The organism is Kouleothrix sp. 19917 (assembly GCF_057073505.1).
Window position 1 is genome coordinate 7,552,522 of the sequence record NZ_CP097099.1, and the last position, 115,343, is coordinate 7,667,864.

Sequence of the window (115,343 nt, forward strand, 5' to 3'; positions counted from 1 at the left end):
GTGTGCGGCCACGGCATCGTTATGAACCTGCCGGGGCCATGTCAATGCTATAGCAGTTTGCAGTGGGCAGGATGCAGTCGGCAGTTACATTTTCCGCATCAAAACGCGCTTTTCATCGCCACACACATGGTCAATTGTTCTGCAAGCCGCTATAGAATGAGAACGCGAGTAGACGCAGATGACGCAGATATGAGGTCTCTCATCTGCGCCATCTGCGTCATCTGTGGATAGATTTTGACCGGCTCTGGCCTACGGTATCGTGTTGTCGCGCGTGTCGCCCTGGCTCGCGTTGAAGTCGGCTGCGCTGTCGTTGCCCGCGCCACCACTGAAGAAATCAGCGCCCAGCCCGCCGGTTAGCGCATCGTTGCCATCGCCGCCGCTCAGGCTGTCGTTGCCCGCCCCGCCGCTCAGGCTGTCGTTGCCAGTGCCGCCCGCGAGCGCATCGTTGCCTGCCCCGCCGCTCAGGCTGTCGTTCCCCGCCCCGCCATCCAGCACGTCGTCGGCTGCCCCACCGTTCAGACTGTCGTTGCCGTCGCCGCCGCACAGCAGGGCGCGGCCACTCCCGCCATTCAGCGCGTCGTTGCCGGCCAGCCCGAAGACCATCTGCGCGCCGCTGCCACTCGCGCTGATCGTCTCGTTGCCAGTGGTGCCGACCACGACCGCGAACGTCAGCGTGGCGCTGCCGCCCTTGCCGTCGCTGAGTGTGAGCGTGACGACCGCACTGCCGCTCTTGTTCGGCACCACCGGCGCGACGGTGATTGTACGGCTGGTTCCGCTGCCGCCAAACGTGATTGCGCTGGCGGGCACGAGTGTGGCGCTCGACGAGCTGCCGTTCAGGCTAAGCGCGTCACCATCCACGTCGGCAACCGCGAGGTTGAAGGTGCCGTTTGCCCCACTCGCAGCGCACTGGCCGCCCGCCGCCAGCACAATCGTCGGCGCGTCGTTGACGGGCGTGACCGTGATCGTGAAGCTTTGCGGCGGGCTGGTGATGCCGTCGCTGCTCTTGATCACCGCCGTGATGCTTGCCGTGCCGCTGGCCTTCGCGGCGGGCGTGAAGCTGAGCTTGCCATCGGGCGCAATGCCTGGGGCTGCGCTGAACAGGCCCGGGTTGCTGTTGCCGGTAATGGCGAAGCTGAGTGGCGGGCGGCCAGTGCCAGCCGAGATTCCGCTAGCCCAGGCAGCATTATACGCGCCCGAATCCTCAAGAACCGTGACATTCGGCCCCTTGGTAAACACTGGCCCGCGATACAGCGGCGTGACGTTCACCGTCACCGTCGCCGCAGCCGAGTCCAGCTGGCCATCGCTGGCGACAAACGTGAAGCTATCGCTGCCGCCAAAGCCACTGTCGGACAGGTAGGTCAGGTTTGGCGCGGTGCCTTGCAGCACGCCATGCGCCGGGCCACTCACGACCCGGTAGGTCAGCGGGTCGCTGTCGCTGGCCGCCAGCATGATCGGCGTGATGCTGCCTTCGAGCGCGCTAAGGGTCTGGCTGGCCGCAACTGGCGCGGCGTTCACCACCGTCCAGCTGAATGCTGCGGCAGCGCCAGCCTGCCCGGTTCCGCTGCGGGCGCGCACCTGGAAGGTGTGTGCGCCATAGGCCAGCCCAGTGTAGCGCTGCGGGCTGGTGCACGCGCTGAAGCTGGCCGCGTCGAGCGCGCACTCAAGCGAGCTTCCGGTTCCGCTGAAGCTAAAGCTGGCGTCGCGGCTGCTGCTCGGGTTGGTCGGGCTTGTGGTGATGGTCGCGTCAAGCGCGCTCGGGCTGACGGTCCAGCTTGCGCTGGCTGGCGACAGGTCGACAAACCCTTGCGCGTCCACCGCGCGCACGCGGAAGGTATGCGCGCCCTTGCTGAGATCGGCGTAGCTTTGCGGGCTGGCGCACGGCGCGAAGGCACTGGCGTCGAGCTGGCACTCGAATGCTGTCACTTCAGGGCCACTCGCGCCCGGCGTGCCGGTGAAGGTGAAGCTGGCGCTGTTCGTCGTGCTTGGGTTGGCCGGCCCGGCGCTGATGCTGGTGTCCGGCGGGTTACTCGACGACAGGTTCGTGCCAATGGTCTGGGTCGCCTGGCTGATCCGCCCGGCGCGGTCGATTGCGCGCACGGTGATGCTGAGCGCGCGGCCTTCGGGATCCTGTACTGGCAGCGCCGTTTTCCAGGTGCCGTTGCCGAATTCCACGTCGGCAAATGCGTGATTCCCTTCGCGGATCTGCACCGCCGCCAGGCCAACGCTGTCGCTGGCGGTGCCGTTGAAGCGCAGCACGCCGCTGCCCTGCTGCCAGGTGTCGGCGCTGGTCAGCGTCGCCGGGTCAATCGTGACCGACGGCGGCTGCGCGTCGGCGGTGAACGCGACCACAGGCGACGTGCCCTGGCTTGCGCCGGCCCAGTCGGTTGCGCGGGCGCTGAGCGTGTGCGGCCCCTGGCCCACGCCGCTGATGTTAACCGTGCGCAGCGTGCGAGTCACCGCGTCGGTTTGGGCAAAGCTCAGTGTCTGGACGACGGTGTTGTCCAGGCTGATCGCTACCTGCCTGAGTGACGCGCCAGCCTCGGCCGCAACCGTGACGCTGAGCGCGCTGGTGGCGGCAACAAAGCTGCCTTTGGTTGGTGAAACAACCACTGCTACCGGGGCCCCAGGCACCGCCTGTGCGCCTGGCGCGGCGTTCACGGCGACGGCTTTGGCCGCGAACGCTGGAGCGCTGGCCGGCTGAAGCGTGCTGCCAATCGAGGCGCAGTGGCCATATACGTCGCACGCGCCGGCCTGGATGCTCACGTTCGGGTCGGGCCACCAGTAGGCCGCCGACACCGCGAGGCCGTTGAGAATGGTGCGGTCGGGGAACAGCGCCTGCAAGGCCGGGTTGGTATCGAAGGTGCGTGTCGGCGTTGCGCCACCGGCCGGGCAGCTGAAGCTGCCTTCATCGATATAGCGGTCGGTCACAGCGCAGGTGAACGACAGATCGTACATCTGCAAGCCGCTGTTGTAGTCGTACCACGAGGTTGCGCCACGCGTGCCCGTCACAGTCACACGCGGGGCCAGGGTGTCGATCACGCCGCGCCAGATGTTGGACGTGAGCAGGGCGTTGCCAAGCCGGTCGGTCGCGCGCAGGTCGATCTGGTATTCACCTTCCAGCCCCGACGGCACACGGTAGCTCCAGGCGCTGGTCGCCACACCATCGCCGCGCTGCGCGACGCTTGCGGCCAGCCACGAGCGATTGAGCTGCGCGTCGGCCTGGTCGCTGGTGATGTCGGAAGGCAGCGCCGCGATCTGCTCGACCGGCGTAAAGGCGATTTCGAGCTTGTCGACGCCGGCGACGCTGGCCGGGATGTTGGCTGTGTCGGAGATAACGCCGCCCAGCGTGAGGGTGTCGGAGATCACTGGCCGCGTGGCGTCGATTGGGTTGAGCGCGACGGTCGGGCCGGCGACGTCGAGCAGCAGCGTGCCGCTGGCCGCGTCGTCGGCGCTGTGGTTGCCAACTTTGTCGGCTGCGCGCACCAGCACGGCGTAACCGCCGGTCGGGTCGGGCAAGCCGTCGGGGAAGGCGTAGGTGAGCGACCAGTTGCTGCCGTTGAGCGTAGCCTGCTGCCAGCCGTTGCCCTGGGCCGCGCCGCCCAGCCCGCGCAGCAGCACCTCGACCGAGCCGGTCTGCACGCCGCTGCCCGATCGGCTGCCAATCGCCGGGTCGCTGGCGGTGCCGCTGAGCGTGATCGTCCATTGCCCGCTGGCATTGCGGGTCGGCTTGATTGGTTTGGCCGAAAGCGCGCCCAGCGTCAGCTGCGGCGCGGTGGCGTCCGCAATCACGGTGATGCCCGCAGCGGGCGTTTCGACATTGCCAGCTACGTCGGTGGCGCGGCTCCTGATTGCGTAGGCACCCTCGGTGAGCGCGAGATTGTAGGCCCAGGTGGCCGCGCCGCTGGCCGCCTGCCAGGCACCATTGTTGATGCTGGCCTCGACTCCAGTGACGTAGGATGTCGTGTCTTTGGCGCTGCCGCCGATGGTCAGGATCTGGTTGCCCTGAAGGTACTGGTTGTTGCTCAGGCCCTCGATTGTCGACTCTGGCTTGTCGGCGTCGATCGTGACGGTCAGGCCGCCAGTCGCGGTGATTTTGCCGCCGCGCGTGTCTGTCGCGCTGACGTTGAGCTTGCTCCAGCGGTAGTTGTTCACGCCAACACAGTACGATTGCAGCGTGCGGTCGTACATCGCCTTCACCGTGCCCGTGTCGAGCGCGACTTTGTAGAACTGGAGCTGGTCGAGATCGGCCGGGTTGCCGCCAGCGAACAGCGCCGTGCCGGGCGTAAACGGCGCGCGACCGTTCTCGGTGGTGGGCGCGAGATCGCCATCGACAAACAGCTGGCGCTGGCCGCTGGTTGGGTTGCTGGTCGCCACAATGAAGTGCCAGTCGCCGTCGTTCAGCCCCGACGGGCCAGAGACCATGGTGTTATTGAGCATGAATATCAGCGCGCCATTCGCGTTCGGGTTGATATTGATGCGCAGGCCGCCGGGTGTGTCGCCCAGGATGAACGCGCCGCCGCCGCTGTCCGCGTGGGCACGATACCAGAAGGCAATGCTGAAGCGACTCTGCGCGTCGATTGGCGACGCAAAGCTGATGTACTGGCCCGCGTCCGTGAGCGACAGCGCGTAGTCCGAGGATGGCGTGCCCGCCGCAATGCCCGAGCTGTCGACCGCGCCGGCGATGCCCGCCGCCGGGCTGCCGCTTGCCGTGGCCGTAAAGCCGTGGCCCGAGCTGTCGGCAAAGGTGGTGGCGCCGGGCTGCTCCTCGAAGCGCAGATCGGCCACCGGCAGGGTGGTGACAGCCGGGCAGGCGATTGGGACGTCGGAGTTGTTCAGCACCACCTGCTCAGGCACCAGGTAGCTATACGACAGATCGGTCTTGAGCAGGTTTGAGCGTCCGCTGGCGCTGATGAACCATGCTTCGTGGATGGGGTCGTAGGCCACGTGCGGCTGGCGCTGCGTGCGGATCGAAGCAATCGACGGACCGGATGGTGTGACGCCGCGCAGCACGCCGCTCTTGGTGACGGGGAACAGGTTCGGCCCCTGCCAGAATGCGTACTGAACGTCGGTGTTCGGGTATTTCCACAGCATCAGGGTGCGGTCGCGCACCGGGTCGTAGGCCAGGGATGGCACCGCATTCTCGTCGCCGCCGATCTCGGCTGGCGTCATCGAGCTGAACGAGCCGATCAGGCTGCCGTTCTGGTCGACGTCGCCAACGAAGATTTGCTGGTAGTCCTGCGGGTCGGTGCGAAGCAGCTTCCAGGCGATTCGGTAGCGGCTGCCGATCCAGGCCAGCGCAATGCCCACGCCCGTGGTCGCAGAGCTGCGCGGGTTTTCGATCTCGACGGTGCTTGAGCCGAGTGTGCTGCCCGAGCTGCTGAACTTCATCAGGCCAATCTGCGTCACGCTTGTCTGCGTTGAGATCAGGAAAGTCAGCTCATAGGCAACCAGGAAGTTCTCGCCGTCGCTAGCCACCACGGGCCGGAAGCCGCGCGGGCCAAGGTTGTTTACCGTCACGTTGCCGATTACTGTGCCGTCCGGGCGCACCAGCCGGCCAAAAATCCAGTCGCGGGTGCCGGTGGTTGGCGTTAGGTTGTGCTGCTGCCACAGCACCAGGCAGATGCCGTTGTTGTTGCACGCGATCGACGAGGGCGAAACACCTGCGGACGAGGTGCCGCCGCTGGTGAAGAGGTTGCTCGCCGTGCCGCCAGGGACGCTGTTGAGCACCACAGCGCCATTCCCGCCAGCGCTGGTGCTGTCCGAGGTCATGGTCGTGACGAGGTAGGTATCCTGCCGGTCGGGGGCCGAGGCGGCCAGCTGCGAATAGCGCGCCGTCTGGGCCGTGCTGCCAAGCGAATTGAAGCTAAACGGGTCCCAGCTCAGTGTCGCTGGCCCGGTCGGCGCAAGCCGCGCGCGCACACTGCTGTTGATCGCCAGGGTCTGCGAGGGCAGGCCGGCCTGGGCCGCCAATTGCGTCTGCTGCGTGATCGTCTGCGCGTCGGTGAAGGTCAGCGGGTTGAACGGCAGCGCATACGGGGCCGGCGCGCCGCCAAGCGCATTCGGCGCATCAACATCCAGCACGCTCGGCGCCAGCGCGTCGTGCGCGACCACGGTGGTGGTGTAGGTCAGCGTCGCGCCGGGCCGCACGAATTGCTTGTCGGTCTCGGTGTAGACGCTGATCGGCGGGGTGTTGAACACAACCGGGTTGAACGGCACGCCCTGCTCGTCGACGCGCTTGGCAGGGTCGACCGACTGCGCCAGCTGGCGCTCGGCCAGGTCGCTGATGCCGTCGCCGTCGCTGTCGTCCAGGGTGGGGTTGGACGACACATGCACGGTCAGCGCGGTGGTGCCGCCAATCGCGACATCCCAGCCGCCCTGCCACGCGCCGGTAAGCTCGGCCTGCCGGGTGTTGGCGTTCAGCCGATAGACTGGGTGCCAGACCTCCTGACCGTCGCTCAGCCCGTCGTTGTCGCTGTCGGCGATTGCCGGGTTGGTGCCAAGCTGCGCCTCCTGCGCGTCAGTCAGGCCATCGCCGTCGCTGTCGAACTGAATGGCCGAGAAGGGCACGCTGCCCTGGCGCCGGTCGAGCTCGTACTTGTCCGACAGGCCATCGCCGTCGGTATCCCAGCGCGTGTCGTCGGGGTCGAGACCGCCATGGTTTGCGGCCAGCAGGCCATCGCCGTCGGCGTCGGCCAGCGAAGGAAATTTCGCGTCCCAGCTCATGCCGCGCCCGGCATCCGGCTTTGCGCCCAGGGCCATAAACTCGTCGAGCGTGGCCGGGAAAATGTCGTAGCGAATCGTGTCGATCCTGGTCGAGCTGTTGCCCTTGAATGTGCGCGTGTAGCAGACCGGAATCGGGTAGATGCCGAACAGCACCGGGATGCCCCAGCATTCGTAGGCCGGCAGCGCGTAGCCCATGTTGAGGTAGAACTGCGCCGGCTGGTTGAGCCCGGCCTGCATCCTGATGCCGGTTACGGGCGCTGGCGTGCTGGTGGCGTAGCCGCCGTACATTGGCGTCGCGGCGTATTTGTGATCCTGCGCCACGTTCTGCCACGCGCCCTTCATCTGGTCGCGCCCAACGTCCGTGATGTCCTGCTTGTTTGGCTGGGTCAGGCTGTATTTGAAGGTCGACGAGCGCAGATTGTCTTTCGAGAACATCCACAGGTAGAAGTTGATATACAGGCCGGCCGATGGATCGGGGTTCTTGTGGACGGCATGCGACGTGATTGGCATGGTGATCGACAGATCGTTGCCGGCCACAAACCCTTTGCTCGGGTCGGCCAGCGTGGTTTCCGGCCCGCCCGGCGCTACCATGTCGGTGCGGCTGGTATCGACCATCAGGTCGTAGTTGTACAGGTAGTAGGCAATTGCTTTGATCGCCGACGTGCCGAGCGTGAAGCATGCCCCGCCCAGCCCCGGCACGTTGCGCAGGTCGTCCACGCCCAGCTCGCAAATCGCGGTCAGCACCGCGTCGATTGCGGTAACAAGCCCCACCAGCAGCGTCCCAATCACGGTCGCGGAGAGAACCGCCAGCACAATGATGTAGATTGTCGCGGCGATTGTTTCGGCCAGCGCCCGGTTGAACTCGGGGCTAAAGGCCGAGACATGGTTGCTGACCATGCTGTAGATAAAGAAGCCCCAGGTCACGCTTATTGCGATCACGGCACCGATAGCGCCAGCATATTTCGAGATGCCCAGGCGCTCAGGAGCCGCCGAAAGGAGCTGTTTCAGCCCATCAGTTTTCGAAAGCGTGCGCAGGATAATTATTGGATCGATCACGGCAAAATACGTCTGCACGGTGAGAATAAAGGTCTTGAGCGCGATTTTCGCGCCGAGGTTGCCCTGGTTTTGGAACACGGCGGCAGTCACCAAACCGCCAATCACAATCGCCACGGCCACCACAATCAGCGTCCCAGTGCCTTTGTTGGCCTTGAAGTTTTGCAGCGCCTCCAGCGCCTTGCCCGCCGCGCCCTCGCGCACAAGCTGGCCGAGGTGCTGAAGCAGCGAGACCTTCTTTTCAAAGCGCGCCAGAATCGCTTCGTTCGCGATCGCAAGCCCAATCGCCGCGCCGCCGTTCAGCGTGATGCGGACGGTGGCGGCGGTTTCCGAGTCGGTTTTGAGCGAGTAGCGCCCCGAGACCACCGTGCTGTCCTGCTGCACCAGGCTGTTGATGCCCTGAGAAAGCGCAAGGTCGTAGAAGTGCGTGACGATCATGCGGCCCGCCGCTACGTCGGGGTCGGCCGGGTCGCCCGGCAGCACTGCCCGATTGACGTAGCGACTCTCCAGCTCATTCCAGTAGCTTTCCGCGTCACAGGCAGCCCAGGTGGTGGCGCTCGCGGCGCGGCAGAAATGCGCCCACTTCAGGCCAACCAGTGTGTTCAGCGCGACTTTCGGCTGGCTGGCTGGCTGCATGTCGAGCGTTGCGCCGCTGTTGCTGAGCGTGACATAGCCGCCCGTCAGGCCAGCCGCGTCCAGGCTCAGCGCGCGCGATTGCTGCTCGTAGGCGAACATGAGCGTGGGCTTGAGCGTTTTGTCGGCGTTCCAGCTCGTGTTGAAGCGCGTGTTCAGCACGCCAAGCGTGTCGGTCATGACCGTGTTGCCGGCAGCTTCGTCGAAGGTGGCGTAGTCGTGCCGCTCGACGCGCATGGTGTTCAGGTCGCCATCCAGCCCCCAGCGCAGATCCGAGCTGACGCCGCTGTTGCGCGTGTGGTCGAAGCGGCTGGCAATCGTGTCGATGTCGACATCGCGCACGCCATTGTTGTCCTGATCGCGTCCCGCCAGGAAGGAGTTGTCGAGGCCGTGCGACAGCGCGATGAGCGAGCTGTCATCTTTTTTGTCGGTATCGGTGGCCGGGTCTTCGTAGATCACGGCGGTCTTTGCGCCGTGGTGCTCGCTGACGTTCAGCCCGGCCAGCTTCCAGTCGTCGTAGTAGGTTTGTATGACCTGCGGCACATTATGGATGTAGCCATCGGTCGCGCAGCCCTGCGCCACCGCCTGCGCGTCTTCGCTGTCGCAGGGCAGATCGACAAGGTTCTGGATGACCCAGGCCAGCCGCACATCTTGCGCCGCCCAGCTTGTGCCGGGCAGGTAGCGCATGCGCCCGCTAAACGCCACACGCGCGCCGGTCTTTTCGTCGGTGATGATGCTGAGCGGCACATACACGATTTTGGTGCTGGCGTCGGCGGTGTAGTCGTGCACCGAAACGCCATAGGGCGTCAGCACATTCTGGGGCGGCAGGTTTGCGCCCGAGTTCGGCACGCGCAATTCCAGCATCGGCACGAGCTTCATGTCGCCATTGGCGTCGTTTGTCGCGGGCGTGCCGTTCTGCGCCGTCACAACGTCCTTGAACGTCTTGCCATCGACATCCTGAACCTGGCCCTGGCTGTCGAACGGCCAGTCGAGCACATTCAGCGCAAACCACAGGTGCTTGTCACTCGCCGGCCGAATCTGGAAATCCACAAACGCCGGAACCTGCGCCGCGAGGTGGTTCAGCGTGAGCTTGAATGGGTTGGCGTCGTTAAACACCGCCGCGCTGGCCGTGAACGGGGCCAGGTCGAGCCGGTCGGGTACGCCGTCGTTGTCGTTGTCGGCGTCGAACACGTCGGGTGTGCCGTCGCCGTCGGTGTCGCGGTTGCAGGGCGGGATCTGGCTGGCGGGCGTGCCATCGGCCGGCGGTGTCTGCCAGCACTCCTGCCCGTCGGCAATGCCATCGCCATTGCTGTCGGCCTGCTGGGCGTTGAGATACCACGTCTTTCCGCCAAGCGCGAAGCCGCGCACCTCGATCGCGTCTGGCACACTGTCTTCGTCGCTGTCGGCATAGGCCGGGTCGGTGCCAACGCGCTGCTCCTGGTAGTCGGTCAGGCCATCCTGGTCGGTGTCGAGCCCGGTATCGGCGGCCAGCACGCTGGAAGGCGCTTGCGGCGCAGCGCTCACGCCGGATGGCTGATTTGCCAGCTCGGCCGTTGCCAGCGGGTTGGCGTGCGGGTTGAATTCGGGCCGGTCGCCCTGCGACAGCAGCGAGCGCTGCAAATCGCCTTGCTGGCGCTCTTGCTCCTGCGTGGCGGCCTGGGCGGTCTGCGCTGCCATGAACGAGCTGATCTGCACATCTTGCAGCAGCGGGCCAAGCACAATGCTGGTGATCAGGAACGCCGCCAGCCCCTTCTGAAGCCGGCGCGAGCGGCGAAAACGCAGCATGACGCTCATCAGCACCGAGGCGATTGCAAGGAGCAGGACATCGCCGGTATGGGGCAGGCGCTGGCTGAGCATGCCCAGGAAGCCAGCCGTTGCGCTGGCGGGTGGCGTGCCATACTGCGAGAAATCGACCGTGATCTGCGCGTTCAGTGTTTCGTCGCGCTGCTCGGGGAACGCCAGATTCAGGATCTGCCGCACCGGCAGGCCATTCTCGGCCACCCACAGCTCGCCGTCGCCGGTCATGTCGCGATAATACGGCGATACCTCCAGCTGCGAGCCGGAGGGCAGTGCGCCGCGGGCGCGCATGGCTTGTTCGAGCTGGTCGCGCACAAACGTGGCAAAGGCCGGCCCATCGACCGTAAAGCTGTAGCGCGTCACCACAATGCCGGCGTGCGTCTCGGGCGCGTGGGCCTGAACGCCGCGCACAGCACTGAGGTAGGCCATAAAATCGCCCTGCGGGGCGATTCCGTCGGCCACGCTGCCAGTTTCCTGCCAGTCGCCCGCGCCGTGGCGCATGAAGGTCTTGCCATGATCAATCTTGATCGCCGCCCCGCTCTGGTCGAGCAGCACGCTGCCGCCGTCCGACCACAGACGCATCTCCATTGTCTCTGCGCGCAGGTCGGTCTGGCCCTGCAGGTGCAGCTGCGTGATGCGGCTGCCGCGCCCGACGTTGCTGGCTTTCGGAGCGGGGATGCTCACCTGGGTCACATCGCTGTCGAAGTGATACGAGCCAGCGGCACGGGCACGCGCCAGCGCGGCGCTCACCGGGTCGGGCTGCGCGGCGGCAGCCTGCGGCCGGATGGCGAGGCCAAGCGCCAGCGCGCCAGCAACGACCACGAGAACGAGCAGTATCCATCGGCGGTGCCAGGGCTGATTGATCATGGTATGCTCCTGATGCTTAGTTTGCCGACTCGTCGGGCGGGGGTGGTTCGGCGGTGGTTTGTGCTTCAAGAAACTCAAACAGGTCGTCCAGGCAGGCAAACAGCACAATTTCGCCCGACTGCGCGGATTGCGCCGAGGCACGCCAGGGCGCCTGAGCGCTGTCCTGCCACATGCGAATCAGGTAGGCGGCATATTTGCCCAACGGCTTGCGCTGGCTGTGTTCGAGCGACATGCTTGGTTTTTGTCGGCGATTTTGGGCGGGTCGGGAAAGATGAGGCCACGATAGCGCGCGAGCGTTGCAGGTGCGTTTCAACTGTGGCCGGGCAGCGTTGCAAGAACCGGCAATCTTGGAAAGCGCAGCGTTGCAAATCGCCAGGGCCATCTCAAAATACCAAAATTCATCCACAGATTACGCAGATTACACAGATATAAAGTCTCTCATCTGCGTAATCTGCGTAATCTGTGGATAGATCCCGTTCCCATTCCAACTTTGAAACGGCGCTGGCAAACCTCCACAAATGCTTCACAGCCCTACCTGCTTCGGCTATAATGAAACCCATCAGCCTGCCAAATTTCAGCATATGGGCGACAGAATGCACACGGCACGGATTGCGCTCCACTGCCTTGGCACCTTCGAGCTTACGATCGACGCCACGGCGGTCACCGCCTTCCCAACCGACAAAATTCGCGCGCTGCTGGCCTACCTTGCCCTTGAGCAAGACAACCGGGCGGGGGCGCGCCTGCATCGGCGCGAGATCCTGGCCGGCCTGCTCTGGCCCGAAATGGCCGACGATATGGCGCTGGCCAATTTGCGCCTGGCCATCCACCGGCTGCGCCAGACGCTGGATCGCGCCGCTGCGGGCACGGGCGCCGCGCTGCTGACGAGCACGCGGCAAACCGTGCAGCTCAACCCCGCCACGCTTGCCGTCGACGTCACGCGCTTCCAGGCGCTGCTGGCCGAAAGCGCCGCGCACGAACACCACGATCTTCCGGGCTGCGACGCATGCCTGACAAAGCTGGCCCAGGCTGTCGAGCTGTACCAGGGCGAGCTTCTGGCCGGCTTTGGGCTTGCCGACGCCCCGGCCTTTGAGGAATGGCTCCTGCTGCGGCGCGAGATGCTGCACCAGCAGGCGCTGATTGCGCTGCACAGCCTGGCCGCCGCCTGGGAGCAGCGCGGAGATTACGATCAGGCGCACCTCTACGCCAGCCGGCAGCTTGCGCTCGATCCCTACCGCGAAGAGGCGCACCGCCAGCTGATGTGGATTCTGGCGCTGCGGGGCTTGCGCGGCACGGCCCTGGTTCAGTACGAACGCTGCCGCCAGCTTCTGGCCGACGAGCTGGGCGTGGAGCCGGACACAGCGACGACCGCGCTCTACCTGCAGATCCGCGACAGCAAGCTCGGGCCGGCGCCAGGTGGTCGCGCCGCGCTGGCGCGCGAGCGTGTCGCTTCCCCCGCGCCAGCCAGCACGCAGGAAGCATCACCGTCGAACCTGCCATCCCCGCTCACATCGCTGATCGGGCGCGAGGGCGAGCTGGCGCGCATCGACGGGCTGCTCCGCGGCAGCGGCACCCGGCTGGCCACAATCGTTGGCGCGGGCGGCGCGGGCAAAACCCGGCTGGCGCTCGCCGCGGCCTGGGCGCTGCGCGACGCCTTTGCGGATGGCGTGTGGTGGGTGCCGCTGGCCGGGATTGCGACCGCCGGCCTGCCGACTCAGTATGATGCGCTGGCGACGGCGGTGGGTGTGGCAATTGGCCGGCCCTTCGAAGGGCGGAACATGCCGCTGGATGAGCTGCGCAGCTACCTGCAGGAGCGCGCAATGCTGCTGGTGCTGGATAACTGCGAGCACCTGCTGATCGTCGCGCCGTTTGTGCGCCAGCTTCTGGAAGCCGCGCCGCGCCTGCGCGTGCTTGCCACTTCGCGCGTCGTGCTCGACACCGCCAACGAAGTGGTGATTCGCCTGGAAGGCTTGCCTCTGCCCGAGCCGAGCGCCAACGACCCCGCCAGCTATGCGGCAGTGCAGCTGTTTCTGGAGCGGGCGCGCCGGCAAACGCGCGACTTCGACGACTCACCCGCAGCCCTGGCGGCGATTGTGCGCCTCTGCCGGCTGCTGGATGGCCTGCCACTGGCGATCGAGCTGGCTGCGCGCTGGGTCAGCCACTACACCTACGACGAGATCGCCCAGGAAATTCAGGCCGACCTCAACTTCCTGAGCGTCGATAGTGCCGATATTCCCGAGCGGCAGCGCGGCCTGCGCGCCGTGTTCGACTACTCGTGGCGGCTGCTGGTGCCAGCCGAGCGGCAGACCCTGGCGCGCCTGTCAGTGTTTCGCGGCTCGTTCGACCGGGCTGCGGCGCAGGAAGTGGCAACGACGCGGGCCACAACGCTGGCGGCGCTGGTCGATGCCTCGCTGCTGCGCAGCCTGGGCGTCGGGCGCTACAGCCTGCACGAGCTGGTACGCCAGTTCGCCGCCGAACGGCTGGCGCAGTCGGCAGAAACCGAGCTTCTGGCCGAACGCCATGCGGCCTATTATCTCGACCTGATGAGCCGGCAGGAGAGCGCGCTGTTTGGGGATACGCCGCAGGCCGCGGCCACGATCATTCGCGCCGTGGCCGACAACCTGCACCCGGCATGGATCTGGGCGGTCGCGCATAATGCATGGGATCGAATCGCGCGCAGCCTGCTGGCGCTGCGGCAGTATGCCCGTATCGACGGCCGCTTCTATGAATTTGCATCACTTGTTGCGGCAGCCAGCGAGCGGCTTGGCGCGCAGATCGCAGCAGGGGAAAATGTGCCAGGGCGAATGATGCTGCTGGGCCGGCTGCGCGGCACCGAGGCGTATTTCCTTGAACGGCAGGAGGCTCGCGCTGCCGCTGCAGCCACAGCACACGCCGCAATCGCATGCGCGGCGGCAGCGGGCGACGCCATTGGCGAAGCCTATGCCTACCTGCAGCTCAGCACTGCCACAGTTCCCTACATTGCCGCGCTGGCGCCCCGCGAGGCGCTGCCGGCAATTGGCTGGCTCGAGCGGGCGATCAGCCTGTGCCGGCAGCCAGCGGGCGGCGCGCCACTGGAACAGCGCTTTGCCGCTGAAGTGGAGGCGGAGTGCCTGCTGAAACTCAGCACAATCCGCATCGAGCTGCGCGAATATGCGGCGGCGTGCGCGCTTGCCGAGCAGGCGCTGGCCCTGACGCGCAGGAGCGGCGACCGCATGCAGCAGGCCCGCGCGCTCAGCATTTCGGCGATGGCGCTGGAGAACGCAGGGCGGTTCGAGGCTTCCTACGAGCGGCGATTGGTGATGCTCGACCTGGCGCGCGCCAATGGCAGCCGCCCGCAGGAACATATCGCGCTCAACAATCTGAGCTGCACCGCGATCTACCTGGGCGACTACCCGGGCGCGCTGGAGTATGCGCAGGCAGCGCTGCGCATCTGGGGCGAGTGGATGCAGAACCCCTACCAGGACGCCGATTCCTACCACACGCTGAGCTGGGCGGCCTGCCGGGCGGGTGCCACCGAGCTGGCGCTCGACGCCGCCGAGCGGGCGCTGGCCTCGGCCCAGGCGTCGCGCATCCCGCAAAATCTGACATTGCCGCTGCTGGCGCTTGGCGATGCGCTCTACGATGTCGAGCGCCACGCCGAGGCCAGCGCAGCCTATAGCGCGGCGCTGGCGCTTGGCCGCGAGCGCGAAATGCCCTCACTCATCGCCGTTGCGCTCGCGGGCGTGGCGCGCTGCCAGCTGGCCGAAGGCAGGCACACCGAGGCGCGCGCGGCCGTCGATGAATTGCTCGGCAGCGTGGATGTGCTGACTCTCGGATGCCTTTGGGAACCGCTGCGCGTGGCCGAAATTTGCTACCGCGTGCTGCAGGCAGGCGGCGACGCACGCGCGCCCGGCTTGCTGCGCGATGCCGCCGCGCTGCTCGGCCAGCAAGCCGACCAGATAGCGGATGCTACACGGCGGCGCGTCTTCCGCGAGCAGGTAGCCGCGCATCGCACGATCCTCGAGGCCGCCGGAGCCTACGAAATCACAGGCCGGGAACGCCCTGCCAGACAGCCGCCCGTATGATAGCAACAAGAGAGGACCCATGAAGCGCGCAACGCTGCACATGATCGGCAATGCCCACCTCGACCCGGTATGGCTATGGCGCTGGCAGGAAGGCTTTCAGGCCGCGAAGGCGACATTTCGCTCGGTGCTGAACCTGATGAACGAGTACGACGATTTTGTGTATACGTCCAGCTCGGCTGCAATTTACGAATGGATCGAGCTGAACGACCCGGCGATGTTTCGCGAGATCCAGGCGCGTGTGGCCGAAGGGCGCTGGCAGATCGTGGGCGGCTGGTGGATCCAGCCCGACTGCAACCTCCCTTCTGGCGAGTCGTTTGTGCGGCAGGGGCTGTATGGCCAGCGCTATTTCGCCACCAGGCTCGGGGTGCGCGCCACCGTCGGCTACAACGTCGACAGCTTTGGGCACCACGCCATGCTGCCGCAGATCCTGCGCCAGAGCGGCATGGATTCCTATGTGTTTATGCGGCCGGGGCCACACGAGAAAGGCTTGCCCGGGCGCGTGTTCTGGTGGGAAAGCGACGACGGTTCGCGCGTGCTGACCTACCGCATTCCGTTTGAGTACCTTTCGTGGGGCAAGGAGCTGGAAAAGTATATCGCGCGCACCGCTGGCGAGCTGAAACCGCCATTCGACGAGCTGATGTGCTTCTATGGCGTGGGCAACCACGGCGGCGGGCCAACCCGCGAGAACCTTGCGAGCATCCGCCATCTGCAAGGCAATCCCGATCTGCCAAAAATTCTTTTTAGCTCGCCACCGCAGTTCTTTGCAGCAATCAGCAGGAGCGATCTGCCGATCCCGACCGTTCACGACGAGCTTCAGCACCACGCCAGCGGCTGCTACGCGGCGCATTCGGGCGTGAAGCGCTGGAACCGCCAGGCCGAAAACCTGCTGATCGCCGCCGAGACCTTTTCAGCAATTGCCGAGCGCGCCACCGGCCAGCCCTACCCCGCCGATTTCGCGCACGCCTGGAAGCAGGTGTTGTTCAACCAGTTTCACGACATTCTGGCGGGCACAAGCCTCGAACAGGCCTACGACGATGCGCGCAGCAGCTTTGGCGAAGCGATGGCGATTGGCGGCCGCAACCTCAACTATGCCACACAGTCGCTGGCCTGGAATATCGACCTTCCGCACACGCCCGGCCGCACGCCCCTGGTGGTGTTTAACCCGCACGCCTGGCCAAGCCGCGTACCGGTGGAAGTGAGCTTCGGCGGCTTGCGCGAAACCCACGCCCTGACCGACGACGAGGGCCGGCCAGTGCCACTGCAAATGGTGCACTCGGGCATTATTGCGGGCGGCTGGCGCAAGCGGCTGGCCTTTGTTGCCGATCTGCCGGCGCTGGGCTACCGGGTCTATCACGTCGTCGACGATCAGCCGCCGCAGCCAGCCGCGCCGATTGCAGCCGAAGAAAACGTGCTGGAGAATGAGCACTTTCGCCTTGAGATCGACCCGGCGACTGGCTGGGTGCAGCGCCTGTACGACAAGCAGCGCGACTTCGAGGTGCTGCGCGGCCCGGCCCGCCCGCTGGTGATGCGCGACGAAAGCGACACCTGGAGCCATGGCGTCTACCAGTTCAATGATGTGATTGGCGAGTTTACAGGAACCACTGTGCGGCGCGTCGAGCACGGCCCGGTGCGCAGCACACTGCGCGTGGAAACGAGCTATGGCGCGTCGCGCCTGACGCAAGACTACAGCATGTCGGCTGGCAGCGACGTCATCGAGGTGCGCGTGACCATCGACTGGCGTGAGCAGTGGAAGATGCTGAAACTCGCGTTTCCCGTCAACCTCAACTTCATCCGCGCCACCTACGAAATTCCCTATGGGCATATCGAGCGGCCCGGCAATGGCGAGGAAGAACCCGGCCAGCGTTGGGTCGATCTGAGCGGAGTGGCGCGTGGAATCGACATTCCCTACGGCCTGAGCGTGCTGAACGACGGCAAATACAGCTTCGATGTGAGCGGCAACGAGCTGCGAATGACGGTGCTGCGCAGCCCAATCTACGCGCATCACGACCCGCACCTGCCCGCGCCCGGCGAGCACTACCCCGTGATCGACCAGGGCGTGCAGCAGTTCACCTATGCGCTGCTGCCGCACGAGCAGAGCTGGGAGCAGGCTGGCACCGTTCGGCGCGCGTGCGAGCTGAACCAGCGGCCGATTGCCATTGTGGAGACATACCACCCCGGCGCACTGCCGCAGCGCAATTCGTTTTTGTCGGTCGAGCAGGATAATATTGTGGTGAGCGCAGTGAAGCGCGCCGAGGAAGGCGACGACCTGATCGTGCGCTGCTACGAGACACATCGCATCGCGACCGACGCCACGATCCGGCTGCCCGCCTGGGGCCGCGAGTTTGCGGCCAGCTTCCGGCCCTGCGAGATCAAAACATTTCGCATTCCTCGCGACGCGAGCGCGCCAGTGTCAGAAACGAATATGCTGGAAGATTGACGCGAGCGCCGGTGGCAGTTGCGCTTGCGGGCGTGGCGCGCTGCCAGCTGGCCGACATGTATGTACCTATCGCTTTCCTGATAATGCCCTAGAGCATTGTCAGGAAAGCGATACGGAAATCTTGAAAGAATTTCCGCATTGTAATCACCAAACCCTGTTCCCTATCCTCCAAACCCTGTGCTGAACGCACACTAGGAAAGCTCACGCCCGGCGGGTGCCATGGCTACCTGCCGATGCCGTGGGTCGCGCACAAACCAGGTGAGCAGCACAAAAGCGATCACACCAAAGAGCCCCGCAACGACGAAGGCAAGCCGGTAATCCCCGATCTCCACCAGCCAGCCACCAAGGACCGGTGCCAGCAGCGTTGGCAGGGCGATCAGCGTGCCATGCAGGCCGAGATAAGTCACGCGTTCTGCCGGCGCTGCAAACTCAACCACCATATTGAGCGCTGTCGCAAAGACCAATCCTGTTGCCGCGCCGATCAAGGCAAAGACGACCGAAAAGCCCAGCGGCGTCGCGACCACCAGGCTCATACCCATGGCTGCAGCCTGGGCAAGCAGGGCGAACTGCAGCGAAGGCTTGTAGCCGTACCGGTCGGCAAGCATGCCAAACAGTGGCGTTGCAATCACCTGGGCGCCCAGCATCCAGGCCGTAAAGCGGCCGGCCATGCTTGCTGGCAAATCGCGCTGCTCTGTGGCATACACCGCGACGAAGGCAGTAGCCAGGCCCGCAAATGCGCTGAGCACGCGCACAATGATGAACATCCTGAAGTCGTGATCGCGGCGCAGGAGCGCTGGCAGTTGCCCAATGTACGCGCCAACGCCGATCGCCTCGGCCCGCTCTTCGGCCACCGGTTCGTAGATGGCGGTGAGCCCCAGGAACGACACAAACAGGCACACGCTGGCGGCAGCGAAGCAGGCAGCGAAGTTATATGGGAAGGCAAAGGCAGCCAGCACACGTTCGGCAGCAAGGCCGCCGGCAACGCCCAGCAATCCACTCAGCGCACCGCTCCAGCCGAACAGCTTACCGCGCATTCGCAACGGCGTGACGCGCGCAACAATGTCCATCCATGCCGGCAAACAGATCCCGCCACCAAGGCCAAAAATTGCCAGCAGGCCGGCGGTGATGGCCAGCATGGCGGAAGGGTTGCTTGTAGCGAACATAACCGAGAGGATGGCAAGAAGCAGAAAGGGCAGGCGTTCGATCACCGTCATCTTCAGCAGAAATGGAAGCTTGCGCGGAAGCGGAGCAACATAGGGCGCGGCGAACAGCGGCGGGAGCAGCTGGCCGGTTTGTACCAGGGCGGGAATGAGGCCAATCAGCAGTGCCGAGCCGCCAAGTTCGCTGATGAACAGCGGAACGATTGTGTTCGCTGAGACAAATGCCAATGCAAGCGAGAAGAACAGCGAATCGACGAAATTTGCGGCGAAGTTACGCTTCCAGCGCGGCGGAAATGGTATCTCGCCTAGCGCCGGCCTGATTTCCGGCTCGGCAGCTTCGGTTGTCATCATGGCAGGTCGCGCGCTCCTTGTTTCTGGCGGTCGTGAGATGGCGTACAGTATACCGTGTATTTGGCGCATCCCGGTCGTTATCAGCACGCGTTCCTTTCCAGCACAGCACGAGCGGGCCATGCTGCCCGCCCGGTTCGTGGAACGCTTGCCGCCGCTGAAGAATGAGCGTTTGCGACGCTTATAATTTCCGCGATGAGGATCACATCGGAGCTGCTATTTTGTTTCGTTTTGTTCAATTTTCCAGTGCGGCGAATGCTGCCGCGCCGGGTATTCTGTACAGAATCTGTTCCAGCGGCACAGACTGCGCCTCTGCCCATATACGGGTGAAGGCCGTGTCGCGAAGCGCCGAGCGGGCAGCAGCCAGCGTTTGCGCTACAGCAGCCTGGTCGGCGGGCCACACGGGCGTGCCCATGCGTGCGCGCTCTGCTGCCGCCACAGCCAGCAGGCGAGTGGCCAGCTCCGCATGGCTGTGGGCAAGCAATACGCTCGCAAGTTCCTCCAGCGCCGGCGCCACCATCACACGCGGCCCCATTGCCCAGGCATGCTGCAGGGCTTCAACCAGCGCCGCGTAGGCTGCCGCCTGTTCCCCGCGCGCCAGCGCAACCTTCCCGAATGTGATGAGCACCTCGGCCAGGCTGCCTTCGGCCCTGAGGCGGCGAAACAGCGCGATGCTTTCGCGTATCAGCGCATATGCCTGCGGCAGGTCGCCCGCGTAGTGCATTCCAAGCGCGCAGGTATGCAGCGCAAAGCCAATTGCCCACTCGATGCTGAGCTCGCGCAACATTGCCAGGCTTGGCTCGGCATACATGCGAACCCCAGCCGCATCGCCCTGATCACGCGCTACATCAGCAAGCCCAAGCAGCGCAAAAGCCTCGCCTGCGCGATCACCGATTGCACGATGCAGCGCCAGCCCTTCGGCAAATAACGCGGCGGCGCGGCTGAAATCGCCTTGCTCGCGCAGCAGCAAACCAAGCTCGCGCAGCACCAGGCCAAACTCTTCTACAGAAAGCTCTGGCGCAGCAGGGCCTGGCCCCGCGCGACCACCGAGCGCCCGATGCCGGGCCAGCGCATCTTCCAGCAGCGCAGTCGCGTGCTGATAGTGCCCGGCGACGCGCGCCTGCCGCGCCGCGTTGATCAGCAACTCCGTCTCGCCCGCAGCTTCCCCTAATGCGCTGCGCAAGGCCCTGCCCTGCTCGAACAGCCGCGCAGCCGTTTCAAAATCGTGCTGGTCGGAGGCAAGCCATGCTGCGGCCTGTAGCGCACGGTGCCGGGCAGCCAGGGCGCTTGCCTCGCCCGGGTGTTCATCCAGTGCCAGCAGCTGTGCCAGCCATGCGCGCCCCTCGCTGGTATAGCTATAGCTGCGCCAGAACTTCCCCAGCGCCTCCGCAAGCCGAAGACCGAGTGCGCTGTTGTTCGTGTCTGCTGCCCACTGAAGCGCGGCGCGCATGTTGTCATACTCGCGCCGCAGGGTCGCGATTGCCGCCTCGCTTCCGGGTGTGTTCCATTCGGCTGCCGCTGCTTCGGCCAGGGTGGAAAAGTAGCGCGCGTGCTCTTGGCCGAGCACCACAGCATCGGAGCGCATCGCGAGCCGCTCCAGCGCATACTCGCGGATCGGTTCGAGCATAAGGTAGCGCGGCGCTTCCTGGTCGTTCGGCCTGCCGCCAATGGCGTGTGGGCGCGTTTCCGCATTGGCCTGATACACCAGCGATTTGTCGCTCAAGGCTGCCAGCGCCGCGCGCGAAGCCCCAACCACCTGCCGCGCCGCCTCGGCCGTCCAGCCGCCGCGGAACACGGCCAGCCCGCTCAGCAGCGCGCGCTCACCTTCGCTCAGCAGCTGCCACGAGTGATCGAATACCGCGCGCAGGCTGCGATGCCGCGCTGGCAGATCGCGCAGCGTGGTGGCAAGAACGTCGAGGTTCTCACGAATCTGCCTCTCGATCTCCGCCAGCGACAGTGTGCGCAAACTCGCGGCAGCCAGCTCGATCGCCAGCGGCATCCCCGCGATATGCTGGCAGATCCGCACAATACTTGCCAGGGCCGCTTCAGACACGGCAAAATTGGCCTGCGACTGCACGGCGCGCTGCACAAACAGCTGCACAGCACTATAGTCGGTTGGGGGTGCCAGGCGCTGCGGCGCGGCCGGCGCTTGTGCGTCGGCTGGCGGGTAGGCCAGCCCTGTGACATCGACCAGCCATTCGGCCTGAAGATTCAAGCGCTCGCGTGATGTGATCACGAGAGTGATCTGCGGGGCCTGCGCAAGAATATCGAATACGAGATCAGCGCCATCCAGCAGGTGCTCGAAGTTGTCGAGCACAAGCAGCATATGCCGCTCGCGCAGATAGTTGAGCAGGTGCGCCGCAGGATCGGGCTGCCCGGCGAACGAAAGCGCCACAGTTTCGCCAATCGCAAAGACGATCTGGTCGGGCGAATTGATCGGGGCCAGCGCGACAAACGCAATGCCATCGGCAAACGCGCCAGCCTGCCTCGCCGCAACTGCCAGCGCCAGGCGCGTTTTGCCAATCCCGCCTGGGCCGATCAGGGTCAGCAGGCGGCAAGCTGGATCGGCCAGCAATCGGTCGATTGCTTCCAGTTCATCTTTCCGCCCAACAAAGCTGGTTGGCTGGAATGGCAGGCTGCTGACGCGCTCGTGCCTGCCAGAAGCTCGCCGCTGATCATTCGGTGTGTCGGCGGTGATGGTGAATGTTGGTGCGCTGTTGGTGGCGGCAAAAACCTGCTCGGCCAGCTCCTCCTGCGCGCCGAGGGCAATCAGCGATGCGCGCTGTGCCTCGCTGATGCCAGTCGCGCCAGTGATATCCATGCGCTCGTAGGGCCGATCGCGCCGAATGGTCTGGCGAAGCTCGCCGCTGTGCAGGTCCCAGATCCTGATTGCGCCGCCATCGCCACAGCTCGCCAGCTTCTTTCCATCCGGGCTGCGCCTGAGCGATTGCACCCGTCCCTGGTGCGCTTCATGCACCCGCACGCACTCGCCCGTGGCCACATCCCACCAGCGCAGCACGCCGTCGGCCCCGCCGCTGATCAGCATCTCCGCATTCGCGCCCCAGGCCACGGCATACACAATCCCAGGGTGCGCCGTGATCGTGCCCACACACTCCCCGCGCCGCACATCCCACACCAGCAGCTCGCCACCCGCGCTGGTTCCGCCGCCCGACGCCAGCCGCGCCCCGTCGGGGCTCCACGCCAGCCGGGTGACCATGCTGCGATGCCCCGCCAGCCGCTGAACGGACGCGCCGTCGATAGCGTCCCAAACATACACCGTGCCGTCATCGCCCCCGCCCGCGAGCTGCGCGCCATCGGGGCTCCACGCCACGTGCCGGATCCATGTTGCGAACTCGCGCGTGGCCCAGGGCTGGGTGCGCGAGCGCACATCCCACACGAATGCGCCGTGCTGGTTGCTTCCGGCAGCCAGCCGCTGCCCGTCGGGGCTCCACGCCAAACCGTAGAAATAGTTGCCGGGATCGTCGGGATGCTGCACCACGTCCAGGCTGGCTCCTGAATTTGGGTTCCACAACCGAATAGCATTGTCCCACTCGCTGCTGGCCAGCCGCTGCCCGTCGGGGCTCCATCCCACGCCGATCACCAGCCCGCCATGCCCAGGCAGCGTGCGCGGCGGCGTGGAGCTGGCAAGTGAGAAGACGGTTACCAGCGCGTCGGTGCCGCCGCTAAACAGCTGGCTGCCATCAGGGCTCCAGTCGATATCGTCGAGCGCGGCGGCGTAGCCATGCAGCACGCGGGTACACTCACCGCTTTCGCTGTTCCACACCCGCAGCACGCCGTCCCCGCCACCGCTCAGCAGGCTGCCGCTGTCGGGCGTGAAGGCCAGCCCTTTTGCGCCAGCAGTATGCCCGCGCAGCACCGCGCGATAGCTGCGGCTTGCCGCATCCCACAGCCGAATCGTCTGGTCGCGGCTGCTGCTTGCGAGCGTGCGCCCATCGGGGCTCCACACGACGCGACTCACCTGATCGGCGTGGCCATTCAGCGTTTCGATCGCCTGAATGCTGGCCGCGTCAGCGCCGGGCGCAGCAGCGATGTGCCAGAGCTTGACGGTGCCATCCCAGCTTGCACTCGCCAGGGTGGTAGTATCGGGCGCAAAGGCCAGCTCATCAATCCAGCCGGAATGGCCCGCGAGCACATGCACACAGGCCGCAGGCGCACCCTTCTGCACCTTCCACAGCCGGATCTGGCCATACACATCACCGCTGGCGAGCAGGCTTCCATCGTGGCTCCACGCGATTGCTGGCACCGGGCCAGGATGCGCGAGTGTCTCGAGCTGCGCCCCAGTCTGCGCGTCCCACAGCCGCACAGTGCCATCGTTCATGCTGCTGGCAAGCACGCTGCCGTCGGGCGAAAATGCCACGCGGTTGACATGGCCGGCGTGCCGGTTCCACCAGCGCAGCGCGCCGCTTGCCACATCCCAGAGCTTAACCGCCCCATCCCAGCTGCCCGTCGCCAGCGCGTGCCCATCCGGGCTGAACGCGAGCGCCCAGACCATGTCGGTGTGTGCCCGCCACGAGTGGTGCAGGGTTAATCCAGCCGCCCACACCAGCACCTCGCCGCGCGTGCTGGCCGCGGCCCAGTATTCGCCACTGCTGCTAATTGCAACTGCGGTTACTGCATCAAAGGTCTCGGTAAAGATCGTTTCCTGAAGCGCCGCGCCAGCCAGACTGGTATCCTGCATATCGACGCCTTGCAGCACGGCCTGCCGAATCGCCAGGCGCGCAAGGTCGAGGTTGCGCAGGTGCCCGCGCAGCAGCCGCAGCAGGTTGATCACATTCCCCGGCCCATAACCCTGCGCGCTCTCTGGCTGGGTGCGCCAGAATGCCAGCAGGCTCAGCAGCTGGCGCTCGGCCACGCTGCGGCTGCCCAGCCGCTCCAGCAGCGGGGTGGCGAGCAGCTGTTCCTGGCTGCGGCGCACATACTCCTTGGCCATCGCCAGCACGAGTGCATGGCTGGAAAGGAGCCGGGGGCGGCCATCGGCCACTTCGTGGGCAAGCGCCTCGATCAGGGAATCGGTCACATATTCAAGAATGACCGGCTGCAAGGTGAATGTGGTGTTGCTCGGGCCGCGCTCGATCAGCATGCGGTGGCGCAGCGACTCAAGCGCGGCCAGCAGTTCGCGCTGTGGCACATCGCCAAGATCGCGCAGCAGGGCGCTTGGTGGCACAGCTTCGCGCTCAATGGCGAGCCAGTACAGAATCGCCTGCTCCAGCGGCGTCGAGCGCGCCAGCTGCGTGTAGAGCAGCGCGCCAACGCCATTGAAGAAGGCATTGCCAGCCGCCAGAAACGCCCCAACATCGCCGCCAAACAGCTCGCGGATCGGCTCGCTCACCAGCGCGAGCGCCAGCGGGTTGCCGCTGTACAGGCGTGCCAGCGCCCCGAGCTCACTTCTCGCGCCGGCAATATCCTGCGCCTCAAGAATGCTCTGGCAGGCTCCATCGTCCAAACCAGCCAGCGAAACGGTTCGCACCGGCCCGGCGCGACCTTCCAGCGCCAGCTCGGCCGGCTTCTCGCGGCTGGTCACAATCACGCAGCTTTGGTGCTTTCGTTCGCTCAGGGCGCGCAGCAGGCTGCCATACTCAGCATAGCCGCTTCGGTAGGTGCCGGTGATCGTGCCCGGCTGCATGATTGTCTCGAAATTGTCGAGTATCAGCAGGCAGCGCCGTTCGCGAAACAGCTGCACCAGCAGCGCAATTTTGTCGGGGAGCTTTTCCGGTGGGGTTGCCTGCTGGCCGGAAACCGCGTGGATCGTCTGGTCGAGGAGGTCGGCCAGCGCAGGCCCATTTTGCAGCGAGCGAAACAGCACACACGCAAAGTGTGGTGCCGCTTCACGGGCAAATGTCAGCGCCAGGCTGGTTTTGCCGATCCCACCTAAACCCAGCAGCGCCACCACCCGGCAGCGATCCGCAAGCGCGAGCTGCCCGAGCTGCGCCAGCTCTGCGGCGCGCCCCTGCAACGCCGGGATGTCGGCCGCTTCGCCCCAGTCGATGATCGGGGATAGGGGAGGGGGAACAGGGGATGGGGTTGGGCTGCGCTCTCCGCGCGGCTGCGCCAGCAGTTGTATGAGCTGTTGCGCGTTGAACTGCCCCAGGCGTTTGGAGGCCGCCTGGCTCACCGCCGCCCAGAGCGCCTCGGCCTCGGCAAGCTCGTGGCCCTCGGTAAATGCGCTGCGATTCGCAAAGACTTCGAGTAAGTGGTGAAGATGGGTTCCGTTCGGAAGACCTTCGCCACCTTCCCACTTCAGAATGCTGCGCCGGCTGACGCCAATCAGCTGGCCGAGCTCGGTCTGCGTGAGCCCGGTGCGGTTGCGGAACGCGAGCAGTTGCTGGCCAATGGCATGCGTTCTTGCTTTGTAGTGATGCCTCGCCCTTCCCAACGTTCCCTCGTCGTTCGCACATGGAAGCGTGCACGCTCGTGCCTGGGCAAATGTGAACCCATGGGAACGCATTTGCGAACGTTAGTCGACTGATAAAAAGCGCCGGTTCATATATCTTACTGGCGGGGATATATGAAAAGCGCAACGCCAATACATGCGATGTGTGGGCGGAAACCATTATAGCACGCGTGAAGGAGGGAAAACGATGGCAAACAAAACGGAGAGGGCGCAGGCAGCACTCACGGCAAGTCTCTCGCGCCGCCGCATGCTCACAGGTTCGGGCGCGGCGCTGGCGGCGCTGGGCCTTGGCATCGGATCTGGCCGCGCGGCACAGGCAGAAGCAGCCGAGCAGCATGGGAACGAGCGCCGGCCACTCAGCACGCCGAATGTTGTGCTGGTGCACGGCGCATGGGCCGATGGCTCGTGCTGGAGCGCGGTGATCGAGCGATTGCAGGATGCTGGCTTTAACGTCACCGCGCCACAGTTCCCGCTCACCACCCTCGACGCAAATCTGGCCCGCCTGCGCCAGGTGCTGGCGTCCCAATCCGGCCCGACCATCCTGGTTGGCCATTCCTACGGCGGCCAGATCATCACCGCGCTCGGCACCGACGCGCCCAACGTCGCCGGGCTGGTGTACATCGCGGCGTTTGGGCTCGACACAGGCGAATCGATTGGGGCGCTGCTGGGGCAAGGCCCGCCAACGCCGGCGCTGGCGCACCTGCGCGTCGACGCGCAAGGCTTCGCCTGGCTGCCGCAAACCGATTTCGTGAAGTACTTCGCGGCAGATGTCGAGCGCGATCGGGCGAACGTGATGTACGCAGTGCAGCAACCATTATCGCTGGCGGCACTGGGCGAAACAATTGGCACACCAGCCTGGAAAACCCTGCCGTCGTGGTACCTCGTCGCCACAAACGACCAGGCGATTCCGCCCGACGCGGAGCGCTTCTTTGCCCAGCGCATGGGCGCAACAACGGTGGAAGTGGCATCCAGCCATGTCGCCATGGTTTCCCACGCCAATGCCGTTGCCAGGCTGATCACGAGCGCCGCGCGAACGCTCAGCGCTGGCCACTAATAGAGAAATCGTCCACAGATTACACAGATATGAAGTATCTCATCTGCGTAATCTGTGGATAGCTCTTAGGCCTTTGGAATGGCCCTGGTAAAAAGGAGTGTTCTATGGACAACGCCACCAGACCGGTCAAATCTTCCCTGCCGCAACCGCTCACGCAAGAGCACCGAGGCGCGGGCACACGCACCCATCCCGGCGTGCTGTCGCTGGCGGTCAGCGCCTTTGCGATTGGTGTCGCAGAATTTCTGGTGGTCGGCGTGCTCCCGGCCATCGCCCGCGACTTATCGGTCTCGCTGGAAACGGCTGGCGCGCTGGTGAGCCTGTACGCCCTGGCGCTCGCGCTTGGCACGCCCTTTCTGGTCGCTGGCCTGTCGCGCCTGCCGCACAAAGCCGTGCTGCTGGGCCTGATGATCCTGTTTCTCGCTGGCAACCTGCTGGCCGCGTTTTCATCCAATTATGCTATGCTCCTGTTTGGGCGCATCGTCACAGCCGTTGCGCACGGCGCATTCTTCGCGATTGGCGCCACCGTGGCGAGCAGCCTTGCGCCCAAAGGGCAGGCCGGGCGCGCAATCGCCGTGATGCTCGCCGGGCTAACCCTGGCAATGGTGATTGGCGTGCCGCTGGGCAGCCTGCTGGGCAATCAGCAGGGTTGGCGCTTGCCATTCTTCGCCGTGGCCGCGCTGGCGCTGTGTGGCCTGCTTGCCATGCTGCGCTGGCTCCCCGCCGACCTGCCAGCAAGCGCTGGCGGCAAGATCGGCACGCAGCTCGCCGCGCTCGCCAACCCGGCCATTCTCACTATGATGGCGCTGACCACGCTTGGCTTCGGCGGCAGCTTTGCCGCGTTCACCTTTATCACGCCAATTCTCACCGATGTGGCTGGTTTTTCCGCAGCCACAGCCAGTATTCTCCTGATCGTCTTTGGCGTCGCCACCTTTGCGGGTAATCTGGCAGGTGGCCGCTTGATCGGCCGCTTCGGCTGGCAGCGCACGCTGCGGCTGCTGCTGGTGCTGCTGGCGCTGACGCAGGTGGTGCTGGCGCTGACGCTTTCGCTCCAGTGGGCGATGGTGGCGGTTCTGTTCATCTGGGGCGTGTGCTCGTTTGGCATGTCGCCCGCGTTTCAGGCCGGCATGCTGGCAACCGCCGAGCGCTACACCCCTGGAGCTGTGGATTTTGCGTCGGGTCTCAACATCTCGGCATTCAACATTGGGATCTCGCTTGGCGCATTCGCGGGCGGCGTGCTCGTGTCGCGCGGGCTGATGGCGTCAACGCCGTGGGTCGGCGTGATTGCGAGTGTGCTGGCGTTCGTGCCGCTCGCGTGGTTAAGTCGTAAGGTTGTATAAGGAGAGAAAACCATGAACGAAGCATCTTTCGAAGGCGTCGGTGGCCTGAATATCTTCACGCGCTCGTGGCACCCTGGCGCGGAGCAGGCGCGAGCCGTGGTTGTAATCGTGCCGGGCTTCAATTCGCACAGCGGCTACTACGGGTGGGTTGCCGAGCAGTTGGTGCAGCACGGGCTTGCGGTCTATGCGCTGGATCTGCGCGGGCGCGGCAAGTCGGATGGCGAGCGTTTTTATGTCGACGCGTTCGCCGACTACGTGAGCGACGTCGCGACGTTCGTTGCAAGCGCGAAATCGCAGGAGCCGGAGCTGCCGGTGTTTCTGCTGGGCCATAGTGCCGGCGGTGTGGTTTCCTGCCTGTACACGCTCGACCACCAGGCCGAAATCACTGGCCTGATCTGCGAGAGTTTTGCGCACGAGCTGCCAGCGCCCGATTTCGCGCTGGCCGTGCTCAAAGGGCTGAGCCACGTCGCGCCGCACGCCCATGTCGTCAAATTGAATAACGAGGACTTTTCACGCGACCCCGAAGTGCTTGCAGCAATGAACAGCGACCCGCTGATCGCGCACGAGGTGCAGCCGACACGAACCATCGCAGAGCTGGCGCGCGCCGACGAGCGGCTGAAGCGCGAATTCGGCCAGATCACGCTGCCCGTTCTGATTCTGCATGGCTCCGCCGACAAGGCCGCCAAAGCCAGTGGCAGCCAGCACTTCTACGACATGGCTGGCTCGCAGGACAAGACGTTGAAGCTCTACGACGGCTATTTCCACGATTTGCTCAACGACGTCGGCAAGGAAAATGTGATGGCCGATATCCAGGCGTGGATCGACGAACACATTCCTGCGGCCACCGCTGTTTCATCACCTGGCAGCGAGCCCGTGTTGGCAGAAAGGTAGCTGCCTGGCCCTGTGCACAAGCAGCTTCGGGTGCGCCAGTCGCCCTGCCCGATCGTCAATCCATAAACAACCAGGCGATTTTGCTACGCCCCCGGATTATCTCCAGGGGCGTAGATATTTATGTGTCAATGCTCGTGAAGCGCCGCCTAATCGGGGTAATAGCTCACCAGCTGGCCATTCTGGTTATAAAGCGCGCCCGGGTCAGAAGACGAGTTATTCCAGATCGGCCCGCCAGTATTCGCAAATACCCTGGTCTGCCCTGGAGCAAGGCTGCCGCTAACCGGGTGCTGCTGCCCACCTGTGACACTGCACATCTTCCATCCCGAAAGACTCACGGTGGCAGTGCTCACATTCTGCAGCGTAACCGATTCTCCAGATGAACCAACTCCTTTATTGATATCGACAATCTGTACCGGGTAATCAGGTGCGGACGCCGCATTTGGCAACGTATCGCAGCTCACAAACGAAGGCGGCGGCAGTGTAGGTGTTGCAGTTGCGCTCGGCGTACGTGTTGGCGATGCCGTCGCCGTAGCCGATGGCGTGCGCGTTGCAGTCGCCGTTGCCGATGGCGTTGGGGTTTGCGTGGGTGTTGCTGTCGCAGTTGCGGTGGAAGTTGGAGTGAAGGTAGGGCCACTTGTAGCTGTCACCGTGGGAGTTAGGGTAGGCGTCGCTGTATTTTTCGCTGGTGGTGTGGGCGCCTGAGTTGGTTCGGGTGCACCGCTTGGCGGCTTAAGGGCGAGCGGAACAAACACACAGATCGTGGTGCTGCAATCAGGGGCGGCAGCAAGGGTTACTCCGAACGACATGAGCAGGGCAAGGCTCAGTGCTATAGAGAGGCGTCGCATTCTGTTCCCTTGAAACTACAATTGCGGATCTATGGGAAACATTTTCAGAACATAAAAGCGCCAAATGATTGCAGCATCACCCCCATTCAACTGAGGTGTAAAACACAAACGCGGCACCCTGCATAGTGCAGAATACCGCGTCTTCATTTGGTGGGCCGGGTGGGGATCCAACCGCCGTTCCGACACGCCGTATACCCTCTTACTACCGCGCCGCATAGCCACTTATCGCGGCACATGATCCCTCGCTTCGCTCGAATTGCCCCGACTAGCAATCGATATCATCAGACGGCAGCAGGCAGGCCCGGTTGCGGCATACACTTTTTCTTTCCGTTCGTGCACTACGCCACAGCGAGCCTCGGCTCGGTGTGGCGCTTGCCACATGCTGAAACGCCACTTCCGCGTCTCGGCGTATTGGCATGTTTGCTTAGAGAAAGGAGACACAGCTGATGGGCGAACTCCTCATCAAATAACCGTGGGATCCAACATCGAAGGCGTTGTCTGAAAAAGAAGAAGCCGCTCGCAAGAGCAAGCGGCGGGCTGGGGTGATATGGTTCACTAGTGCCTGGCAGCGTTAGTGTACCACACCACTCGGCCTGCGGCAATCCCCTGCGCGCAAGTCATGAGGATAACTTTCGTGGTACACGCACCATTTGCGCGACCAGGCGGTCGCGTTGTAGAACGATCATGTCAATCTGCTCCCCCACGTGCACAGTGTGGCGAAGAATCACAGCGCACTGACCGCTATGTGCTCGTTCCTGATGGACTCATGCTCGCCTTTGCTGATGATCCCCTCGCTGTCGGCGTATATATAGCGATTGCTCGACTCACCACAGTAGCGAAGGATGCCGTGCCACTCGCCGCACGCGATTTGGCCTCCTGGATGGGCAGTGATCGCGAGGCAGATCGCGCCGCGATCATGCGCCGGATTGTCAAACTTGAGGAACGTGGTTGGTTGATGGTTACGCGGACGCGGGCAAGCAAGCATCGCCTGCTCCCAACGTGGGGGCGCGATCGAGCGGGCAACGTATTGCCCTGGCATTTCGACCAGTCGGATAGTGGTCGCCCTGCTCATGTTCGTGGCCGACGCGTGCCGCTCGGCTTGCTCGACACATATGTTGGTCGTCTCGATCCGAAGCCTGGTCAGGGCCATGCCCTCGTGAGCCGGTACTTTACCCGGCCGCTGATTGATTTGACCGATATCGGTACCTACGTGATTGGTTTACGTGCCGAAGTCGTGCCGACGCCGCGACTGCTTCACCTCGGATTGCACGCAGTTGCAGGAGTAACAGCGCCGGCGGATGCTCCATCACTGATGGAGCTAGCTGCGGCAGGGCAGCTATCTACACTTGTTGGTGATGTGATCGTAGCAGTACACCTCAGTGTTCAGGGTCAGAACCGACTCGGCATCGCCTCAACCATCGCTGTCACGAACCAAGTAGGGCTGCCAGAACGCCAATGTGGATCACTTTGTCGATCAGATGCTGGATCAGAAGGTCGATCACATGATGATGGCAGAGCATTGACGGATATTGCGCAAGAGGACGCGCAAAACGGGAGTGGTGATCGTCACATATCACTGATCGCATGGGATGTTGGGAAAAATCATGAACGAATCAATCATGATCCCTCCTCCGACTCTCCCACCAGCCATGGCGCCGGGCAGGCTGATGTTCTCGGCTTATCTAGTGTCAGAAAGGACGCGCAGTGCGACTTCCCGGGATCGAACTACGATCAACAGCGTCGCTTCGGAGGTCAGGCCGAATATTCGCCTGCCGCACTCACAGCATCTGTGATACGCGGACATTCTCGGCTCAATCCTGACCGCCCGCTCTCTGCTGGGGAATGGCATGAGCTGCAGGCACTTCAGGAGGCCTATGGGGCCGAACAACTGCTGATCTGGCAATCGCGCGCAAGCCGGGTCAGGAGCGAACGACCCTACGGCGTCACTCCCGCCTACTACCACGCTTGTGCAGCGCGGGCTGCCTTGGACGCGTATTGGCCGAGAAAGAGTGCGCATTCGCACAATATACTCGCTGAGCCGATTGACCAAAGTATCGCGCCGTCATTGTCACCTGATCCAGCCTGTGATGCCTTACTCGCGTCAATAGGTGTGCGCGAACGGAGAAAGCTCGGTGCGGTGCCGTACACCCTGATTGCGTCCTGGCAGACCGCGCTGGCGCATCCCGGAATGGCGGCGCAGTTTACCTCGCCAATCGGATTTGCCGTGGCTCAAATGCAGCGCGGTCATCCACCGCCATCCACAGCCGAGCTTGATCGCTGGGCCGAGCGTGCACGACGCAAGGATGACCGCTATGAATCCTGGCGTTTTATCGAGCCAGTGCTCGCGTCTAGCGCATCTCCCGCCGACGAACAGGAGTTGGAGGCACGGGTGCGCGCGCTGGCGCCGCCCAATGCGGATCTGGAGGACTTGTGTGCGCTGGCCTACGCGCTTGAAGCCGGTGCCAGTGAGGCAGAAGCACTCGCCCAACTTCCTTGCACAGCGAGCGTCACTCATTCTGATCGTGATGCGCACTACGATGCTCGACACTGCTATGGATGAAAGCCTCAGCCGTATTGATCCCGCGCGCGATCTGCCGCGCTTCACGCATGATGGTGACGAGCATGCGTCAATCCATAACCAGCATCGTGGTCAGTCGCTCTGCGGCAGCTGTGGCGGTGCGGGCTGGGTGAAAGAGGCGGTGCCGTTCGGACATCCGCACTTTGGCGTGCTGTTTCCCTGTAGCTGTACGCAGCAGCGGCGGGCAGCGCACGAGGCTGCGGAGCGAGTACGTTTGAGCAATCTCGGCGGTCTGCACGACAAGACGTTTGCGACGTTCAACCCATTCATTGCCGGGCTGCGGGCCATGATTCCGGTGATCACAACGTATGCCCGGCAACCCGACGGCTGGTTGACGTTGCTCGGCCCGTATGGCGTTGGCAAGACCCACATGGCAGCGGCGATCGCGCATGAGGCACTTGGCCGAGGTGAGATGGTGCTGTTCGCGGTCGTGCCAGATCTGCTGGATCACCTGCGGGCGACGTTTGGACCGCAAAGCACGGTCGCGTACGATGAGCGCTTTGAGCTGGTACGCGGCGTGCCACTGCTGATCCTTGACGATCTGGGAACCGAGAGTGCCACGCCGTGGGTGCGTGAGAAGCTGTATCAGCTCATCAACCATCGCTATTCATATCGGCTGGCCACCGTCGTCACAAGCAATCTGAAGCCGGAGGCGATCGAGCCACGAATTTACTCGCGCCTGTGTGATCCGGTTGTCGGTACGTTGCTCACGCTGCGCGCGCCGGATTATCGGCGGCGCAACGTATTGCCCTCCGACGCCTAAGCTCATCTTCGTGTGGAGGCCACGCATGCTGCTGATTGACAACATCCTGTCCCAAACTGCCGAGGTCTTTGCCCGCACTCCTGCCGAGTTGATCGGGCGCTCGCGCAAACGCTCGATTGTCGAGGCACGCCAGGCTGCGATGTGGGCGGTGCGACAGCGCTACCCGTCACTCTCACTCGAAACCATCGGAACCGCGGTGGGTGGACGGCACTACAGTACCGTGATGCATGCACTGAGCGCGGTCGAGCAACGGGCGGCGCGGCGGACAGAGTATCGGGTGCAACTGCAGCATGTGATGGAACGCGTGGCATCTCCGTCGTAGAGAACCGCATATTAAGGGGGAGGGTTACCCATACCTGACGGCAGGCAAGAGCAAATTTACACGTAATAGTGTATAATAGAGCATGAAACATTGCTGCGAGCATCCTTGATAAGGAGAGTCATATGACCGCATCCACATTAAACAATCACGTCATCGCGGTGGCCAATCTCAAAGGCGGCGTTGGCAAGACCACAACCGTGCTGAATCTGGCGGGATTTGCAGGACAGTTCGGTAAACGGGTGCTGATCGTTGATACCGACCCGCAGGCCTCGCTGACGCGCGTCGCGCTGCCAGACGATGCGCCTGTGACCTCACTCACCGATGCCTTCGCGCGACGCGCCAGGACACTTGATGGTGTACGCTGCCCATCACGCTTCGCCGGCGTTGACCTTGTGCCATCCACGCTTGGCCTGGAAGCGGTGATCCAAACCGCGATTCCGTGGGAAGGTCGTGAGTATGTCCTGCTCGACATGCTGACGCCGCACCTTGCCGAATACGATCTGATTCTGATCGATTGTCGGCCCGGGATCGACCTTTCAGTCACGAATGCGCTCACCGGCGCCCGCTGGCTGCTGGTTCCCGTGGAGTGCAGTTTTATGGCGCTCGATGGGTATGAACATGTGCGCGCCCTCCAGCAGCGGCTTAATCAGCGCATCAACCCGGAATTGGGCGTGCTCGGGTTGCTGCCGACCCGCTATCGCAGCAATACGGCGCATGCACAGGCGGCCCTGGCGGAAATACAAGAGCAGGTTGCAGCGCTGCATGTACCCCTGCACTTCGCGCCAATTCGCTTGGCGGTTGCCGCCGCCGATGCTCCCGCACATGGCATGACGCTGGCCGATTTAGCACCGGCATCCAACATTGCGCAGGAGTATCGGCGCGCTGCGGAGCAGATTCTGAGTTTTCTGGTGGAGAAACCATGAGCAGCAAGCGTGGTGCATGGATCGGCCGGCGTGGCCAGGGAGATGCGGAGCTCGCGATCGATCAAGTGATCGGGCGACAGCCGCAAGCGGGCGAGCAGGTGCAGCAGCAGCCAGATGAGCAGATTGAGGATAGCCCGTATCAAGCCCGGCAACCGTTCAACGATATGAGTTTAGAGGATCTGGCACAGGGCATGCGTGAAGCGGGCTTCCAGGGTGTGCTAATCGTGCGCCTCCACGGCGATCTTGCGAAGCGACGCCGTGGACTGGTGCAACTGGTCTATGGACATCGCCGTCGCGCCGCATGGCGACTGATCTGTGCCGAGCGTGGCCAAGCGTGTCTGCTTCCCGTCGTTGTGCGTGATATCAGTGATGCCCAGATGTTGACGATTGGAGCACAGGAGAATTTGCAGCGCCAGGATCTTGATCCGGTGGAAGAAGCACAGATCATTGCTTGGCACGAGCAGGTCTTTTTCGAGAAAAATCAGGCGCAGCTTGGCGCAATGCTTGGGAAATCTTCGGATTGGGTCAGTGTACGCTCGCGCATCCATAAGCTACCAGAGCGGCTGAAAGATTGCTTGCGGCAGCGACCACGGGCGATTGCCCAGATGCTAGAGCTTGGGCCACTCTTTACGCAACAGCCGGAGGTGGCGTTGGCGCTGGCCGATCGAGTGGTTCAGGAGAATCTTACCCTTGCTCGGCTTCGGACGCTCGTGCGAGGTTATGAACGTCCTGAAGTTCGTGAGGCGGCTGGGATGGGATCGGCGGACCGTCGCGGCGCCGCGACAAAAGTGCAGGAATTCACAAACGATCTCGGGAACCGCTCGGAACGGTTAGCTCGTGATAAGAGCCGCGAGCGTCACGGCGCCGCGACAGATCGGCAGTATAATTCCGATGTCTCACCAATGCCGCTCCACGAACAAGGACACACCGATCCTTCTGATGCAGAGTCTGCTGGTGGGCAACTAGAGTCGCTTACTCACATCTCAGACGGCGCCCTGCTCCAGGAAGCGGCTAATACCTTGATGCTTCTGGCATCGCGTGCTGAGCAATTTCCTGCGAATGAATTAAATATGGCTATACTTGATCGACTGGAGGCGGCACTCGCTATCTTGCGACGTGCTGTTGCGGATCGTGCTAACAATTACGGCGAATAAGTAGGCATAATACTACGATTGCCGCTCTCTTTCCCAAGTTACGTGTCGTTCGCGATCTGAGAGACAGCTTGGTTGGATTGAAACGCTGGAAATCCGACAGCATTACACTGGGATAGCATCACGGAGATTCTGTCGCACCTGTTGGCGCACCTCCTCGACTGGTCGCTGCCACAGCTGCGCTAGATAATGTTCAACAAGTGTGACGTCCATCGGCAGCGCCGGCCGACGTTCGACCATAACGAACGGACCATCGGTCTCCGTCAGCACGCGGTCAGGCGGCAAACGCTCAATAATCGATTTGCCATTCCGACTACGGAGCATTGCTGGATTCACGGAACAAAAATGACTCTGTGCAAGCAACCGATCGACTTGCTTCAATGACCCGCTAAACCAATGGAACACAACAGGACGTACACCAGCGGCTTCCACGAGATCGAGAACCATCGCTTCAGCTCGCCGCGAGTGAATCGTGACGAATTTCGGTTGCTGCTTTACCAGTCCCAACACATACTGAAATGATTCAATCTGCACGTCGCGTGTTGCTATACCCTCGGCCGAGAAGTCTAGTCCGACCTCACCCACATAGCTCGTGCGCTTCAAGCACGTGGCAAATTGCGCGCGCTCGCGTGCATGCACTTCGGCCAGGAGCGGGTGCAGCCCGACCGCAAGTCGCAGCGAACGAAGGCGCTGTACATGGGGATAGGCAGCCTCAAACGCCGACGGTAGGTTCGTGACCGCAATGGTGAGGACGTGTGACCGTTCAACCAGGAGCGCAGTCTCATAGGGATCCGCATAGGTATCGATGTGGCAATGTGCATCTATCATCAGTCGCCCGATAACCCTGCGACCTGTGGCGGAGCCACCCGTTCGACAAACGCACGTAGCTCCTCTAGCCCGCGCCTCACTGTCTCCACATGGGCCTGGCGCGTGTCAAATGGGAGCGGGCCGCTGGCGACCACCAGATCGTCGACTGTCTCACGCTCCGGAATACGAGCGATACAGTCTAGCACCGCGCGCACGTCGGCGGCTACGTTCGACTCTAGGTCCAGTTCTCCCTGGCCGATGTCTATTCCATACACTTCCCCATGGTCAAGGCCAATATGATGGAGGGATGCGCGACGAATAATGCACGGCACGCAGTAGCCGCAATTGCGCACGTCTCGACGTCGCCAGATCGCCCGTCGCGATGGGTGTGCGCACGAGACAGTCTCAGGAGTGAGGCGCGCAAGCGCCGCTTGATCGGCGCAGGAAGCCAGCACCTCACCCTTCGTGCTGAGCTCGAACGGATTGACAACTGGGTTCTGGATTCCGACCAACGACGCGAGCGCGCGGAATGACTCCAGGAAAAACGGATGGGTAGTCCGTGTACTGCACGTGCCGCCGCGCGAAGGTGTCAGGGGGATGTTAATCGCGATGAACCCGTTCTCCGGTACCAGAAGCGGAACATGCTCGCCAAGCGCACGTGCCGCGAACAGCCCAAGCGCCAGAAACATGAACGAGCGGCTGCGTAGTGTGTGCTCACGGCCAAGTGATACAATTTGCTGTCCTGGGCGCGCGAGATCGCTAGGTAGTGGTCGTACGCGAACAGATAGCCGGTCGGTTCGTTGTACGTAGCCTTCCCTCTGGTCAAGCAGCTGATGTACACGCCGTTGATCGCCTGCAGGTCCGGTGGCGTCATGATGCCCAATAAGCAGAAGTCGATCATGCTGACGGGCCAGCTGATCGATCACTCCAATGAGCGAGTCGAGACCACCAGAAAACAGGCTGACTGCGCGCGGTGGCTCTCCCCGCCGCCGCTCGCGTGCACGATGGCGAGGTGTGTACAGCGCCTCTGCTCGTGGCGTAAAGCTGAAGCGCCACTCGTCACCTGTTAAAAACGTGAGACATGTTTCAAGCGCCTCCTTAGCGTGCTCCCAGATCGTGGTCTCAGCAACCGGAACAACAACATGAAAGTCGCGGGTCCAGAAGTCGTCCGCACGACGACGAGGAACGCTTTTATCCAACACGTACACGATGCTAGCGATCAGCACCAGATCGAGGGTGATTGGCTCACTCATGCCGAACATGTCATAGAGCTGGTCAAAGCTCACGTCAAGAACCGCCGATGCTGCGGCCTCTGGTATCCACAACGTGACGGTTGAAAAACCGCCAGTTAGCGTTATGCCGGCGTTGATGGTGACCTCGACATTCATGCGCCAACCTCGAAAATAGCAACCGTTTCAGTCAGGATCCGCTCCGCCAGCTGCCGCCCCTCGGCACCTCGCCAGTTGACGCTGCCAGGGTCGCGGCCGGCAATCTTCGCGCGAAGTGAGGAGAAGATCGTGCGCCGGATGCTGTCGATTGAACGCCGTGTCTGCTCGCGGCCGACCTTCTTGACGAGCTGCTCGTAGAAGTCGCGGCAGAACAGCTCGTAGAGATAGTGCCCGTAGAACTGGACAATCAGACCTGCAATCTGGATTTGCTCGAGTGTGCCCAGGAGCAGGCGCTCGACATCCTCGAAGGTTCTGGCCGATCCGAGTAGTTCCTGGCGTAGCTTGTTCAAGGCCACACGCGCAACGCTGGCATCCATGGTGCTCCCCGGACCGGCTAGGCGATCGACGAGCGCGGTTGTCACATCACTGGCTGGGCGACCGACCATGTCTCTGAGCCCAAGATCTTCAAGTGCTCCAGCCAGACCAACTTCAGCCACCCGAGCCGCAAATCCACCCAGGTTACCGCCGACACGCGCTGCGGCGCGCCCAAGGCCATGGGTGCCGGCTCCCCCAGCACCTGTACCGCCGCCGCCACCTGCACCGCCGCCGCCACCGCCACCACCCCCACGACTGCGGACACGCAGGTACGTGCCTAAAAGCTGTTGGGGGATGAGCTGGTTAGGAAGGGCCGGGCCATCCGGTTCGTCTGGCCCAGGCTCGCCACCCTCGCCACCGCCAAATTGATTCACCTGACGCTTGAGTGGTGGCCAGCCGCCGCCGGTTGGGGGACTGTAACTGCGCGATGTCCCCATCAGCCACGCCTCGATGCGACATTCTTTGCCGAATCGGTGACAACAGTTTGCGCCGCTTTACCCGCACGTGTCGATGTGCTGGACCAGCGCTTGAGTATCCGCCATACGCGCTCGCGGCTCTGTGGCTGCTCTGTCGTTAACCTGTGTAGCTCGAAGACCATATTTGGCTCGGCTGCGTTGGCAGAAAGCTCCTCCAAAGAATCCAGCAACCGTTCCAGGGCACCTGGCGTATTGGCCTCAATCAAGGCGACTAATGCCGTGAAGCTGCCAGATTCCTGGGGCTCACGCAGGAGCTGCTGGCCGAGCAACCGTAAGAGGATCGCGAGCTCCTCGGGCCCAAGGTCGCGCGCTTGTGGTGCCACCAGTCGAAGCTCGCCCTCATTCCCGGTCACAAGCTGGTCATACAGCGCGCGAACCAGCGGTGGCACCATAGTAAGCCCCGAGATCGTGGTCGTGAGTCGGTCGCGGGCGATCCAGAAATAGTCGCGCAGATCGGTGGTCGCAAGCTGTGGCTCTAGGCGAAGCCAATCCTGGACAGCTTTCTCCTGCCATGCCGGGTCGATTTCTCCCGAGATTGGCGGTGCGCCTGCACTGTTATGGTCTTTGCGACTAGATGTAGAACCAACGCCTTGCTCGAGCTGTTGCAGTTCAGCTGGTCGGCCCTCGCTGCGCGCCTGCCATTCGTAGAGCTGATCAAAGCGATGCGGCCGAATGTACTCAAGCAGCATGAGCTTGACTAGCACGATGTCGCGGATGTTCAGGCCTGCTGCCATAGCGAGTTGCTTGCGGAGCAACAGTGCGTTGAGGAAGCGCTTTACCTGCCGAGGATTGCCTTTGAGACCCTCGGTCAGGGCCGGCGCAATCGAGCTGACCCACTGCAGCGATTGCTCTAGGGGTTCCGGCAGCGTGCCACCCATCGCAGCACGCGCAGCGCCGGCCCCGTAGGTCAGATACATATTCTTCTTCCGTGCGGCCACACAATCAGTCTGGACGCGCACAAACTCCCCATCGCCAACCAAGTGGAGTTTGCAGAAAAGCAGGGTCATGTAGCTTTCAATCTCGCTTGGGGAGAGGCGCGGAAGGCGATAGGGCACCTGAATCAGCTTCTCTAGGTAATCGGTTGCCAGATCGTACGATTCTTCCCGCGCGGACTGCTCCGCTTCCATGCGAGATGTCGCATAACGCTTCATAATCGCGTAGCGCACGATGCGATGATCGGCGGCGATCACAAAGGCTGTTTTCGGAACCGCGAGAAATAGCTTGATCGCCTCCAAATTTTCAATCAGGCGCTCAGGACTACAGCGATCCAGGTCGTCAATCACCACAACTAGCGCCCGGAGTCCAGTTTCACCGAGCAAGCGCTCGAAGTCGTGCCGAAATGTACGAATGTCCAGTGGTCCAGGCGTCGACTGATCTTTGGCGATCAGCTGCTGCCAATCAATGGGCTCCTCTTCTTTAGAAGACGTGGACGGTGTGCTCGCGCCGGCCGCCGACGCGGTAGCTGCCGCCGCCATGCCGGGAATGAATGGAGCAAGCGTTGTGGCGAGATGCGCATCGATCATGCCTGCGCCGGCTGCCGCGCCCACGGCAATACTGGTACCGTACTTCAGTCCAAGTCCAAGCAGCCGCATGTAGTTGATTTTTTTGAGCAGTCGTATCACCCCGGAGCGTACTCTAGGGCCAAACCGCTTATGCTCGCCAAGCTGCACCAGGATTGAGCTGATTAAGGCTGCCTTGGCATCATCATAGCCTTCGAAGGTCCACCCATTGAAGTACAGGCAGGCGACGTCTGGGTAGGCGTCACTGTCAAGATCGTCCAACAACATGCGTATGATACTTGACTTCCCGCTGCCCCAATCACCGAAAAGGCCAACAGTGACCGGAAGCAGCGTATCGGTGGTTACGAGCTGCTTGACCACATCTTTGTGAACGGTGAAACCAAGAAGATCGTCGCTCGTTTCGTTATCAGCCCACATCTGGCCAATCTCCCTCCTGCTTGCGTGCTCTCGTCGTCGCTGTGATAGTTGCGGAGGGTATCATAGCAGAAACGTGCCGGCTGAACAATTGGTCGAGACCTAACGGCAGCATCAGTGTGTATTTGGATTGAGCAGCGGTAATTCGAAAGGGGATTCCCTGACATATCTTAGCTAACTTTGCGCTTCGCTGTAGAGTGGAGTTTTTCATTATACTCGACCTCGGTCATTATAAAGACATCTAACTGGGCATCGACAATCACCCAGCCGCGACGCTTGAGCAGGACAACTTCAATGACCCGCTGTGGGGGATCGTTTTCGCTGATGTCTGGCACCCCGTACTCATCGGCATAATCCAGACTGATCGTCAGTGCTCCATGGGGATCATGATCTATTCTCGGGGTTTTGAGGAGCGTTTCCTCGCAGCCGGTGCCAGGTGACGGGAGGAGAATTGGAATCAGATTCGGGTCACTCTTGTTTTTATTCTCCATTCAGTTTGTTGCTACGTCGACGATAGCATACCGAATGTGCCTTGTCTATGGCGCCATGTCGTCACATGTCGCGAATCTGCTCGCCAGTTTTTGCGAGGGTACGCACCATCCATGCCGACAGAATTCTTCATCTATCGTCGCGACACTTTCTCGCTATCGACTAGATTCAGACGACAAACTGATCGCTGCTTGTTCGTGTTGTCTCTGTTCGGGTGGTACACTCGGTTTAGCCTTATCTGGCCAGCGAGCACCGAACTCGATCAACTTTGTTGACACCAACGACCGCGCCCTGGTGTCCGTTTGGATACCAGGGCGCGGGAGCTGTGCCTCACAGGAACTAGAGTTCGGGTGGGGGCTATAGACGCTGCGAACCTCATCGAGTGACTCGGCCGTTTTGATTTTCGCCAAGATCGCCTCGATCTGCGCCAGGTCGCTGATCTGGCGCAGATCGGCAATCACCGGCGCGGCGACCGCTCCAAACTTGAGTTCGAGCGCGAGTGCCAGGCCGTCAATCAAACCCTCGGCGCGCCCATGTTCAACCTCAATCTCATTGAGATTGGTAAGGAGTGCATCGAGCGAAGGAACCACTAATGCGGCCTCGGCCAGGGCGTTAAGCTGACGAAGTGATAGCGGCTGCAGCCGGGCTGCGACGCTGTCGGCTGCCTCGGCGCCAAAGCGCACACGCAGCGTTCGGAGGATGCTCCGCGCCAGCTCCTGGTGCCGGCCCTGTTCGATGCCTATCTCTTCGAAGCTGGTGATGTATGACACGGCACATTCCTCCTCGATCCGTTTGATTGTATCACGCGCCTGCTGCACGAGCGGTGGGGCACGCCGTAATAGGCGATCTATCGGCGGCAGCAGTGCGCAACCATCGTCTGCTTGGTGACTGCGCTGCGGTACCCTTCAGTGTGCTTGCTATTTTGAAACTACCAAATCATCGTCGCCTGGATCGACCGCGCGGTCGACCTGTTGGAACTATTCCTGCGGCAACCTCGCTGCGGTAGCGCTCCACCGCTGCGCGGGTGCTGTACCAGCGCGGCCCGCGCTTGGTCGCCTCTAGGCGCCCCTTGCGAATGAGCAGCGCAAGGTAGTCGGTGGTATATCCGAACTCGCGCGCCAGCTCGGCCAGCGGCTGCTCTTCCGCGCCCTCGGGCTCTGGAGCGCGGTCGCAGGCGTCGAGATACAGGTCGAGCCCCTGCTCGACGGCACGACCGATCAGGTTCGCCAGTGGTCCGTAGCGGCCGCTATCCGCGACTGCGAGAGCCTCCAGGTAGGCCAGGCGCCACTCTTGGAGCAAGAGCGCCGGCGGGTAGCCTTCTTGCATCAGCATCAGATTGAGCAGCAGCCGGCCGGTTCGGCCATTCCCATCCCTGAACGGGTGAACGGCCTCGAAGCCTTGGTGCGCGATGGCGGCACGCAACACGGTTGGGTAAGCCTTACCCTCGTCACTCACCCAGGCGACCCACTCGCGCATCAGACCCGCCACGCGCGTGGCAGGCGGTGGCTGCACGCGCGCTCCGCGGATCGTCACTGGCCCGCGACGAAACTCCCCCGGCCGATCGATCAGCTTATCGACCACCATCCCGTTCAGGCTGAGGATGACGTCGATGCTGAGCGGTGTCCGCCGCTCGACCAAATCGGTCAGCTCGGCAAACGCCTGCGCGTGATTGGTCGCCTCCAGGTGCTCGCGCAGGCTGTGGCCGCCGACGGTCATACCATGCTCGATCACCAGCTGTGTCTCGCGCAGACTCAACGTATTGCCTTCGATCGCGTTCGAGTGGTAGGTGAGCAGTACGCGTAGCTGCTCGTTGATATAACGCATGGTCGTGGGCGGAAGCGGTCGATAGCGATCGAGCTCGGCCTTCTTCTCAGCCAGCCGCTGCGCCAGCCGCGGATCCATACGCGGCTCGTTCTCAATATGCACGCAATACTCCGTTCGAAACGATATCTGCTCTCGCTATTCTAGCATATGCCGATACTGTTTTTTACTTTTTAGATATGCTGACTGGAATGAGGCCTGATCACCAGCTCGCATGCCCCACAGCGGCACAGCGGGCATAGAAGTGAGAACGTGCTTCTCACTTCTATGCCGCCATGCCACTGTGGTTCTGCGTTTGGAGCCCGTTGCGGTACTAACTTGAAAAGCCCAGGCCACGCTGACGCATGCTGACAAAGCAGCCATGGCCGATCACGAGATGGTCGAGGGTGTCGATATCGAGCAGTTTCCCAGCCTGCACGATCTCGCGCGTGACCAGAACATCTTCAGGCGAGGGCGTCGGTTCGCCGCTGGGGTGCTGATGCGCCACGATGATCGCTGCGGCGTTGAACCTGACCGCCTCCTTGAAGACTTCGCCTACCCTGACCATCGAAGCGTTCAGGCTGCCGCGATAGACCGTGTGTAGCTTGAGGAGCCTATTCTTGGTGTCAAGCAATACCACGCGCAACTCCTCTTGATCGAGATGGCTCATTTCAGCGATCAGGAGCGGTGCGATGTCCGCGGGTGACTTGACCTGCAACCGCTCGCCTGGTTGGGCCAGCAGCAGTCGACGGCCGACCTCTAGCGCAGCCTTGACCCGTGTGGCGCGCGTGCGGCCGAGGCCAGAAATGGATTGCAGCTCGTCGAGGCTGGCGCGCTGCAGGCCATGCCAGCCGCCAAACGTTACGATCAGCTGCTGCGCCAGGGCGACCGGGTTCGCGCTGCCGGCGCTCCCAGAGAGGAGTGCTGCGATGATCTCTACATCTGACAACGCGGCCGAGCCATAGCTCGCCAGGCGCTCGATCGGTCGCTCGCCGATTGGCCACTCGCGCAGCGGTCGCTCGTTCAGACTCCGGCGGGCCACTGTCTGTGCGGCTGGGTCGAACAGTGTTCGTTGCGTATACACTAAAAACCTCCTGAATGCATAGCTCCAGGCGCCAGCTGTCGCCCAGGCGGCAGTGAGCGCCTGAAGCGGCAGAAATAACATTCGATCAGGCGTCGCAAACGTGTGCCACGTCGCAGAACGCGCAGGGCGACTGGAAGGCATCGAGGCCTTTACGAGCGCTGAACAGCTGATTGTCCATCAGCGCCGCGGCCATGCCGAGCTGCCGGCCGAGCCGTTGCAGCACGGTTGCGTGCTGAGCCGTGTCGGTCCAGACTGGCAGCACGCCGGTCTCGGTCAAATAGATATGCCCAATGCGTACGCGATCGTCGTCGGTGATGTAGCCGTTCTGCCGCAGCAACTCAACATAGATCGCCATCTGCGCGCTTTCGGCGAGTTCGTTCGAGGATATCGGCTTGCCGGTCTTGTAGTCGGCCACGCATAGCATGCCATCGCCCTGGCGCGCAAGCACGTCGGGCACGCCGACGACCTCCACGCCGGCGAGGGTGCCCGCAAGCAGACGGTAGCGCGTACCGCGCCCGTCTTCGTCGAGCTCGACGATAGCCTCTACGCTGTCGCTTGCTCGCGCCGCATCGCTGTCAGCAGTGGCCAGCTCGGCGACTGGGATGCCCTCCACGAGCAGCGGATTCTCCAGCAGGAGCTCGCCTTCGCTGTCACGCAGGGCGACAGCCCGCCGGTAGTAGTCGGCCAGGCTCTGGGTCTTGCCCCAGCGCGCGTGCCCAAGCCCGTGCTGCTGGAAATCCAGCAGGCGCGCGAGTACCTGGTCGTACTCCGGATGACCGACGCGCCACGCCTTCGCGGCGCTCGTCGTGGGCCGGCCCTGCGCGGCATACGCGGCGTCAAGGGCGACCAGCTGCTGGAGGTCACCCCAGACCGGCCCGCACTCGCGCGTCCAGACCTCAGTATGCGCCGCGTCCATTCGCATGCCGCGGTACATGAGTCCGATCGTCTCGTGCGTGATGCGTCCGAACCAGGCGCCGGCCCCAGCGCGCGGGCTGTGGCCGAGCCCGTACCGCAGATGCCAGGCGTAGCCGCAGCGGTACCACAGCTGCAGCTGCGAGATGCTCAGTGGTCGGCGCACGGACGCGTCCTGGCTGGTGGCTTGTGTCTCAGTCGTGGTTGTCACAGGAAACTCCTTTGAGGCACCCACACGGGGTGCCTCACGTAACGGCACCCCGTGGTGGGGTCTCAAAGGATACGAGTTTAGTATTTTCGTGCGTAGCGTAGGAGGATGCGTCCGAGGCGGTCAGGTAGGTGGCGGATATCCTCCACGCCGATTGTGTCGTCCGTGCCGAAGATGTCGCGCAGATAGCGGATCTCGCCCTGGCCACCGACGAACAGGCCGATCACCAGAGTGCCGGCCCGGCGCAGCTGCTCGACGGTCTGCCGCACGGCGTCGGCCGGCTCGTCGGTCGGTCGGCCGTCGAGCAGGTAAATAATCACCCTGGTGCGCTCGGGACGCGCGGCGAGCTGCTGCTGGGCGAGCCTGAGACTGGCGCTGTAGCACTCGTCGCCGCTGTCGCCGTACATCCCGGCCAGCAGCGCGCGCGGCCCCTCGGCGCTGCGCGGCGTGTTCCACTCACGAATCCAGATCACTGGCGAAGCAAGCGCAAACGAGCGCGCGCCGTCGGGATGGTGGCAGGTATACCCGTTATTGCCGGCGTAGCCGATGCACAGCGGAATGTCGGCCGCACTACAGGCCATGTCCAGCAGGATGGCCGCGCGGCGGGCGTGCGGCATGCGACCCTGCTCGAACGAAGGGCCGGGCGCGCCGCCAGCCGCCCAGTCGATCGGGTTCGGGCTGCCGCCCATGCTGCCGGTGCGGTCGATCAGCAGCACCATCGCCAGCCCGGCGGGGTCGTGGTCATTGACGCGTTTATGGAGCAGTGGCACCTCACCGTGGCTGCGGATGTGCGCGCGGGCATCGAAGGTTCCACTCGTTTCTGATGGACGGACATCGACGTCGGGCGTCGGGACGACCAGCACTTTGAGCAGCTGCCGCAGCAGGCCGCCGACCTCGCGCTGGAGCGCCGCATACGGCTGCATCCACAGATTGCCGGCGCTCGGGTCACAGTCGACCGCTGGCGGCTCGTCCTCCTCGACGATGATCCCGGCGATCACCTCATCATCGTCGCGGTGGCCACTCCCAGCGCTGTGGGTGTCGTAGCCGGGCGCTGCACTCGATAGCGGCTGGTCGTCCTTGCCACGTCCGAGCGCGCCGTCTGCAGCTTCTCCCGCAGTGACCACTATAGAGAGATCAGATGGCAGCAAATCGTGGCCGCCGGTGCCTGCATTCTGTGCCAAACCAATGATCCTCAGCAGCTCCAGCGCGATCTCCGCGACGCGCACGGCGGTCGGCGCTTCCCACGCCTCCTCGACGCGCGGCCGAATCTGGTCGTCCCAGAAGCCGCGCTCCTCGTCGCCAGCCCAGCGCCAGCGCGACGGTATGCCAGAGGGGCGCAGGCAATCCCAGCGCCAGAACAGGCAGGCGTTTAGCAGCCGATCCGCGCGGCCGGTCTCGTGAACCGGCGTGAGCGGCTTTTTCTGCCAGAGCAACGTGCCCAGCGCGTCGAAGTCGGCGCGGGCCGGCGCGTAGTAGCGGCCGGTCAGCCGCTCCATGCGCCCGTCCTCCAGCGCGTTGGTCAGCCAGGCGTGCAGCTCGCCGGCCACCGTGTAGTCGTCGGTGAACAGCACGTGGCCGGCCTCATGCCGAGCCATCGCGCGGCTGATCCGATACTGGAGCGCGGGGAGCGTCCGGACTGTCCGGCCGCGCCAGACGAACGGGAGCAGGCTGTCGCCGCTCCAGCCGTCGGCCATGGTGGGGTCGATCGTAATCTCCCTGGTTCGCAAATTGACATACGAGCCGCCGCCGGTCTTGTACTCGACGTGATAGGGCCGACCGCCGATCAGCGTCCGCACCCAGGTCTCCAGGACGTGCTGTGCACGCCGCCAGGCCCACCAGTTCATCGTATGCTCCTGATGTGTAGGCGTGACGGCACATACCATTCGGCATGCGCCATCACGCTGATTGATTCGTGTTCTGTGTGCTAGATCGCCGACGGGACGTTTGCGGCGACGTAGCCGTGGATGGTGCGCTCGATCTCGGGGTCGAGGTCAGCGCCCTTGAGCGGCACGACGCGGTCAATCCAGACATCGGCTGCGCTCTCGATAAACGCCTGCCGGACGTTAACACCACTGCGATGCAACCGCAGCGTGGCTTCACCCCAGGTGATCAGGGTCGCCAGGTCAAGCGTCGCCAGCAGCGCTTCCTCGCGACGCTGGTACTCGGCCACCTGCAGCGCGACCGCCTGCATTTTGGTGATCAACATCGCGCCGTGCGGGAGTGTCAGGCGCTCGCTGAGGATGCTGCGCACCACATCGGCCTCGTAGCTCTTGAGCTGCAGCCAGCCGCCGGTCCAGCGGCGTCGGAAGGCCGGGTCGTTCAGATTGATGCCGGTGTAGCCGTCGCCCTGGTTGGCGGTTGCGACGAGCCGTGCTTTGTGGCATGGCACCGCGATGCGCTGCTTGGTGGCAGTCACATCGACGATGTAGAACGGCCCCGCCGCTCCGCTCGGGATCGGGATGCCCATCTTGTCCAGATCGGCGGTGGTGTACTCGTTCATCACGCGCATGATCGCGCTGACGACGCTCTTGTGGCCGCGCGCCAGCTCGTCGATGATCAGCATGACCGTCTCGCCGCGCTGGATGCGCTCGGCCCAGCGGGTGATTGGCCCGGGCGCGAAGGCCCAGTCCTTGCCCACACGGGTGTAGCCGCCGAATAGCTCGGCGGCGTCCCAGCCCTCGTCCAGCACGACCAGCTCGAAGCCCATGCCGAGCTGAAACGCGGCGTCCTTGGCCTGGGTGGTCTTGCCAGTGGCGGTCGGGCCGACCAGCATGACCGGCCCGCCGCGCTCCAACGCGCGTTTGATCCGCCCGACGTGTGGCCCCAGCAGCCGGGAGCTGGCCGGGGGGGGCGCCGGTGCGGGTGGTGCGGCTGGCTTCGGCTCTGCAGTCGATGTCGGTGCAGCGCTGTTCGGTGCCGCTGGCGGTTTGGTCGAGGTCGCGGCTGGTGTGGTGGATGCCGAACGTGCCGTCGCGCTGCGCCGGCGCGCGGCCGGCGCAGTCCCAGACGCCGGCGGTGTCGCTGTCGCAGTTGGGGGTGAAGGTGCTTCTGGTTCTGCTGGTGCGGTTCCTGCGGATGGTGTCGCTGGCGACGTGGCCGCCGATGTTGCCGGAGGCGCCGCCTCGGCCGACACAGCCGCCAGGCCGGCCGGGTCGAGCAGCACGCTGCCAGGCAGGCGCATCGCCGCGCCTTCGGCCGCACCTGCAAGCACCTGTGGCTCGGTCACGCCGACCTCGCGGGTCGCGGTGCTCGGAAGCTGGTAGCGCAGCGCCACGCGGAGCACGTCGCACACTTTCACGATCTGCGGCCGGATCTCGGCGTGGTGACAAGCAGTCTCAATCGCACGCTTGTCCCAGGGCACCTCGGCGCTCAGGCGCGGGTAGGCGTAATCCATCGCCCGAACCAGCGCGTACCAGGTTTGGACGAGCTCATCATACGGCGCGGTCGCGCCGCAGCGGTATGCCGCGATCGCCTGGCAGAGGCCCACGACCGCGACCTGGTAAGTCGGGTGCCCGGCGTGGATGAAGCCGCCCAGGATCAAGCGATCGGGCGTGGCATGCCAGCTGAAGTGATACGCGGTGCTGCCGCCGCTCGACCGCATCGCCACGCGGCCTTTGTCTGCGGGGGCGTCAAACGAGAAGCTCGTGACGACGCCGAACAGCACGGCGAGCACCGCCTGGACGTAGCCCAGGCCGAGCTCGATCGTCGCCTCATCGCCAGAGGGCGAGTAGCGCGAGCGCTGGGCTGGCGGGATGGCTTGCAGCGCGGTGAACGCGCCAGCGGCGAGCTCGGCTGCCTTTTTATTGCGCAGCAGCCCGAATGGGTCGTTGTAGGAGGGGGTGGTCACGCTGGTTGCTCCTTTCCGGAGACAACACGCGGCCGCCCTCGCCGGGCGGCACGCCCGTTGCCCCCGGCTGATACTCGGTGGATGAATCTATCGTGACGCCGCGCCCAGTTGCTCTGGCGCACGGTCGGTGCGAAAGTGTGGGCTGTGTCTGCTGGCTTTGGCTAGAACAGTGCGAGCTGCCCGCTCGCCTGGATGACCTCGGCCGATGCGCGGCGCTGTTTGCGCTGCCTGCGCAGCACGGCCGCGATGTCGTCGAGGTTGCCAAAGATGGCTGCCGGCTGCGTTGCGGTTCCCATTGTCTCGTTCGCCACGCGCTCATTCCCTGGCACCAGTCCCGGTGCCAGGTCGAGAGCCATGGTCATGGGCGCGTCGTGAGCTGTTCCGATTGGCTCGGCCGCGACGATCGCCTCAACCATGGGTGTCGGGAGTGCGTGAGATGCCAGCCGCGCGGCCAGCGTGTCGTTCGCCCCGATCCAATCGCGGCCGGCCGCCAGCTTCCTGGCCAGCTCCTCGCCGCGGCGCTTGAACGCCGCCGCCAGGTCGATCTCGTCGTCGGCGTCCAGGCTTGCGCTTAGTCTGGCCAGCGTGGTCTTGTCCGCGCCGGCGGCCTTCGCCAGCGCGCCGTCGGGCGTGTTGCCCGCGAACAGCGCCGCCGCGCCGGATTTGGTGCCAAGCCGGATCAGCTGCTTGTGCGTGGCGGTGCCTTTGTAGGCCAGGTAGTACAGGCGCACCAGCGTGTCCTGCCCCAGCCGCCACGAGCGCCGGCTGGCCTGGTCGAGCATGAACAGGTTCATGGCCAGCTCATACCAGCAGATTGTTTTGATCTTCTGCAGGTTCAAGCCCTCCAGCACGCGCCGGTACGGAACCAGCAGCACGGTGTGGCCAGCATCCACGGCCGCATTGATCGCGTCCTCGCGATCCTCGGGGTCAACGCTGTTGGGCAGTGCCCACGGCTCGAAGTCCGCGAGCACGTGCGTCAGACGGTCGCTCGTGGAGCGCACATCGTTCTGCTCTATATAAATCATGGTTGGCCGTCCGGCGGCGACCTCCTTGGCGACGATCGTATGCAGCTCGCGCTCCAGCGGATACAGATGCTCGCTGGCGAGCGATGGCGCGCGGAAGATCTCGACGACCTCCTCTACGTCGCCCCAGTCGCCGCGATGGGTCTCGGAGACGGTGAACTGCGGCCGCTCCCACATCGGCAGGATCGACCACCAGCGCGGCAGTGTCCCCTGCGCCAGCCGCGCGGCCTCGTTGCGCTTCTCGGCCTTGGCGTGCAGGGCGGCCTCGATCTCACGGTAGGCGGTCTTGAGATCGCGGGCCTTGACCCACGCCGTAGCATCGCTCAGTGCCGCGCGAGCCTCGGCGAGCCGTGCTTTGGTCGTATCCACTCGCGCGCTCGCGGTCTCTCGCTCGCCGCGCGTGCTGGACGCGTCACGCAACGTGTCATCCAGCTCCGCCTGCGCGGCTGCCAGCTCGGCCTCAGCCGACCGCAGCGCCAGGGCGGCGTCCTCACGCTCGGCCAGCAGCGCGGCGTCGTCCATCTCTACCACCACCGGGATCTCCTCGCGTGGTGGCATGAACGCACCAACGTCGAGCACGTCGATGAACGCCAGGTCGGCCAGTAGGTACGGCAGTAGCCGCGTGCTGATGCCCGGCGCGGGAATGGTTGTGACGCTCACGTCGGTTTTTCCGCTGCCGCGCCGCGCGCTCGACTCGAACTCCTTGGTGATCGTCTGGACAACGCCGTATCGACTCATCGCCTGCTCGGCCTCGTTCCAGCCCAGCCCCAGCTGCTGCCAGAAGCGCGGGTTGAAGCGGTACCAATAGGAAAAGAAGTCGGTCAGCACGCCGCCGTAGTGCGTGCCCGACCCATAGCCATAGGTCTGGCTGGCTAGCTGGGCCAGGTGGCCGCTGTGGGCGATGTCGGTCGACTGGCCGCGCAGGTTGTGGCTCTCGTCGATCTCCACAAACGCGCAGCAGCCGGAATAGAAGCGCCGCCAGTAATCGTAGGGTGAAAAGCTGTCTGGCGCCGCCGAGCCACGGTTGCCTTCGGCGTCGACAATCCGCACCGCCGGCCGCGCCGCCTTGCGCCTGCGCGCGAGAGGCGCATCTCCCTCTGCCGCTGCGACGATCGGCTCAACATCCACCGCTTTGCTCCAGGTCGCGAACGGAATGTGCGGATACTTGGCCTGCGTGGCCTTGATCCGCGCGTCGGTCCACAGCGGCGCGCCACAGTGCGCGCAACTCCGCCGCTTGTCCTCGAACCAGGTCAGCGAGCGCACCGGCTCCTGTTTGGCCTCGGCGTCGTCGGCTTTCGCCTCCGCACTCGCGGCGGTGCCCTGCCGTTTACGCAGGCTGCCCGGCTCTGCCTCCACAATCGTGCCGCAGTCCGGGCAGAAGAAGGTCGACTCGACATCGTCCTTCATCAGAAACACGCCGGTCGCCTTGACCCGATAGGCCATTCGTTTGCCTTTGGCATCCAGCACCTCTTCCAGCTCGGGCAGCAGGTCGTCGGATGGCTTCAGGTCGAAGAGCTTGATTGGCTTCGTTTTCGTGCGCACGGCCGACTGCCAGGCGCGGCCGAACGCGCGCGTCTTCGACTGCGAGAAGATCGCGATGACCGCCGGCGCGCTTGATGTGGCGCAGCGGTCCATCCAGCGCGTGACATCGGTGTGGTCGTCGATGATGAGCACCTCGGCCTCCGGCCAGGCGCCCGCAATCTCCTTCTCCCACACCGGCACCACGCGCATCGGCGTCATCACCGCCAGCGGCAGCGCGCGCGGCGCGTCGCCGACCGTGCGCGGATTGGCCTTCCACGCGCGGCGGGTCTGCTTGACCCAGCGCGGCAGCTTGCCCTCCCAGACATGGCGATGCCGCCAGGTGTAGGCAAACAGCGCCATAATCAGGATATGCATGCGCGTTTTCCCTGTCCCTGGCTCGCCGTTGACGGCAAACCGGCCCAGCTCGCACAGCGCGGTGTAGCCGGCGAACGAGCGGTGCAGCTGTGGCGCCTGCAGACCCGCCATCGCAGCGCCGGGCAGGGTCTTGTCCTGCGCGATTGTCGCGGCCACGCCGAGCATCCAGTCGGGCGGGTTGAGGTCGTAGATCGGGGTGTACTGGCCGAGCACGCGTGTCGCCAACAGCGCCAGCCACGGCTTAAGGAAGGCGAACACCTCGTCGCGCTGGTAGTGCGTGAGCGCGCCGGTCTCCAAGTTGAGCACGCTGAGACACGGCTTGTCCTGCTGCTGCTGGATGCTCGTGACCCCCTTCTTGCGCATGTCCTCGTCGACCTCGACTGAGGCCCACTCGGACGCGATGTGCGTGGCGAAGGTGTACCACTGGCCATCCGGCCCCTGCAGCTCCTCGCCGTCGAGCGTGCCGGTAAGAATCAGCGCCGCCAGATACGACTCGCCACTGATCGGCATCAGCGGGTGGTCGAGGCTGGCAGCCGCCTGCCAGGTGGTTGCGCTCTGCCAGGCCGGCGTCGGGTGCGCGCCGCCCATACCCAGCCCGCGCATCAGCTCGGCCTCATCAGCCTTGAGCACGGTGATCTCAATCGGAATTCCGCCGGGCGTGACGATGTAGGGTTCGGCGATTGGTACATCTGGCAGCACGTCGGGGGCAAACCCCTGCGCCCACGGGCACGCCTCGGGCTTGCCCGCGTCGATGCGGTAGCGGAAGCCGCGGATGCGGTTCAGCTCCAGCGCCTCGGGCGTCTGGAGCGGTCGCTCGCGCTTGACGCCGGCGACGACGATCTGCGTGTACTTCGCAAACTCGTCGTCGTCCAGCCTCCAGCACTGAATCTGGGTATAGTTTCTGGCCCAGAAGCGCGCCATGGTGCCGTCCCACTGGCGCGCCGGGACGATTGTGACGTGCGGGCTGCCCGGCCGCAGCGCGGTGGTGGCGTCGCGGATAATCGCGTACTCCAGCCGCCCGAGCTCGCCGGTCAGATACGGCGGGTTCGAGACTATCAGGTCGAGGGCGTTCTCGGTGATGCGGACGTGCTCGAACGCGCTGGTCACAACCAGCGCGCGCGGCAGACGCGTGCGCGACTCGTTCGCGCGCTCGGCACTGAGCTCCACGCCGTAGAGCTGGGCGCGCGGGTGAGCGGCGAACGGGAGCAGCAGATCGCCCGCGCCCGATGTTGGGTCGAGGACGCTGAAGGTCGCAGCCGGGAGGCTGAGCAGGTTGCGGCAGATGCGCTCGGCGTCGATGACGCGCGTGGGGACGAACGCGCTGCTGGCCAGGTTTGCAAGCGTGCCGGAGGCCATGGAGGCTCCTTTCGGATGATGAGCCAGGGCCAGCGGCGCCCCGCCAGGGGACGCGTGTCTGGCCCTGGTCGGGCGGCGGTGAGATACTGAGTTGGTGTTGAGCTTTGTTATCGAGCTGTGGAGATTGGGTTGACGCTGACCAGCTACGCGGCAACAGCAAAGGTGTGGCGCGCCAGGCGCCTCTCGCGCACGGCCTCGCTCACCAGCTGGTGCCAGCGCGCTTGGTCGCTGGCGATCTGCCAGGCCGCAACGCCAAGCGATGGCAGCGGCGTGATCAGGTCGGCGGCCAGCCCCTCCGCCCAGAGCCGATCGGCCCAGTGCGGCAGGAACACCACGCGCAGCGCGCGCAGGTGACCCAGAAACGCGCGAGCGTTCGGGGCGGCCTGATCGTAATTGGCGAAGATATAGCGCGCGGGCCGCGCGGTCGTGCCGGTTGCGGTGGCACCGGGCGATGGTGTGTCAATCGCGTCAGGCCGGGTCAGGCCCTCGCCGATATCGGCGGTGTGCGGGATGACCAAAAAATTCTTCTCGCGGGTGTTCGGGATCGCGGCCTTGATCTGGCGGTAGCTGACCGCATCGGCGCGGCCGAACAGGTTCGGCGCGCCCCAGATCATGCCGTCCGCGACCTGAAACAGCAGCTGTTCGCCTTTGAAGAAGCGAGCAGTGGTTGCGCTCAGCGTCGTATCGTTGGCGACCAGGTTCAACAGCACCGCCTTGCCCTGCGTACTCAGGGCGATGGCGGCGACGCGGGTGGTCTGCCCGTCGGCGGCGATGCTGCCGACGAACTCGGACAGCAGCGGACGGACGAGGGTGTGGTGAGCAAGTAGTGAGGACATCTTGGTGCTCCTTGAACGAGCACACCGACCCATATCCGCCCACCGGCGAGATGGTGTGCCGGTGTGCGGACATCGGGTTATCGAGAGATCATCAGGGAGTGATTGGAGTGGTAAGAGCTGGGATCGGTACGCCCCTGACTTCGGCCGAGAATGTCTCGTCCTGGCTGCACAGATAGACCGAGCCGTCCACTGGTTCCACGAAGATCGTAATCGCGCCGCCACTTCTGGCGGTGGGACGAAGCTGGTCATATAGCGCGGTGAGTGCGCTCGCCTCCAGGCATACGCCGGCGATGCCGTCGCCCTCCACGCAGGCGAGCGTCAGATCGGTCGCTCCTGTACTCAGACGTAGTTTGCCGCGCTCCGCACGCAGATCGGTCGCTGTCGCGGAGCGTGTCGTAAGAAACAATGCGGCAGCCAGCTCCGAAGCGGAAATGCTGACATATGCCAAGCCATCCTCGTCGTTGGCAAGCGCTTCGTCAGCCCGTGCAGCGGTGCTGATAATGGATGATGGAAGTGTTTCCTCAATACCGAGCGCGTCGCGGAGATGCTTGAGCGCCGCAACGCCGCGCTGCGCCAGAAACAGCAGCAGCCGGGCGGCGACGTGCTTGCATACACCGCCGTGCTCGTGCGCGCGGGCGTAGAAATCCTTGCACCCGCACGTCATCGTGACATGGTAGGAACCGATCGGGCTGCAGGCCGTATCGTCGCGAAGCGACATGTGCGCAGTGACCGTATACGATGCCTGCTTACCGCGGCCGCTCGATGCCAGCACTTGGAGGCTGCCGTCGACCGCGATCGTGTAGATCTCCGGTCGGATGATTTTCTCCAGCGCCAGGCGACCCTTTTCCTGGATCTTCTCGGTGGTAAACAGGCGGTTGAACACGGCAAGCGCCAGGTCGAGCGCCTCTTCGGTGATCGGTATCTCGGAAAGGAGCTGGGCCTCGCCAAACAGCGCGTACCACGCGGCCAGGTCGAGCTCCATACGGGCGGCAACTTCTGAGAGATACCCGCTGGCGACGAGCTCGCCATCCAGGTACAGATCCCAGGCCGGAGTCATAGTAGCGTCCTCGCCGTGTGTTGTGGCGGATCGCAGTGCTTTCTTTGGAATAGCGATAACGGTCATTGTTTCACCTTCTCTCGGGGTCTGAGTGTGCGGTCGCGTAGCCACGCAGGGTGGCGCGAACGGTGCGACGGGCGTGGCGGTGACGCTGACGCTTCATCCAGCGTCGGAGTCTCGCCGCGCTGGGGCTGAAAAATCCCAGCGGTCGACGTTCGCGCTTGCGGACGGGTGTGCGCGTGCAGTGGCAGCAACCGCGTCGCTTCCAGGCGTAACGGGTGATATCAGGCTGCATAATTGATGTCCTGCGGCAGGCGCCGCTGCCGTCGCTCAGCGAGCAACCAGCTCCGCGGCGCCTGCGGATGCATAGGCGAGTGAAGGGTCAGGCGGCTTGGGCGTTCTCAGTGGGCGTCAACCCCTTGAGGCGATCGATCAGCTGCATGGCTTGCAACTTGGTGAGCCTGCTCGCTGCGCGGCGGAGGTCTACCTTGCTGCGCAGGCTGGACAGGCTGCTCATGCCGAAGCGGGCGCCGAGCGCGTCGAGCGCCGCGGCGGTCTCCTCGCTCGTCTCATCCAGGCCGGTGTGGAGCTCGTTAATCAGGCGCGCGATCAGCCCAAGCTGGGCGTCGCTCGCCTGTGCGCTGCTACTTGGTCCTGGTGTGTCGGCATCGTGCGCTGACGTGGCGTGTTCCGGCTGGCGCAGCCCAACCCGCTGCTCGGCCTGCTCAAGCGAGCGGCGAGCAGTGGCGGCACGCGCATTGACTGGTGCAGATTCGGGTGCAGCGCTTGGAGGTGGTGTCGTGGCTGGTGGTCGGCTCGCCTCGCCGCGGACTGTCCGCCCATCGCGCGGAATCAGCGCGCCGGGTGTGCCGCGTGCGATTAGGCCGGCGCGCGTATACATTTCGTACACGCAGCGCTGCTCTTCACCGTCGGCGAACGCGAAGTCTTTGCCGACGCGCTCGCCCTTGCCCCACACATTCGGGAGAAAGTAGTAGTACAGCCCCAGCATCAGGCCTTCGGCGCAGGCGCGCTTCTTGGCCTGCACCTCGGCTTCCTGAGCGCCGTTGGCCTCGCCTTTGGCGCTGCCGCTCGACTCCTTCTCGATCAGGCCGCCGAAGGCGCGCAGGCGCGCGATGATCTGGTGCTCGCCCCACGGGCGCAGCACGATGCTCCAGTTGTTTGGCCCGATCTCGTCGTTCAGGCGCGGAAGATACCCCGTCCACCAATCCGAGTATGCCAGGCACAACGCGGCCGTGCCGTCGCGTCGGACGGCGCCGGGTCGCACCTTGACCTCCTCGATTGGAAAGGGCGCACTCAGGCGCTCGATCACGGCCTGAATGGGTTCGGGCAGCTCGGCGAAGCCGGGGATAACGATCTCGGGCTTGGGAAGCATGAGCGTTGGTGCCGCAGTCATTTTGTGTCTCCTCCTGGTCATCGGAGCCACGTAGCTCCGATGGAGATAGCTGGTTGGTCTGCATTAGTGGGTCGCGTGGTAGGCGATGCCGTGTTGATCAAAGGTCGCATAGCCGTAGTAGCCGAGGATCGGCAGCCAGCCCTGGTCGCTGAAGTTGCTGATTGCGCCCACCGAGGGTGATTTGCCGCCGGTGTCGAACGCGCGCAGCTCCACGCGTAGGGAGTCGCCGCTTGAAAGCGTGATGGTCCAAGTGTTGGTGGTCGTATCCAGGGCTGAGACGCTGGCAATCCGAATAGTCGGCGCGAAGCGAGGTGCAGCCGCACTGGGCTGCGAGCTCAGGAAAAAGGCGCTAGCAAGAATCAGAATGGTGAGGATTTGAGCGGTGAAGGTTTTCATCGTGGTAGCTCCTCGAAAGAATGGAGGGCTACCACACATCCCACAGGGCGGTGATAGCCCCTGTGAGGCGAACAAGATAAGGCGACAGAGTTTCAGACCAACAGATAGCTGACTTGGTCAACACACAGCGGTGGCTGTGTACAGCACGCGGCGATATACGCCAGGCACAAACTGCTTGGCGTGGCTATATCAGTGATCACGGTAGACGAGGTGGTAGGTGTAGTGAGGCGAATCGGCCGATTAGACCGTCAGATCTGGCGCGCCTTCAAACAGCGAAGCGACCGTGATCTGGACGGGGAATGTGACGGCTGCGAGCGTGCCGGTTGGAGCAACGCGGTCGACGTGGATATAGTCGCCCAGCGCTGCATCCGGTTCTGTATAGACCAGGATATCGCGCTCGCTCGGCCGCACAATCCAGTACTCCGGCACGCCAGCACGGGCGTAGCTCTTGCGCTTGATCTCGGTGTCGGTCTCGGCATTTGCTGGCGAGAGCACCTCAATCAGCAGGCTTGGGACGCCACGGATGCGCCGATCCGTGATGATGCCCAGATCGGCTCTGTGCACCACGACGAGGTCGGGCTGCACAGGATCACAGCCAGGCATGAGCACGCCAATCGGCGCGATGAAGACAACACCAAGCTGTGGCCGCGTAATCTGGGCATGCAGCTCAAGGAATAGCTGCTGGACGATCCATTGGTGAAAGCTGCTTGGCGCAGTGGTCATGTACAGGACTCCATCAATCACCTCGTAGCGATTGCCATCGTCGGGCAGCCGCTCCCAGCGAGTGTAATTCCATGTCGCGTCGATTGAGCGCAATACCAACTCTGGCAATGTATCGATGATCGTCATCTCCGTCCTCCCGGCGCAGCAGTCTGTGCGCTGAATCATACGCGTTGGCCTGCGCCATGTCAATACCGCCTGGACTGATCTGAGGTTCGTCGGGTACGTCGCGGACTCGGATGCAACGGTGCCACTGCCGGGGCTGCTGGAGCGCCGGCGTAGTATGTCGCCGCCGCCTCGCGGATGATGCGTTGCGCCGTGGCGGTATCGCCCGCGCGAGCAGCAAGATGCATTTCCCGGCACGCGTCGGCCGGCATGGCCTCGATGATTCGCGTCAAATCGCGACGCGAGACATCGTAACTGAAGTTGCCCATGGGAATGCGTCCGCCGCCACTTCCCTGGAGTGAACTGAGAGGTGACATTGTGGTTTCTTCCTTTCGCGGCCATGCCGCAGATGGCGCAGCCGCTCCGCTGGGAGGGCTGCAAATGATTGCAAGCCCCTGAGCGGGGAAGAGTAGGAATAGCAGTGAGAAGGGGAATCAAAAAAGCCACATCGGCAGGAATGAGCGCTCCCGAAAGAGCGATTTCATGCTGAGTGGCAATGGTGATCATGTACAGAACGAGGCTATGATCGGCGGAGCCGAATCAGAGCGATCGCTCTGTTTTGTATGGGTTTGTGTGAGTGTGCGAGACCGCGTCTATGGCATCAGGAGTGATGCAGCGTGTCTCGGGGTGACGATGTTGCAACGACAAAGGCGGCACGGACGGGGTGGGATGCCTTGGTCGGCCTTGTACCTATGCGATTGTGAAACGTACAACAGGAGCTTTTGGTCTCCTGCTGGCTACACCGAATCTGGCATCTCGCGGTTGCAAGCGTTGACGCTCGTCAGAGAGAAAGCGTGCGCCGCCGGTTGGAACCAGGAGACGGCAGACCTGGTTTGGCCAGATCGCCTGTCCATTGTACAAGAGAACTGTACCAACGCATTACCAAAGAGAGCGGCCGCGAGTTTCGTACTTCCTGTCGCCTTGCTGGCGAAACCGCTCACTCATTCATTCTGAGTGGCGAGCACAGTGCTCATCGTTATTGATAATGTGCGTTCTTGACTCTCAGCTCGCGTACAATCTGTGATGTGGACTGCTTCAGTTGCCAATTGTTCCTGTCCATACAACCTCGCACACAATCGCACAGTGGCGCGAGCGCGTTCTGCTGCTATATCGTCCCTTGAGCCAGCATACGTTCCCGAGTGCATTGGCGTAGTTGTTCCACGTCGTGCATCGGTGATGCACCGAACAGCCGTTTGTACTCGCGGGTGAATTGCGAGATAGTCCCGTATCGGATATCTCCTTATCAGTCTTCCAAGTGTTCCATGTCTTGCGCAGCCAGGGCGATGCCCCTTACTATCCCTGCCCGGTTTCCCAATGCTGGCGCCACGATATACCGATCAATCGCACCGAGAATCGCGGGCGCCTGGACATAGCCGTTCAGGAGCTGCTGAACTTCTGCTCGAATAAGAGGAAAAAGGTGTGCTTGCTCCATCACGCCACCACCGATAATGATTCGTTCAGGCGAAAGTGTGCAAATGAGATTGACCAGCGCGAGCGCGAGGTAGCGCGCCTGTAAATCCCAGGCAGGGTGATCGGTTGCGAGCGTCTCCGCCGGCTGGCCCCAACGCTCGGCGAGCGCCGCTCCAGACGCCAATCCTTCCAGGCAATCGCCGTGATAGGGGCAGTTGCCACGAAAGGGGTCGCGCTGCCAGTCGTGCGGGATACGTATGTGCCCCATTTCGGGATGAATGAGCCCATGGAGGCGCCGCTCATACGCGACGCCTCCCCCGCCGATACCTGTGCCAACGGTGATGTAGATAGATATCGTGCACCCTTGCGCGGCGCCCCAGCGATACTCACCCAACGCGGCTGCGTTCACGTCGGTGTCGACGCGGACGGGAACTCCGAGCGCCTGGCGTATTGGGCCGGCAACATCGGTGTTCGCCCAGCCTGCTTTCGGGGTGGACGTGATGTATCCATAGGTCGCGGATGTGGGGTTGAGGTCGACTGGCCCAAACGAGCCGACGCCGATAGCCTTTAGCTGGCCGAGGTGCTGGTGATCCTGAAAGAAGCCGATGGTGCGTGCCAGTGTCTCTGTGGATGTGGTGGTGGGAAAACGTGTCTCAGCGCGAAGGTCGTCCGGTCCACTGCCGATCGCGCACACCCACTTGGTGCCGCCGGCCTCGATGCTTCCATACACAGTGTTGTCCTGAATTGTGCTGGTCATCATGCAAATTCCTTGCGTTCCTCAAACGACGAGGGCGCCTGTGTGGCTGCGGCCGTGTCCTGCGAAAGCAATAGCAACGCTTGCCCTCTGAGAATCAGATCGTCCGCAGCTGCCATACATCAAGGCCGATTACGTGCGCCTCGCCCCGTTCGGCCAGAAGCGCCACTCCCGCGCTGTCCGCACGCGTCGGATAGATCCGGCTGGTGATGCTGACACGGCCATTGGCAAATACTTCCAGCACCGACCGGTCGAGGAAGATATGCAGTCGCAGCGGCTCATCCAAACCAAGAATCAGCGGCGCAACGTGCAGGCTTCGATCGTTCCCTGAGTCGAGGCTCGCATGCGTGCGATCGACGACCAACTGGTGCAGCACGGTATCGTAGACAATCTGGGTGTACTCCGATCCGTCGGGAGAGCGACGCACGATGACACCGCACAGTGCCTCGCGCGCGGAGACGAGGTCGACAATCAGCTCCAGCGTGTCGCCGCTGACGTCCGGCACAACGACCACTTGGCCGGACGGCAAACCTGTGGCTGGCATATGCGTATGCTCGGCTCGCAGCGCCGCCAATTCAGGCACCGGCTGCATACAGACCTGTCCGTCCGGCCCAAGCGACAGCATCCGTGGCAGCGACATAGCGCCCGACCAGCCAGAGGCCAGCTGCGCTTCAGCGGTGCGTCCTTCGTGAACCCAGCCGAAGATGATCCGGCGGCCCTGTGCGTCGGTGAACGACTGCGGCGCGTAGAAGTGCCTGTCGCCATAGTCGAGCTTATGCTCAATCTTAGGGATGAAGTGGTGGTCACGATAATCGCCGACCATCGCTGCACTATAGTGCAGCTGCCCATGATCCCATACCAAGATCGCCAATATCTGCCGGCCGCCCAGGCAGTAGAAATCGGGGCATTCCCACATGGTGCCAGTCCAGATCGGCGTGTAGCGATGTGCATCGCCCACGAGCAGCGGATGCACGTATTCCCAATGACGCAGATCGGTTGAGCGGTACAGCAGCACCGTCCCGCCCTGCCCTTCGATACCTGCGCCCATGAGCTGATACCACGCGTCATCCTCGCGCCACACCGTATGGTCGCGGTACTGTACCAAATGCAGATCCGGCGGCGGAGCTGGGATAATTGGGTTGCCGTCATGCTTTTGCCAGGTCAGCAGGCCATCGGTACTCGTCGCCAAACACGCCCGCTGCTCGCCGTCACGGTTCCCACTGTAGATCAGTGTCGGCACTCCGTCATTGTCCACCGCCACGCCCGACCAGCAGCCATCTTCGTCGGCCGTGCCGGCCTCTGGTGTGAGCGCAATCGGCAGATGTCGCCAATGGACCAGGTCGGTGCTGACGGCATGGCCCCAGTGGATGGTGCCATGGAATGGGCCGTTCGGATTGTACTGGTAAAAGATGTGATACTCACCATTCCACTGGATCAACCCGTTTGGATCATTCAGCCAGTTTGCCGGCGGCAGGAAGTGATAGCCTGGCCGATGTGGATCAGCCGCAGCACGCTGCGGTTCGTTCGTCTCCATGATGTTGGCTACTCCCCTCTCCAATCAAACCTTACCGTTCTTACCTTCCCCCAGGCCGCTGGGTTCAACCTCGTATCCCACGCGCTCGGCGAGTGGGAGGCTTCCGTAGGGATCGAGACCTCCCGACCGCTGATACCAGTAGGTGACGACGGCATACAAGCATACGTTGCCATCGTCCCACCGATTGCCCTTGTACTTCTCAATGTATCCCTCAAACTTTGAGTGAAATGGGACATCATCACAAATGTGAAAGCGGCTCACTGAGGTATGCCCGTTTCCATCGAGCGCGACCATTGGCTGGGACGCGTAAGGGCTGTCAAACGTGGGGAACGGAGGCTCGGCCGCCCATGCATAGCCCACATAGTCCTCAGAGCCGGTGCCGAAGGTTGAGGGAAAGACCTCACCATCCACAAAGAACTTCTCGTCGCCCTCGCCCCACCACCAGTCGACCGATTTCTCGTTCCACTGCCCGTACCACCAGGTGGCGGCCTCCTCACGGGGTGGTGTCCAGCGATTCCAGACGTGCAGATGCATGCCACAGAAGCGCCCCTGTCCCTCTACCAGCAGTAGCGGCCAGTCGATGTCCCGGCCCGCCTCGCGTGCGCGTTCGAGAAACGCATCACGGTGCCATTTTGCGTGGAAACGTAGCAACTGATCGGCTGGTTGCGCCAACGGCTTATGGCAGACCTGGAATGTGAACGTGCGCGCGGTATCACCGTCGTTCGTGATTGTCATCTGCGCGCGCATGGCAAACGGCATAAACCAGTGACAATAGAAGCCACCGTCAGTCATGCCAAGCGGTAAGGAGCGGTAGTAGTTCACGCCTGGCGCCGTGCCAAAGAAATCACCCAACGGCGCCCACACACTTGCCGCCGCATCATCGTCCCAGGTGATGCTCAGTGCGAGCTCGCGCAGCACCCGCTGATCCTCTGGCGACGCAGGCAAATCGTGTGGTAGCACCCGGATCCCCGTTATGGCCCGGTTGCCATACAACGTGCAGATGGGGAGTGTCACGCCGGGCGGCACGGTCAACGTGATACGATCGACCGTATCGCCGTTACTTCGAGGCAGGGCCCAGCCCCGCTGCGCCAGCGTTCGGTCTGCCACCGCGAGTGCGATACATGTGTCACGGTCGAAGACTCCCGTGAAGCGCGGCAACTGTGTTTCTGATGGGAAGGTTGTATAGGTAAAATGATAATAGGCGCCCCACTCTGGAGCCAGGCGCACCTTGCACGAGCGGTTATACGGAATGGGAATGTACCGATTGCGCCCGCGTGAAAGTGTCGGTGTAAGCGAAGGAAAGTTGAGCGGCGGGATCTCACCGTTGAACCGATCAAACAAGTCGCGGAACGGCATGTCAACCACCGGTTCGGGGGCATCGTCAATGAAAATCTGCACATGCCCGTCGCGCGGCAGTGCCGACCAGATACGCCAGATGACGCCTGGACCTTCGCGCTCAAAGACGACCATCCAGTCGCCCTCCATACGAATGAAACCTGTGCCATCTTCATTGGCATCCCAGTCCTCGTATGTCCCAGTGTCGGCGTTGTAGCGCGAGCGGCGATCGTAGCTCGAACAGCACCCACCCTGTTCGTCCGGGGCCGGCGGCTCGGCGAGGCGTTCGAGGTCCACCAGCCGCCGGATCAGATCAGTATAGGAAAGCTTCACTGTCAGCCCTTTCGTACTCCTTGCAAAAACAGGCGCGCTCGTACTGTGTCCACCAGAAGAGATGCGAGGCGCTCTCGAACGCTCCGTCGCTTCCAACGATACGCGGAGTATAGGAGAGCAGGGCGCGGCGACGCCAGAGCGCCGAGCAGATGGCTTCCGGACTAGGCAGTGGCCGCCTTAACCCTTGATCTCCTGCACTGTCAGCGCCTCCACCGGAATCTCACCGAGTGATCGGATAGCTGAATCTGAATGACCAGCCCTGCGCAGCGGCTCGACCACATCACGTTGAAGGTCGGGCACATAGCAGATGATGAGATCTGCCGTTCCGAGTGGGATGATCCGAACTTCGCCTATGGCGGCGGGAAGAATACACGACTCACCGTGCTCCAGCCGTTCATCGTGGCCGCCATAACAGATGCGGATCGTGTCAGCAACATTGGATAGTGTTAGAAAGCGCCGTGGATGCGACGGCTCAACATGCGGCTCTCTAAGCGACCAGCGTTCGAGCGCAAAGTATGGGCCGGCACAGCACGTGGTATATCGGTTGAGACCATGCTCTCGAATAAGGCCGGCGGTAGGACGCGGTTGATAGTCGGTACGGAGCTCCTCCAGGGCCGCGTTGATATTGGCTTCCCAGATTTCCACTGGCAGCGCAGCGCCAGTCCCATCGTCTGGCATTACACTCTGCCCCAAGTTTGATGTCTGCTGGACTTCGAAGATAAGAGTAGCAGGTCCGAAGCTATGAATCACGCCACCCGGCACATAGACGGTGTCACCCGATTGAATCGAGTAGCGCGGCATCACCGCGTCGTACGCTTGTGTCTTGAAGGCTTCGAAAAACTCAGCTCGTGAAACGCCTGGCTTTACGTTGGCCAGGATCGTGGCGCCGGGCTTAGCCCACAAGACATGCCAGGCTTCGGTTTTCCCATTTGGTTCGGCATAGACACGCCGGGCGATCTCATCGTCGGCATGCAGATGGACCGGCAGCATGTGTGATGCGTCCAGAAACTTTAGGAGCAGCGGAAAATGCGGCCCGCTCCATCCCTGGCCAATCAGTTCATCTGGGAAATTCACAACCAGGTCATGCACGGTGCGGCCTGCATGATGACCGTTGAGAACTGTGCCGGTTGTGTCCCGATAGTCGCTGACTTCCCAGGTCTCGGCGATGACTCCTTCTGGAAGGCCCTGTTTGCCCAGCAGATCTGGAATCAGACGCTCACCAAAGGTGTAGGGGCGGATCTGAGCGGTCAGCTTGATAGGATACCATTCCAAGGCAAATCCTCCTTGAAAAATCCTCTTACAGCCAAATCTCCGAAAAGTTCGTAAGAGGACAGCTGCGAGCCACGTCGATCGCAACTGTTGTCAGGCACACTTCTTACGAACCTTACACGATTCAGAGTTGAGGAATGGAGAGGCTTAGGCCCTTCCATACATTCCCACGTGTAATGTTCACATCTGACAAGGGAAAGCTTGCTTTAGCCGGGGACGATGAATGTCATCAACTCGCCAATCAGTTTCTTCAGGGAACCTCGGCGGAATTGGTTCACCAATCGCGCATAGCTCGCCTCACACAATAAATGTTCGTAGACCGCGCGACTGACCTCTATCGTGTAAAGCATTGAGTCGAAAATCACCATTTGCACACCTCGCTTACTGTTGGTTCCAGAGCAAACGGCCACCATCTCTAGTTTCCGTCGCTCGGTGCTACTGTACATACCGAGTATTTGATACTCGGTATGTACAGTAGCATCTAGATGTGCAAATGCCCTGTAAAAGATATATAACTCGTCTATCAATAAGACGCGGCTTCCAAGAAAAGTGAGGCGCTTTCATTCAAAGTGGCACTTGCCGTCAGTCTCAAAGAGGCCCGCCAAGTGTAAACCGATAGCCTAAGGCCGAAACATTCTCGATATACCTGGGGTTCTGCGGGTCTGGCTCTATCTTGCGACGTACACGGCTGATTAACCCGCGCAACAGTTCAGAGTCTCCCCGATTTTCATATCCCCATACGCGCTCAACAAGGATGTCGCTTGGCACGGTTTGTTCGCGGTTGGATACCAGCACATAGAGAAGGCGAAACTCGAGACGGGTCAACCGTTGCGACGCTCTTCCTTCCACAGTGACCGAACGGGTTGCCGAATCCAGTGAGAAATTCTCTAGCTGGAAATGGTTGAGGACAGATTGGGGGACCATGTCTACGCGGCGAAGCAATACCTGGACATAGGCGACCAGGACGCGTGGTCCGACCGGACGCATTAGCACGAGATCTGCGCCTGCCTGCAAGATGTCACAGTGCACGGCTTCTACCACCGGATCTGTTATCACCATCAGTGGGGTATATGTGATCTCGCGGATATCGCGAACGTGCTTAAGCGCCGCAGTTTCCGCATCGCTGGTCAAAATAATGAGATCGGCTACATTTTCTGACCAGTCGGCGAGGACCTGTTTCATCTGAACGTGAATTTCCGCTTCGACTCCAGCGTAAATAATCGCCTGGCGGAGAAGATCTCCTTCGGCCATGTCAGTAGCAAATACAATAACGTTCATGGTTCTACAGCTCCCGCCACCTCGTCGTTTGAATCTACTAACCCAGAAGCGCTAGCCCGCTCGGATGCGCTTGGCCACGGTGATCTCATTTTATATGTCGCAATTGCTTCCTACTGGCACGGCTGGCGCGGCCCGACTATAGATGCTCAACGACTGACCAATCAGCGTTGGGACAGGGAGTGATAGCGATCGGCCGCACAGGCGAGCCGGACGCGCCCTGCAGTGCCAGCGGCAGGCAAACGAACAATACTTTTTGGCCTAAGAGACGATCCAGATTCGTCAGGCTTTCCACAATCAGCACGTCGTGTTGGAGCAAAGTCATATGGCCCGGCCGGTCGCGGTTACGCGTGTTGTCGATGCCGCCGTGATCGGTACCAACCAGGCGCACACCTAGCTCCACCAGGTACTCGGCGGCGCTGCGGCCGAGCCCTTTGCCGCGGGCATCTTGACGGCATGTATGTAACAACAGAAACCAGCCGCGCTTTGGCTTGATCGGCATGCGTGCAATCGCCGCTATGAGGAGATCGGCTTCGATCTGATCGTCGTCTCCGTCCGTGAGATCGCAGACGACCGCTGGCCCGATCATCCGGTGGAGCGAGATTTGGTCAACACTTGCACCGCCACGGATGAAGTGATTTGGTGCGTCGACATGCGTGGCGCAGTGGTCGCTCATCACGACCAGGTTGGCCGCAAATCCCTCGCACGGCGGGTCGAACTTTCCGGCTGCATCGCCGATACGCAGTAAGGGTACGATCGAGGTCGTAATGTGTGCGTGCAAACCATTTGTGATTGGCTTCGAAAGATCAATAATTTCCAACGTACGTCCTTTCCGCCGCGTGCTAGGCGCCGCCAGGCGGAATCACTCTGCGTTCCTGCAAACAATCCAGGTCGAAGCGCTTCTGTAGGGCTTCGGAAAGGGCACTATTCGCGTCGATCTCCGAGACGCGGCGGGCACCAACGATAGCTGTGGACACGCGCGGGTCGGAGAGCACAAAGTTGAGCGCCAGTTCGTTGAGATCGAGGTGCTGCTCGATCGATGGCCAGGCTGCGCGCATCAACTTCTGGAAGATACCGCTGGTCAGGGGCCGCATCGCCACAACGCCGACATTAGCCTCCTGCGCCCACCGGAGAGTATTGTGCCACGCTCCTTGATAGATAACGTTGTATTTGATCTGAATCACATCGAAGAGGCCAGTGTCGAGAAACGGCCGTAGGCTCACCGGCTCCTCACAGGTGATGCCGACAAAACGGATCTTGCCTTCCCGCTTGAGCTGATGGAAAGCGTCCATCGGTCCGCACTCCAGGATCCAGCGGAAGTCGTCCGGCATATATGGTTCGCCGGTGTCACCATGAAATTGAATGACGTCCAGGTAGTCCGTGCGGAGCCGGCGCAGTGAACCTTCCACCGATTGCAGGATCTGCTCTTTGTTGCGCCCTTTCCAGGCCGTCTTCGTCGCAATGAGGACGTGAGAACGCTGGCCCTCTAGCGCCAGACCCATTAGTTCCTCACTGCGGCCGTCACCATAGCCCGGAGCAGTGTCGAAGTAGTTGTACCCGACGTCGACAGCGCGGTGAAGTGCGTCGATCACAGAGCGCGTCTCTCCATCGCCCTGGGGATCCCATACCTCATTGTAGTTAGGAATGCCGATCGGCGCGCCGCCACACCCAACTTCAGAAACGCGCAGGCCGGTTCGGCCCAGATCCCGGTATTGCATCGCTCGTTCCTATCTTCATCCGTTGCGCCCCGCCAAGTGCTCGTCTGGTGAGACCGAATACGCCCGCCCGGCAGAAGAGGACGGGTATCTTCCGTCCTCTCCTGATAACCATGGTCTCTATCGGTGGCACGCTTATTCGGCGAGATCAAAGACCACGATCTCATGATCCAGCAATCCGGGTAGCACTGCCTCCACCCACTCGCCCGATCGAGTCACCGGTAGGGTTTGGCCAGACACAAGACAGCGGGCCTCGCGTACGAATGAGATTGCCTGTGGCACCCGCACACGCACAATCTGTTCGCCGACCGGCAGCAGTTCGTGTACCGGAGCTCGCCAGATGTCCGGATTGGTAAAGTTCACGAGGTGCACCTGTAGGCTCTGCGCCTGGCGGTAGGGGTGCATCTCGATCAGACCTGGCCCAGACAGCTGGGCGGGCTGTTGGCCGCGGAACGCCCACTCGATACTACTGCGCAGTAGGCGGCAGAAGTCTGGCGCGTTGGTGGACAGAAAGAAGGAATCTACATTTCCTGGCCAGAATACCCGTCGACCCTCACCAGGGTTCCCCTCCGCCAGCACGAGGAGGGGCAAGCCACTATCCCCGGTGCGGGTGAATGCTTCCTCGGGCGGGTAGCTTGGGTATGGCGGGACGAGCGTGAGTGCCGCGCCGTGCACGCCGCTGGCGGGCTGCACCGGCACGACATAGTCGCCGCCCAATGTAAGCTCAGTATCTTCCAGGCCGGCCAGCAGGCAATGCGGATCGCGATCATGGTGCAGCTGCGCGTAGGCGTGGGTCAGCGGGCCGAGAATTGGGCTGCGCTGTGCAACGCCGAGCACGTCGTCGAGGGCGCCGCGCCCGCGGGGCTGGCCCCATTCGTCGTAGGCGCCCGTCTCGAACGTGGCCAGGATCGCCCCACCTCTGCGCACAAAATGCCGCACGTTCTCGGCCTCTTCGTCCGAGAGCGCCGCCACATGCGGGAGCACCAGCAGCTTGTACTGAGCGAGTGCTGTTTGATCCAGCCGGGATACATGCGCCAAATCGAAGGGAATGCGGTTGCGGAGCAGCGCGTAATACATCCCGCGAAACGAATCGCCGCCGGGATGCGCTGGCGCAGGGCTGTGCAGAGGCGCGTCACTGCGCGATGGCCGGGGCAGGAAGCGCTGCCGATCGTGGAAGACGAGCGCGACTTCGGCCAGGCTCTGCCGGTCGCACAAATCATCCTGATGCGCATGATGCCAGCGATACATGTCTGCCAGCGGGCCAAACTGGCGCTTGTCCTGCTGCACGCCGCCGATAATCGTGAACCACGGGCGCGAGTCGGCAAGCAGCGCGTCGGCAATGTACAGCCGGTACTCAGCTTCGGGCTTCGCCACGTGACGAGAGTAGCTATTGGACGAGAAGATGTGAAAGTAGGGCTTCTGGGCACGGGTCAGCGCGCGCATCTTCTTGCCCTGTTCGCCGACAGCCCACAGCGGGTGGCTGCCACGCCGACTCTGATTGTCTACGTTGATCATCTCGGCCAGGTCGGCCAGAAGGCCCTGGTCAGAATGGTTGCCCATCCAGAATGCGCCCGGCTTTTGCTCTTTCACAACCCCATCCCAGAAGCGCCACAAATCCTCCAGCCGTCGTTCGTGCCATATGATCCACTGTTTCCAGGCCAGATCGTTTGGGTCGGCAGCCGCGGGTAGCTGAAAGCCGGTTGCGTCGAAGAACAGGTCGCGGCAGCGTCGGCAGTAGCAGATCCGCCCGCGCCCATCCCACTCGCTGCAGAAGATACCGTCGACGGCGTAGTTCTCAAGAATCTCGCGCATGATCTCCGGCACAAACTCCCAGTAGTAGGGGCCGTTCATGCACGGCACGTAGAGCTCCGGCATCGCGTGCTCACGCATCGGCTGGCCATCGCGCTCGACCGCAAACCAGTCGGGATGGCGCCAGTAGACGTCTTCGTAGGACTCGCCAGGGTCGATGCGCCCCAGCACGCGCATGTTGCAGCGCTTGACCGCCGCCACCAACTCACCAAAGAGATCCCGGTCGCCCAGCCAGCGCGAGCGATGGTGGTCAGGTAGCTTTGTGGGATAGTAGGCGACGAGCCCGCCAGCGTTGAGCGTGATGCCGTCGAGGTGGATGCTCCGCCAATAGTCCTCCCACCACGCCACGTCAAACTCGGGCGGCTCAATTTCGCGGATGTTTATCTGCCCCCAGCGCATCGCGCGCCGCGTCCAGCTCAGATCGTCTTCTGCCAATGTGCTCTCCTTTTCCTCCGAGGTGCGCATCCTCGGTGACTCACCCGCATGGCGCCTATCATCGGACTCGTCCCGAATCAAGAAACGCGAGCAGGCTCCATCCCCGCCACCAGCGGGCGGGCGGCTTCAATCGTGTCCTCATAGGCATGTGCCGCCCCAGAAAGCACGTCAGCCACCATGGTTGGGCGGCCGGTTGTGGCCGCCTCCAGGCAGGCATATACGACTGCCAGCGCCTCAAGCGCCCGCTCGCCACTGCTTATCGGCGCGCTGCCTGCGGTGATCAAGGCATGCAGCTCGGCGAAGGAGTGCGCCATTGGGTCAGCGGGAATTCGCTCGTCCAGAAAGGGCTGGATCATAGCGTTCAATTCCTGAATCTCGCCGCGATCCCGCTGGACCGTGCCGGAATCAAGACTGACGACGCCCTGAGTGCCATAGATTCGGACGGCGCCGAAGTGTGCGCCGTGTCCGGCCGAGGCGACCAGCCAGTGGCCGAGCGCTCCAGCCTCGAACCGAAGCGCGGCCATGGCAGAGTCTTCGGTGTCGACCGTGAATGAGCCATGCCGCTCGTCTTGACGCACTGGCTCGAAGGTCTTCGCCAGCGCGTAGGCCTCGGCGATCGGGCCCAGCGCCTCCAGAAACCAGTGGGCGCGATGCACGCCGTGGTCGACGAACCAGCCCGCGCCGGCCATGCCTTTCAGGTGCCGCCACGGTGTGCGTGCGAAAAACTCGCCGTAGAGGATCGTGACAGCATAGTCCAGAAGCATGGTCGGCGCCCCGACAAGGCATCCGTCGTGAAGCGTGCTCAAGATGGCGCGCGTCTTTCGGCCCAGCACAGCGGGCTCTGATACGACCATCGCCCGGCCCTTTTCCTGGGCGTACTCGATGATGCGCCGCCCCTCGGCAATCGTGATGGCAATCGGTTTTTGGACCTGTAGATGCAGGCCGGCGTCCAGACAGTCTTTGGCAATCTGCCAATGCAGGTTATGCGGCACTAGGAGGGCCGCCACATCCAGCGCTTCGCGCTCCAGCATCTCACGATAGTCGCTGTAGACCGACGGACGGCGTCCCAGGACCGCCTCAGCCTCTGCCGCGAGCGCCTCGCGCGCCTCCAGACGAGGGTCGGCAAGCGCCACCAGCTCATACAGCTGCTGTGCGCCTTGCCCATGTTGCTGGTTGGCCTCCGCCACGCCGCGCAGGTGTGCTCTGGCGATCCCACCAGTCCCAATGAAGGCCAGTTTGAGAGTCATGGGTTCCTCCTGAAATGTATCAGCGTTCCGTCTGATCATCCCAAATAGACGCTAAGTGGTAGAGCGTAAGGGAAGAAAGCGTCACCGTGCCGCCGTCGGCATAGATTTCGAGTTTCTGAGCACGCTGGTCTGGGAAAATGAGGTCTGCCAGATACGCGGCGCCGTCGTTGCCGAAGACTTCGATCGAACACCGATCCACGAAAATCTGCAGCTTCAGCCTGCCGTTTGTGAAGCTAAGGGGTGCAATGTGACGAGTCGGAAAACCGGGATGAAAATCTGATGCGCCAGAGCGTGTGCGATCGACGAACAGCGTTTCGGCCGCCACGATATAGCCAATTCGTGTTTCTTGATGCTCGCCGACTCGAATGCGCAGACCAAATTCGCTTGCCAGCGTTTTTCGCTCAGCTACTTCAAACTCGGCGATAATCTCGCAGGCATCGGCTTCCATTCCCGCCAGAAAGTTGCCATCCCCTGTAGGGTGCTGCCATCCGATCGCCAGATCATGCCAGGTGTGCGTCTCGCGGCGAAGTACTTCCAATTCACGCACCGGCTGCTGAACCAGGCGGATCTCTTGTGCATGGCTTCTCAACGTCAAGCCGCGCGGTAGAGTCAGCATCCCCTGCCATGAATCTGTGGGAACCTGCCTAGCATAATTCCAATGGCTCATCCAGCCTAACCAGATCCGGCGCCCATCGCCATGAGGGATATCTGACCAACTCACGGCGGCATAGTCGTCTGCGCCATACGTGGTAGGTAGCGGGCCGGTCAGCGCACTGAAGCACTCGCCGTCAAAATCGCCCACGAAATAGTGCATCGAGATAGCACCGCCTCGAACATGTATGGGTGTTGTGGAGCTGACGTTCAACACCCATTGAATGTGGGCGGGGTCCTCATCCACAGGTAGCGCAAACAGGTCCGGGCACTCCCAGACGCCGGGCAAACCATCGCTCATGAAGCGACTCGTGAACACCCACGTCCGCAGGTCGGTTGAGGTGTAGAAGCTGGCGCTGGTGCCGGTCGCCAGCACCATTGCCCAGCGCCCGGTTGGCGCATGCCAGAAGACTTTCGGATCGCGGAAATCCCGTTCTGTGCTGGTAAGAATCGGATTGCCAGCGTACTTGCTCCATGTCCGGCCATTGTCGCGGCTGAACGCCAAACTCTGGCTTTGCGATTGCGGCGTGTGGTGCGTGAAAATCGCAACCAGCCCACTCCCCCCATCGAAAAATCCGCTCGTATCGTTCCAGTCCACGACCACGCTACCTGACCAAATGTCGCCCAGCTCATCTGGGGCTAGAGCGATAGGGAGATGCTGCCAATGGATCAGATCGGGGCTAACGGCATGGCCCCAGTGGAGAGGCCGTTTGTGCTGATAGAAGAGGTGATATTCACCTTGGAAGAAGACCAGGCCGTTGGGGTCGTTTATCCAGCCCTGTGGTGCCGTGAAATGATACTGTGGGCGAAAGAGATCGGATCGTGTTTCTATCATGTTCAACCTATATGTCTTCAGCAGGAATCGTCACTTACGTGGTGTCTGTAGCCGAAGCCCACGCACGTGTGCCGCAGTTCCATCCGCAAATAGGCCGCAGCGGCCGAAGGGATTGGCGTACATGCGCGCGCTCAGCGCGACCTGGTCGTTGATATAGGCAACCACGGCGGTCTTGTCGACGATGATCTGAAAGCGAAGCGCTTCACCAGGGCGGATCTTCAGCGGTCGATCCAGCTCGGGCATATGGTCGACGTACCAGGAGCGGTAGCCGCCGACTTTGCCAAACTCCAGGCGCTGGCCTTCCAGATTAAAACGCAGGAAATAGCCCGTATCGCCGGCCTCATCCACCCGCAGCAGCAGGCCAGCCGCGCCAGCAGGTCGATCGAAGCGAATCTCCCCTTGCAGCAGGTATGTCTCCGGCATTTTCTCACTCAGGGCCGTGCTGTACCCGTAGAGGGCTTCGGCACGCCATCCATCGTCGCTCTGACTCCAGCTCGGTTCGAGGCGCGTGAGATCAACGTTCTGCGCAGCGTCGAACGCCCGCGTCGCCTCGGGCGGCATACGCACTGCAAGCCGTCCATCCTGGTTCTGAACGATCTCATGCACGGTCAGGCACCCGCCCCACTCCCATTCGCCATGGTCGACATTGCCTGACTTGGTTGGATTCCAGCCGAACAAGAACCGGCGCGAACCGTCGGAGGCGCTCTTGGCCGCGTAGAACGCGCGGTTGTCGAACTGGTTATCCGCGGGCGCGACCCAGGGGCCATCTGGCGACCGGCTCATCACGTAGCGGGTCGTCGTGTGGGTGGTGTACTCCGAAAACACCAGGTAATACCAGTCGCCGATCTGGAACCAATCGGGGCACTCATGCCCGTGATAGCGGCCGGGCGCATAGAACGGCTTCTGCACTGTCCAGTGGCGCAAATCATCGCTGGTGAGCAGGCCCGTGCAGCCCCGCCTGAAGAATGGCCCCTGGTTCAGCCGGGCCGCCAGGATCATGGTGTAGCGGCCAGTCTGTGGATGTTTGAAGACGAATGGGTCGCGCCAGTCATGCCGCTCATAGATCGACTCGTCGGCATACCAGACCTCCTCGGGAAGCTTGGTCCAGGTCACCAGATCGTCGCTGACCGCGTGCAAGAGCGCTTGCTCGTGCTGGGTATCCGTGCGCAGGTATGGGTTGATGCCGGTGTAAAAGATGTGGTGCTTGCCGTGCTCGTCGGTATACACGCACCCCGTCGCCACGGTGTGATCTTGTTCGTCGATACGCCCCTGCGCAAGCGCCTCGCCGTGATCTTCAAAGTGCACGAAGTCATCGGTCGAAATGTGGTGCCATGCGCTGCCAAGCCCATATGATTCCCGATCACGATGGTCGCGGAGATAAAATACGTGGTACCGGCCGTCATGGTAGTGCGGAATGCAGTCGCCAATCACGCCGGGGCGCGGTTTGAAAAAGAAGTTCACGAGGTGATTCCTTTCAGCTGAAGTTCTTCGGCGCGATGGCATAGGACAAAATGCTCCGGCGAAATTTCGCGCCACTGCGGCGTTTCGCTCTTACATCGTTCCGTTGCGTACGGACAGCGCGGGTGAAAATAACAACCGCTCGGTGGATGGGCAGGATTCGCGACTTCGCCCTCCAGCACCATCCGTGTCGATTTGCGCGTTGGGTCCGGCTTTGGCATCGCCGATAGCAGCGCCTCGGTGTACGGGTGCCGCGGGTGGCTAAAGACTTCGGTTGATTTGGCTTGCTCGACAATCTTCCCCACATACATCACCGCCACCCGGTTGGAGATATGCTCTACCACCGCCAGATCATGGGCGATAAAGATGTATGACAGATTGAGCTCTTGCTGCAAATCTTTCAACAGGTTGAGGATCTGCGCCTGGACTGACACGTCCAGGGCGGATACCGATTCGTCGCAGACAATCAGCTTTGGGTGGCACACCAGCGAGCGCGCGATACCAATGCGTTGGCGCTGGCCACCGCTGAAGGCGTGCGGATAGCGGCGCAAATGGCGCTCTTCCAATCCAACGAGCTTGAGCGTTTCAAGCACCTTCTCACGCACCTCTTTCCCGCGCGCCAACTTATTATAGATAAGCGGCTCCTTGACGATATCAAGCACGGTCATACGTGGGTCGAGCGAGGAATACGGGTCCTGGAAGATCATGTGAAAGTGTCGCCTGGCCGCCCGAAGCTCTTCGCCTTTTGCCGAGGTCAGATCCATCCAGCGATCGCCAACTTGAAGTTGCACCTGTCCACTGGTCGGCTCGATCGCCCGCACGATCATACGGCCCAGGGTCGTCTTTCCCGAGCCAGATTCGCCCACAATCGACAACGTCTCACCTGCGTTGACATGCAAATCCACGTTGTCTACTGCGCGAACCTGGCCGATCACGCGCTTCATCAGCCCGCGTGTGATGTCGAAGTATTTGGTCAGACCCTGAACACTAAGAATGCGCGGATCCATAGTTGGGCTAGATATTGGTCCACTCATCTTCTGGCTCCGTTTCCCCGCTATACAGGAAGCATCGTACGAAGTGCCCGGCTTCCTTTTCCACCAGCGCGGGCATCTCTTTATCACACAGGCCGGGCTTCGCGAACGGACAGCGCGAGACAAATCCGCACTGCCTGGGCAGGTCGATCGGGGCTGGCACGGTCCCGCTGATTACCTCAAGTTTATTCACCCGCTCCCCAGGCTTGGGAATCGAGCGCAGAAGCTTCTGAGTGTAGGGGTGCTGTGGCTCAGCGAATAGCTGCTGCGTGGTCGTGCTTTCTACCACCTGGCCCAAGTACATCACATACACGCGATCGACAGTTTCCGCGATCACCGCCATATTGTGGGTGATGTAGACGACTGACATGCCCTCTTCGCGCTGGAGATCTTTCATCAGTTCGAGAATCTGCGCCTGGATGGTTACATCCAATGCGGTGGTGGGCTCATCCGCAAGGATGATCTTCGGGCTGCAGCTGAGCGCCATGGCGATCATGGCGCGCTGGCGCATGCCGCCGGAGAGCTGATGCGGATATTCGTCGTAGCGCTGGCTCGGGTTGGAGATACCCACTCTATTCAGCAATCCGACGACATGATCGCGTATCTGCGCGCGATCGAGATTGGTGTGCAGCGCCACCATCTCACTGATCTGGTGGCCAATCGTATAGACGGGTGAGAAGGCGGTCATTGGTTCCTGGAATATCATCGCGATTTCATTGCCGCGGATGGAGCGCAGCTCCGACGAGTTCGGATTCAGAGCGAAGATATCCACACAACTTCCGTCCTTACGGTTCAGCTGCGCGGTTCCCTTGACGATCTCTCCTGGCTGTACTACCAGGCGCATAATCGACTGGGACATCACGCTTTTGCCGCACCCGGACTCGCCGATAATGCCAATGCTTTCCTGATCCCCGATTGTCAGATCGACGCCGTCTACCGCCTTCACGATACCTTCATCGAGAAAGAAGTAGGTTTTCAAGTCTCGGATTTCTAATCGGTTCATATGTTGTACCTTCATGGTACTGATCGTACCGCTGGTTATTTGGTGGGTACACCCCAGATCGAATCGAGCTGCCATGCGCTGAGATCAACGAGCGTGACCCCGCCGTGCTCCGAAAACAATCGAACCCCCAAGCTATCTGGATTGGGAAACATCAGCGCCGACATTGTCACTACCCCATCGTTGGCGAATACCTCGATCGACGACTGGTCGACAAAGATATGCAGCCGGATCGTTCCGTCGAGCGGGTCGAGCGGAGCGGTCATGTATTTGGCGAAACGGCCGTTAAACCCGGCATTCTCTGAGTTCATGCGGTCGAGAAACAGCGTGGAGGTGCGCGCGTCATACCCGACGCTTACTCCATAGCTGCCGTTCGCGCTCGTCGTGATGCCAAACTTCGCGTTCGGGTCGGTGATTCGAAAGGTTGCATCGATCTCATAGGTGTTGTGAGCCGGTGTGAACTCTGCGAGCGGGGCAACTCCTGCTATGGCGCGCTTGCCGATCTTGATAGGGGCCTGGCGCAGCTGCTCCAAAGCGGGAACTGGATGCTGCACGATCCGCAGCCCGCCCGGGTACGACTGCAAGCCGATCTCGCGCGGAAGCGCCAATGCACCTTTACCCCACGAGGTTGGCACGTCATTCGCATATTCCCAGTTGCCCAACCAGCCCATGGTCACCACGCGATTTTCGGCATTGTCGTAATCGCGATACGTGCGGACGGCGTAATAGTCAGCTCCAAAGTCAAGCCAGTTGGCATGCTCGCGCCCGACCAATGCTGGCGTGTCGGCGAACATGATCTGATCAACATTGACGTGCCCGAAATCGGCAATCGTGGTATCGTCAAGTATTTGAAGCTGAGCCCGCTTGCCCTTGAACTCTGCGACATCCCAGCTGGCCCATTTCATGTTATCGGTGCCATCTCCGGTTGCCGATCGCACAACCGCCCCATCGATGAGCAGGTTCACCGCAGCCTGGTTAGGATGATTTCCGCCCGAGATCAGGAAGTTGACAAACGCCGTATCGATCGTGAACGCCGGCGAGGTCATCTTGACGTTGCCGCGATCGCCTGTGGTCACGCCTGGTGTGTAGGTGCTCAGAAATCCGGAGCCAATAAACCCTGTGACCTGATAGTGACCAAGCCGCCCCACGTTTCCAACCGCGAGTGGGTCGCCTTCCACCGTCCAGCCCTCCGGCAGTCCGGTTTCGAAGTCGGCAAACATCTTGCCTGGCAGCCCTTCGCCGCGCAGGAGATAACCGTTCAGCGCCGGATCGAGCGTGAATTTCTCGCCATCAAAGTCGCCAATGAAATATTGCTCTCGATTAGGGCCCATCCCACAAAGCAGTACCCATTTCTTGTGGTTTGGGTTCCCATCTACCGAGAGTTGAAAGATATCGGGCACCTCCCAAACCTGCGACTGTGCTCCAACCGGGCCGAAGTCGCTGAGGTGCTCCCATCGCTTCAGATCTTTCGAAGCGTAAAAGCTGACTTTGCGATCGTCTGACAGAGTAATGATCATGATCCAGCGGCCAGTCTCGGGATGATAGAACACCTGCGGGTCACGAAACGCCGGCCGGTCGGAATCGAGCACCGGGTTCTGATCGTAGTAGATAAAGCTCTTGTAGTCATAGCTGATCGACAGGCCCTGGTTCTCCTTGTTTGTGGCCTTATGGTGCATGGTATACACGGCAATCATCGGCGGCTGGTTCGGATCGACGCCGAAGCCGCTCGTGTTGTTGAGATCCACCACCACCGAGCCGGAGTAGTATACAAAGGACCGGTCGTCACCAATCATTGGTTGAATGCGCTCGTTCCAGTGCACCAGGTCTTTCGATTCAGCGTGACCCCACCAGAAGACGTGGTACAAGCCATTGAAGCGAACCATGCCGTCGGGATCGCCCAGCCAACCTTTGGCGGGCGAGAAGTGATACTGCGGACGGAACGGCTGCTGGTAGCGCGAAGGATCAGAAATCAGGTATTCCGGCTCGTCGCGCGCCACGGACGTCGCCTGATACTCTTGCGGTGTCTTGGGTTCGAGCGCCGGCGCAGATACGTTGGTCGCCTGCGCCGGCGCTGGCACTGGTGTTCCTGTCGCTCCCGCCACGGTCGCTGGAGCATTCGAGCTGCTTTGAGGCCTGGAGGCCGGTTCCGCATTATTCATAGATTGGCATCCTATTAACCCTGAGACAAGCAAGCAGTAGATCACGAAACGCTTATACATAAAAGCAAACCTGTGTGTCGCCGATGCCAGGTATGCATCAGCGAGAGTATGGGTCGGCGGCGTCGCGCAGGCCATCACCAACAAAGTTGAACAGAATCACCGCCAGGATGATCGCGGCGCACGGGGCGAGCAGCCAGGGATAATTGGCGATCACGGTCACATCCTGCGCCTGTTGGAGTAGTGAACCCCAGCTTACGTCAGGCGGGTTGATGCCCAGCCCGAGAAAGCTCAGCGTGGTCTCGCCCAGGATCATGCCCGGGATGGCGATTGTGATACTGACGATCAGGTAGCTGGCAAAACCAGGCAGCAAGTGCCTAAAAATAATCGCCAGATTGCTCGCCGAGGAGATTTTGGCGGCCATGACATAGTCTTCTTCGCGCAGCGAGATAATCTTCCCGCGCACGACCCGCGCCAGCCCGGTCCAGCCCACGAGCGACAGAATGACGGTGATAGCGAAGAACTTCTGGATGCCGGTCCACTCGCGCGGGATGGCAGCAGACAAGCCCATCCACAATGGAATCTGCGGAATGCTGATCATGAACTCAATCAGCCGCTGGATCAGCAGATCTACGACACCACCGAAAAACCCCGAGATACCGCCCAGCAGGATGCCCAGGAAGAAACTGATCAGTACGCCGGCAAAGCCGATGAAGAGTGATACGCGTGCGGCATGCACGATCCGTGAGAATACATCGCGCCCAAGCTGGTCGCTGCCCAGCAGTAGGAACGGCTGATCAGACGTGCTACCAATCAGGTGTAAATCGCCTGGGATGAGGCCCCAGATTCGGTATGGCTCGCCTTTGACAAACAGCCTCAGCGGAAAACGCTGGGTGGTGTCTTCCACAAAGGTGTAGGTAAAGGTTGCATCGTCCAGCTTGCTCACCCGTCCATAGGTGAACGGCAAGTGAAGATTGCCTTCGGCGTCGCGAATGTGAATCCGTGATGGATTGGCAAAGAGCAGATCCCCGAAGCGGGTTTGGGGATCATACGGAGCCACGAAATCTGCGAAGATCGCGATCAGGTACATGACGACGAGCAGGTAAAAACTGATTGTGGCGAGTCGATGCTTTTTGAATTTGGCCACCATCAGGCCATACTGCGAGGCTTCCTGAAGCTTTTCGGCGGTGCGTTGGCGCCGCGTGCGGGTGCCACGATAGCGCCGCAGCAGCTCGCTGGATCGGCGATCCACATAACGCTCGGTTGCATCGTCGGCCGAATGCGTAGCTATTTTTTGCATATGCGTGTGTCTCTGTTCGCCAGTAGCTTATTCAAAGCGAATTCGTGGATCAGCCCATGCCAGGAGAATATCGGAGATCAATGTACCGATAATAGTCAGCGAGCACAAAATCAGCACGAATCCGCCGGCCAGGTACATATCTTGTGCGACCACAGCGTCGAGCATCATGGGGCCGACTGTCGGGATATTCAGAACCTTGGATACCACCAATTCACCGCCAACGATGCCAGGCAGCATCCACCCGATGGTGCTGATGAGCGGATTGATGGCGATCCGAATCGGGTACTGTAGGATAACCCGCCATTCCGGCAAACCTTTGGCGCGCGCTGTTGTGACGTACTGCTTCTTCAACTCATCCAGCAACGACGCGCGCAGCACACGGATGATCCCGGCCGATCCGGTGACCGACAGCACTACCAGTGGCAGCCAGGTATTTTGCATAAGGTTCGCGAATTTGGCGAACGACCATGGGGCATTCTGATATTGTGGCGAGAACAGCCCGGTGGCAAGATAGCCGGTGCGGGCAAAGACAATATACAGCAGCACCAGCGCCAGCAGAAAGGATGGCACCGACAACCCCAAAAAGCTGAGGAAGGTAAAGAAGTAATCCCAGACGGTGTATTTCTTCAGCGCAGACAGAATCCCGATCGGAATAGCGATAATCCAGGTCAGCAGAATAGATACGAGTGAAATCGCCATCGTGCGCGGAACGCGCTCCCACAGCAGGTCGAGAACTGGCCGCTGGTAGCGAAATGAATTGCCAAAATCGCCGTGGAGGACGATTTTGGAGATCCATAAGAAGTACTGCACCAGTACGGGTTGATCGAGCCCATATTGCCGCAGCAAGGCTTCTCGTTGGGCCGCGTTTACGCTTCCACCTTGGAGCTCAAGATTATGAATATAGGTATCGGCAAAGTTGCCAGGCGGCAGTTGAATAATCAGAAAGGCCACGATCGATACGAGAAACAGCAGTGGGATGAGAATGACAACTCGGCGCACAATGAAGGCTACCATAGCCACGCCTTTCGATAGCCCTTTCGGGCGGATGAAGAGAAGGTACCTCGCAAGCTGCTGCAGATTATCGCGAAGAGCATATGAGTTGAGCCACAGAGAGCATAGAGATCAGGTCCAATTCTCTGTGATCGCTGTGACTCAATCGTCTTGTCCTCGGCTATAGATTGTTGGCGGCCCGGTTCGAGCCTCCGTTCCCTATTCGACCTTATGCCTGGGCAAACCAGTACGACTCGGCATTGATGTAGACATCCAGATCAAAGGGCGACCCCTCTTTGGGCAGGTTTTGCAGCTTGGCGTCGACATACGCCGGCTTGATCTGTGGCCCAACGGTCGGGATCATGACATAGTGATCGGAGAGCCACTGCTGCAACTTCTGATAGATCTCCTGGCCCTTATCAGACTCGGGCGGGTACTGCTTCCGCGAGACGTGCAGGTCATAGAATTCCTGGATATACGCCGGGGGCTTGCGGCCCTGCTTGCCGCCCGAAGTGAAATACAGCCAAGTCATCGGCGACCACGGACCTTTGTGGGATGGTAGATAATCCTCCGAGATACCGCCGCCCCACGCCGGACCATCGTTCCAATGCAGGGAGGCCATCATTTGATTGGCGGCCTTGCGCTGATCCCAGAGCGAATTGTCGACGACTTCGATCTCGACCCGCAGGCCGACTTTCTGGAGCTGTGCCTTCAGCAGCTCGGCCACGGGCGAAACATCAGGCGCCTGGTTCGCATGGGTCAGGCGTAGGATGAATGGTTGGCCATCCGCTCCAAGGCGCAGGCCATCGCCACCCTTTTTGTCAAGGCCCAACGCGTCGAGCAGTTGGTTCGCCTTGGCCAGGTCGGGACCAGTGTCATTCTTAGGCACTGCGTCGGTGGCCTTGCCATACTTTTCAAAGTAAATGGTTTTATTAACCTCGTTCGGGTCCATGGCTGCGGCAATCGCTTGTCCAAAGCGGTTTTGGGAGTCGGTGATCAGTTTCTGCCAGAAGCTCCCTTCCTTATCATACTCAAAGTCGTGATTGAGGAACAGAAGCACTGGATTGTTGAACGAGCCGGTGGTAAACACGCGCTTGCCGAATTTCGTGGCGTTGGCGACGATCACCGGCATACTATTCAGCGCGATCGTATTGCCACCGACCAGGTTGACATTGCCAGCCATAACGGCGTTGAGCTGCGCCTTGTCATCGATCGAAATGTTGTTGACCACTCTGTCGATATAGGGCAGTTGGTGGCCATCCGAGTCGACGTGCCAGAAATACGGATTGCGTTCGAATACGCGGCGCGTGTCGGTCGCTTCGGTAAGCATCCACGCATTCAGCACTGGCATACCTAAGGCGCGGAGCTCGCCGCAATCCCAGTGTGCCGGGTCCTTCGTCGTGAGGAGTGTGACCCAGTTTGTTTCGTTGGCTTCCTTAAGGCGGGCGTCCAGGTCCGCTTGCTTGGCGTATTTGGCATGGAACTGTTTCAAGTAGTGCGCTGGCTTGATCAAAATGTCATAGCTGGGGATCCACGAGTTGAGAGCGGCGATGAACGCGCCATATGGTTTGCTGAACTTGAGCTCAAAGTTCGTATCGTCGATGATTTTCAGTTCAGCCGGACCCAGTTCAGCGCTCCCTTGGGTGAGAAGCTCGGTAGGCCAGCCGCGCTGCACGTCGGGATCCTTATACAGATCCTCGAAGGCAAAGCGAACGTCCCCAGTAGTTACCGGCTCGCCGTCCGACCAGCGCAGGCCCTTACGAAGCGTGAACTTATAGGTGGTATAGTCATCCGAAAAAGAGAATGCGCTGACCACGTTCGGCTTGGATGCTTTGGTCGTCTGACCTGGCGAGCGCAGGATGGTGCTGCTCTGCGCGATGTTCAAGAACCCTGAGCCGAAGGTCGGCGCGATAGTAATTTCGCCACCATACTGGCCATTTTGCCAGGTGCCGTATTCTTCCTGGATCAACGTACCCGCGCCGACGACGAACACTTCTTCTGGCAGACGTTGGTCGATCGGCAACACTTTGCCCGACTTGATGCGGTCGGCCAGGAACGGAGGCTCGATAAATCCATGGGCAGACTTGGCCCCAGCGGCGGGTGGTGCAGCGGCGGCTGGAGCGTTGGTAGCGGCTGTCACCGCCACAGGAGTAGTTGAGGCACCATCTGAGGCGGCTGGAGCAGCCGGAGCTGAGCTTTCGCAGGCGGCGATGAGCACACTGGCAGATCCAGCGGCTGCGGCGATGAGGAACTCTCGCCGAGACATCTTTGTTCTAGACACGATCATGTTCCTTCCGTTGTGCATCTATAGTTCTTGGATCGGACGATGGTGGGGAACAACAGCCGAGTTGATTCGAAGAAGCTTGTCACCTCCTTCTTAGCATCGCTGGCACGGGCGTCGTGGCAGCGGCTATACCTATGTCAGGGTATCTTCTTACGCAAGTAAATGCATTTACTTGCGGACATATTAGTACCGGTCAGCGTATTGTCGCGCCAAAATTAATAAGCGATGGGACGAATTGATTCGCGTATGATAGCGGTGCAAGGCTCAAGGTGCTGCAGTGGCGTTGTGGCAGCAGGATGTTCGATCTGGTTGAGGAGATGCTGCACAGCCCAGCGACCCATGTCGTAGTGTGGAAGTAGAACCGTTGTCAGAGCTGGTCGAAGATAGGCGGCAATAATCTCCTGATTATCGAATCCGACGATTGAGACATCTTGCGGTACACGGAGCCCGAGATCCCGCAATCCATCGTAGGCGCCCATCGCAGTGCGATCATTGCCGCAGAACACCGCAGTTGGCGGTGAATCCAAGCGCATCAGCTGCTGGATCTGCTCGTAGCCGCCGTCCGCCTGCGCATTGCCGTGCCGAACCAGCGTTGGATCAAATGCGATACTAGACATCGCCAGCGCTTCGCGATAGCCCTGCAGTCGTCCTATAGCCGCCGGGAGGTCAGCCATAAGATTGATAAAGCCAATCCGCCGATGGCCCTGTGAAATAAGCAGCTCTGTTGCCATCCGCCCGCCGCCAACTTCGTCTGGGACAACTGATGGTAGAGAGCGATCGGCGCAATAACAGTCAAGTAGAACGGTCGGTACTTCCCATAGATTCCGAGGCGGTTGAACTTCCTGATGATAGACGGCCGCATAGATGATACCCTCGACCTGCCGATCGAGGAGAACTTCGACGGCTGCCTCGAGAACTGAAGGATTACCCCCGGCATTGATAATAATGAGCATCTTCTCGTTATCCCAAGCTAGTTCCTGCGCGCCTTTGATAACTTGACCAGCGAACGGCGTTGTGGCGACCTCATCAGTTACGAAGCCAATCGTGTGAGTCTGCTGAGTTCGCAAGACTTTGGCAGCCGCATTCCGCCGGTACCCGAGCGCTTTAACCGCTTGCCAGACACGTTCCCGAGTTTCCTCCGGGATATTGGCATAAGGAACGTTGTTGATCACAAATGAGACTGTGGTCGGCGAAAGTTCAACCGCACGCGCTACATCGGCGATGGTTGGATAAGGTTTCTTATTTCGCGGCATGGTATAGCTACTTCTTAGTAAATGGATTTACTAAGGGTATAAAATGAAGCAAGACGTGAAAGATGCGGGATGAGACGGAAATGATGAATACATTTGATATTTAGTTAGTAAATGGTTTTACTGACGATATCACAATTCTGTATTGTTGTCAAGTGGCAATTTTAAGCAAGCAGCTCACGATAGCTAACGCACATTACGGAACGTGACGCCCTCAGAAGGCGTAAAAGGCTAAGAAGCTCTTGGTCTCCACTACGGAGGCCAAGAGCTTCTTAGCCTTTTGTAATCACCGATTTTCAGCTTACGAACGAAAATGTGCGCTGCGACTCAGAACCGATATGCGCTGCGAACCAGGAGCATATCATACCGTGTATGATTGATGACAAAACCAGCGACGTGGCCGATAGAGTGCAGGCTAGATAGCAACTTCTGGAGACCTTCTCGCGCGACGGCCACAATCAGATCGAGCGATTGTCTGTGCAGCCTACCCTACCGCCTACACCAACGGTAAGCACATCAGATGATCCGATAAAACACCTGCGCCGTCTTGCTGGCGGCGCTCGCCGATCGGCGCGTGAGCCGAAATCGTGCGGATATGCTCAAGAAACTCAAGAAAGACAGCGCGCATTAAGGAGCGAGGTGGCGGCGGGCAGGTGGCTGGGCATGCAAAACGAGGGGCGTTGACCCCTCATTCCGTCTTCAGTATATCACATCCTGCAAGCCCCAGTCATCGGGTCGGCGCCCGATGTGCCTACGGCTCTGGCGGTGGTACGATGCCCGCATTGCTCGTGCTCGCAAAGAGGTGAAGAGATGAGCTCCTATGTACTTGGCTTTCAGGACATCGATACAACAAAGATCATGGTTGTCGGGGGTAAAGGTGCGAACCTGGGGGAGCTGTCCAGGATTGACGGGGTACGCGTGCCAGATGGCTTTTGTATCTCTACCGAAGCCTTTACAAGAGTCATTCGTGATACGCCATCGATACAGGAATTGCTTGACCGGCTCGCGCGTCTCACGCTGGCAGATCGGCATACAATCGGCGAGCTGAGCGCTGAGATTCGCAGGGTTATCGAAGGTAAAGCCATCCCCGCGGACATTCAGGAAGCGATCACCCACGCCCTCTCCAGGCTTGGCGAGGAAAGTGCCTATGCGGTGCGATCGAGCGCGACCGCGGAGGATCTCCCCACTGCCTCCTTTGCAGGCCAGCAAGATACGTATCTGAACATCATCGGAAAGCAGGCGATCCTTGAGCATATCAGCAAGTGCTGGGCGTCGCTCTTTACCGACCGGGCGGTGACGTACCGCCTTCGAAACGGCTTCGATCCCCGTGCAGTTTCCCTGTCCGTGGTTGTTCAAAAGATGGTCTTCCCCCAGGTGGCAGGCATGTTATTTACTGCCGATCCCGTTACTGGTCATCGGAAGGTTTCATCCATCGATGCCAGCTTTGGGCTTGGCGAGGGCCTGGTCTCCGGGCTGGTGAATGCCGATAGCTATACGGTGAGGGACGGCAAGATTGTCGATAAGAAGATCTCCGCCAAGCAGCTGGCTGTGTATGCCGTAAAAGCTGGCGGCACGCAGCAACAGGAAGTCGAGCGCGAGCGGCAAAACACACAGGCGCTGGCAGATCACCAGATTGTGCAGCTCGCGCGCCTGGGCAGAATGATCGAAGCGCACTTCGGCCAACCCCAGGACATCGAGTGGTGCCTGGTTGATGATACGTTTTATATTGTCCAGAGCCGGCCGATCACGACGCTCTACCCCATCCCTGAAGCAAACGACCAGGAGAATCACATCTATCTATCCGTCGGCCATCAGCAGATGATGACCGACGCCATGAAGCCGTTGGGGCTGTCGGTATTCCAGCTGACCGCTGGCCGACCGATGTATGCAGCTGGCGGGAGGTTGTTTGTTGATGTCACCCCTGAGCTGAATTCGCCTGCGAGAAGGGCCGTTCTGGTAGATGTGCTGGGAAAATCCGATCCGCTCGTTCGCGACGCCCTGATAACCATCTTAGAGCGAGGCGATCTGATCCAGCCGCTACCAGATGATCAGGCAGAGCCGCGACCCGGCACTACAGGCGCGCCGCCTGCGAACTTTCAGATCCAGCTTGAAAACGACCCGGCGATTGTCGCTGATTTGATTAAGCAGAGCCAGGCGGCAATTGAAACGCTCAAGGATGATATTCAGACGAAGTCAGGCGCCGAGCTGTTTGACTTTATCCTCCAAGACCTCCAGAAGCTCAAGCAGAGCTTGGCCGATCGGCGTAGCTTTGGCGCGATCATGACAGGCCTGAATGCTTCATCCTGGATCAATGAAAAAATGATTGAGTGGCTGGGTGAGCAGCAGGTGGCCGACACGCTCTCGCAGTCCGCGCCAAACAATATTACTTCGGAAATGGGACTGGAGTTGTTGGATGTCGCAGACCTGATACGGCCGTATCCGGCAGTGATTGAGTATCTGCGGCACGTAGAAGATGATCGCTTCCTGGACGAGCTCGGCAAGCTTGAAGGCGGGCTGGCGGCCCGAGACGCTCTGCGTGCGTATCTTGACAAGTACGGGATGCGGTGTGCCGGCGAAATCGATATCACGCGAACTCGCTGGAGCGAACAGCCCGCGATACTCATCCCCATGATTCTCAGCCCTGTCAAGCGCTTCGAGCCGAATGCCAGCCGCCACACATTCGAGCATGGGCGCCAGGAAGCGCTGCGCAAAGAGCAAGAGCTGCTGGAGCGATTGCGGCAATTGCCCGATGGTGAACAGAAGGTCGCAGAAACACAACACCAGATCAGCCTGCTCCGGAACTTCATCGGCTATCGTGAGTACCCAAAGTACGGCATCATCAGCCGCTACTTCGTCTACAAGCAGGCGCTGCTGCGAGAAGCTGAATGGCTTGTACAGGCCAGCCTGCTCCAAGCAAAGGAAGACATCTTCTACCTCACGTTTGAGGAGCTTCGCGAAGCCGTACGCACAGGTCAGCTGGATGATCAAATCATCAGCAGGCGGAAAGACGCGTACCAACACTACGAAAAGCTCACGCCACCGCGTGTTCTGACATCCGATGGCGAGGTCATTACCGGCCGGTACAAGCGAGAACATCTCCCGCCCGGAGCGATTGTCGGCCTGCCGGTCTCTGCTGGCGTCGTAGAGGGTCGAGCGCGGGTCATGTTGACTATGCAAGATGCCGATCTCGAAGCCGGCGATATCCTGGTCACCGCCTTTACCGACCCAAGCTGGACACCGCTGTTTGTATCGATACACGGCCTGGTCACCGAAGTTGGCGGGCTGATGACCCATGGGGCGGTGATCGCGCGCGAGTATGGCTTGCCAGCAGTTGTCGGGGTGGCGAACGCTACCATGCTGATACAAGACGGCCAACGAATTCGGGTCCATGGAACAGAAGGGTATGTAGAAATTCTCAGCGGCTCGCCACACTCGGGCGGTGACCCGGTATAATTGGATTGCCGATGACCCGCACTTGGCTCAGCCAAATGAAGCGCAGCCATTGCACGGGGGTTTCATATGACCTATATCAGCTGTATTCCGTCTCCACCACTCGACGCCTATATCGACGATCTCTACTACCTTGACGGTCCGGCGGCCTACCCGCACCAGAAGGTTCTGCCCATCGCCTCGGCAAACCTGATGTTCAACTTTGGCGACCCATTCAATGTGTATGCGCCAGAGCAGACCAAGCCCTTTATGACATGTACGGAGAGCTGGTGGGTGGGTGTCTGGAACACCTACCACAGCGTCGACTGGCCGCCAAACGTCCGCTTGTTCGGCGTCCATTTCAAGCCCGGTGGCGCCTACCCATTACTCGGCTTGCCGCTGTCTGAAATGACTCGTCACGTCGTGCCGCTCGCCGCGCTCTGGGGGCGTGGTGCTGACGAAATGCGTGAGCGGTTGCACGCGGCGCCAACGATCCAGGCTGGGTTTGCCCTGCTTGAGCAGGAACTGCTGCTGCGCTTGTGCGAAGCCCCCGATCGTCTGGACCTGGTGCAGCATGCGATCACCACGATCGGCCACCATCAGGGGGCGCTGTCGATCCGGGCGCTGAGCGATCAGATGGGGATCAGCCAGAACGAGCTGGGCGCTCAGTTCAAACGCTTCGTCGGCGTTCCACCGAAGGAAGTCGCCCGGTTCTCCCGGTTTGCACACGCCCTACGCCTGATCGATGTCGCCCAACCGGTTGATTTGACCTGGATCGCGCACCAGTCGCAGTTCTACGACCAGTCGCACTTCAACAAGGATTTTGTGGCGTTTACTGGCCTCAACCCGAGCGCGTATGTGCGGTTGCGCCGCCGAGTGGCGGCAGAAAACCCGGAGTACCCCGCGTTCTACCGCTGAACCTCCCAAATGGGTGAATTTTTACAAGCCGACTGTTCCTGAACTGGCTAAGATAGTGACAATGGTTCAAGTCAATCGCTGATCTTCAGCCACGATCCAGCCTGGAAAAGGAGGAATAACGGTGTCTGATACCGCACAAGCCCAGGCGGCACACCAGTCGGCGCACGCGCAGCAGCGCCCGGAACAAGCGGCTGGGCCGCTGATCGTTTCGCAGTCCAACCCGCGCTACTTCACGGTCGCATCTGATCCCGAGGAACGGGCGGTCTACCTGACTGGCTCACACATCTGGAACAACTTCCACGACGGGATGGGCCCCGGCCCGGCCTGCGCCGAGACATCGGAGCCGTTTGACTTCGATGCCTATCTTGCGTTTCTCAAGGCGCACGGCCACAACTTCATCCGGCTCTGGCGCTGGGAGCAGGTTACATCGCAGGCTGCCGGGGGGAGCTATCACCTGTGCATGACGCCGCAGCCGTGGCGGCGAACCGGGCCGGGTAGCGCCAGGGATGGCCAGCCCACGTTCGACCTCGACGCACTCGACCAGGCCTACTTTGACCGGCTCCGCAGCCGCGTGATGGCCGCGGGAGACGCGGGCATCTACGTTGCGGTGATGCTGTTCGAGGGATGGGGCCTCCACCTCAGCCCGCCGCCTGATAACGTCGCGGGCCATCCGTTCCATGCGGCCAACAACATCAACGGGGTCGGCATCACCTCGATTGTCGATCACCAGGTGCTCCCGCTCAACCCGCGTGTGCAGGCCATCCAGGAAACGTACATTCGTAAGGTTGTCGATACGCTGCACGACCTGCCCAATCTGCTCTGGGAGGTGTCGAACGAATCGTCCGGTGGCGGAACCGTCGACAGGGAGTTTGGTCAGGCGCTGGGCTTCTCAGAGGTGCCGGAGTGGGGTAACTCGACCGAGTGGCAATACTGGGTGATCGAGGTGGTCAAGCGCTACGAACAGCAGATGGGCTACACGCCGCATCCGATCGGCATGACCATGCAGTTCCCGGTCGCTGTTCAGACTAGGGTGAACGATCCGCTGTTCGCAAGCCGGGCGGAGTGGATGTCGCCTGGCTACGACGATGACATCTTTGCCGCGGGAGGTCATCCGATGGCCCCTGGCAGCCCACCGTCGCGTTGGTACGATAACCCGCCCGACATCGCAGGCCGGAAGATTGTCATCAGCGACACCGATCACTACGCGCCAGGCGAGGGCGATGCGCTGTGGGCCTGGAAGTCGTTCCTGCGCGGCCACCACCCGATCCTGATGGACTTTGGGATCATCGACGGCATCCATCCGTCCGACCCGCCATCGGGCGCGGCGAGCAGCTCAGCATACGCCACATTCGAGGCGGCGCGCTACGCCATGGGCGACACGCTGCGGTATGCCCAAAGGATAAATCTGATCCGCATGGAGCCGCACGGGGAGCTAACCTCGACTGGTTACGCGCTGGCGAACCCTGGTGAAGCGTATCTCATGCTGCAGCCGGAGGACACTCTTGAACCGTGGACGGTGCGGTTGGAGCCGGGTAGATACCAGGTTGAGTGGTTCAGCGTCAATCGCCGCGACACGCAGACTGCCAGTCAGGTGCACATCCAGAGTGCTGGGGACAGCCGTTTCACCGCGCCATTTTCGGAAGCTGGCCCAGCGGTACTCTACCTGAAGCGCGTCGGACGCTGAGGCGCGAGAGTGACACGGGCGAGATACCACGTCAGTGCTATGTTCGCGAAACGCGTCGGCAGCAACAACTTGATGGCATCGTGACAGGGGCAGCCACTCGAAAATCGAGTGGCTGCCCCTGTTACGATAGGATAATGTGCGCTACAAAGTGTCAGGCTTTACGAGCGCCTCGGTGCTCGCCTGCTCCAGCGTCATCGCCACGCCTTTGGACCTGACCGCCTCCCAGGCTGCTTCTCTCAGCACAGGACGCGCAGCGCCCACCGTGTGCTCGTGGTCGGTACGCATCGTCGGCCAGGTCGGGTATCCGGCGCCCGTCCGCAGCGCTGCGGACGGGCGCCGGCTCAATCTGGGTGCGGCGGACGTGTTGGGCCAATCAAGCGGGTGCCAGCGCTCGCGCTGCCTGCGCACATGTATAGACTGCAAGCCCCTGGACCAGCCAGGGCAGGCCGAACACAAGTAGGGCGAACACGGTCGGCTCCTGGCCAGTGACGATCGCGGGCAGCATAAAGCCGAAGAACGAGTACAGGAAAACAAGCAGCGGAGTGAAGCGCTGCCAGCTGCCCCATTGTCGCGCACGTAGCACGGCGATACCTGAAAGCAGCGCCCCGATGGTGGTGACGAGCGATGCAAATGGTGCGATGGGAATATCCTCGCTCGCGGTGACCGCATTGACGAGGTCTCCAAGCACAAATCCAGCCATCCCGGCGATGTAGATGCCGGTCGCGATCGACGCAAACCGGCTGCTGCCCGCCGCGCCGGACCACCGCAGCCCGAGAATACTGCCCAGTATTCCAAGAAACGCGAGGGCGTACAGCGCCTGGAGCGCGGCATACCCCGCTTTGCCGGGCGTCTGGAGACCGAGACTCTGCTGCACCACAACGGCGATGAACCAGATCACTGCGCCTGCAATACCCAGCAGCCCAGCAGTGCGAATTCGATGCGCAGTCTGCATTCCTGTCCTCCTGATTGTCGATTGTTTGATAGCCACATGTATGAAGATAGCGCCGCTCGTTCCGGATGTCCTGATCTAAGGGCCTCACAAAAATAAAACATCACGATATGGCTCACGCGAAGATGCGAAAGGTTGCTATTCTTGGGACGGTTTTTGATTTCTGCGCCTTAAGAATGAGCCACGGCAACTACGTCGCTATGATGAACTGATCGCGCTTGCGCCAGAATCGCCCAGCCGAGCAGCGCGCTAAACACACCCCAAGCTGCGGTGACGATTCCATTTGGTCCGCTACCTCCCAGGAATGCAGGCAGGAGTTCTCCGGCCAAGCAGAGAAACAGAAACAGTGGCACGAATCTCGCCCAGCCTTGCCAGCGCCGCGCAGCAAGTACTGCGAGGGCGGTCAAGAGGGTAAACAGCGCTGTGAGCAGCCGACCAAGAATATAGATCAGCGATACGCCGCCTGCGGGATCGGTGAGCGGGCCAGCACCAGCCAGCGTCAGGACACAGCCGACGATCATCAGCACATAGCCCAGTACCGTACCCCCAAAGGCGATGGCATCAAACCAGCCGCGCAGACCACCGCCCCACCAAATGCCGAAAAAACCGATCAGCAGCAGGGCCAGGATCACGATGCTGCTGCCGAAGGTAATGGTGAAATCGGCGGTGCCGCGAACCCTGGCAAGTTGGGGAAAGAGGATATCAATAATCATCGATTGAATAAACCAGAGTAGTCCGCCGATGATTCCACACCAGCCGGCGAGGCGAAGCCGTTGTATGTCGTTCATTGCTTCATCTTTCTACCAGGGCATTCAACTATGCTTTATTCAAAGCTGGTCGTCAGGGCGAACGACGCGATCGTGCCTTCGTGTACGACGGCTTCGACAGTCCCTTCGCCACTGGCAAACCCCATGTGGCGCAGGATATCGGCCGAGACTGTCGCATCCCAAACGACTCGCTCGCCGGACACCCGGTGGTTCCGCGAAGCCACGTGGAAGTGCTGGAGCAACCCCTCCAGCCAGGCGCGGATCTGCTGCTTCCCGCGATACACGCCGATCTCAGGCGGTGGCGGCGGCGGCAGCTGCGTGACAACCGCGTCGTCGGCGAATAGCTCCAGCGCGCGCTCGACGTCGTTGGCGTTGCACGCGGCGTCGAACGCCTGCACCACCGCCAGCGGATCAGCCGTCCTGGTCATTTCCGTAGCCATCGAAGAGTCTCCTTTCGCATATTCCTTCAGGAATGCCAGCGCTTCATCGGGGTGGTTGATACCTCGTCAGGCATATCCATCTCCCGAGTTGTGGGTTCCAGATCGTCCGCCTCTCAACCGCCGGTTCAGCGCTGCGGCAGGCGAAACCACACCAGCGAGCGCGCGCCAGCTGGTGTGAGTTCATCCACGGAGAACGCGCGGCGCACGGTGCCCGGCCAGAAACAATCGTGTTGGGGCGGGATTGGGATGGTGGTACAGGTTGGGATCGGGCCGTTGTGAATCACCAACTGGTGTCGGGCATCGAGTACGATCAGTTGATCAAATTCCGGCGCGCTGCCAATGCACACAGCAAACACAACGGTTAGGCCAGCCGTCAGCATCAGCACCATGCCAACCGCGGCAATCACCGCAAGTATGTGGCCAACACGGATACAGCGCGCCGGCACGCCTCGAAGCAGAGCGTTCGGTCGGATACCGTTCATCCTGATAGCCCCCGCTTTGGTTCACACTGTCTCGCGACATTACACCATCTCGGCGTCGCCAACAATGAGTTAGTAGCGCTTTGGCTGATCTCACCTGAATGTTCAGAGCGCCAAAGCGGCAGACCATTCGCTGACGCGCTCTGCCAGCATATGTGCAACCTCCGCCGGCGACGGCATCGCGGCGATGTCTGCTCGGATTACGCTCGCTCGCTGCCGATAGACAGGGTCCCTGAGCAGCATTTGCACTCCAGCACTGATCGACTCGCTCGTGATTTCTGGCGCCTGCGCGACCCGCGCGACCCCAAGTCCTGATAGGCGATCCGCGCTCATAAAGTGATCGCCGTCCAATGGAATGATCAGCATCGGCAGCCCCGCTGCCAATGCTCCTACCAGCGTTCCCGAGCCGCCATGGCACACCATCACATCGCAATGCGGCAAAATGGCTGCTTGCGGCAGATACCGCTCGACGTGGACGCAGGCAGGCTGGGACCCAAGTTCGGCCGGGTCACGGTCAGCGCCCACCGTGACGATGACGTTGTACTGGGCGTCGCCGAGCGCCGCGAGTATGCCCTCCAGCATCCCCGGCGTATGGTTGTAGACCGTCCCCAATGTGACGTAGACGGTTGGAAGCTCGGGCAGGCGCTGCAGCCAGGCGGGGAGCGCACCAGGCTCGGCATCCGGGAATGCGGGACGAATCAGTTGGCTCCTGCCTGCGATACTCGCAGGCAGCGGCGCGATGCTCTCGGGCACGTGCTGCAGATACAGATAGCGGAAATACTCGTCATAGCCTGGGTCGGGCGGAAGTCCGTGCGTCTCGCGGAACGCTGCGTACTCATGGCGGACGAGGAAGTCCAGCAGATCCGGGCTGTACCCGAACAGAATGAGGTTATGGGCCACGTGCGGAATCTTGAGGATCTCGCCTGCGGTCAATCCGCCAAACTCGACGACGTCATGCACGATCAGATCGGGGTGCCAGGCTGGGATGATCTGGAGCAGATCGGTGAGCATTGGCCCCGCTAATCCATCGACGAAGATTTCCGCGAAGCGGGCGGGCCCGATTGGTCCGGGTGGGAGTTGCTGCACGTATTCGTTGTACAGGATATCCAGGCCAGCCGGTATCGCCTCGAACCCCGCAGCCTCGATGACATGCCCAAATCGCGCCGCCGTCGCGAACGCAACGTCATGGCCCTGGGACTGGAAGGCGCGTGCCAGTGGAATGAGCGGATTGACGTTTCCAAACGCGGCAACGGTCGTGAAAAGTATTCGCATTGTTCGGCCTCCTCGCATCTGCGGCCATTACATCACAACCGCGGCCACAAGTCCTCCGGAAAAACCGTAGAAAAACCCGTATACTTTCCGAGTTAAGCGCATTTCCGATCTTGACACCCGGTGTAGGCTGGACATGAACGCAGGCGCGATAGCAGATGGCAATAGCGTGAGAGCACCTGGTATCCCCGCCCATACAGCCAGTGTGTACGCACAAGGGAAGCGAAGGATGGCGGTTGAAACCTTTGGGCAGTGGCTCAAGCGACGACGGAGTGGGTTGGGCCTCACCCAGGCTGCCCTGGCTGCGTCGATCGGCTATGCTGCCGAGACAATCCAGAAAGTTGAAGCGGACAAGCTGCGCCCCTCGAAGCAGCTGGCCGCGAAACTGGCGGAGGCGCTGGAGCTTCGCCCCGAGCAATATCCGGCGTTCATTCGCTTTGCCCGCGATCAAGGCGAGCTTCCGGACTTGCCAACCCAAACTGCAGCGCTGCATCCTGCCACTCCGCTGACCCGCGTGGCCCATCACCACAACCTACCCGTGCCACTGACGGCGTTTATTGGCCGGGCGCACGAGGTTGCGACGGCGGGGCAACTGTTGCAACAGCCTGACGTACGCCTGCTCACGCTCACCGGCCTTGGTGGGATTGGCAAGACCCGCCTCGCGCTCCAGGTCGCTGTGAGGCTTCTCGACGCCTTTCCAGATGGCGTCTGGTTTGTCGACCTAGCGCCCATCCACGACGCCATGCTCGTCGCTTCCACAATTGCGACGACGCTGCAGCTCCAAGAGTCAGCTGGCCAGACGCTGATCGAGCGCTTGCGGGCCTACTTGCAAGACAAACAGGTCTTGTTGCTGCTTGACAACTTCGAACAGGTGCTGGCAGCAGGCGCGCTGGTCGCCGAGCTGCTGGCTGCGGCGCCACAGCTCAAGATCCTCGTGACCAGCCGGGTGGTGCTGGGGGTGTATGGCGAATACGATCTTCCGGTGCCGCCGCTCACGCTGCCGGATCCTGAGCACCTGCCGCCCCTCGATCAGCTGATCGAGAACGAAGCGGTTCAGCTGTTCCAGGCGCGCGCCCAGGCCGCCACTGGTAGCTTTGCGCTGGCAGCGGCGAATGCCACACTGGTAGCCGAGCTGTGCCAACGCCTGGAGGGACTGCCGCTCGCAATCGAGATGGCCGCGGCGCGTCTGCGCCACCTGCCGCTGGCGACCGTGCTCGCGCGCTTGAGCAGCTGTTTGACACTGCTCACGGCTGGCCCGCGGACGCTCCCGCAGCGCCAGCAGACGCTGCGCAATACCCTGGCCTGGAGCTATGACCTGCTCTCCGCAGGCGAGCAGCGGTTGTTCCGGCGGCTTGGCGTCTTTGTGGGCGGCTGGACGCTTGAGGCGGCCGAGGCGGTGTGTACGGCGAACGGCGACCTGCCGTTTGCGGTGCTGGATGGTCTGGCGGCACTGGTGGATCACAGCCTGGTGGGTCAGCGTGACGGTGTGGCAGGCGAGCCGTGGTTCACGATGCTGGAAACGGTGCGCGAGTATGCGCTGGAACAGCTGGCGGCCAGTGGCGAGAACGAGGCGGTGCGCGACCAGCATGCGGCCTACTATCTAGCATTCGCGGAGCGCGCCGCGCCCGAGCTGCGGCGTGCCCAGCAGGCGATCTGGCTCGCCCGCCTGGAGCAGGACCATCACAACCTGCGGGCAGCACTGGCCTGGAGCCCGGCAACAAGTGCTTCGGAGCGAGCTGCAGCCGAACATGGCCTGCGTTTGGGGATTGCGGTGTCGGAGTACTGGATCCGCTGCGGCTATATGCAGGAGGGTCGGCGTTGCCTCGAGGCGTCGCTGGCACGCTTCCCTACGGATGCGACTGACGAAGCGGCACGCCGACTGCGCGCGCAGGCGCTCTCAGCCGCGGGTAACATGGCCGCCTACCAGGGTGATGTTGCAACGGCCAGCCGGCTGCTGACGGAAAGCCTGGCGCTCTTTCAATCCCTTGAGGACACCTGGTGGATTGCCAACGTGCTCCTGAACCTCAACATACCGGCCACCTATCAAGGAGACTATGCACGAGCAGTGGCGCTGATGGAGGAAAGCCTGGCGTTGTTCCGGGAGCTTGGGGATCGTTGGGGTATTGCATCCGCGCTCTTGTACCTGGCAGGGCCTGCGATTTTCCGTCAGATCTTCCAGCCAGACGCGATGCAGCAACCTGCCGAGATCGACCGCGGCATCACGTATCTGAAAGAAAGTCTGGTTCACTTCCGGTCAGTCGGAGACAGCTTTGGGATCGGCTACGCGCTGGTCTTCCTTGGGATCCTGACGCGGAAGCAGGGAGGCCTCCAGCGTGCACGCACGCTGTTTGAGGAGAGCCTGGCGCTGTACCGTGAATTAGGGAGTCGGCTGATGGTGCCGGTTGCACTGATGGAGCTGGCTAGTCTGGCGGTGCAGGGACAGCCGCTCGCCGCGCTGGAATGGTCGGCGCGCGTGTATGGCGCGGCCGAGGCGCTCACCAGCAGCATGACGATGCAGGAGAGTGTCTTGTGGAGCTCGACCGCACAGGAGCTCCACGCTCGGCTGCAGGCACAGCTGGGCGAAGTGGCGCTTGCAGGCGCGCGGGCAGCAGGGCGAGCGATGTCGCTTGAGCAGGCGATCGCGTATGCCCTGAGCGAGGACGAGCACAGAAGCGAGCCGCCGGAGCCAGAGCCTTCAGCGAAGGCCTAGCGCTCGGTTGCACCTGCTCGGCAATGGTTCGTTGTAAGCGGCTCCTGGTGCTGATAACCGGATGCCGCAACCACTGGCCACCCGTATCGCGCTGCTTGCCGGAGACCAAGGGAGCTGGTTGTGGCAGACGGAGCGATCGGGTGTGACCACCCCTCCACCGGGACTGCTTTGAACCTGGTGCCGATCTTGCCGGCGTCGAGCTGTCCATTTCCGAGCTTGCCGTTCGTCTTGCTTGCGACGATATCCGTCACGATCAGGAGGAAGCAATGAAGTATGTTATGCTCATCTATCAGAACACCGCGCTCGAACAGCAGGCCGCGCTCCCTGAGGAGCAGCAGAAGCAGGTGTACGCCGACTACCAGGCCATCAATCAGACGTCGGGCGTTACCCCTGGGTTGCCCATGGGCCGTCCCCAGAACGCGACCACAGTCCGCGTCGAAGGCGGCAAGACCCTGACCACCGACGGGCCGTTCGTCGGTATGAAGGAGGCCGTCGGCGGGTGGTTCATCCTCGAAGCCGACGACCTCGACGCGGCCATCGAGGTGGCCGCGCGCGTCCCTGCGGCACGCTATGGTGGCGCTGTCGAGTTCGACCCTCCGAGGTATATTGGTAGCAACACTCGATCACATCTTCCGCGAGGAATGGGGCCGCGTCTTGGCCACCCTGATCGGCTTCCTCGGCGACTTTCACCTCGCCGAGGAAGCCGCGCAGGCGGCGTTCGCGATCGCCGCGGAGCGCTGGCCGCGCGACGGCGTGCCGAGCAATCCGCGCGCCTGGTTGACGACGACAGCGCGGAATCGCGCCACGGACGCCCTCCGCCGCGAGCAGGCATTCGCCGCGAAAGCCGAGCTCCTCGCCGCGGCCGACGATACTGCCGCCGGGACTGATACAGCCGTGTTCCTCGACGAGCGCCTGGCCCTGATCTTCACGTGCTGCCACCCGGCGCTGGCGGTTGAGGCGCAGGTGGCACTCACACTCCGCACGCTCGGTGGACTGACAACCGAGGAGATCGCTCGCGCCTTCCTCGTGTCCGAGCAGACGATGGCCAAGCGGCTGGTGCGGGCCAAGCAAAAAATCAAGGCCGCCTGCATCCCATTCCGAGTGCCGCCGCTGCACCTGCTCGCGGAGCGCCTCGCGGCCGTACTTGCGGTCGTCTGCCTGATCTTTAACGAAGGCTACGGCGGCCGCGACGAGCTTGCTGCGGACGCGATCTGGTTAGGACGTGCGCTGGCCGAACTCCTGCCGGACGAGCCGGAAGTCTACGGGCTCCTGGGCATGATGCTCATCCACGACTCGCGTCGCGGGGCGCGCTTCAAGCATGGTGAGATCGTGCTCCTGGGCGATCAGGATCGGTCGCACTGGAATGCCGGGCAAATCGCTGCGGGGCGCACCGCGCTCGACCGCGCGCTCGCGCTGGGCGGCAATGGCTCCTATGTCGTGCAGGCTGCGATTGCCTCCTTGCACGCCGACGTGCCGTGTGATTGGGCGCAGCTTGCAGCGTTCTATGGCCGCCTCGCGCACCTGACCGGCTCGCCCGTCGTCGAGCTGAACCGCGCCATCGCGATTGCCGAGATCGCCGGCCCGGAGGCCGGACTGCAGATTATTGACCAACTCAGTGCCAGCCTCGCCAGCTTCCGGTATCTGCACGCGACGCAAGCTGAGCTCCTACGCCGCTTGGGGCGGATGGACGACGCGCGTGAAGCGTATCTCCGGGCGCATGCCCTCACTGATGACGGTGCCGAGCGACGCTTCCTCGAACGCCGCCTCGTCGAACTGGCCTCCGCCACGCGCTCCGCACAGCCACCGTTGTGTCCGGCAGAATAAGCTCCCTTCTGAGAGCGTCACGATTTGTAATGTGCGGTATCGCTCATTAGGTACAACTGGTAGGCACTCCTACGAGCTCTTTCGTTGGTAAACGCTTTACATGCTGGTGACATTTTTCGTGCGGCCATGCGTCCGCCGAGGAGCAGAACGTGTCATCGCCGCGCAGTTACACGTGCCAGGTCATTCTTTCTTTTCTCTCGCCGCTTGTTTGTTCTCAAAACTCACTGGTTGGTTTGCTCCTATTCGGGATGAAGGGCGGCGAGCGCATCGGCGATGTGGTAGATCTCCTGCGTCAAACGCTCGGCAGCAGCAACGCGCTTCTCCCACGCCTCGACAGATGTATACCCCAGAGCAACACGCATTGCTTGTAACTGCGCTGCGAACACCGGTTTCTCTGTATCAGGAGCATCATTCTGCAACACAAGATAGGGTGTGTCGAAGCAGGAGATCCAGAACATCGCTTCGCGATGATTACCTTCGTCGATCATCTCCTGCGTCGCTTCGGCCACGTAGGGCCGCATATACGGGCGCATCATGAAACCAAACTCTATCGGCGTTCGGTAAACCTCAACGGCTCGGTCGAAGGCGATCACGCTCTGGTCGATCATCGCCTGAACCTCGGCGCGGCTCATATGTGCCGAGCCCATGACGTTGAGCGCCGCCTCGTGCAGGTCGAGACGACCGTGCGCTTCGAGGAGTTCGCGCAGCAGCGTCAGCGTGCGCCGGGTGGTTGGGCGCTTGAGCTGAGCCACAGCAAGCAGCCCACTGAGCGCACTCAGCAAGAGCCACACTGACCAGAACGCCGCTTGGCTGTTGATGGGATGCGACACCTGGCGCATCGCGGCGAGTTGCTGTTCTGCCGATACCTTTTCGGCCTCGCAGCGTGCCCATATCCAGCGGCGCCGGCGATAGTCCGCTGCGACAGCCTCATGAAGTGGGAAGAGACGCCCAGTGGGATCGGCCAGGATCTGTGTGGTCGCCAGATTTGGGCCAGCACTGGGGTCTGCCAGCACGACTTCAGCGTCCTGGTGGGCGTCGAGATTCTTCCACATGACCTCAAGCATGACACCGCGGTAGAGCAGCTCCAGATTGTCGTCTTGCGCACCCTTGTTCAGCACCACCACGACGTCGACATCACGATACAGCTGAAACGGCGCATCGGGCGGCAAGGCCGTGATTCCGCCCCACAGATACGCGCCGGCAAAATCCGGCAGATGGCGCGCATGCAGATCGACCCATTCGCGAACAATGGCCACGACTTCGTCAACACGCAGAACGGCGCTGCGTCCCGCCAGGCCGGCCGGTTGCGGTTCCTGTGTGGGCAATCGAGTGTCTCCACGCTAGTGCCTTAGAGTGAGCCAATCATCTGTTCGGAGTATAGCAGAGGCACAAAATCAGCCTCAAAATCTGGTGGTTTCCCAGACATGTTCCCAGAGTGTGTTGAACGGGCCACTCAGATCGGCCAGCATGCGCGGAGGTTCGGCTGGGCCTGGGTTGTTTGTTTCATCATCTCGACCAGCTCACGGATGTGGCCCTGGCGAGCCTGGAACGCCATACGGACGAGAACCATTGGAAACTCCCTGCCACTGGCGTGCCTGTTGGGCGGCCCACCGACGATGCATGGCCTCGAACGCATGGGTACAGGCCGGACCGTCGGTGATGCGCATCGTGGTGAAGCCAGCCCAATCGGCTGGCGGCGCGCCGAGTCGATCAGCACTGCTCGTGTTGGCCGATGAGCTCACTGTTCCACCAATCGGGTAGGCGAGCCCCGCGAGCACCTGGCGGATCCACGTCAACGGCCCGCGCGCTCGCTGATGCGCATCAGATGCGCACGTCTCTCTTCGCTCTGTTGTCATCATTGTGGCATCTCCTGCTGTCCTGGGTGCATCGATGGCACAAGCATAGCAGCTAGGTGGCTACAGGATGTCCACAGAGATTGCAAAGATGCCGCGCGCTTGCTACAATGCGCCGAAGAGCAACGCTTCCTTGCTCTACATCATTGTCTTTCTCCTGATGTGATTGTATCGCTGTCAGATCATCCATGCCAATTGATGACGCCAGTCTGTCCTTGCGGATCACCTTGCTCGGTTCACCTGAGATTCGCTGGGCCAGCGCGACCATTACCATCCCGCGCCGCCAGACACACGCGCTTCTCTACCGCTTGGCTGCCGAGCTGCGCCCGGTGGCGCGTGAACAGATCTGCGCCCTATTCTGGCCGGATGTACCAGACGCCACTGCGCGGCGCCACCTGACCCACCTGCTGACGCACCTCCGCCAGGCGCTGCCCGACCCGGATCTGCTCCAAACCGATGGTGACCGTATCGCGCTCAACCCTGCCCGAGTGTCATCCGATACTGCTGCGCTGGCCCGTATCGCCGCGAGCGCCCAGACACCGCTCGCTGCGCTGCGCGAGGCGGCCGAGCCGGCCGGCGGCACATTCCTGGGTGGGTTTCACTTGCCGGACTACCCGGAGTTCGAGGCCTGGGCCGATGCCGAGCGCGCGCGCTGGGAGCGGATCAGCCGCGAGCTGTTTGCGATGCTGGCAGAGCGCGCCGCCGCCGAGGAGCGCTACGACGACGCGATCTGGGCCGCGCTGCGCGGGCTGGCGCTTGATGAGCTGGATGAGGCGTTACACCGGCGCTTGATCGCGCTCTATGGCACCCTCGGTGACCGCGCGGCGGTCGAGCGGCAGTACGAGCGCTGCGTGGCCGCCCTCGAGCGCGAGCTCGGGGTGCCGCCGCTGCCTGAAACCCGCGACGCCTATCTGGTCGCGCGCTCCGGCCCCGCGTCGCTTGCGAGCCGCCCGGCTGTCCCGCGGAGCCAGGCGAACACCCCGCCCGATGCACTGATCGGCCGCGCGCACGATCTGGCGACGGTCGTCGCGCTGCTGCGCCGCCCGGATATCCGCCTGCTGACGCTGAGCGGGCCAGGTGGCACTGGCAAAACTCGCCTGGCGCGTGCCGCCGCCGAGCGCCTGGCGCCCGACTACGCCGATGGAACCGTCTTCGTCCCGCTCGCCCCGGTCAAGGAGACTGGCCTGATCGCCACGGCGATCGCGGCGGCCTGCGGGCTGCGCGATACCGGCGACCGCGACGCACTGGCGCACCTGCTCGATGTGCTGCGCGAGCGCGAGGTGCTGCTGGTGCTTGACAACCTGGAGCACCTGGTTGCCGCCGCGCCGCTGATCAGCGCGACCCTCGCGGCAGCGCCGGGGGTGCGGGTGCTTGCCACCAGCCGCGCGCTGCTGCGCCTGGCCGACGAGCATGTCTACCCGGTGTCACCGCTGTCCGTACTGGACGATTCTGCCGCCACCCCGGCGCCGGCGGTCGAGTTGTTTCTCACTCGTGCCCAGGCGGTCGCCCCGGATCTCCCGCTCGGCCCAGGCACCCGTGCCGACATCGCGGCGATCTGTGCTCGGCTCGACGGTCTGCCGCTGGCGATCGAGCTGGCGGCCGCGCGTATGCGCGTGCTGAGCCCGCGTGCGCTGCTGGCGCGGCTGGGACGTCGCTTCGATCTGCTGGTCGGTGGCCCGCGCGACCGCCCGGAGCGCCAGCAGACCCTGCGCGCCACGCTCGACTGGAGCTACGCGCTGCTCGACTGGCGCGAGCAGCAGCTTCTGCGCCGCCTGGGCGTCTTCGCGGGCGGCTTCAGCCTGGAGCTAGCCGAGCAGCTCGCGTCAGAGCACGACGCCGTCGCTTTGCTGGAGCATCTGATTGACCAGAGCCTGGTGCAGCGCACAACCGGACTGGAATTGAAGGGCGAGCCGCGTTTCTCCCTGTTGGAGACCATCCGCGAGTACGCGCTGGAGCGACTGATCGAGCATGGCAAGGAGCCGGCGGTGCGGCAATCCCACGCGCGCTGCCTCCTGAGGCTCGCCGAGCGCGCGGCGCCGGAGCTGCAGCGTCACGCTCAGGGCGTCTGGCTGGATCAGCTTGATCTCGAGCAGGACAACCTACGCAGCGCACTGACCTGGGCGCAGTCGTACGACGGGGAGGCGGCGCTGCGCCTGGGAGCGGCGCTGGGCGCGTTCTGGATTGCGCGCGGCTCGCTGAGCGAGGGGCGCGGCTGGCTGGAGAGTGTGCTGGCCAACGCCGGGTGGCGTGAGGTGGCGCTGGATGCTCCACCGGCGAGCACCCCGCTCGCTGGAGCGCTCGTCAGCCTCGGCCGGGTGCTGTTCCACCAGGGTGAGTACGCTCGGGCGGCGACGCTGTTGGCAGCAGCGGCGGCGCAGTTCGACCAGCTCGGGCTGACTCGTGACGCGGTTCTGACATATGACCTCTTGATTCCGGCGCTTGCGATCCAGGGCGAGGTCGCGGCTGCGGCCACGCTATCCGCCGCCACCCTGCCGCGGCTGATCGCGATCGATGACCCGACTGCCCGCGCGCTGGCCGCCGCCCGCCAGGGCTTGTTTGCGATGCACCGCGGTGATGACACGCTGGCGCAGCGCTCCCTGGAGCAGGCGTGCGCTGCGTTTCGTGACGCCGGCAATCTGGGCCAGCTGGCGATCCACCTGCTGCATCTCGGCACCACGCTCCTGCGCCTCGGCGATGCGGGCGCCGCCAGGGCGTGCTTCGACGAGGCAACCGAGCGCGCCTTGGCACTCAAGGACCGCCATCTACAGGGCTTGGCGCACAATAACCTGGGCGAGCTGGCGCGCGTACGCGGCGACTACACGGCGGCGGCCGAGCACTACAACGTCAGCCTGCGCCTGCTCCAGAACACCGACCGGCGCAGTGAGATTCCGCGCCTGCTGCACAATCTCGGCTACGTCGCGCTGCGCGCCGGCGACACACGCGCCGCGATCGAGCGCTTCCGGCGCAGCCTCGATCTGTTCCAGCCACAGCAGCCGCGCGGTGTGGCGGAGGCGATCGATGGGCTGGCGGCCGTCGCGGCAGTCGCTCAGGCGCCGCTGCTGGCGGCAAAGCTATGGGGCGCGGCTGCGGCGGCACGTGAGCAACTGCACGTGACCGCGTGGCTCCCCGATCAGATCGAGCAGGCCCACTACGGTGCGCTGGCACGCAGCGCCTGCGACCCGGAAGCATTCAGCTCGGCCTGGTCGGTCGGCCAGGCGCTCACGCTGGAGCAGGCGCTGGTCGAAGCCAGCGCGCTCGATCCGCTGTAGCCATCCTGTAGCCACTCCCCTGCTATCCTCGGTGCATCGAACCGCTGCGCGCTCAGACGGAAAGGATGCACCCATGCAAATCGGCATTCTCGGCACTGGCATCGTCGGGCAGACACTCGGTCTGAAACTCGTCGAGCTTGGGCATTCGGTAATGCTTGGCACCCGCGACCCCGCCAATCTTGATGAGCCAAAGGGCCGTGGCCCCGATGCGCGGACGCTGCGCGCCTGGCTTGCGGCGAGCGGGGCGCGAGCCAGCCTTGGCACCTTTCGTGACGCAGCCGCCCACGGCGAACTTGTGATCAATGCGCTCAGCGGCGCCGCGAGCCTGGCAGTGCTTCAGGCAGTGGGAGATGAGCACCTGAACGGCAAAACGCTGATCGACATTTCCAACCCGATCGATGCAAGCCGTGGCTTTCCGCTAACCTTGTTCGTGAAGGACACCGACTCACTCGGCGAGATCCTGCAGCGCGCATTTCCGGATGTGCGGCTGGTCAAGACCCTCAATACGATGACGGCAGCGCTGATGGTCAACCCCACGCTGGTCGGCAAGGGCGACCACACGGTGTTTGTCTGTGGCAATGATAGTCCCGCAAAAGCGGAAGTAGCGGGATTGCTGCGTGCGTTTGGCTGGCAAGACATCCTCGACCTCGGCGACATCACCGCAGCGCGGGGTACGGAGATGACCTTCGCGCTCGGACATGCGGTGATGCGCGCGCTGAGTCCAGCGGAGATTGCGTTTAAGGTGGTACGGTAACTGACGACTGGAGCGATACGAGCGACGTGATCGATGCCAAAGCAGAGCATGCCGGGCAACAAACCGCGTATCGCTTGCATCCACTGACTGGCCTCGGCGGGGTGCCGAAACCATGAGCGATTGCGGCAGACGCTTTCCGATACATGGCTCGGCTGATCTGGTGCTTTCCTACGAGCACACAGCAGCACAGAAAGGAGGCCAAGAATGCTCACCACGCGGTTCACAGAGCTGGTCGGCTGCTCGGTGCCGATTCAACAGGCAGGCATGTCGAATCTCTCCTCGCCGCGCCTGGCCGCCGCCGTGGCCGAGGCGGGCGGGCTCGGTATGGTGTCGGTGTATGGGGCGACACCGACTGAAGTCGCAGCGTTACTCGATGCGACACGGGCGCAGACGCGTAGGGTCTTCGGAGCGAACTTCATCATGCGCTTTGTTGACCCCGCGCTCGCGCACGAATGCATTGCGGTGGCGGCAGCCAAGGCACGCGTGGTCGAATTCTTCTACTCCGATCCAGATTCGACGCTGGTTGAGCTTGTTCATGCGCGCGGGGCGCTCGCCTGCTGGCAAGTCGGATCGCGGGAAGAAGCGGTCGCCGCTGCCGATGCCGGTTGCGATTTCCTCATTGCGCAAGGTATTGAGGCGGGCGGGCATGTGCGCGGGCGGATAAACGTGCTCGCGCTGCTCGATCAGATGCTTGCGGCAGTCGATCTGCCAGTGCTGGTAGCGGGTGGCATCGGGAGCGGGCGCGCGATGGCGGCGGTTCTGGCGGCCGGGGCCGATGGCGTGCGCGTCGGCACACGCTTCGTCGCGGCAGAGGAAGCTGAGGCGCATCCAGCCTACGTGCAGGCGCTGATCGCCGCTGAGCCACAGGACACGATCTACACCGAGGCGTTTTCGGTTGGGTGGCCTGGCGCGCCACACCGCTGCCTGCGCGCGTCGGTCGAGGCCGCCAGCGCCTTTGTGGGCGAGGTCGTCGGCGAGGGGATCGATTACGTCACTGGCAAACCGTTCACGATCCCGCGCTTCGGGTGTCTTGCGATCACCGCGACGACCACGGGCGCGATTGCGGCCATGCCGCACTGGGCCGGAGAGTCGGTCAGCGGGGTCAGGAAGGTGCAGCCGGCGGCCGCGATCGTGCGTGAGCTCGCAGACGATGCAGAGCAACTGCTGCGGCGTTGGTAGCACCAGCGCAGCCTTATCATTTGGTACCTGATGACTCGGTGGTTGTGTCCCTTACCACTGCTCCTCAAACAGGCGCTTGATTGAGGAGCAGTGTAATTGCTGCTATCGAGTATCTGCTTGACGGGATGTGCCGAGCCTCGTGATCCATAGCGCACTGTTGAGTCCTACGAACTCGTGCCGGGGGGCTTGGCCAATTGTCTCACGAATCCGTGCCGGTCAGCATCTGCGTATAGGTGAGATCGCGCCAGGCCTGGTGGCTCAATGGGAGCACCAGTTGATAGCTTGGCAAGGCCAGAAAGTGGCTCAACTCGCCCATCAAATCTGACACACTGATACCTTGTGGTGGAAGGGCAATTGTCTTGTTCGTGCCAATCACATTCGCTAGAAACACAGTATGTTGCAGGTCGAAGGTGACTTCCAGCGCCTGGCCACGTAAGGGTTTGCCGATGTAATAATCGGTTCCGCCGAGCGTCAAGCAGCTATCGGCTTTGACTCGGCGAAACCAGCGGCCAGTCGCGAGATACTGATAGAAGCGATTGAGATCGAGCAGGTCTGCTTCCCATTCTGGACGGTAGTGGCGGCCAGAATGGCCGGCCTCGGGATACGCTTGTAACGGTGCCTGGCCGCCCAACATGCGACTGGGAATGTGCTGATTAAGCCGATCACGCCGGGCATCCAATCCAGCCCAAAGCCGTTGGGGATCTGCCCAATGCTGGCCGAGCAGCGCTTGCAAGGTCATGGTCTGATGCATCCGCTCAATCTTCGCATGGTCAGTCGGCCGACGAATGCGCGTGAACCGAACTGCCACCCCCAGCGCCAAGAGCCAGAGATGCAGGCGGGTAGGGAAGGGCGAGGTCGTCGTATTGTCGAAAAAGACCGTGCCGTGATCAAACGAGATTTGGCGTGGGAGACCCGTTGTGAGGAACGCGCGCCGCAGTGTCAGCTGATAGGTTTCGAGCGGCAGACTGGTGGTGTTGAGACACGGATAGCTCTCGACCTTTAAGCGGCTGACGACATCAAGGATGTTGACCAGGCATACTTTTCCAATGCCCTCCACCAGCATCCAGCCTTGGGCATCAAGCTCCCATTCGTCGTGCGGGTGGGCCTGGTCGATCGGTTTGGGCGTTGGCAGGTCGCTATGGCGCGAGTAGCGTCTGGTCAACTTGGCGTGTTTGAACAGCGCGGCGATCCGCGAGCGGCTGGGAAGCGGCTGATCGCACCACCCAGGATCAGTCCGCAATTCCGCTAGGCTGGTTTCTGGCCCCCAGCCAGGATGGGCGTGCCGAAGGGTGAGGATGGTCTCCCGTAGCGCTGGTGGGATGGTACTCAAGGGCGCTTTGGCGGGTCGGCCGAGCGCTGGGGTTAGGCCAGGTCGGCCGAGGTGCTGACCGCGCCGACGCCATTTTCGGACAGTCCAAATCGAGCAGCCAAGGGCTGTGGCAATCATCGAATCGGTCTCGCCCGCTGTAGCACGTTCCAAAATGGTCACGCGATTGACAACGGTCGTGGTCTGTGCACGGCGCACCATATAAACCTCCCTTCCACTGATAGCAACATCAGTGGAGGGAGATCTTGCATCCGCCGACACTACAGCGGTACGCTTTCCTAGGACTATGGAAAAATGTGGCGGGTACGAGTTCGTAGGACTCAACAGAACATTACTATTCGCCAGTCACGGCGGAGCATGCCCTTAGCGGAGCCTCGAACGCGCTCACGCTTCTTGAAGCAGCACGTTGTACTGCTCCATGTTCAGTAATGCCGGCGATTATAAGCAGGTGGACGCCGATAACAGGAGCCCACCTGCTATCCATTCTCAAGGCTATGCTGGATTACGGCGTATCCGCGAGCTTCTCGTCAGCTGTACCACCATCGTGGATAAGAGCGGGTACAGGTATCTCCACGCTGCGATTGACTATGTGAGATGCTGGCGTAACACCGAGGCGGCTGGCCCGCTCTGCCAGAGTTCGAGCACGACGCGCGTCTTGCTGCTGGCGACGGCTTCGCACGAAGTCGCGCCGCGCCTGAAATGTTGTTTCAATGTCCGCCACTTCGCCGGCGAGTAAATCAGCACCGCCGGCCAGCACATACAGGCGCGGCGCGGCCTCGAAGCGTTGTCGCACGCGCAGGTAGGCCGTCTCAGCCCGCCGCAGCTCGCCGGGTTTACCGAGAAGCTCTGCCTTGCGCTCGACCCACTCGGCGTCGATCTGTGCGAGCTTCTGCCGTACGGCTTCCCCACCTTGCTCCTCCATCCGGCAATCGAGCTGGCCAACGACGCGCATGACATTGCCCTGCCGGTACAGCTTCTCGGCATCCTGATGGCCGGTCGGGATCGCGATATTGACATCAACCGTCTCCTGAATCGTCGCCGCGATGCCAGGGAAGTCGACTGGACGTCCAAACGAGACGCGCAGAATCGTGCCGGCGAGTTGAATGGACGGTAACTCGGGATGGCGGGAAATCTGGGGCGGCTCGGCGACCTCGCCCTCAAGCCAGACCGCTGAGGACGCGCGCCGCTCGTTGTCATACGGCTCGCGCACGCAGCTCACCAGCAGCTGCAGCTCGCGCGTTGGCCGGCCGCGATCCGTGCGACCACGCGCATTTTTGGCGTCCGTCGCGTACCGCCCATCGAAGGTCTGCCTGAGTTGCAGGCTGCCCTCGACCGCGAGCATTGTGTCGGCCGCGGCGCTCTGCAGCAGCTCTGCGCCGGGGGTGTTCGGCTCGATTGCGACCGGCATGGCGAACATGCCGCCGTAGGGCGAGCGCACCTGGAGCGTCAGGTTCTCCCAGCGTCCGCCGATGCCCCTACTTCGCCCGGCCTTGCGGGTAACCTCGATCATGTGGTCTCGGCCGCCGCGGCGGTCGCGCTTGTCGCCCCGGTCGCGCACCAGCATGGTATCCAGCATGCCGATGACGATCACCTTGTTCACAGTGTCTGTCATGTTGTCCGTAGTCATGGGTATGGTTGCTCCTGTGTTGTCATTGTGCGTTGATTGTCACGGTGCGCGCGGTCGCGCGTGCTTCATTGGTTCCGCGGCTCATCACCGCGCCAGGGACACGAGTTCATATGGTGGCCAACCGTGGTTCTTGCTGGCCGGCGTCTCCGAATCTGTGCTGTATCGTTTACGTCAGTGGCATCGTCTCACGCCGCTGCCGCTATCTCGTTCTGGCTTGACGCTCTCCTGCCGCCGGCACCCCATCCTTTGTCGTCGCCCTCGTCGAGCCGGTCTGACCCGCCACGGCTGCCGCGTCCCTGCTCCTTCCACCGCGTCCACTGCCACACGCCCAGCAGACCCCACCTTCCCGCATCCATTACCTGTTGCTCCCGCTGAATTGGTGAAGCGTGTGCTTGCGAGTGCTCTCGTTGTTCGATCACGCTTCGCATGCGTCGCTGGCCTGCGCTCCTCGCTGTGCTTTTCGCAGCAGACAATGACTCAGCGATGGATCCGTTCTTCGTCCCTGTCGCCGCCTCCGTATCGCTGCCTCTTACTCCGACCACCGCCAGCCGCTCTTTGCAAACTATTCCTACAACACGCAAATCTCTCAACAGAACACAGCCTCTCCAAACAGCGGTAAGAACCTCTATTGCCTGCCGCGCCTGCCGCGTCCTGACGCCCAAAACCCCGATGCTGCGTGAAGGCCGTTTGAAGGCCGTTTGAACACCGATTGAAGACCGTTTGAAGGCGCAGGCGAACGGCTCTAGGCACAAAAAAAGAAGCGTTTCGGAAGCGATTGCCTTTGGGCCAGCGCTACTCGTCCAGGCGCCCTGCCTCCTTTCGCGCCCGCGCCCGCGCGGCTCGCTGTTTGCCCCCGGCGCGCCCGCTCTCCTGGCTGGCGGTCAGCGGCTGGGCTTCGGGGATCACGACCCCCTTCCGCCAATCCTCACGGCTGATCGCCGGGAAGAACTGCACGCGTCCCTGTGGATCCACCACCATGTTGGTGAGCAAGTTGAATGGCTCGCTGTTGGTGAGGCTGAGGTATTTGCCCCACAGGACGCCATCGCGCAGACTGTTCGCGCTGGCGGGCGTGCCGGCCACACCCCAGCCGCTCGGCCAGATGTCCTGGAACTCTTTGGCAATCTGAGCGGCGCGGCGTGGCGTCTGCACCAGGAAGACCGGTAAGACCGGCCCGCCAAGCGTCGCCGTATAGATGCCAGCCCTGTGGAGCTCGCGGTACTTCTCGGCTTTCTCCAGCAGCACCTTCAGCTCCTCGGTGCCTTTGTCGACCTCCAGAGCCAGGCGAACATCGATCTCACCCGCCGAGCGTGCGCTGCCGTCGAAGAAGTGAATCGCGCCGGCGCGCGTGTCTGGCAGCGGTTGATCAGGGCACAGGCGCACGATAATGAGCGCGTCGATCCGCTGGCTCTTTTCAGGATAAAACTCGGTCTGGACATAGATAGAGCGGCAGAAGCGATTCTGCGCAGCCGCTAGGATCAGATTGAGACACCACCAGGACACCTGGAGATCGTGCGAGACGGTGCGCAGGTCAGGCTTCCGACCACGCGGGTCGCGGCTGCGCAGGCGCTCCAGGGTCAGCGGATCGCGCTCAACCTCCAGCGTATTCAGCAGCTCCTTGCCCTGGTCGGAGAGGCCGTAGGCGTAGGCGCCTTGCTTGCGCACCCTGGTGTACTCGGCCGCGTGATTCGCGGCCACCGTGCGCGTCTGGACACGCCAGAGCAGATCATTATGGAGCAGGTGATCCAGGCGATTCTGTACGCCGCGCCCGCTGTAGGTTGGGTAGACCGCCTGCATGAGTTGTGGCAGCGCCATCATGTCCAGTCGACCCAAGAGGCGCATCAACAGCACCTCGCGCTCATCGAGCAGCGGAAGCGCCGATGGGACGACGATGCCGAACCGATCGGTTAACGGTGGGCTATCCGCAATCTTCTTGTTTGGCGGCTCGGTCGGTGCGGTTGTCATCAGTGTTCCTCGTTCTCATCGTCGGCGGAGGTGCCCAGACCTTCAAATCCTGTCGCTATGTCGTTCTTGGCGCGCCGCCGGCCGCGCGTCTCCATCACGTCCACAAAGCTGCGCGCGTCACTGATCTGCGGTACGGCAATCGCCGCGCCAGGCTGCGGTGTTGCGCCGCTCACGAAACCAATCGGCACCAATCGTTCTGGCGCTATCTGCTCCGCTGGCGCAATGACCAGATCGCCCTGGGTCGTCTGAATGACGATCGGCTGCGCTATGTCCCCTCGGCCTTTCCCTCTTCCCTTGCCCGTATCGCTGGTCACGATTCTGTCCTGTGGTTCAATCTGGCGCCGGATGCGCGCGTACTCGGCTGCGGCCAGGATACGCGGTGTGGCGATGAGCAGGCGCGAGAGCCAGGTCTGGCGATCGAGGCGCTGCTTGGCCGCGCGCTTGGTAGCCTGAAGCTCGGGATCAAGGTCGGTGATCGTCTCATCGACCGCGATGCAGCCGGGATGGGCGATGATGTACTGGCGGTGATACTGCCGGATCGCTTCCCAGCGGTCGAGGACGAATTGCCAATCTTCCTCGCTGTAGTCGGTCAGCGCTTGCACCACGCTCGATGGGTGTGCGTGGGTTCCATAGATCAGGCCCAGCAGCTCAACGTCCGCTGCGGGGTCGGGCGAGTCGGGCGGGATGAGCGTCTGCCAGTCGGGGCCGTGATACGGCTCGACTGGGATACTGAGCGGCGTGGGCCAGGGCAGCACGATCATCGAGAACAAGCCGGTGCGCTCACCGTCGCACTGCAGCACTGCGTACTGGTGCTCGTTCGCATCCTGCCCAGCGATGTCGGTGGCCGTAATGCCGCTTGCGGCATACAGCTTCGCATATGCTGAGGCATCCGGTTCCTGGGTACGCAGGATCAAGCGCGAGCCGCTGTTGGTCAGCATCTCGTCCTTCAGCGCGCCGAGCTGATCGAGCGTCTGATGCGCGTAGATGCCGGCGATGCCCAGCCCGCGCAGCTGCGTGATCGCGTTCTGGATGTCGGTGCTATCGCCGTCCTTGCCGATGAAGACCTGCAGCTCGTCGACAATCAACGGGTAGGTGTGGCGGGTCTGGTCATTGCCTGGGCGCGCGAACGCCGATCGTACGAACTGCTGGAGCAGTAGCATGCCGATCGCGCTGGCCAGGTCGCCCAGCGTCACGTGCGGCAGCGGCGCCAGCACAATCATTCGTTCCTCGATCGCGTCGAGCAGATTCAGACGCGAGGCTGGCTGACTGACCATGTAGCGGGTCGTCTCGGTGGTCAGCAGCTGACTGAAGCGGCGCAGCAAGGCATGCAGCGATGAGCGCTGCTGCTCGCCCTGGTCGGGAAACGTGACCGTCCAGAAGGTCTGCACGTCCGGGTTGGTGCAGTGTGGCAGAAGCCGCTCGCGGTAGCTCGCGTCCAACAAACACTGCTTGACATGCGCCAGCGTCGGATTGCGCTGGCCCTCCAAGACGAGCAGAGTCGCCATCTGCACGAACTCCTTCATCGCCGGCGCCTTGCCCCAGGTGGCCGGGTCGAGGCGCGCGAAGATCGCCATGATCTGCCCGAGCGCCTGATCTTTCGCGCCCGGCCTGGTGAGATCGATACCGGACAATGGGTTCAGGCCGATTGGCCAGTCGGTATCCAGAACATCGAAGATGATCAAGCGCTGCTCCTCCTGAAGCGGGATAGAGTGGCGTACGGTTGCCGCCAGGCTGCCGCCCTGATCGTCGCCTTTGCCATCCAGGAGAAGATAGCCGTGGGGGATACACTGCGCACAGATGTTGGCCAGCGCGCGCGACTTGCCCGCGCCCATGCCAGCGGTGATGTGCATGGGCGGGCGGATGTCGCGCAGCGTCGGACCGATCGGGCCAATCGTCCCATCGGCGCGCCTGGCTCGGCCAACCATAATGCGATCCGTGCGAGCAGGTGCGATGTAGGCGTGTGGCGGCGCGGGCAGCATGCGGCACGGCAGCCAGCGGATCAGACTGCCGAGACCGCCGGCGGGGAGATGCCAGAGGCCCGCGATCTCAATCGAGGTTATGATGTCGGGCCTCCGCCATGGTCGGATCGGCAGCAGCAGCTCGGGCGGCGGGGCGAAGCGCGGCGCGCGCGTGCGCAAGGTGAGCGGACGCATCTGTGTGGTCAGGTGTGCAGCGCCCGCGCCGATTTGTACGAGCGTTTGCAGGTGATGGCTGGTGCGCTGGTGATACTGTCCCAGCACCTCGGCGATCCCGTTTAGCGCCATCTCCAATCGCGCTTGCGCATCAGCCCCCTCGGCGACCGCCGCAACACGGATCGTAGCCTCGAACGGCGCCGCGTCGAGCTTGGCCTCGACACGCTTCGCGTCCTCGGCCAGAGCATAGTCGGCTTTGGCCTGTAGTCCCAGCAGCAGCGCCGTGGCGCGGCCGCGCCAGCCGGAGCTCAGCGCCCAGCCGGTCGCCGGGCGCAGGGTGATCTGCGTCTCAGTGCGCAGCACGCCGCGCGGCGCGAGCGCGGAGGCCAGCGGCCCGAGCAGGTCGGAGCCCGCAATATCGTCCAGAAAACGTAGCGGGTAAGGTGCTGGCAGCTTCAGCCCATACTCGCGCCAGGCGGCCAACGCTTTAGGCGTCAGCGCACTCACGAGTGGGTCGGGAGCCTCGTCGACCTGCGCGCCGAGGAGTTGTCCCTGGATGACTGCGCGCAGCGCCGCTACGGTCTCTGCGCGCCGACGCGCATTCGCGTCGGCCACGACCACGCCCATCTCAATCGGGCGGTCGGGGATGCCGTTCAGCGTGAACGCCACCCATGGCGCGCTGCCCCAGTAGCGATCGCTGCGCGTGCCGGGCGGAATCGCCTGCTGGATGGCACGAAAGAACTGATCGCCGCTCGGCGTGCCTGACGCCGGCGTACGACCCGATGCTGGACTGACGCTCGGCTGGTTGGCGCGCACGAGCAGATAGGTGATCGGCGTGCGCACCATCCCCCGGCGCTGTGCCCACATCCCGAATGATGCCAGTGCAGCTTCGGCGAGCATCAGATAGGCACCCACGACGCCGATCCGGCCAAGGCCGCTGACGACGCGCGGGGTCAGGGCGGTGATAATTGCAGAAGCTAGCAGCGCTGCCATCGGATCGTGTGGCGTGCCGTCCGCGTCCTCCCTCACGCTGGTGCTTGCTGCCGGGTGAGGCTGAGATAGCAGAGCGTTCAAAAGCCCGCCAGCCGCTGGTGCTGACCTATTGGTCTGTGCCCAGGCCAGCACAGTCGGGCTGGCAAAGAAGATGGCGAGTGCACCGATGACGATCGCGCGTGCGACCCAGACGACAAGCTCGGGCTGCGGGATACGTGCGCCTTTTGGGAGCGGCGCAGTGCTGGATCGAGCTGTGGGTCGGGGCGAGCTGGTTCGGGTGGCCATGGCTTAATCCCTTCCTTCGTTCGAGCGTGCCCAGAGCATCTGCACCGTCGATTGGTCGGGACAAGGCGTCGCATTGAGCCGCTCCGCGATCTCGATCAGGCTTGTCGTCGTGAGCGGGCGCGGGTGGCGCAGCCGGCCGGGCTTGCTGGGCTCGGCCAGCAGACCGGCCAGGTCAAACCAGGCTAACAGAGTCTCGGTCAGCTCTTTGGCCTGAGCCTTATCGGTTCCCTTGAGGAGATCCACCAGACGGTTTTTCGTGACGCCGACCTCGTTGGCCTGCCCAGCGATGATCACTGGAGTGGACACGATGCGCGCCATCAATTCGGCCAGCGCCGCGCGGCCGAGTGGCGGCGGGCCAGCCGGCCAGCCATTCTCCGGCTCGGCGATCGGTGTCACTGGTGCTGGACGATGCGCGGATGCCTGTGGTGCTTGTGCGTCGCGCCGGGTAGCTTGCTCATCGGTACCTGGACCGCCCCGGCCAGGTCGGAACGCTACAGGCGGCGCGTCAGCGCGCCCCGCGGCACTGGCTGCCCGCAGCAGCGCGGCCTGGCGGCTCGGCTGCTCCGTCCGCTCTTGATCGACATCAGTTGTGGTGGTGTCATTCGCCTGGCTGCTTGAGCGACTAAGCTGCTCCCCATCATCAGCGGCGGATGCGAGAGGCACTGGCGGAACTGTATGATGCGGTTCGACGACTCTTTGCGGCCTCGTGCCGGTTTGGCCTTCCTCAATGTCTGGCATTTCCGGCGGAAACGCATGCGTCGCGGGCGTGTCGGACAGCGCCTGATTGTCAGCCACCCATGCGGGCGGCTGCTCTTCTTGTGACGGATGTTTGATAACCTCACGAGCAGGTGGGCCTAGAACGATACGGGCGGGTTCGCTTGCGGCAGAGCGATCCCAGATCGTCGGCGGCAGGCAGGTAAGCTTGCCGCGCAGCTGCGTGATCATCGCCGCGAGAGCCGACTCGTTGATGCACAGCGGACGTCCATCAAGACGCATCTTCGGCCCAACCAGGCGGGCCGCGCCAGGCTTTGGCCACGCTGCGGAGCCTGGGAGCAGGTCTGCGCTGCCCTGCCCCGCGCTCGTGATTATCGCGGGCAGCAGCGCGTACAGCTCGCGTCCCGCGCGGCGAAGCCGCTCCTGCACAACCAGGACGTGCAGTGGCGCCTTTGGCGCTGCTCGCAGTCGTGTTATAAGTGTCGAGAGAGCCTGAAGGCGACCATCATCCGGCTCGACGACCACTAGCACCAGTGGGCGTACCTGCGTGAGCGCCTCCTGGGTGGAGGTTTGCCGCTGGAGCATGCCTGCGAGTAGCTTTAGCGCCGCTTCGCCGTCAAGAGTGACGGGGACAAGATGTGCGACATCACGGTAGAGTGGCGTCAGCTCGCCCTGGTCAATGATCATCAGCGCGAGATTCGAAGGTGGCTGTGCAAAAAGCAATTCCCCCAGTAGACCCTGCAAGGCGCGCAGCGCACCCGCGCCATACAGTCCGAGGTGCCGGCAGGACGCCAGCGGTAGGAAGCGCGTGAGCTTGCCGCCGCGCCCATGCATGAGCGCTGGCAGCAGCAGTGGCCCGCCAACTGGAGCCATGGTGCCCTCGGTATGCACAAACACCGTGAGCAAACCGCGCCGCCAGGCCGCCCGCCAGGTCGGCCGCTCCTGAATTAGCCGCGCGGGCAGATCGTCCAGCCGCCCGTCGTCTTCCGGATGCGGATCGATCGTGACGAACACCGGCCCGCTTCCCGGCGCCCTGGTGGCATCCACCGCCGTCACAACGCTGTGCAGGTTCAGATCGCGCCAGATCTGGGCGATGACCGCCACGGCCGCCTGCGCGCGCTCCGCGGCACTCCAGGCATCGCTTGCACCTTCACCATCCGCGCGCGACATG

Annotated in this window: 69 protein-coding genes and 2 pseudogenes (1 of these 71 running past the window's edge); 19 read left to right on the forward strand and 52 right to left on the reverse strand. The window is 62.3% G+C overall.

What is annotated here, in order from left to right; all coding sequences use genetic code 11:
- Nucleotides 1–249: 249 nt before the first annotated feature.
- Both M1P90_RS30440 and M1P90_RS30445 read right to left on the reverse strand, forming a co-directional pair.
- On the reverse strand, nucleotides 250–11,073 hold the full coding sequence (locus tag M1P90_RS30440; protein ID WP_483699495.1) for an Ig-like domain-containing protein: 10,824 nt from the start codon (nucleotides 11,071–11,073) through the stop codon (nucleotides 250–252).
- Between the two features lie 16 nt (nucleotides 11,074–11,089).
- Complete coding sequence (locus M1P90_RS30445) at nucleotides 11,090–11,305, reverse strand: hypothetical protein (protein ID WP_483699496.1); 216 nt, start codon at nucleotides 11,303–11,305, stop codon at nucleotides 11,090–11,092.
- A gap of 361 nt (nucleotides 11,306–11,666) precedes the next feature.
- Between M1P90_RS30445 and M1P90_RS30450 the strand changes: the two genes are divergently transcribed.
- A complete protein-coding gene (locus M1P90_RS30450) occupies nucleotides 11,667–15,134 on the forward strand; it encodes an AfsR/SARP family transcriptional regulator (RefSeq protein ID WP_483699498.1) in 3,468 nt (1,155 codons plus the stop codon).
- 19 nt (nucleotides 15,135–15,153) lie between these two features.
- Nucleotides 15,154–17,571 carry an alpha-mannosidase gene (locus M1P90_RS30455; protein ID WP_483699500.1) on the forward strand — a complete coding sequence of 806 codons (2,418 nt, stop codon included), beginning with the start codon at nucleotides 15,154–15,156 and terminating at the stop codon, nucleotides 17,569–17,571.
- Nucleotides 17,572–17,762: 191 nt separating this feature from the next.
- Here the strand turns inward: M1P90_RS30455 and M1P90_RS30460 are convergent, their stop codons facing one another.
- Nucleotides 17,763–19,082: an MFS transporter gene (locus tag M1P90_RS30460; RefSeq protein ID WP_483699501.1), complete on the reverse strand. Its 1,320-nt coding sequence runs from the start codon at nucleotides 19,080–19,082 to the stop codon at nucleotides 17,763–17,765.
- A 232-nt stretch (nucleotides 19,083–19,314) separates the two neighbouring features.
- Nucleotides 19,315–25,473 carry a helix-turn-helix domain-containing protein gene (locus tag M1P90_RS30465; protein WP_483699502.1) on the reverse strand — a complete coding sequence of 2,053 codons (6,159 nt, stop codon included), beginning with the start codon at nucleotides 25,471–25,473 and terminating at the stop codon, nucleotides 19,315–19,317.
- A gap of 205 nt (nucleotides 25,474–25,678) precedes the next feature.
- Here M1P90_RS30465 and M1P90_RS30470 point away from each other — a divergent pair, with 205 nt between their 5' ends.
- From M1P90_RS30470 to M1P90_RS30480, 3 genes are all read left to right on the forward strand, one after another.
- Nucleotides 25,679–26,545 carry an alpha/beta hydrolase gene (locus M1P90_RS30470; RefSeq protein ID WP_483699503.1) on the forward strand — a complete coding sequence of 289 codons (867 nt, stop codon included), beginning with the start codon at nucleotides 25,679–25,681 and terminating at the stop codon, nucleotides 26,543–26,545.
- A 104-nt stretch (nucleotides 26,546–26,649) separates the two neighbouring features.
- Nucleotides 26,650–27,882 (forward strand): MFS transporter, encoded by a 1,233-nt coding sequence (locus tag M1P90_RS30475; RefSeq protein ID WP_483699504.1) that lies wholly within the window; start codon nucleotides 26,650–26,652, stop codon nucleotides 27,880–27,882.
- 12 nt (nucleotides 27,883–27,894) lie between these two features.
- Nucleotides 27,895–28,773, forward strand: a complete 879-nt coding sequence (locus M1P90_RS30480) for a lysophospholipase (RefSeq protein WP_483699505.1) — start codon at nucleotides 27,895–27,897, stop codon at nucleotides 28,771–28,773.
- Nucleotides 28,774–28,919: 146 nt separating this feature from the next.
- On the opposite strand, the gene M1P90_RS30485 is transcribed toward M1P90_RS30480, so the two are convergent.
- Nucleotides 28,920–29,618, reverse strand: a complete 699-nt coding sequence (locus tag M1P90_RS30485) for a lamin tail domain-containing protein (RefSeq protein ID WP_483699506.1) — start codon at nucleotides 29,616–29,618, stop codon at nucleotides 28,920–28,922.
- Nucleotides 29,619–30,384: 766 nt separating this feature from the next.
- On the opposite strand from M1P90_RS30485, the gene M1P90_RS30490 reads away from it, so the two are divergent.
- The 5 genes from M1P90_RS30490 to M1P90_RS30510 all read left to right on the forward strand — a co-directional run bounded on the left by M1P90_RS30490 (nucleotide 30,385) and on the right by M1P90_RS30510 (nucleotide 35,358).
- Complete coding sequence (locus tag M1P90_RS30490) at nucleotides 30,385–32,178, forward strand: hypothetical protein (RefSeq protein ID WP_483699507.1); 1,794 nt, start codon at nucleotides 30,385–30,387, stop codon at nucleotides 32,176–32,178.
- Complete coding sequence (locus M1P90_RS30495) at nucleotides 32,156–32,959, forward strand: ATP-binding protein (protein ID WP_483699508.1); 804 nt, start codon at nucleotides 32,156–32,158, stop codon at nucleotides 32,957–32,959. The genes M1P90_RS30490 and M1P90_RS30495 overlap by 23 nt, the downstream gene beginning before the upstream one ends.
- A 25-nt stretch (nucleotides 32,960–32,984) precedes the next feature.
- Nucleotides 32,985–33,281 carry a helix-turn-helix domain-containing protein gene (locus tag M1P90_RS30500; RefSeq protein WP_483699509.1) on the forward strand — a complete coding sequence of 99 codons (297 nt, stop codon included), beginning with the start codon at nucleotides 32,985–32,987 and terminating at the stop codon, nucleotides 33,279–33,281.
- 122 nt (nucleotides 33,282–33,403) lie between these two features.
- On the forward strand, nucleotides 33,404–34,204 hold the full coding sequence (locus M1P90_RS30505) for a ParA family protein (protein ID WP_483699510.1): 801 nt from the start codon (nucleotides 33,404–33,406) through the stop codon (nucleotides 34,202–34,204).
- On the forward strand, nucleotides 34,201–35,358 hold the full coding sequence (locus tag M1P90_RS30510) for a ParB/RepB/Spo0J family partition protein (RefSeq protein WP_483699511.1): 1,158 nt from the start codon (nucleotides 34,201–34,203) through the stop codon (nucleotides 35,356–35,358). The genes M1P90_RS30505 and M1P90_RS30510 overlap by 4 nt, the downstream gene beginning before the upstream one ends.
- 102 nt (nucleotides 35,359–35,460) lie before the next feature.
- On the opposite strand, the gene M1P90_RS30515 is transcribed toward M1P90_RS30510, so the two are convergent.
- The 36 genes from M1P90_RS30515 to M1P90_RS30690 all read right to left on the reverse strand — a co-directional run bounded on the left by M1P90_RS30515 (nucleotide 35,461) and on the right by M1P90_RS30690 (nucleotide 83,611).
- The gene (locus tag M1P90_RS30515; RefSeq protein ID WP_483699512.1) at nucleotides 35,461–36,183 is read right to left on the reverse strand and encodes a TatD family hydrolase; all 723 of its coding nucleotides are present in this window, start codon (nucleotides 36,181–36,183) and stop codon (nucleotides 35,461–35,463) included.
- Nucleotides 36,183–37,550, reverse strand: a complete 1,368-nt coding sequence (qatC, locus tag M1P90_RS30520; protein ID WP_483699513.1) for a Qat anti-phage system QueC-like protein QatC — start codon at nucleotides 37,548–37,550, stop codon at nucleotides 36,183–36,185. The genes M1P90_RS30515 and qatC overlap by 1 nt, the downstream gene beginning before the upstream one ends.
- Complete coding sequence (locus M1P90_RS30525) at nucleotides 37,547–37,927, reverse strand: hypothetical protein (RefSeq protein ID WP_483699514.1); 381 nt, start codon at nucleotides 37,925–37,927, stop codon at nucleotides 37,547–37,549. The genes qatC and M1P90_RS30525 overlap by 4 nt, the downstream gene beginning before the upstream one ends.
- 41 nt (nucleotides 37,928–37,968) lie before the next feature.
- On the reverse strand, nucleotides 37,969–38,190 hold the full coding sequence (locus M1P90_RS30530; RefSeq protein ID WP_483699515.1) for a hypothetical protein: 222 nt from the start codon (nucleotides 38,188–38,190) through the stop codon (nucleotides 37,969–37,971).
- A gap of 171 nt (nucleotides 38,191–38,361) precedes the next feature.
- Nucleotides 38,362–40,338, reverse strand: coding sequence for a KAP family P-loop NTPase fold protein (locus M1P90_RS30535; protein ID WP_483699516.1), 1,977 nt, complete (start codon nucleotides 40,336–40,338; stop codon nucleotides 38,362–38,364).
- Nucleotides 40,339–40,505: 167 nt separating this feature from the next.
- A complete protein-coding gene (locus M1P90_RS30540; protein WP_483699517.1) occupies nucleotides 40,506–40,826 on the reverse strand; it encodes a hypothetical protein in 321 nt (106 codons plus the stop codon).
- 153 nt (nucleotides 40,827–40,979) lie between these two features.
- A complete protein-coding gene (locus M1P90_RS30545; protein WP_483699518.1) occupies nucleotides 40,980–41,594 on the reverse strand; it encodes a DUF4351 domain-containing protein in 615 nt (204 codons plus the stop codon).
- Between the two features lie 166 nt (nucleotides 41,595–41,760).
- Nucleotides 41,761–42,726 carry a Fic family protein gene (locus tag M1P90_RS30550; protein WP_483699519.1) on the reverse strand — a complete coding sequence of 322 codons (966 nt, stop codon included), beginning with the start codon at nucleotides 42,724–42,726 and terminating at the stop codon, nucleotides 41,761–41,763.
- 232 nt (nucleotides 42,727–42,958) lie between these two features.
- A complete protein-coding gene (gene radC, locus M1P90_RS30555; RefSeq protein WP_483704711.1) occupies nucleotides 42,959–43,651 on the reverse strand; it encodes a RadC family protein in 693 nt (230 codons plus the stop codon).
- A 142-nt stretch (nucleotides 43,652–43,793) separates the two neighbouring features.
- A complete protein-coding gene (locus M1P90_RS30560) occupies nucleotides 43,794–44,831 on the reverse strand; it encodes a PD-(D/E)XK nuclease family protein (RefSeq protein WP_483699520.1) in 1,038 nt (345 codons plus the stop codon).
- A gap of 77 nt (nucleotides 44,832–44,908) precedes the next feature.
- The gene (locus M1P90_RS30565; RefSeq protein WP_483699521.1) at nucleotides 44,909–46,423 is read right to left on the reverse strand and encodes a vWA domain-containing protein; all 1,515 of its coding nucleotides are present in this window, start codon (nucleotides 46,421–46,423) and stop codon (nucleotides 44,909–44,911) included.
- 329 nt (nucleotides 46,424–46,752) lie between these two features.
- Nucleotides 46,753–48,675, reverse strand: coding sequence for an AAA family ATPase (locus tag M1P90_RS30570; protein WP_483699522.1), 1,923 nt, complete (start codon nucleotides 48,673–48,675; stop codon nucleotides 46,753–46,755).
- Nucleotides 48,676–48,836: 161 nt separating this feature from the next.
- Nucleotides 48,837–52,949 carry a DUF6094 domain-containing protein gene (locus tag M1P90_RS30575; RefSeq protein WP_483699523.1) on the reverse strand — a complete coding sequence of 1,371 codons (4,113 nt, stop codon included), beginning with the start codon at nucleotides 52,947–52,949 and terminating at the stop codon, nucleotides 48,837–48,839.
- A 143-nt stretch (nucleotides 52,950–53,092) separates the two neighbouring features.
- On the reverse strand, nucleotides 53,093–53,785 hold the full coding sequence (locus tag M1P90_RS30580) for a hypothetical protein (RefSeq protein ID WP_483699525.1): 693 nt from the start codon (nucleotides 53,783–53,785) through the stop codon (nucleotides 53,093–53,095).
- Between the two features lie 91 nt (nucleotides 53,786–53,876).
- Entirely contained in the window at nucleotides 53,877–54,908 is a 1,032-nt protein-coding gene (locus M1P90_RS30585; protein ID WP_483699526.1) for a hypothetical protein, read from the reverse strand.
- A gap of 316 nt (nucleotides 54,909–55,224) precedes the next feature.
- Nucleotides 55,225–56,256 (reverse strand): hypothetical protein, encoded by a 1,032-nt coding sequence (locus M1P90_RS30590; protein WP_483699527.1) that lies wholly within the window; start codon nucleotides 56,254–56,256, stop codon nucleotides 55,225–55,227.
- Between the two features lie 63 nt (nucleotides 56,257–56,319).
- Entirely contained in the window at nucleotides 56,320–56,652 is a 333-nt protein-coding gene (locus tag M1P90_RS30595) for a hypothetical protein (RefSeq protein WP_483699529.1), read from the reverse strand.
- Nucleotides 56,653–56,892: 240 nt separating this feature from the next.
- Nucleotides 56,893–57,501: a Uma2 family endonuclease gene (locus tag M1P90_RS30600; RefSeq protein WP_483699530.1), complete on the reverse strand. Its 609-nt coding sequence runs from the start codon at nucleotides 57,499–57,501 to the stop codon at nucleotides 56,893–56,895.
- 1,279 nt (nucleotides 57,502–58,780) lie between these two features.
- Complete coding sequence (locus M1P90_RS30605; protein ID WP_483699531.1) at nucleotides 58,781–59,707, reverse strand: ROK family protein; 927 nt, start codon at nucleotides 59,705–59,707, stop codon at nucleotides 58,781–58,783.
- 91 nt (nucleotides 59,708–59,798) lie between these two features.
- Nucleotides 59,799–61,235, reverse strand: a complete 1,437-nt coding sequence (locus tag M1P90_RS30610; RefSeq protein ID WP_483699532.1) for a glycoside hydrolase family 32 protein — start codon at nucleotides 61,233–61,235, stop codon at nucleotides 59,799–59,801.
- Between the two features lie 24 nt (nucleotides 61,236–61,259).
- Nucleotides 61,260–62,903 carry a glycoside hydrolase family 172 protein gene (locus M1P90_RS30615; RefSeq protein WP_483699534.1) on the reverse strand — a complete coding sequence of 548 codons (1,644 nt, stop codon included), beginning with the start codon at nucleotides 62,901–62,903 and terminating at the stop codon, nucleotides 61,260–61,262.
- Nucleotides 62,904–63,080: 177 nt separating this feature from the next.
- Nucleotides 63,081–64,175, reverse strand: coding sequence for a class I mannose-6-phosphate isomerase (locus M1P90_RS30620; protein WP_483699535.1), 1,095 nt, complete (start codon nucleotides 64,173–64,175; stop codon nucleotides 63,081–63,083).
- A 585-nt stretch (nucleotides 64,176–64,760) separates the two neighbouring features.
- Nucleotides 64,761–65,450 (reverse strand): winged helix-turn-helix transcriptional regulator, encoded by a 690-nt coding sequence (locus M1P90_RS30625; RefSeq protein ID WP_483699536.1) that lies wholly within the window; start codon nucleotides 65,448–65,450, stop codon nucleotides 64,761–64,763.
- 136 nt (nucleotides 65,451–65,586) lie between these two features.
- A complete protein-coding gene (locus tag M1P90_RS30630) occupies nucleotides 65,587–66,267 on the reverse strand; it encodes a cyclase family protein (protein ID WP_483699538.1) in 681 nt (226 codons plus the stop codon).
- A gap of 22 nt (nucleotides 66,268–66,289) precedes the next feature.
- Nucleotides 66,290–67,165 (reverse strand): aldo/keto reductase, encoded by an 876-nt coding sequence (locus M1P90_RS30635; RefSeq protein ID WP_483699539.1) that lies wholly within the window; start codon nucleotides 67,163–67,165, stop codon nucleotides 66,290–66,292.
- A 132-nt stretch (nucleotides 67,166–67,297) separates the two neighbouring features.
- A complete protein-coding gene (locus M1P90_RS30640) occupies nucleotides 67,298–69,406 on the reverse strand; it encodes an alpha-amylase family protein (protein WP_483699540.1) in 2,109 nt (702 codons plus the stop codon).
- 77 nt (nucleotides 69,407–69,483) lie between these two features.
- Entirely contained in the window at nucleotides 69,484–70,653 is a 1,170-nt protein-coding gene (locus M1P90_RS30645) for a Gfo/Idh/MocA family protein (RefSeq protein ID WP_483699541.1), read from the reverse strand.
- A gap of 19 nt (nucleotides 70,654–70,672) precedes the next feature.
- A complete protein-coding gene (locus M1P90_RS30650; RefSeq protein ID WP_483699542.1) occupies nucleotides 70,673–72,139 on the reverse strand; it encodes a glycoside hydrolase family 32 protein in 1,467 nt (488 codons plus the stop codon).
- 30 nt (nucleotides 72,140–72,169) lie between these two features.
- Nucleotides 72,170–73,600: a hypothetical protein gene (locus M1P90_RS30655; protein ID WP_483699543.1), complete on the reverse strand. Its 1,431-nt coding sequence runs from the start codon at nucleotides 73,598–73,600 to the stop codon at nucleotides 72,170–72,172.
- Nucleotides 73,597–74,604, reverse strand: coding sequence for an ABC transporter ATP-binding protein (locus tag M1P90_RS30660; RefSeq protein WP_483699544.1), 1,008 nt, complete (start codon nucleotides 74,602–74,604; stop codon nucleotides 73,597–73,599). Before M1P90_RS30660 ends, M1P90_RS30655 begins: the two co-directional genes overlap by 4 nt.
- A 7-nt stretch (nucleotides 74,605–74,611) precedes the next feature.
- Nucleotides 74,612–75,631 (reverse strand): ABC transporter ATP-binding protein, encoded by a 1,020-nt coding sequence (locus tag M1P90_RS30665; RefSeq protein WP_483699545.1) that lies wholly within the window; start codon nucleotides 75,629–75,631, stop codon nucleotides 74,612–74,614.
- Between the two features lie 35 nt (nucleotides 75,632–75,666).
- The gene (locus tag M1P90_RS30670; protein ID WP_483699546.1) at nucleotides 75,667–77,706 is read right to left on the reverse strand and encodes a glycoside hydrolase family 32 protein; all 2,040 of its coding nucleotides are present in this window, start codon (nucleotides 77,704–77,706) and stop codon (nucleotides 75,667–75,669) included.
- Nucleotides 77,707–77,884: 178 nt separating this feature from the next.
- Nucleotides 77,885–79,084, reverse strand: a complete 1,200-nt coding sequence (locus tag M1P90_RS30675; RefSeq protein WP_483699547.1) for an ABC transporter permease — start codon at nucleotides 79,082–79,084, stop codon at nucleotides 77,885–77,887.
- Nucleotides 79,085–79,111: 27 nt separating this feature from the next.
- Nucleotides 79,112–80,098 carry an ABC transporter permease gene (locus tag M1P90_RS30680; protein ID WP_483699548.1) on the reverse strand — a complete coding sequence of 329 codons (987 nt, stop codon included), beginning with the start codon at nucleotides 80,096–80,098 and terminating at the stop codon, nucleotides 79,112–79,114.
- 205 nt (nucleotides 80,099–80,303) lie between these two features.
- Nucleotides 80,304–82,355 carry an ABC transporter substrate-binding protein gene (locus tag M1P90_RS30685; protein ID WP_483699549.1) on the reverse strand — a complete coding sequence of 684 codons (2,052 nt, stop codon included), beginning with the start codon at nucleotides 82,353–82,355 and terminating at the stop codon, nucleotides 80,304–80,306.
- Between the two features lie 218 nt (nucleotides 82,356–82,573).
- Nucleotides 82,574–83,611 (reverse strand): LacI family DNA-binding transcriptional regulator, encoded by a 1,038-nt coding sequence (locus tag M1P90_RS30690; protein WP_483699551.1) that lies wholly within the window; start codon nucleotides 83,609–83,611, stop codon nucleotides 82,574–82,576.
- Nucleotides 83,612–84,418: 807 nt separating this feature from the next.
- On the opposite strand from M1P90_RS30690, the gene ppsA reads away from it, so the two are divergent.
- From ppsA to M1P90_RS30705, 3 genes are all read left to right on the forward strand, one after another.
- A complete protein-coding gene (ppsA, locus tag M1P90_RS30695; protein WP_483699553.1) occupies nucleotides 84,419–87,061 on the forward strand; it encodes a phosphoenolpyruvate synthase in 2,643 nt (880 codons plus the stop codon).
- A 66-nt stretch (nucleotides 87,062–87,127) separates the two neighbouring features.
- Nucleotides 87,128–87,955 (forward strand): AraC family transcriptional regulator, encoded by an 828-nt coding sequence (locus tag M1P90_RS30700; RefSeq protein WP_483699554.1) that lies wholly within the window; start codon nucleotides 87,128–87,130, stop codon nucleotides 87,953–87,955.
- A 121-nt stretch (nucleotides 87,956–88,076) separates the two neighbouring features.
- Nucleotides 88,077–89,639 carry a hypothetical protein gene (locus tag M1P90_RS30705; RefSeq protein ID WP_483699556.1) on the forward strand — a complete coding sequence of 521 codons (1,563 nt, stop codon included), beginning with the start codon at nucleotides 88,077–88,079 and terminating at the stop codon, nucleotides 89,637–89,639.
- 373 nt (nucleotides 89,640–90,012) lie between these two features.
- On the opposite strand, the gene M1P90_RS30710 is transcribed toward M1P90_RS30705, so the two are convergent.
- From M1P90_RS30710 to M1P90_RS30730, 5 genes are all read right to left on the reverse strand, one after another.
- Nucleotides 90,013–90,591, reverse strand: coding sequence for a hypothetical protein (locus tag M1P90_RS30710; protein WP_483699557.1), 579 nt, complete (start codon nucleotides 90,589–90,591; stop codon nucleotides 90,013–90,015).
- Nucleotides 90,592–90,758: 167 nt separating this feature from the next.
- Entirely contained in the window at nucleotides 90,759–91,376 is a 618-nt protein-coding gene (locus tag M1P90_RS30715; RefSeq protein WP_483699559.1) for a hypothetical protein, read from the reverse strand.
- 35 nt (nucleotides 91,377–91,411) lie between these two features.
- A complete protein-coding gene (locus tag M1P90_RS30720) occupies nucleotides 91,412–91,795 on the reverse strand; it encodes a nuclear transport factor 2 family protein (protein WP_483699561.1) in 384 nt (127 codons plus the stop codon).
- Between the two features lie 125 nt (nucleotides 91,796–91,920).
- Complete coding sequence (locus tag M1P90_RS30725) at nucleotides 91,921–92,277, reverse strand: hypothetical protein (RefSeq protein WP_483699562.1); 357 nt, start codon at nucleotides 92,275–92,277, stop codon at nucleotides 91,921–91,923.
- A gap of 102 nt (nucleotides 92,278–92,379) precedes the next feature.
- The gene (locus M1P90_RS30730) at nucleotides 92,380–93,546 is read right to left on the reverse strand and encodes a glycosyltransferase (protein WP_483699564.1); all 1,167 of its coding nucleotides are present in this window, start codon (nucleotides 93,544–93,546) and stop codon (nucleotides 92,380–92,382) included.
- A gap of 226 nt (nucleotides 93,547–93,772) precedes the next feature.
- Between M1P90_RS30730 and M1P90_RS30735 the strand changes: the two genes are divergently transcribed.
- The 3 genes and pseudogenes from M1P90_RS30735 (at nucleotide 93,773) to M1P90_RS30745 (ending at nucleotide 98,077) form a co-directional block, all read left to right on the forward strand.
- On the forward strand, nucleotides 93,773–96,253 hold the full coding sequence (locus M1P90_RS30735) for a winged helix-turn-helix domain-containing protein (protein ID WP_483699566.1): 2,481 nt from the start codon (nucleotides 93,773–93,775) through the stop codon (nucleotides 96,251–96,253).
- A gap of 278 nt (nucleotides 96,254–96,531) precedes the next feature.
- A pseudogene (locus M1P90_RS30740) lies at nucleotides 96,532–96,819 on the forward strand (YciI family protein); the annotation flags it as partial.
- Between the two features lie 4 nt (nucleotides 96,820–96,823).
- A complete protein-coding gene (locus M1P90_RS30745; RefSeq protein ID WP_483699568.1) occupies nucleotides 96,824–98,077 on the forward strand; it encodes an RNA polymerase sigma factor in 1,254 nt (417 codons plus the stop codon).
- Between the two features lie 239 nt (nucleotides 98,078–98,316).
- On the opposite strand, the gene M1P90_RS30750 is transcribed toward M1P90_RS30745, so the two are convergent.
- On the reverse strand, nucleotides 98,317–99,402 hold the full coding sequence (locus M1P90_RS30750; protein ID WP_483699570.1) for a hypothetical protein: 1,086 nt from the start codon (nucleotides 99,400–99,402) through the stop codon (nucleotides 98,317–98,319).
- 716 nt (nucleotides 99,403–100,118) lie between these two features.
- Here M1P90_RS30750 and M1P90_RS30755 point away from each other — a divergent pair.
- From M1P90_RS30755 to M1P90_RS30765, 3 genes and pseudogenes are all read left to right on the forward strand, one after another.
- On the forward strand, nucleotides 100,119–103,199 hold the full coding sequence (locus M1P90_RS30755) for an ATP-binding protein (protein ID WP_483699571.1): 3,081 nt from the start codon (nucleotides 100,119–100,121) through the stop codon (nucleotides 103,197–103,199).
- 73 nt (nucleotides 103,200–103,272) lie between these two features.
- Nucleotides 103,273–103,953 carry an NADPH-dependent F420 reductase gene (locus M1P90_RS30760; RefSeq protein WP_483699572.1) on the forward strand — a complete coding sequence of 227 codons (681 nt, stop codon included), beginning with the start codon at nucleotides 103,273–103,275 and terminating at the stop codon, nucleotides 103,951–103,953.
- A gap of 189 nt (nucleotides 103,954–104,142) precedes the next feature.
- Nucleotides 104,143–105,132: pseudogene (locus M1P90_RS30765) on the forward strand (NAD(P)H-dependent flavin oxidoreductase); the annotation flags it as partial.
- Nucleotides 105,133–105,331: 199 nt separating this feature from the next.
- Here M1P90_RS30765 and M1P90_RS30770 read toward each other — a convergent pair.
- From M1P90_RS30770 to M1P90_RS30790, 5 genes are all read right to left on the reverse strand, one after another.
- Nucleotides 105,332–106,660 carry a transposase family protein gene (locus M1P90_RS30770; protein ID WP_483699574.1) on the reverse strand — a complete coding sequence of 443 codons (1,329 nt, stop codon included), beginning with the start codon at nucleotides 106,658–106,660 and terminating at the stop codon, nucleotides 105,332–105,334.
- A gap of 301 nt (nucleotides 106,661–106,961) precedes the next feature.
- Nucleotides 106,962–108,086 (reverse strand): hypothetical protein, encoded by a 1,125-nt coding sequence (locus M1P90_RS30775; RefSeq protein WP_483699575.1) that lies wholly within the window; start codon nucleotides 108,084–108,086, stop codon nucleotides 106,962–106,964.
- Nucleotides 108,087–108,878: 792 nt separating this feature from the next.
- Nucleotides 108,879–110,048, reverse strand: a complete 1,170-nt coding sequence (locus M1P90_RS30780) for a replication-relaxation family protein (protein ID WP_483699576.1) — start codon at nucleotides 110,046–110,048, stop codon at nucleotides 108,879–108,881.
- Nucleotides 110,048–113,458, reverse strand: a complete 3,411-nt coding sequence (locus tag M1P90_RS30785) for a type IV secretory system conjugative DNA transfer family protein (RefSeq protein ID WP_483699578.1) — start codon at nucleotides 113,456–113,458, stop codon at nucleotides 110,048–110,050. The genes M1P90_RS30780 and M1P90_RS30785 overlap by 1 nt, the downstream gene beginning before the upstream one ends.
- 3 nt (nucleotides 113,459–113,461) lie before the next feature.
- Nucleotides 113,462–115,343: the 3' portion of a hypothetical protein gene (locus tag M1P90_RS30790; protein WP_483699579.1), read on the reverse strand. Its footprint extends 827 nt past the window's final position; 1,882 of the gene's 2,709 nt are visible here — the last part of the coding sequence; its start codon lies off the right edge, out of view — the gene reads right to left on this strand; its stop codon occupies nucleotides 113,462–113,464.

What these genes read in the sequence shown, in the direction of transcription:
- M1P90_RS30440 (WP_483699495.1), bottom strand. Translation starts at nt 11,073, where the DNA reads ATGATCAATCAGCCCTGGCACCGCCGATGGATACTGCTCGTTCTCGTG.
- M1P90_RS30445 (WP_483699496.1), bottom strand. Translation starts at nt 11,305, where the DNA reads ATGTCGCTCGAACACAGCCAGCGCAAGCCGTTGGGCAAATATGCCGCC.
- M1P90_RS30450 (WP_483699498.1), top strand. Translation starts at nt 11,667, where the DNA reads ATGCACACGGCACGGATTGCGCTCCACTGCCTTGGCACCTTCGAGCTT.
- M1P90_RS30455 (WP_483699500.1), top strand. Translation starts at nt 15,154, where the DNA reads ATGAAGCGCGCAACGCTGCACATGATCGGCAATGCCCACCTCGACCCG.
- M1P90_RS30460 (WP_483699501.1), bottom strand. Translation starts at nt 19,082, where the DNA reads ATGATGACAACCGAAGCTGCCGAGCCGGAAATCAGGCCGGCGCTAGGC.
- M1P90_RS30470 (WP_483699503.1), top strand. Translation starts at nt 25,679, where the DNA reads ATGGCAAACAAAACGGAGAGGGCGCAGGCAGCACTCACGGCAAGTCTC.
- M1P90_RS30475 (WP_483699504.1), top strand. Translation starts at nt 26,650, where the DNA reads ATGGACAACGCCACCAGACCGGTCAAATCTTCCCTGCCGCAACCGCTC.
- M1P90_RS30480 (WP_483699505.1), top strand. Translation starts at nt 27,895, where the DNA reads ATGAACGAAGCATCTTTCGAAGGCGTCGGTGGCCTGAATATCTTCACG.
- M1P90_RS30485 (WP_483699506.1), bottom strand. Translation starts at nt 29,618, where the DNA reads ATGCGACGCCTCTCTATAGCACTGAGCCTTGCCCTGCTCATGTCGTTC.
- M1P90_RS30490 (WP_483699507.1), top strand. Translation starts at nt 30,385, where the DNA reads ATGCTCGCCTTTGCTGATGATCCCCTCGCTGTCGGCGTATATATAGCG.
- M1P90_RS30495 (WP_483699508.1), top strand. Translation starts at nt 32,156, where the DNA reads ATGCTCGACACTGCTATGGATGAAAGCCTCAGCCGTATTGATCCCGCG.
- M1P90_RS30500 (WP_483699509.1), top strand. Translation starts at nt 32,985, where the DNA reads ATGCTGCTGATTGACAACATCCTGTCCCAAACTGCCGAGGTCTTTGCC.
- M1P90_RS30505 (WP_483699510.1), top strand. Translation starts at nt 33,404, where the DNA reads ATGACCGCATCCACATTAAACAATCACGTCATCGCGGTGGCCAATCTC.
- M1P90_RS30510 (WP_483699511.1), top strand. Translation starts at nt 34,201, where the DNA reads ATGAGCAGCAAGCGTGGTGCATGGATCGGCCGGCGTGGCCAGGGAGAT.
- M1P90_RS30515 (WP_483699512.1), bottom strand. Translation starts at nt 36,183, where the DNA reads ATGATAGATGCACATTGCCACATCGATACCTATGCGGATCCCTATGAG.
- qatC (WP_483699513.1), bottom strand. Translation starts at nt 37,550, where the DNA reads ATGAATGTCGAGGTCACCATCAACGCCGGCATAACGCTAACTGGCGGT.
- M1P90_RS30525 (WP_483699514.1), bottom strand. Translation starts at nt 37,927, where the DNA reads ATGGATGCCAGCGTTGCGCGTGTGGCCTTGAACAAGCTACGCCAGGAA.
- M1P90_RS30535 (WP_483699516.1), bottom strand. Translation starts at nt 40,338, where the DNA reads ATGTGGGCTGATAACGAAACGAGCGACGATCTTCTTGGTTTCACCGTT.
- M1P90_RS30540 (WP_483699517.1), bottom strand. Translation starts at nt 40,826, where the DNA reads ATGGAGAATAAAAACAAGAGTGACCCGAATCTGATTCCAATTCTCCTC.
- M1P90_RS30550 (WP_483699519.1), bottom strand. Translation starts at nt 42,726, where the DNA reads ATGGATCCGCGGCTGGCGCAGCGGCTGGCTGAGAAGAAGGCCGAGCTC.
- M1P90_RS30565 (WP_483699521.1), bottom strand. Translation starts at nt 46,423, where the DNA reads ATGGCTCGGCATGAGGCCGGCCACGTGCTGTTCACCGACGACTACACG.
- M1P90_RS30575 (WP_483699523.1), bottom strand. Translation starts at nt 52,949, where the DNA reads ATGGCCTCCGGCACGCTTGCAAACCTGGCCAGCAGCGCGTTCGTCCCC.
- M1P90_RS30580 (WP_483699525.1), bottom strand. Translation starts at nt 53,785, where the DNA reads ATGTCCTCACTACTTGCTCACCACACCCTCGTCCGTCCGCTGCTGTCC.
- M1P90_RS30585 (WP_483699526.1), bottom strand. Translation starts at nt 54,908, where the DNA reads ATGACCGTTATCGCTATTCCAAAGAAAGCACTGCGATCCGCCACAACA.
- M1P90_RS30590 (WP_483699527.1), bottom strand. Translation starts at nt 56,256, where the DNA reads ATGACTGCGGCACCAACGCTCATGCTTCCCAAGCCCGAGATCGTTATC.
- M1P90_RS30595 (WP_483699529.1), bottom strand. Translation starts at nt 56,652, where the DNA reads ATGAAAACCTTCACCGCTCAAATCCTCACCATTCTGATTCTTGCTAGC.
- M1P90_RS30600 (WP_483699530.1), bottom strand. Translation starts at nt 57,501, where the DNA reads ATGACGATCATCGATACATTGCCAGAGTTGGTATTGCGCTCAATCGAC.
- M1P90_RS30605 (WP_483699531.1), bottom strand. Translation starts at nt 59,707, where the DNA reads ATGATGACCAGCACAATTCAGGACAACACTGTGTATGGAAGCATCGAG.
- M1P90_RS30610 (WP_483699532.1), bottom strand. Translation starts at nt 61,235, where the DNA reads ATGGAGACGAACGAACCGCAGCGTGCTGCGGCTGATCCACATCGGCCA.
- M1P90_RS30625 (WP_483699536.1), bottom strand. Translation starts at nt 65,450, where the DNA reads ATGAACGTTATTGTATTTGCTACTGACATGGCCGAAGGAGATCTTCTC.
- M1P90_RS30635 (WP_483699539.1), bottom strand. Translation starts at nt 67,165, where the DNA reads ATGCAATACCGGGATCTGGGCCGAACCGGCCTGCGCGTTTCTGAAGTT.
- M1P90_RS30645 (WP_483699541.1), bottom strand. Translation starts at nt 70,653, where the DNA reads ATGACTCTCAAACTGGCCTTCATTGGGACTGGTGGGATCGCCAGAGCA.
- M1P90_RS30650 (WP_483699542.1), bottom strand. Translation starts at nt 72,139, where the DNA reads ATGATAGAAACACGATCCGATCTCTTTCGCCCACAGTATCATTTCACG.
- M1P90_RS30660 (WP_483699544.1), bottom strand. Translation starts at nt 74,604, where the DNA reads ATGGATCCGCGCATTCTTAGTGTTCAGGGTCTGACCAAATACTTCGAC.
- M1P90_RS30665 (WP_483699545.1), bottom strand. Translation starts at nt 75,631, where the DNA reads ATGAACCGATTAGAAATCCGAGACTTGAAAACCTACTTCTTTCTCGAT.
- M1P90_RS30675 (WP_483699547.1), bottom strand. Translation starts at nt 79,084, where the DNA reads ATGCAAAAAATAGCTACGCATTCGGCCGACGATGCAACCGAGCGTTAT.
- M1P90_RS30680 (WP_483699548.1), bottom strand. Translation starts at nt 80,098, where the DNA reads ATGGTAGCCTTCATTGTGCGCCGAGTTGTCATTCTCATCCCACTGCTG.
- M1P90_RS30690 (WP_483699551.1), bottom strand. Translation starts at nt 83,611, where the DNA reads ATGCCGCGAAATAAGAAACCTTATCCAACCATCGCCGATGTAGCGCGT.
- ppsA (WP_483699553.1), top strand. Translation starts at nt 84,419, where the DNA reads ATGAGCTCCTATGTACTTGGCTTTCAGGACATCGATACAACAAAGATC.
- M1P90_RS30700 (WP_483699554.1), top strand. Translation starts at nt 87,128, where the DNA reads ATGACCTATATCAGCTGTATTCCGTCTCCACCACTCGACGCCTATATC.
- M1P90_RS30710 (WP_483699557.1), bottom strand. Translation starts at nt 90,591, where the DNA reads ATGCAGACTGCGCATCGAATTCGCACTGCTGGGCTGCTGGGTATTGCA.
- M1P90_RS30715 (WP_483699559.1), bottom strand. Translation starts at nt 91,376, where the DNA reads ATGAACGACATACAACGGCTTCGCCTCGCCGGCTGGTGTGGAATCATC.
- M1P90_RS30720 (WP_483699561.1), bottom strand. Translation starts at nt 91,795, where the DNA reads ATGGCTACGGAAATGACCAGGACGGCTGATCCGCTGGCGGTGGTGCAG.
- M1P90_RS30725 (WP_483699562.1), bottom strand. Translation starts at nt 92,277, where the DNA reads ATGAACGGTATCCGACCGAACGCTCTGCTTCGAGGCGTGCCGGCGCGC.
- M1P90_RS30730 (WP_483699564.1), bottom strand. Translation starts at nt 93,546, where the DNA reads ATGCGAATACTTTTCACGACCGTTGCCGCGTTTGGAAACGTCAATCCG.
- M1P90_RS30735 (WP_483699566.1), top strand. Translation starts at nt 93,773, where the DNA reads ATGGCGGTTGAAACCTTTGGGCAGTGGCTCAAGCGACGACGGAGTGGG.
- M1P90_RS30745 (WP_483699568.1), top strand. Translation starts at nt 96,824, where the DNA reads ATGGTGGCGCTGTCGAGTTCGACCCTCCGAGGTATATTGGTAGCAACA.
- M1P90_RS30755 (WP_483699571.1), top strand. Translation starts at nt 100,119, where the DNA reads ATGCCAATTGATGACGCCAGTCTGTCCTTGCGGATCACCTTGCTCGGT.
- M1P90_RS30760 (WP_483699572.1), top strand. Translation starts at nt 103,273, where the DNA reads ATGCAAATCGGCATTCTCGGCACTGGCATCGTCGGGCAGACACTCGGT.
- M1P90_RS30770 (WP_483699574.1), bottom strand. Translation starts at nt 106,660, where the DNA reads ATGGTGCGCCGTGCACAGACCACGACCGTTGTCAATCGCGTGACCATT.
- M1P90_RS30775 (WP_483699575.1), bottom strand. Translation starts at nt 108,086, where the DNA reads ATGACTACGGACAACATGACAGACACTGTGAACAAGGTGATCGTCATC.
- M1P90_RS30780 (WP_483699576.1), bottom strand. Translation starts at nt 110,048, where the DNA reads ATGACAACCGCACCGACCGAGCCGCCAAACAAGAAGATTGCGGATAGC.
- M1P90_RS30785 (WP_483699578.1), bottom strand. Translation starts at nt 113,458, where the DNA reads ATGGCCACCCGAACCAGCTCGCCCCGACCCACAGCTCGATCCAGCACT.